Source organism: Pseudomonas sp. MWU347 (assembly GCF_017947305.1).
GTDB lineage: Bacteria > Pseudomonadota > Gammaproteobacteria > Pseudomonadales > Pseudomonadaceae > Aquipseudomonas > Aquipseudomonas putida_A.
In genome coordinates this window covers 223165-322520 of the sequence record NZ_JAFGZB010000009.1, presented here as the reverse complement: position 1 = coordinate 322520, position 99356 = coordinate 223165, and the positions used below count along the sequence as shown (strand labels likewise).

Annotated in this window: 91 protein-coding genes, 1 pseudogene and 1 riboswitch (1 of these 93 running past the window's edge); of the genes and pseudogenes, 44 read left to right on the top strand and 48 right to left on the bottom strand. The window is 59.0% G+C overall.

The window, feature by feature from the left end; genetic code table 11:
* Positions 1–274: 274 nt before the first annotated feature.
* The 3 genes from KCG87_RS20770 to KCG87_RS20760 are packed head-to-tail and all read left to right on the top strand — an operon-like array spanning position 275 to position 5738.
* Positions 275–1519, top strand: a complete 1245-nt coding sequence (locus KCG87_RS20770; RefSeq protein ID WP_210558804.1) for an exonuclease SbcCD subunit D C-terminal domain-containing protein — start codon at positions 275–277, stop codon at positions 1517–1519.
* A complete protein-coding gene (locus KCG87_RS20765; protein WP_210558803.1) occupies positions 1516–5157 on the top strand; it encodes an AAA family ATPase in 3642 nt (1213 codons plus the stop codon). The genes KCG87_RS20770 and KCG87_RS20765 overlap by 4 nt, the downstream gene beginning before the upstream one ends.
* Positions 5154–5738, top strand: coding sequence for a glutathione S-transferase (locus KCG87_RS20760; protein WP_210558802.1), 585 nt, complete (start codon positions 5154–5156; stop codon positions 5736–5738). The genes KCG87_RS20765 and KCG87_RS20760 overlap by 4 nt, the downstream gene beginning before the upstream one ends.
* Before the next feature lie 172 nt (positions 5739–5910).
* On the opposite strand, the gene KCG87_RS20755 is transcribed toward KCG87_RS20760, so the two are convergent.
* From KCG87_RS20755 to KCG87_RS20720, 9 genes and pseudogenes are all read right to left on the bottom strand, one after another.
* Entirely contained in the window at positions 5911–6168 is a 258-nt protein-coding gene (locus KCG87_RS20755) for a hypothetical protein (RefSeq protein WP_210558801.1), read from the bottom strand.
* The gene (locus tag KCG87_RS20750; RefSeq protein WP_027613086.1) at positions 6165–6374 is read right to left on the bottom strand and encodes a hypothetical protein; all 210 of its coding nucleotides are present in this window, start codon (positions 6372–6374) and stop codon (positions 6165–6167) included. The genes KCG87_RS20755 and KCG87_RS20750 overlap by 4 nt, the downstream gene beginning before the upstream one ends.
* 261 nt (positions 6375–6635) lie before the next feature.
* Positions 6636–6815: a hypothetical protein gene (locus KCG87_RS20745; protein WP_097087152.1), complete on the bottom strand. Its 180-nt coding sequence runs from the start codon at positions 6813–6815 to the stop codon at positions 6636–6638.
* 157 nt (positions 6816–6972) lie between these two features.
* Positions 6973–8148, bottom strand: coding sequence for a lactonase family protein (locus KCG87_RS20740; protein ID WP_210558800.1), 1176 nt, complete (start codon positions 8146–8148; stop codon positions 6973–6975).
* Positions 8145–8447, bottom strand: a complete 303-nt coding sequence (locus tag KCG87_RS20735; protein ID WP_027613084.1) for a DUF5629 family protein — start codon at positions 8445–8447, stop codon at positions 8145–8147. The genes KCG87_RS20740 and KCG87_RS20735 overlap by 4 nt, the downstream gene beginning before the upstream one ends.
* Positions 8448–8615: 168 nt before the next feature.
* A complete protein-coding gene (locus KCG87_RS20730; RefSeq protein WP_210558799.1) occupies positions 8616–10196 on the bottom strand; it encodes an aldehyde dehydrogenase (NADP(+)) in 1581 nt (526 codons plus the stop codon).
* 9 nt (positions 10197–10205) lie between these two features.
* Entirely contained in the window at positions 10206–11198 is a 993-nt protein-coding gene (gene araD1, locus KCG87_RS20725; protein ID WP_098964274.1) for an AraD1 family protein, read from the bottom strand.
* A 43-nt stretch (positions 11199–11241) separates the two neighbouring features.
* A pseudogene (locus KCG87_RS27630) lies at positions 11242–11373 on the bottom strand (DUF4381 domain-containing protein); the annotation flags it as partial.
* Positions 11357–12679, bottom strand: a complete 1323-nt coding sequence (locus tag KCG87_RS20720) for an MFS transporter (RefSeq protein ID WP_007968618.1) — start codon at positions 12677–12679, stop codon at positions 11357–11359. The pseudogene KCG87_RS27630 and the gene KCG87_RS20720, both read right to left, overlap by 17 nt.
* 194 nt (positions 12680–12873) lie before the next feature.
* Between KCG87_RS20720 and KCG87_RS20715 the strand changes: the two genes are divergently transcribed.
* Positions 12874–14610, top strand: coding sequence for an IlvD/Edd family dehydratase (locus KCG87_RS20715; RefSeq protein WP_115984925.1), 1737 nt, complete (start codon positions 12874–12876; stop codon positions 14608–14610).
* 186 nt (positions 14611–14796) lie between these two features.
* A complete protein-coding gene (locus KCG87_RS20710; RefSeq protein WP_134786600.1) occupies positions 14797–15516 on the top strand; it encodes a FadR/GntR family transcriptional regulator in 720 nt (239 codons plus the stop codon).
* Between the two features lie 305 nt (positions 15517–15821).
* Here KCG87_RS20710 and KCG87_RS20705 read toward each other — a convergent pair whose 3' ends face one another.
* Together KCG87_RS20705 and KCG87_RS20700 are read right to left on the bottom strand one after the other, a co-directional pair.
* Positions 15822–18206 (bottom strand): RND family transporter, encoded by a 2385-nt coding sequence (locus KCG87_RS20705; protein WP_210558798.1) that lies wholly within the window; start codon positions 18204–18206, stop codon positions 15822–15824.
* A complete protein-coding gene (locus KCG87_RS20700) occupies positions 18203–19246 on the bottom strand; it encodes a YCF48-related protein (protein WP_027613078.1) in 1044 nt (347 codons plus the stop codon). Before KCG87_RS20700 ends, KCG87_RS20705 begins: the two co-directional genes overlap by 4 nt.
* A 460-nt stretch (positions 19247–19706) precedes the next feature.
* On the opposite strand from KCG87_RS20700, the gene KCG87_RS20695 reads away from it, so the two are divergent.
* The 7 genes from KCG87_RS20695 (at position 19707) to KCG87_RS20665 (ending at position 25110) form a co-directional block, all read left to right on the top strand.
* A complete protein-coding gene (locus KCG87_RS20695) occupies positions 19707–20297 on the top strand; it encodes an amino acid synthesis family protein (protein WP_095136389.1) in 591 nt (196 codons plus the stop codon).
* Between the two features lie 31 nt (positions 20298–20328).
* Complete coding sequence (locus KCG87_RS20690) at positions 20329–21162, top strand: alpha/beta fold hydrolase (protein WP_210558797.1); 834 nt, start codon at positions 20329–20331, stop codon at positions 21160–21162.
* Positions 21159–22640, top strand: a complete 1482-nt coding sequence (locus tag KCG87_RS20685) for an aldehyde dehydrogenase (RefSeq protein ID WP_210558796.1) — start codon at positions 21159–21161, stop codon at positions 22638–22640. The genes KCG87_RS20690 and KCG87_RS20685 overlap by 4 nt, the downstream gene beginning before the upstream one ends.
* Before the next feature lie 12 nt (positions 22641–22652).
* Positions 22653–23138 carry a flavin reductase family protein gene (locus KCG87_RS20680; protein WP_210558795.1) on the top strand — a complete coding sequence of 162 codons (486 nt, stop codon included), beginning with the start codon at positions 22653–22655 and terminating at the stop codon, positions 23136–23138.
* A 206-nt stretch (positions 23139–23344) separates the two neighbouring features.
* The gene (locus tag KCG87_RS20675) at positions 23345–23734 is read left to right on the top strand and encodes a carboxymuconolactone decarboxylase family protein (protein WP_007968634.1); all 390 of its coding nucleotides are present in this window, start codon (positions 23345–23347) and stop codon (positions 23732–23734) included.
* A 58-nt stretch (positions 23735–23792) separates the two neighbouring features.
* Positions 23793–24545, top strand: a complete 753-nt coding sequence (locus KCG87_RS20670) for a GntR family transcriptional regulator (RefSeq protein ID WP_007968636.1) — start codon at positions 23793–23795, stop codon at positions 24543–24545.
* A gap of 1 nt (position 24546) precedes the next feature.
* Positions 24547–25110, top strand: coding sequence for an NUDIX hydrolase (locus tag KCG87_RS20665; RefSeq protein ID WP_098964282.1), 564 nt, complete (start codon positions 24547–24549; stop codon positions 25108–25110).
* Positions 25111–25234: 124 nt separating this feature from the next.
* Here KCG87_RS20665 and KCG87_RS20660 read toward each other — a convergent pair whose 3' ends face one another.
* Positions 25235–25531, bottom strand: coding sequence for a DUF1330 domain-containing protein (locus tag KCG87_RS20660; RefSeq protein WP_098964284.1), 297 nt, complete (start codon positions 25529–25531; stop codon positions 25235–25237).
* A gap of 68 nt (positions 25532–25599) precedes the next feature.
* Between KCG87_RS20660 and ribBA the strand changes: the two genes are divergently transcribed.
* The 5 genes from ribBA (at position 25600) to KCG87_RS20635 (ending at position 31009) form a co-directional block, all read left to right on the top strand.
* Entirely contained in the window at positions 25600–26709 is a 1110-nt protein-coding gene (gene ribBA / locus KCG87_RS20655; RefSeq protein ID WP_201137386.1) for a bifunctional 3,4-dihydroxy-2-butanone-4-phosphate synthase/GTP cyclohydrolase II, read from the top strand.
* Between the two features lie 375 nt (positions 26710–27084).
* Positions 27085–28110 (top strand): ABC transporter substrate-binding protein, encoded by a 1026-nt coding sequence (locus KCG87_RS20650; protein ID WP_210558794.1) that lies wholly within the window; start codon positions 27085–27087, stop codon positions 28108–28110.
* Positions 28107–29021 carry an ABC transporter permease gene (locus KCG87_RS20645; RefSeq protein ID WP_210558810.1) on the top strand — a complete coding sequence of 305 codons (915 nt, stop codon included), beginning with the start codon at positions 28107–28109 and terminating at the stop codon, positions 29019–29021. Before KCG87_RS20650 ends, KCG87_RS20645 begins: the two co-directional genes overlap by 4 nt.
* A gap of 6 nt (positions 29022–29027) precedes the next feature.
* Positions 29028–29837: an ABC transporter permease gene (locus KCG87_RS20640; protein ID WP_025111627.1), complete on the top strand. Its 810-nt coding sequence runs from the start codon at positions 29028–29030 to the stop codon at positions 29835–29837.
* 17 nt (positions 29838–29854) lie between these two features.
* Positions 29855–31009, top strand: a complete 1155-nt coding sequence (locus KCG87_RS20635) for an ABC transporter ATP-binding protein (RefSeq protein WP_210558793.1) — start codon at positions 29855–29857, stop codon at positions 31007–31009.
* Positions 31010–31141: 132 nt separating this feature from the next.
* Here KCG87_RS20635 and map read toward each other — a convergent pair whose 3' ends face one another.
* Both map and KCG87_RS20625 read right to left on the bottom strand, forming a co-directional pair.
* A complete protein-coding gene (map, locus tag KCG87_RS20630) occupies positions 31142–31933 on the bottom strand; it encodes a type I methionyl aminopeptidase (protein WP_135295991.1) in 792 nt (263 codons plus the stop codon).
* Positions 31930–32157 carry a ParD-like family protein gene (locus KCG87_RS20625; RefSeq protein WP_003225727.1) on the bottom strand — a complete coding sequence of 76 codons (228 nt, stop codon included), beginning with the start codon at positions 32155–32157 and terminating at the stop codon, positions 31930–31932. The genes map and KCG87_RS20625 overlap by 4 nt, the downstream gene beginning before the upstream one ends.
* A 297-nt stretch (positions 32158–32454) precedes the next feature.
* Here KCG87_RS20625 and KCG87_RS20620 point away from each other — a divergent pair, with 297 nt between their 5' ends.
* Positions 32455–33390, top strand: coding sequence for a Ppx/GppA family phosphatase (locus KCG87_RS20620; protein ID WP_210558792.1), 936 nt, complete (start codon positions 32455–32457; stop codon positions 33388–33390).
* Between the two features lie 123 nt (positions 33391–33513).
* Here the strand turns inward: KCG87_RS20620 and metE are convergent, their stop codons facing one another.
* On the bottom strand, positions 33514–35802 hold the full coding sequence (metE, locus tag KCG87_RS20615) for a 5-methyltetrahydropteroyltriglutamate--homocysteine S-methyltransferase (RefSeq protein ID WP_210558791.1): 2289 nt from the start codon (positions 35800–35802) through the stop codon (positions 33514–33516).
* Positions 35803–36193: 391 nt separating this feature from the next.
* Here metE and KCG87_RS20610 point away from each other — a divergent pair, with 391 nt between their 5' ends.
* The 5 genes from KCG87_RS20610 (at position 36194) to yecR (ending at position 40720) form a co-directional block, all read left to right on the top strand.
* A complete protein-coding gene (locus KCG87_RS20610) occupies positions 36194–37570 on the top strand; it encodes a cystathionine beta-synthase (protein ID WP_098964290.1) in 1377 nt (458 codons plus the stop codon).
* Positions 37567–38739: a cystathionine gamma-synthase gene (locus tag KCG87_RS20605; RefSeq protein WP_210558790.1), complete on the top strand. Its 1173-nt coding sequence runs from the start codon at positions 37567–37569 to the stop codon at positions 38737–38739. Before KCG87_RS20610 ends, KCG87_RS20605 begins: the two co-directional genes overlap by 4 nt.
* A gap of 531 nt (positions 38740–39270) precedes the next feature.
* The gene (locus KCG87_RS27510) at positions 39271–39879 is read left to right on the top strand and encodes a phage infection protein (protein WP_246881792.1); all 609 of its coding nucleotides are present in this window, start codon (positions 39271–39273) and stop codon (positions 39877–39879) included.
* A gap of 184 nt (positions 39880–40063) precedes the next feature.
* Positions 40064–40378, top strand: coding sequence for a hypothetical protein (locus KCG87_RS20595; protein ID WP_134786611.1), 315 nt, complete (start codon positions 40064–40066; stop codon positions 40376–40378).
* Between the two features lie 33 nt (positions 40379–40411).
* The gene (yecR, locus tag KCG87_RS20590) at positions 40412–40720 is read left to right on the top strand and encodes a YecR family lipoprotein (protein ID WP_027613060.1); all 309 of its coding nucleotides are present in this window, start codon (positions 40412–40414) and stop codon (positions 40718–40720) included.
* Between the two features lies 1 nt (position 40721).
* Here yecR and KCG87_RS20585 read toward each other — a convergent pair whose 3' ends face one another.
* The gene (locus KCG87_RS20585; protein ID WP_210558789.1) at positions 40722–42347 is read right to left on the bottom strand and encodes a hybrid sensor histidine kinase/response regulator; all 1626 of its coding nucleotides are present in this window, start codon (positions 42345–42347) and stop codon (positions 40722–40724) included.
* Positions 42348–42460: 113 nt separating this feature from the next.
* Between KCG87_RS20585 and KCG87_RS20580 the strand changes: the two genes are divergently transcribed.
* The gene (locus KCG87_RS20580) at positions 42461–43075 is read left to right on the top strand and encodes a response regulator transcription factor (protein WP_210558788.1); all 615 of its coding nucleotides are present in this window, start codon (positions 42461–42463) and stop codon (positions 43073–43075) included.
* A 54-nt stretch (positions 43076–43129) separates the two neighbouring features.
* Entirely contained in the window at positions 43130–43324 is a 195-nt protein-coding gene (locus KCG87_RS20575) for a PLD nuclease N-terminal domain-containing protein (protein WP_027613057.1), read from the top strand.
* Positions 43325–43422: 98 nt separating this feature from the next.
* Here KCG87_RS20575 and KCG87_RS20570 read toward each other — a convergent pair whose 3' ends face one another.
* Positions 43423–44421, bottom strand: coding sequence for a bile acid:sodium symporter family protein (locus KCG87_RS20570; protein WP_064587897.1), 999 nt, complete (start codon positions 44419–44421; stop codon positions 43423–43425).
* 85 nt (positions 44422–44506) lie between these two features.
* Here KCG87_RS20570 and KCG87_RS20565 point away from each other — a divergent pair, with 85 nt between their 5' ends.
* The 4 genes from KCG87_RS20565 (at position 44507) to KCG87_RS20550 (ending at position 49106) form a co-directional block, all read left to right on the top strand.
* Positions 44507–45295: a helix-turn-helix transcriptional regulator gene (locus KCG87_RS20565; protein WP_098964295.1), complete on the top strand. Its 789-nt coding sequence runs from the start codon at positions 44507–44509 to the stop codon at positions 45293–45295.
* A 139-nt stretch (positions 45296–45434) separates the two neighbouring features.
* Complete coding sequence (locus KCG87_RS20560) at positions 45435–47147, top strand: amidase (RefSeq protein ID WP_210558809.1); 1713 nt, start codon at positions 45435–45437, stop codon at positions 47145–47147.
* Between the two features lie 224 nt (positions 47148–47371).
* A complete protein-coding gene (locus tag KCG87_RS20555; RefSeq protein ID WP_134786617.1) occupies positions 47372–47845 on the top strand; it encodes a hypothetical protein in 474 nt (157 codons plus the stop codon).
* 289 nt (positions 47846–48134) lie between these two features.
* Positions 48135–49106, top strand: coding sequence for a TerC family protein (locus tag KCG87_RS20550; protein WP_210558787.1), 972 nt, complete (start codon positions 48135–48137; stop codon positions 49104–49106).
* 232 nt (positions 49107–49338) lie between these two features.
* Here KCG87_RS20550 and KCG87_RS20545 read toward each other — a convergent pair whose 3' ends face one another.
* Positions 49339–50439, bottom strand: a complete 1101-nt coding sequence (locus KCG87_RS20545; protein ID WP_047598364.1) for a polyamine ABC transporter substrate-binding protein — start codon at positions 50437–50439, stop codon at positions 49339–49341.
* 15 nt (positions 50440–50454) lie between these two features.
* Here KCG87_RS20545 and KCG87_RS20540 point away from each other — a divergent pair, with 15 nt between their 5' ends.
* Positions 50455–50667, top strand: coding sequence for a hypothetical protein (locus tag KCG87_RS20540; RefSeq protein WP_135295999.1), 213 nt, complete (start codon positions 50455–50457; stop codon positions 50665–50667).
* Positions 50668–50736: 69 nt separating this feature from the next.
* On the opposite strand, the gene KCG87_RS20535 is transcribed toward KCG87_RS20540, so the two are convergent.
* Positions 50737–52158 (bottom strand): cytosine permease, encoded by a 1422-nt coding sequence (locus KCG87_RS20535; RefSeq protein WP_210558786.1) that lies wholly within the window; start codon positions 52156–52158, stop codon positions 50737–50739.
* 323 nt (positions 52159–52481) lie between these two features.
* Here KCG87_RS20535 and KCG87_RS20530 point away from each other — a divergent pair, with 323 nt between their 5' ends.
* Together KCG87_RS20530 and KCG87_RS20525 are read left to right on the top strand one after the other, a co-directional pair.
* Positions 52482–52967: a flavin reductase family protein gene (locus KCG87_RS20530; RefSeq protein WP_003225754.1), complete on the top strand. Its 486-nt coding sequence runs from the start codon at positions 52482–52484 to the stop codon at positions 52965–52967.
* Positions 52968–53126: 159 nt separating this feature from the next.
* Entirely contained in the window at positions 53127–54170 is a 1044-nt protein-coding gene (locus KCG87_RS20525; protein ID WP_210558785.1) for an LLM class flavin-dependent oxidoreductase, read from the top strand.
* A 92-nt stretch (positions 54171–54262) separates the two neighbouring features.
* Here KCG87_RS20525 and KCG87_RS20520 read toward each other — a convergent pair whose 3' ends face one another.
* From KCG87_RS20520 to KCG87_RS20430, 19 genes are all read right to left on the bottom strand, one after another.
* On the bottom strand, positions 54263–54571 hold the full coding sequence (locus tag KCG87_RS20520; protein ID WP_210558784.1) for a hypothetical protein: 309 nt from the start codon (positions 54569–54571) through the stop codon (positions 54263–54265).
* Positions 54572–54762: 191 nt separating this feature from the next.
* A complete protein-coding gene (locus KCG87_RS20515; protein ID WP_210558783.1) occupies positions 54763–55347 on the bottom strand; it encodes a hypothetical protein in 585 nt (194 codons plus the stop codon).
* Positions 55348–55608: 261 nt separating this feature from the next.
* The gene (locus KCG87_RS20510; RefSeq protein WP_210558782.1) at positions 55609–56133 is read right to left on the bottom strand and encodes a hypothetical protein; all 525 of its coding nucleotides are present in this window, start codon (positions 56131–56133) and stop codon (positions 55609–55611) included.
* A gap of 169 nt (positions 56134–56302) precedes the next feature.
* Complete coding sequence (locus KCG87_RS20505) at positions 56303–56563, bottom strand: hypothetical protein (protein WP_210558781.1); 261 nt, start codon at positions 56561–56563, stop codon at positions 56303–56305.
* A 158-nt stretch (positions 56564–56721) separates the two neighbouring features.
* On the bottom strand, positions 56722–57255 hold the full coding sequence (locus tag KCG87_RS20500) for a hypothetical protein (protein WP_210558780.1): 534 nt from the start codon (positions 57253–57255) through the stop codon (positions 56722–56724).
* A 370-nt stretch (positions 57256–57625) separates the two neighbouring features.
* A complete protein-coding gene (locus tag KCG87_RS20495; protein WP_348983757.1) occupies positions 57626–57925 on the bottom strand; it encodes a hypothetical protein in 300 nt (99 codons plus the stop codon).
* Positions 57926–58342: 417 nt separating this feature from the next.
* Complete coding sequence (locus KCG87_RS20490; protein WP_210558779.1) at positions 58343–58873, bottom strand: hypothetical protein; 531 nt, start codon at positions 58871–58873, stop codon at positions 58343–58345.
* Between the two features lie 524 nt (positions 58874–59397).
* Complete coding sequence (locus KCG87_RS20485) at positions 59398–59685, bottom strand: hypothetical protein (RefSeq protein ID WP_096797200.1); 288 nt, start codon at positions 59683–59685, stop codon at positions 59398–59400.
* 8 nt (positions 59686–59693) lie between these two features.
* Positions 59694–60416 (bottom strand): hypothetical protein, encoded by a 723-nt coding sequence (locus KCG87_RS20480; RefSeq protein WP_210558778.1) that lies wholly within the window; start codon positions 60414–60416, stop codon positions 59694–59696.
* Positions 60417–60664: 248 nt separating this feature from the next.
* Positions 60665–61132, bottom strand: coding sequence for a hypothetical protein (locus tag KCG87_RS20475; protein ID WP_210558777.1), 468 nt, complete (start codon positions 61130–61132; stop codon positions 60665–60667).
* A gap of 236 nt (positions 61133–61368) precedes the next feature.
* Positions 61369–62007, bottom strand: a complete 639-nt coding sequence (locus KCG87_RS20470) for a hypothetical protein (RefSeq protein ID WP_210558776.1) — start codon at positions 62005–62007, stop codon at positions 61369–61371.
* 304 nt (positions 62008–62311) lie between these two features.
* Positions 62312–62677, bottom strand: coding sequence for a hypothetical protein (locus KCG87_RS20465; RefSeq protein ID WP_210558775.1), 366 nt, complete (start codon positions 62675–62677; stop codon positions 62312–62314).
* The gene (locus KCG87_RS20460) at positions 62661–62870 is read right to left on the bottom strand and encodes a hypothetical protein (protein WP_210558774.1); all 210 of its coding nucleotides are present in this window, start codon (positions 62868–62870) and stop codon (positions 62661–62663) included. Before KCG87_RS20460 ends, KCG87_RS20465 begins: the two co-directional genes overlap by 17 nt.
* 528 nt (positions 62871–63398) lie before the next feature.
* A complete protein-coding gene (locus KCG87_RS20455; protein ID WP_210558773.1) occupies positions 63399–63650 on the bottom strand; it encodes a hypothetical protein in 252 nt (83 codons plus the stop codon).
* 10 nt (positions 63651–63660) lie between these two features.
* Complete coding sequence (locus KCG87_RS20450; RefSeq protein ID WP_210558772.1) at positions 63661–74883, bottom strand: filamentous hemagglutinin N-terminal domain-containing protein; 11223 nt, start codon at positions 74881–74883, stop codon at positions 63661–63663.
* A gap of 24 nt (positions 74884–74907) precedes the next feature.
* A complete protein-coding gene (locus KCG87_RS20445; protein WP_210558771.1) occupies positions 74908–76614 on the bottom strand; it encodes a ShlB/FhaC/HecB family hemolysin secretion/activation protein in 1707 nt (568 codons plus the stop codon).
* 200 nt (positions 76615–76814) lie between these two features.
* Positions 76815–77225: a hypothetical protein gene (locus tag KCG87_RS20440; RefSeq protein WP_210558770.1), complete on the bottom strand. Its 411-nt coding sequence runs from the start codon at positions 77223–77225 to the stop codon at positions 76815–76817.
* 48 nt (positions 77226–77273) lie between these two features.
* A complete protein-coding gene (locus KCG87_RS20435) occupies positions 77274–77822 on the bottom strand; it encodes a hypothetical protein (protein WP_210558769.1) in 549 nt (182 codons plus the stop codon).
* Positions 77823–77926: 104 nt separating this feature from the next.
* Positions 77927–78376 (bottom strand): helix-turn-helix domain-containing protein, encoded by a 450-nt coding sequence (locus KCG87_RS20430; RefSeq protein WP_134786628.1) that lies wholly within the window; start codon positions 78374–78376, stop codon positions 77927–77929.
* A gap of 188 nt (positions 78377–78564) precedes the next feature.
* Between KCG87_RS20430 and KCG87_RS20425 the strand changes: the two genes are divergently transcribed.
* Positions 78565–79383, top strand: coding sequence for an alpha/beta hydrolase (locus tag KCG87_RS20425; RefSeq protein ID WP_210558768.1), 819 nt, complete (start codon positions 78565–78567; stop codon positions 79381–79383).
* Between the two features lie 30 nt (positions 79384–79413).
* Here KCG87_RS20425 and KCG87_RS20420 read toward each other — a convergent pair whose 3' ends face one another.
* From KCG87_RS20420 to KCG87_RS20400, 5 genes are read right to left on the bottom strand one after another with little or no spacing between them, the layout of a single operon-like run.
* Positions 79414–81441: an LTA synthase family protein gene (locus KCG87_RS20420; RefSeq protein WP_210558807.1), complete on the bottom strand. Its 2028-nt coding sequence runs from the start codon at positions 81439–81441 to the stop codon at positions 79414–79416.
* A gap of 22 nt (positions 81442–81463) precedes the next feature.
* A complete protein-coding gene (locus KCG87_RS20415; RefSeq protein ID WP_210558767.1) occupies positions 81464–82075 on the bottom strand; it encodes a hypothetical protein in 612 nt (203 codons plus the stop codon).
* Positions 82075–83370, bottom strand: a complete 1296-nt coding sequence (locus KCG87_RS20410; RefSeq protein WP_210558766.1) for a sialidase family protein — start codon at positions 83368–83370, stop codon at positions 82075–82077. Before KCG87_RS20410 ends, KCG87_RS20415 begins: the two co-directional genes overlap by 1 nt.
* A gap of 51 nt (positions 83371–83421) precedes the next feature.
* Positions 83422–83967, bottom strand: a complete 546-nt coding sequence (locus tag KCG87_RS20405) for a cytochrome b/b6 domain-containing protein (protein WP_210558765.1) — start codon at positions 83965–83967, stop codon at positions 83422–83424.
* A complete protein-coding gene (locus KCG87_RS20400; RefSeq protein ID WP_007960465.1) occupies positions 83967–84233 on the bottom strand; it encodes a PepSY domain-containing protein in 267 nt (88 codons plus the stop codon). The genes KCG87_RS20405 and KCG87_RS20400 overlap by 1 nt, the downstream gene beginning before the upstream one ends.
* Positions 84234–84403: 170 nt before the next feature.
* On the opposite strand from KCG87_RS20400, the gene KCG87_RS20395 reads away from it, so the two are divergent.
* From KCG87_RS20395 to mntP, 3 genes are all read left to right on the top strand, one after another.
* Positions 84404–85066 (top strand): response regulator, encoded by a 663-nt coding sequence (locus tag KCG87_RS20395; protein ID WP_123586662.1) that lies wholly within the window; start codon positions 84404–84406, stop codon positions 85064–85066.
* A complete protein-coding gene (locus KCG87_RS20390) occupies positions 85063–86439 on the top strand; it encodes an ATP-binding protein (protein ID WP_210558764.1) in 1377 nt (458 codons plus the stop codon). The genes KCG87_RS20395 and KCG87_RS20390 overlap by 4 nt, the downstream gene beginning before the upstream one ends.
* A 211-nt stretch (positions 86440–86650) precedes the next feature.
* Positions 86651–86823: riboswitch (yybP-ykoY riboswitch) on the top strand.
* Positions 86824–86829: 6 nt separating this feature from the next.
* On the top strand, positions 86830–87393 hold the full coding sequence (gene mntP, locus KCG87_RS20385) for a manganese efflux pump MntP (protein WP_134786634.1): 564 nt from the start codon (positions 86830–86832) through the stop codon (positions 87391–87393).
* A 1-nt stretch (position 87394) separates the two neighbouring features.
* On the opposite strand, the gene KCG87_RS20380 is transcribed toward mntP, so the two are convergent.
* The 3 genes from KCG87_RS20380 to KCG87_RS20370 form a co-directional block, all read right to left on the bottom strand.
* A complete protein-coding gene (locus tag KCG87_RS20380) occupies positions 87395–88108 on the bottom strand; it encodes a DUF72 domain-containing protein (protein WP_210558763.1) in 714 nt (237 codons plus the stop codon).
* A gap of 1000 nt (positions 88109–89108) precedes the next feature.
* Entirely contained in the window at positions 89109–90896 is a 1788-nt protein-coding gene (locus tag KCG87_RS20375; RefSeq protein WP_210558762.1) for a thiamine pyrophosphate-requiring protein, read from the bottom strand.
* 198 nt (positions 90897–91094) lie between these two features.
* On the bottom strand, positions 91095–91370 hold the full coding sequence (locus tag KCG87_RS20370; RefSeq protein WP_134786637.1) for a DUF2798 domain-containing protein: 276 nt from the start codon (positions 91368–91370) through the stop codon (positions 91095–91097).
* A gap of 126 nt (positions 91371–91496) precedes the next feature.
* Between KCG87_RS20370 and KCG87_RS20365 the strand changes: the two genes are divergently transcribed.
* Positions 91497–92426: a LysR family transcriptional regulator gene (locus KCG87_RS20365; protein ID WP_134786638.1), complete on the top strand. Its 930-nt coding sequence runs from the start codon at positions 91497–91499 to the stop codon at positions 92424–92426.
* Positions 92427–92447: 21 nt separating this feature from the next.
* On the opposite strand, the gene KCG87_RS20360 is transcribed toward KCG87_RS20365, so the two are convergent.
* Positions 92448–93341: a LysR substrate-binding domain-containing protein gene (locus KCG87_RS20360; RefSeq protein WP_134786639.1), complete on the bottom strand. Its 894-nt coding sequence runs from the start codon at positions 93339–93341 to the stop codon at positions 92448–92450.
* 169 nt (positions 93342–93510) lie between these two features.
* Between KCG87_RS20360 and KCG87_RS20355 the strand changes: the two genes are divergently transcribed.
* From KCG87_RS20355 to KCG87_RS20335, 5 genes are all read left to right on the top strand, one after another.
* Positions 93511–94131, top strand: a complete 621-nt coding sequence (locus KCG87_RS20355) for a LysE family transporter (protein ID WP_210558761.1) — start codon at positions 93511–93513, stop codon at positions 94129–94131.
* A gap of 73 nt (positions 94132–94204) precedes the next feature.
* The gene (gene yghU, locus KCG87_RS20350) at positions 94205–95044 is read left to right on the top strand and encodes a glutathione-dependent disulfide-bond oxidoreductase (RefSeq protein ID WP_134786641.1); all 840 of its coding nucleotides are present in this window, start codon (positions 94205–94207) and stop codon (positions 95042–95044) included.
* 277 nt (positions 95045–95321) lie between these two features.
* The gene (locus KCG87_RS20345) at positions 95322–95690 is read left to right on the top strand and encodes a hypothetical protein (RefSeq protein WP_210558760.1); all 369 of its coding nucleotides are present in this window, start codon (positions 95322–95324) and stop codon (positions 95688–95690) included.
* A gap of 66 nt (positions 95691–95756) precedes the next feature.
* Positions 95757–96608 (top strand): AraC family transcriptional regulator, encoded by an 852-nt coding sequence (locus KCG87_RS20340; RefSeq protein WP_135296022.1) that lies wholly within the window; start codon positions 95757–95759, stop codon positions 96606–96608.
* 44 nt (positions 96609–96652) lie between these two features.
* A complete protein-coding gene (locus KCG87_RS20335; protein WP_098964329.1) occupies positions 96653–97039 on the top strand; it encodes a cupin domain-containing protein in 387 nt (128 codons plus the stop codon).
* A 113-nt stretch (positions 97040–97152) separates the two neighbouring features.
* Here the strand turns inward: KCG87_RS20335 and KCG87_RS20330 are convergent, their stop codons facing one another.
* Positions 97153–97779 (bottom strand): TetR family transcriptional regulator, encoded by a 627-nt coding sequence (locus tag KCG87_RS20330; protein WP_135296023.1) that lies wholly within the window; start codon positions 97777–97779, stop codon positions 97153–97155.
* A gap of 105 nt (positions 97780–97884) precedes the next feature.
* Between KCG87_RS20330 and KCG87_RS20325 the strand changes: the two genes are divergently transcribed.
* Entirely contained in the window at positions 97885–98985 is a 1101-nt protein-coding gene (locus tag KCG87_RS20325; RefSeq protein WP_134786644.1) for an alkene reductase, read from the top strand.
* A gap of 39 nt (positions 98986–99024) precedes the next feature.
* Positions 99025–99356, top strand: the beginning of a protein-coding gene (locus KCG87_RS20320; RefSeq protein WP_210558759.1) for an SDR family oxidoreductase. It continues 457 nt past the right edge of the window; 332 of the gene's 789 nt are visible here — the first part of the coding sequence; its start codon is at positions 99025–99027; its stop codon lies off the right edge, out of view.

The following is a 99356-nucleotide window of genomic DNA, read 5'->3' as shown; positions in this document are numbered from 1 at the left end:
TTCGTGGCTTCAGATGTTGATTTCGTTTTCATGCAAGCAACTCCGTGAGTGGCAGACAACCCGGCCTGACAGCCTGGCGACAGCGGCAATCCCACCACTCGGTGCTGATAGCTGACTACTGTCAGATCTGACAGTAGCGACAGACGGCATCCGCCACGACCTCCTGATTTTTCAAGCCTTTGGGCAAGTCCGCCCGTTTGCCAGTAAACTCCCCCCTCTTTAGCCGCCCATCATTTCCCCGCGGCCATCACCTGTTTATGTAGCGGAGTCCACCTTGCGTCTGTTCCACACCTCCGACTGGCACCTTGGGCAAAACCTGCATGGCCAGGAGCGCGATTTCGAGCATGCGTGCTTTCTCGAATGGCTGCTGCGCCAACTGCAACTGGCGCAGCCGGATGTGCTGCTGATTGCCGGGGACATCTTTGACACGGTCAATCCGCCGGTCAAAGCCCAGGAACGCCTCTACGATTTCATCGTCAGCGCTCACGAGCAGCAGCCGTTGCTGACCATCGTGATGATCGCCGGCAACCACGATTCCGGCTCGCGCATCGAGCTGCCGGCGCCGTTGATGCGCCGTTTGCGGACCCATGCGCTGGGGCGGGTGTTGTGGCTGGATGACGGCCAGCTCGACGCCGAACGTCTGCTGCTGCCGCTGCCGAATGCCCAAGGCGAGATCGCTGCGTGGTGCCTGGCGCTGCCGTTCCTGCGTCCGGCTGAAGTGACCGGTGCGCATCTGGGCGACAACTATCTGCGCGGTATCGGTCAGGTGCATGAATGGCTGATCGAAGCGGCGAATGCCAAGCGTCAGCCGGGTCAGGCGCTGGTCGCCATCAGCCACGCGCACATGGCCGGCGGTTCGGTCTCGGAAGACTCCGAGCGCAGCCTGATCATCGGTAACGCCGAAGCGCTGCCCGCCAGCCTGTTCGGGCCGAGCATCAGCTACGTCGCCCTCGGCCATTTGCACAAGCCGCAGAAGGTCAACGGTGAAGAACGCATTCGCTACAGCGGCTCGCCGATTCCGCTGTCGTTCTCGGAGATCGGCTATCAGCATCAGATTCTCGACATCACCCTCGATGGCGAAACCCTGGTCAGCGTCGAGCCGAAACTGATCCCGCGCTCGGTCAACCTGCAACGCATCGGCCCGGCGCCGCTGGCGGAGATCCTGCTGCAACTGGCCGACCTGCCGAACATCGATCTGCTCGCCGAAACCCAGCGCCAGCCATGGCTGGAAGTGCGCGTAACCCTCGATGAGCCGCAGCCGGATCTGCGCCATCAGGTGGAAAACGCTCTGCAAGGCAAAGCCGTGCGTCTGGTGCGGATCGCCGCCGAGTACGCCGGCAACCGTGGCGCCGAGGGCAGCGACGACGGCAGCGCGCTGGTCGAACTGGATCAACTCACTCCGCAAGAACTGTTCAGTCGCGCCTGGCTCGACAACTATGGCAACGAGGTCGATGAGCAGACGCTCAAGGACTTCGCCGAACTGCTGCAGGACGTACAGATGGAGGGCGAGCAGCCATGAAGATTCTCGCCATTCGTTTGAAGAACCTCGCCTCGCTGGCCGGGCCGTTCGAGATTGACTTCACCGCCGAACCGTTGGCCAGTGCCGGTTTGTTCGCGATCACCGGGCCGACCGGCGCCGGTAAAAGTACCCTGCTCGACGCCTTGTGCCTGGCGTTGTTCGGCGCCGTGCCGCGCCTGAACAACACTGGCCGTGACGCCAAGGTTCCGGATGCGGACGGCGAAATCGCCACCGGCGACCCGCGCACCTTGCTGCGCCGTGGTACCGGTGAAGGTTATGCGGAGGTGGATTTCGTCGGCGTCGATGGCCGCCGTTACCGTGCGCGCTGGGAAGCCAACCGTGCCCGCGAGAAGGCCGGCGGCAAGTTGCAGGCCAGCCGGCAGAGCCTGCGCGACATCGATCAGGATCAACTGCTCGCCAGCCAGAAAGGCGAATACAAGACCCAACTCGAAGCCGCGCTGGGCCTGAATTTCGAACAATTCACCCGCGCCGTGCTGCTGGCCCAGAGTGAGTTCAGCGCGTTCCTCAAGGCCGACGACAACGACCGCAGCGAACTGCTGGAAAAACTCACCGACACCGCGCTCTACACCCGCCTCGGCCGCCGCGCATTCGACAAGACCAAAGAGGCCCGCGAAGCGCACAAGCTGCTGCAGGATCAGGCCACTGGCGTCACTCCACTGGCCCCCGAAGCCCGCGCCGAGCTGGACGAACGCTTCAACGCTGCCCAGCAGCAATTGAAGTTGCAGCAAGCGCAGCTCAAGCAACTGGAACAACAGCACAGTTGGCTCAAGGATTTGCGCCAGTTGCAGGACGCGCAACAAGCCGCCGCCGAACAATTGCACAGTGCGCAGCAACAGTGGGAAGGTCTGGCCGGCGAGCGCCTGAAACTGACGCGCCTGGAACAACTCGCCCCGCAACGTCACCAGTTCGCGCGCAAGACCGAACTCGATGCGCAACTGACGCCGCTGGCGGCACAGATTGCCGCGCACACCGAACAACACGGCGAACTCAATGAGCGTCAGACGCAACTGGAGCAGGCGCTCGATGCGGCAAAAATCGCCCTGACCGAAGCGCAGCAACGGCACAGCGAAAGCGCCCCGCTGCTGCGTCAGGCTTTCGAAGAGCAGAGCACCCTCGCCCGCCTCGCCAAAGACACCGCCCTCAGCGCCGACGCCCGGCAAGCCGCCGAGCAGGCCTGCACGCAAGGCCAGAGCGCCATTCAAGCCTTGCAGGAAAAACAGGCTGAAGTTGCTGAACGCCTGCAGAAAATGGCCGCCGAGCTCGAACAAAGCGCTCATCTGGCACCGCTCAGCGATGCATGGAATGCCTACCGCGATCGCCTGCAACAGTTGATGCTGATCGGTAATCGACTGAACAAAGGGCAAGCCGAACTGGCGACCCTCGAACAAAATGCAAGCCAAAGCGCCGAAGCGCTGGCCACGCAAAAGCAGCAACTGGAAGTGCTGTTCAAAGAGGCCGGCGCCGAGCCGGATGCCGTCGCCGAGCAGATCGGCATCCTTGGCACTCTGTTACAGGACAACCGCAAACAGCTGCGCGCCATCGAAGACCTGACACGACTCTGGGCCAGTCAGCAGGAGCTGGAAAAACGCGGCGCCGAGCTGCAACAGCGCCTGCTCGATGCACAGCAGGAACGCGAGCGCCTGACCCAGGACGGAGTGAAAACCAAGGCCGAGCTGACCGTCGCCGAACAAACCCTTAACGTCACCCGAGAACTGCTCGAACGCCAGCGTCTGGCGCGCAGTGCCAGTGTCGAAGAGCTGCGCGCGCAGTTGCAGGACGATCAGCCGTGCCCGGTCTGCGGCAGCAACGAGCATCCGTATCATCAGCCGGAAGCGCTGCTGCAAAGCCTCGGCCGGCACGATGAGTCCGAGCAGGCCAGCGCGCAGCAAGCGGTGGATCAGCTCAAGGAAAAACTCACCGAGCTGCGCGCCGACGTCGGTGGCGTGATCGCCCGGCAGAAAGAGCTGTTGCAACAGCAGGAGCAATTGACCGCCCAGCTTCAGGCACTGGCGCCGAGTCTGCAGGCGCATCCGCTGGCGCCTCAGTTGCTCAATCAGGACGCCGACAAGCGTGACGCCTGGCTGACCCGGCAGAACGATCAACTGAATCAGAGCATCACTCAGGACGAACAACGCCAGAGCGCCCTGCTCACCCTGCAACAGGACGCGGCGCGCCTGACCCAGCAACTGCGCAATGCCGAAACTGCGCATCAGCAAGCGGCGCAACACTTGAGCAACCAACAACGCGAACTGAGCAGCGACCGTCAGCGTCTCGACGAAGAGCTCAGCGCGTTCGCCAGTTTGCTGCCAGTCGAAACCCTCGAGGCCTTGCGCATCGAGCCGGCAGCAACCTTCATGCAGCTGGATCGGCAGATTGCCGAACGTCTGGCGCAGGTTGATCAGCAGAAGGAAGAGTTGGCCGAACAGCAACAACGCCAGCAGACGCTGGACAAGGAACAGGATCGCCAGCTCAGCCGCGTCCAGCAGCTGCAAAGCGCCGAGCAGCAATTCAGCGCACTGGCCGAGCAGCAGCAGGCCAGTCAGGCGAAACTGGCGCAACTGTTGGGCGAACACAGCAGCGCCGAGCACTGGCAGCAGCAACTGGAACAGGCTGTGGATCAGGCGCGCAACGCCGAAACCAGCACCGCTGCGGAACTGCAGAGCGTGCGTACGCAACTTGTGCAAATTGGTACCGAACTCAAGGCGCAACAGGAACGCTTACAGGCGCTGCAAAGCGAAGACAGCGACCTGACGCAGAAGATTGCCGACTGGCGCGCACGCCATCCTGAACTGGATGACGGCGGTCTCGAAGACCTGCTGCGCGTCGATGACACGCAGCTCAGCGAATTGCGCCAGCGCTTGCAGCACAACGAAAAAGCCATCGAACAGGCCAAGGTGCTGCTGCAGGAACGTGATCAGCGTCTGGCCGATCATCAGGCGCAGCACAACGGCAATCTCGATGCCGAACAACTTGCCAGCGCCCTCGCCGAGCTGCAGAACCAGTTCAACCTCAGTGAGCAACAGTGCGCCGAACTGCGCGCCGAACAAGCTGAAGATCAGCGCCGGCAGAATGCCAATCAGGCACTCGCGCAGCAGATCGCCGACGCCTATGCCGAGTACCAGCGCTGGGCGCGTCTGAATGCGTTGATCGGCTCGGCCACCGGCGACACCTTCCGCAAGATCGCCCAGGCCTACAACCTCGACCTGCTGGTACATCACGCCAACGTGCAGTTGCGCCAACTGGTCAAACGCTATCGTTTGAAACGCGGTGGCAGCATGCTCGGCCTGCTGGTGATGGATACCGAAATGGGCGACGAATTGCGCTCGGTGCATTCGCTGTCCGGCGGCGAGACTTTCCTGGTGTCGCTGGCCCTCGCCCTGGGGCTGGCATCGATGGCCTCCAGCACGCTGAAAATCGAATCGCTGTTCATCGACGAAGGCTTCGGCAGCCTCGATCCGGAATCGCTGCAACTGGCGATGGATGCACTCGACGGCTTGCAGGCGCAGGGGCGCAAGGTCGCGGTGATTTCCCATGTGCAGGAAATGCACGAACGGATTCCGGTGCAGATTCAGGTACAACGCCAAGGCAACGGTTTGAGCACACTGGAGGTGAAATGAACACGCTGTATTCGTTCCGCCGCTGCCCTTACGCGATGCGCGCGCGAATGGCCCTGCGTTATTCGGGGGTGCCGGTGGAGATTGTCGAAGTCAGCCTCAAGGCCAAACCGGCCGCGATGCTGGCGATCTCGCCCAAAGGCACGGTACCGGTGCTGGATGCGCAGGGTCGGGTGATCGATGAGAGCCTGGAGATCATGCGCTGGGCGTTGGCACAGAATGATCCTGACAACTGGGTGCTTGGCGGTGATTCACGGATTGCCGGGTTGATCGAAGCCAACGATCAGGCATTCAAGGTGCATTTGAACCGCTATAAATATGCCGAGCGTTATCCCGAGCAGCCGATGGAAGTTTATCGGGCTGAGGGGGCGTTGTTTTTGCAGCAGTTGGATGAGTTGCTTGAAGGTCGGGATTATTTGCTGAGTGATCATCCGTGTCTCGCGGATATCGCGTTGCTGCCGTTCGTTCGGCAGTTTGCGCATGTTGATCGCGAGTGGTTTGCGCAGACGCCTTATGTGCGGTTGCAGGCGTGGTTGCAAGGTTTCCTTGAGTCCGAGCTGTTCACGACGATCATGAAGAAGTAACCCGAATTCCTGGTACCGAACTCCTTGTGGCGAGGGGATTCATCCCCGATGGGCGGCGAAGCTGCCTTGAAATCAGACACCTCGGTGTATCAGAATAATCCGGTTCGCCGGGTCTGGGGCCGCTTCGCGGCCCATCGGGGATGAATCCCCTCGCCACAATGGTTCGCTCAATCTAAGCCAGCACGGCGCACATACCGAGTGCCGAGCAATCCACTTCAAACGGCCCAAGGAAATCGACCTCAGCCTTGATCGGCGGATTGCCGGCCAGCAACCCTTGGGAGTTGGCCCGTTCGATATTGTGCGCAATGCTGTGATTGGCCTCTATGGCCCGCGCTAGCGCACCCACCGAGCCTTGGCCGAAGCCGAGCAACGCGGCGCCATTGGTCATCAGTGCCAGCCCGGCGATGACCCAGAGTCTGTAGCCTTTCATGCGCCGCCCACTCCTGCGAGTTCAGCGCGATCAACCAGCACGTCTGCGCGGTGTTCGAACTGGATGCCGGGGTGTGCGACCTGGATCGGTGCGTCGAAGCTGTGTTGGGTTTGCGCGGCGATGCTGACAAACAGCACCAAGGCCAGGTAAAGACCGATGGCCAGGTAGGCGCCGCGCTTGGCTGAAGTAATGATTGAACTGGCCATGATGTGCTCCGTGGGCATGTTTCAGTGCCGTCAGGATCAATCAAAAAAGCCGCGGTAACCACTCAGGGTTTGCCATAGTAAACATCAGCTTGGTTGATTATTTAGCCGGTCTATCTCGGCGTTGAAGGAAACCTATCGAGCGGAGATTTTTCGATCACGCATACGTGTAGGAGCTGCCGAAGGCTGCGATCTTTTGACGTTGAAGATCAAAAGATCGCAGCCTTCGGCAGCTCCTACAGGGAGTTGTTCGAAGCGGGCATTTCAGTGTTGGGCTTTGTGATCCAGTGCGGCATAGAAGTTGGCGCTCTGTTGCAGGTATTTCTGGGTGTAGCTCTGGGTGTGGGATTTTTTGCTGCTGATTTCAGCGTTGGCACTGGCTGGCAATGCAACGGTGGCGGAGATGGCGGAAGCGGCGATGATCGAGAAGAGATTGAAGTTCATGGCGGTAACCCTCGTGTTCGGTTGGCTTACTTTGCCCGGTTGGGCCGTGAAGCAAACTTAACGCTCGAGGGTTGATCGCTTGAAATGCTTTGTAGCATTACCGGATATCAGCGCGATTAATACAACGAGACAGGCCCCGCAAACCGGGGCCTGTGGCTTATTGTCGCACTAGAAACTTCAGATCGCTCGGGGCGTCCATCGGTAGTTTTTGCACGGTTTTGCCGAGCAGACCGGTCTTGGCATCGCGCTCGACGACGACAATTGCGTTGCTCTTCTGGTTGGCGATCAGCAGGAATTTGCCACTCGGATCGAGGCTGAATTCGCGCGGGTGATCACCCTCCACCGAGCGTTTTTGCAGCTCTTTGAGCTGACCGGTTGCCGGATCAATGCTGAACACCAGCAACTGATTGGCGGTGCCACGATTGCTGACGTAGAGGAACTTGCCATCGGCCGACGCATGCAGCGCGGCGGCGGCTTTGTCCGAGGTCGGCTGACCGGCGGCCAGATCGACCATTTGCGTCTGGGTCAGCACGCCGTCGTGGTAGTCGAACACCGCGACCTGCGCGCTCATTTCCATGGTCAGCCAGGCATGCTTGCCGTCGGCACTGAACAGCAGATGACGCGGGCCGCTGCCGGCCGGCAGGCTCACCGAAGCGGTTTTCGCCGGGGTCAGCGGCAGGTCCGGGTTGGCCTTCGGGTCGAACTGGTAGATGAAGACCTTGTCCGCCCCGAGGTCGTTGGAGAACACGTAGCGACCATCCGGCGAGGACACTGTCGAGTGCACGTGGTTCGAGGCCTGACGCTCGGGGTTGACCCGGCTCGCCGGGTGCGCGCTCATCTGCACCACGGGTTTGAGTTTGCCATCGGCGCCGACCGGCAACACCGCGAGGGTGCCGCCCGGATCTTCCACCACCGAATAGTTGCTGACGAACAGATGGCTGGCATCGCCGCTGAGGCTCGAATGGGTCGGCTCGTTGCCCAGGCTCTGCACTTGATTGATCAGGGTCAGAGTGTGGGTCTTCGGATCGATCGAGTAGCTGCTGACGCGGCCGACCGGATCTTTCTGGCCGGGGCCGTTTTCGTTGACCACGAACAGATGCTTCTGGTCTTTGGACAAGGTCAGCCACGACGGGTTTTCGCTCTTGACCACTTGCAGCGGCTTGGCGTCGATCTGCCCGGTGGCGCTATCGAAATTCATTCGATAGATGCCCTGGCTGGTGCCTGCGGTGTAGGAGCCCACCAGCAATTGATAAGTCTCGGCGCTGGCACTGGACAGGCCCATCGCACCGACACTGCCGGCCATCAGCAGCGGCCAGAATTTACGCATGTTCATTGATCATCTTCCTCGTCGTCGCTGCTGCTGACTACATCACCAAGGCAGACCAGACGGTGCTCGCCGGTGGTTTTGGTGTCGCTGGCGTAGCCAATGATCAGCCAGCTCTGCAGGTCTTCGTCAAACGTCGCCGCCGTAACCTGCGCCGGGGTGAACTCCCAATGCTTGGCCGTGCGGCCATCGATGCATTCGATGTGCAGGTTGTCGTCTTCGTCGAGGGCGAATTCGAAGGCATGCAAGCCGTCGATTTCGACCATGCCGCAGTGTTCGAGGGCGTTGAGAAGGGTTTGGGCAGTCATGGCAAACAGTCTTTCTTAGGGGGGAAAGGGCCAATGATAGCTCATTGTCGCTGGAGATCCCTGTGGGAGCGGGCTTGCTCGCGAAAGCGGTGTGTCAGGCAATCAATCACTGACTGAAAGAATGCCTTCGCGAGCAAGCCCGCTCCCACAGGGGGTGTGCGGCGCGATTTACAACGCGTCGCGCGAGGGCTTGCCGTCTACCAGCCGCTGAATGCGCAACGGATTGCCATTCTTCAGCGGTTCCGGCAGCAAGCTGTCGGGGTAATTCTGGAAGCACAACGGGCGCAGGAACCGGTCGATCGCCAGCGTCCCCACCGACGTTCCGCGCGCATCGGATGTCGCCGGATACGGCCCGCCATGCACCATCGAGTCACACACCTCGACCCCGGTCGGATAACCATTGAGCAGGATCCGCCCGACCTTCTGTTCGAGCAGCGGTGTCAGCTCCGGGAAGCGTTCGAAGTCGACCAGTTCGCCGATCATCGTCGCCGTCAGCTGTCCATGCAGCCCCAACAGCGCGGCGCTGAGCTCGGCCTTGTCGGCCACTTCGACGATCACCGTGGTCGGGCCGAACACTTCTTCCTGCAGCACTTCATCGCCGTTGATCAACAGGCTGACGTCTGCCTTGAACAGTTGCGGCTGCGCCTGACTGCCCTGCTGCGGATTACCCGCCAGATGCTTGATGCCGGAATGCGCCAGCAACTTTTGCAGACCTTTGCCATAGCTGCCGAGGGTGCCGGCGTTGAGCATGGTCTGCGCCGGTTGGTCGCCAATCAGCCCGGCGACTTGCTGGACGAAGGCGCTGAACTGCGGCGAGCGGATACCGATGACCAATCCCGGATTGGTGCAGAACTGGCCGCAGCCCTGCACCACTGAAGCGGTCAGATCGCGGGCAATGGTTTCCGAGCGCTCAGCCAAGGCTTGGGGCAGAACGATCACCGGGTTGATGCTCGACATCTCGGCGAACACCGGGATCGGTTGCGGCCGCGCCGCCGCCATGTCGCACAGTGCCCGACCGCCCTTGAGCGAACCGGTGAAACCGACTGCCTGAATCGCCGGATGCTTGACCAGCCATTCGCCAACGCCACCGCCGTAAATCATGTTGAACACGCCTGCCGGCATCGCGGTTTTTTCGGCGGCACGAATCAGTGCGTCGGCAACAAGTTCAGCGGTTGCCATGTGGCCGCTGTGGGCCTTGAACACCACTGGGCAACCGGCGGCCAGCGCCGCAGCGGTATCGCCACCGGCCGTGGAGAACGCCAACGGAAAGTTGCTCGCACCGAACACGGCCACCGGGCCGAGACCGATGCGGTATTGGCGCAGATCCGGGCGCGGCAACGGCTGGCGATCCGGCAATGGCAAATCGATTCGCGCGCCGTAGAAATCTCCGCGCCGCAGGACTTTGGCGAACAGGCGCATCTGCCCGCTGGTGCGCCCGCGCTCGCCCTGAATCCGCCCCGCAGGCAGCGCGGTTTCGCGGCAGACCAGCGCGACGAACTCATCACCCAAGGCATCCAGTTCATCGGCAATCGCGTCGAGAAATTGCGCGCGGCGTTCGCCGCTGAGGCTGCGATAAGCGGGGTACGCTGCGGCGGCGGCTTTGGCGGCAGCATCGACTTCGGCTTCAGTCGCTTGAATGAAATCGTACGGCAGCTGTTCGCCAGTAGTCGCGTCGACGCTTTGCAGTTTGACATCGCCTGCTGCGCTGCGCTGTCCGCCGATGTAGTTGTGGCCAAGAATCTGAGTCATGGGAGCTCCTTAAAGGGTGCCGATGCTGTCCGGTTGAAAAGCCGCTGCTGCCGGAGCGATGCCGTTGACCAGCGGTGCGCCGAATTCGGCCTGGCTGATTTCAAACCGGTCGCCCGGTTGGGTGCGGATGCCATCGGCGAACGACAGGGTCGCGGTGCCGAAAAAGTGGATGTGCACGTCGCCAGGACGCAGGAACTGGCGGTATTTGAAGTGGTGGTATTCGAGGTTGGCGAGGCTGTGGCACATGTTGGCCTCGCCGCTGAGAAATTCGTTTTGCCACAGCACTTCGCCGTTACGCAGGATGCGACTGGTGCCGGCCAGATGCTGCGGCAATTCACCGGTGCGCAGTTCCGGGCCGTAGCTGCAACTGCGCAGTTTCGAGTGGGCCAGGTACAGGTAGTTCTTGCGTTCCATGACGTGGTCGGAGAATTCGTTGCCCACTGCGAAACCGAGGCGATACGGTTTGCCGTCGTGGCCGATGACGTAGAGCCCGGCCATTTCCGGTTCCTCGCCGGCATCCTCGGCAAACGGTGGCAACGGAAAGGCCTCGCCCGGACGCACAACGATGCTGCCGTCGCCCTTGTAGAACCATTCTGGCTGCACGCCCGCCTGCCCCGCCGCCGGTTTGCCACCCTCCACGCCCCATTTGAAGATGCGCATGGTGTCGGTCATTTGCGCTTCGTCGCCGGCCTGCTGGTGCATCTTGTCCCGCGCCGAAGCGCTGCCCAGGTGCGTCAGGCCGGTACCGCTGACCAGCAAGTGCGCCGGGTCCGGGTGATCCAGCGGTGGCAGGATGCGCCGGTCTTTGAGCAACTGCGCATAGTCATGACTGATGCCCAGGCCGTGGGTTTGTACTTGCTGCTCCAGAGTGCCGCCGGCCTCAATCGCGGCCAGCGCGAGATCGCGTACGCTGCGGGCGTCCTGCACTTCGCGGATCAGCCCGTTGTCGACCACGCCGACGCGGCGCTCGCCGTTAATCAATTCGAATTGAACCAGATGCATATGTCCTCTCCTGTAAACCAGTCTTGAGTTCGAGGCCGATCCATTGTGGGAGCGAGCTTGCTCGCGAAAGCGGTGTGTCATTCAACGATGAGGGTGGCTGACCCACCGCATTCGCGAGCAAGCCCGCTCCCACATGGGTTCCATGTTGTTCTGCAGATTCAGGTTCGGGTGGCACCGCGTGCACTGGCGGCGAACTGCTCGACCGGCAGCACGTGTTTGCGCTCAAGCACGCGGTAGACGATTCCGGTAAGAATCAAACCGAACACCATCACCCCACTGAGGAAATACAGCCCCGAAGCCAGATTCCCGGTGTATTCCTTCAACGCCCCGATCACGAACGGCCCGATATACCCGCCGAGGTTGCCCACCGAGTTGATCAGCGCGATCCCCGCCGCCGCACTCGCACCGGCAAAAAACCGCCCGGGCAAGGTCCAGAACACTGCCGTGCAGGAGAACAGCGCGAACGCCACCAGGCACAGCGCCGCCAGTTGCGCCACCGGCAGGGTCAGCCACGCGCTGAAGAACAGGCCCAGCGCGCCCAGTACATAAAGCACCGCCAGATGGCCGTAGCGATCATTCATGCGGTCGGAGCTGCGCGGCACGATCAGCAGACCGACGATGCCAAAGATGTACGGCACCGCCGAGACGAAACCGGTCACCAGATCGCTGCCGCCGAACTGTTTGATCAGCGTCGGCAGCCACAGGCCGAGGCCATAAATACTCAGGGTCACCGGCAGGTAAAACAGCGCCAGCAGCAACACGCGTTTGTCTTTGAGCGCATGCAGCGGGTTGCCGTGACGGGTCTGGCCGTATTCCTGAAGATCCTTTTTCAGTTCGCCGGTCAGCCAGTCTTTCTCGGCCTGATCCATCCACTTCACGTTCTGCGGGCCGTCGGGCAGCCAGCGCAATACCGGCCAGGTCAGGAGGATCGCCGGGGTGCCGATGACGATGAACAGCCACTGCCAGCCGTGCAGACCGAGGATGCCGTCCATGCCCAGCAAGCCGCCGGATACCGGGCCGGTGATCATCATCGCGATGGGTTGCGAGAGGATGAACAGGCCGAGGATCTTGCCGCGATGGCGCACCGGGAACCATTGGGTGATGTAGTAGAGAACGCCGGGGAAGAACCCCGCCTCCGCCGCGCCGAGCAGAAAGCGCATCACGTAGAAACTGTGCGGGCCCTGGACGAACGCCATGCCGATGGTGATTGCGCCCCAGGTGATCATGATCCGCGCGAACCAGCGCCGCGCACCGAAGCGCTCAAGCATCAGGTTGCTGGGGATTTCGAGAAGAAAGTAGCCGATGAAAAACAGCCCGGCACCGAGACCGTAGGCCGCATCACCGATGCCGATGTCGGCGCCCATGTGCAGTTTGGCGAAGCCGACGGCGGAGCGATCCACATAGGCGATCAGGTACAGCAGGATCAGGAAGGGAATCAGTTTCAGCGTGATGCGGCGAACAAGCCGCAGTTCCTGGCTCATGGGATCGGTCTCCGATTGTTGTTTTTATGGAACCTCGGGGGACGCCTCTCGCGGAAAACCGCCAGGGCCAATCCCTCCGTCGAAAACGACTATATAGTAATACTAATTACCCAACAACACTTCCAAAGCGGCGATTTTGCGCTTATGTTTAGCCGTGACTCGCAAACAATAGTCTTACAATAAGAGAATCGATCATGTCTGAGAAGAAACCCACCCTGCGCTCGGCCCAATGGTTTGGCACTGCCGACAAGAACGGCTTCATGTACCGCAGCTGGATGAAGAATCAGGGCATCGCCGACCACCAGTTTCATGGCAAGCCGATCATCGGCATCTGCAACACCTGGTCGGAACTGACCCCGTGCAACGCGCATTTCCGCCAGATCGCGGAGCACGTCAAACGCGGGGTGATCGAGGCTGGTGGCTTTCCGGTGGAATTCCCGGTGTTCTCCAATGGCGAGTCGAACCTGCGCCCGACCGCCATGCTCACCCGCAACCTGGCGAGCATGGACGTCGAAGAAGCGATTCGCGGCAACCCGATTGACGGCGTGGTGCTGCTGACCGGCTGCGACAAAACCACCCCGGCGCTGCTGATGGGCGCGGCCAGTTGCGACGTGCCGGCGATCGTCGTCACCGGCGGGCCGATGCTCAACGGCAAGCACAAGGGCAAGGACATCGGCTCCGGCACCGTGGTCTGGCAGCTCAGCGAACAGGTCAAGGCCGGCACTATCACCATTGACGACTTCCTCGCGGCCGAGGGCGGCATGTCACGCTCGGCGGGCACCTGTAACACTATGGGCACCGCGTCGACCATGGCTTGCATGGCCGAAGCACTGGGCACGTCCCTGCCGCACAACGCAGCGATTCCGGCGGTGGATGCGCGGCGTTATGTGCTGGCGCACATGTCCGGCATGCGCGCGGTGGAGATGGTGCGCGAAGACTTGCGCCTGTCGAAGATCCTGACCAAGGAAGCCTTTGAAAACGCCATTCGGGTCAACGCGGCTATTGGCGGTTCGACCAACGCGGTGATCCACTTGAAAGCCATCGCCGGGCGCATCGGTGTCGAGCTGGATCTGGACGACTGGACGCGTATCGGGCGCGGCATGCCGACCATTGTCGACCTGCAACCGTCCGGGCGTTTCCTTATGGAAGAGTTTTACTACGCCGGCGGCTTGCCGGCGGTGCTGCGCCGTCTCGGCGAGGCTAATCTGATCCCCAATCCGGATGCCCTCACCGTCAACGGTAAATCGCTGGGCGAAAACACCAAGGACGCGCCGATCTACGGCGAGGACGAAGTGATCCGTACCCTTGACAATCCGATCCGCGCTGACGGCGGTATCTGCGTGCTGCGCGGCAACCTGGCGCCGCTCGGTGCGGTGCTCAAGCCGTCCGCCGCTACGCCTGAGCTGATGCAGCATCGTGGCCGTGCGGTGGTGTTTGAAAACTTCGACATGTACAAGGCGCGGATCAATGATCCGGAACTGGATGTCGATAAAGATTCGATTCTGGTGATGAAAAACTGCGGGCCGAAGGGTTATCCGGGCATGGCCGAGGTCGGCAACATGGGCTTGCCGGCCAAGCTGCTGGCGCAGGGTGTGACCGATATGGTGCGCATTTCTGATGCGCGAATGAGCGGCACCGCGTACGGCACGGTGGTGTTGCACGTCGCCCCGGAAGCGGCAGCCGGCGGGCCGTTGGCGGTGGTGCAGGAAGGCGACTGGATCGAGCTGGATTGCGCCAGCGGGCGTTTGCATCTGGATATTCCGGATGCCGAACTGGCGGCGCGCATGGCAGATCTGCAACCACCGCAGCAGCTACTGGTCGGCGGCTATCGTCAGCTGTATATCGACCATGTGCTGCAGGCGGATCAGGGCTGTGACTTCGACTTCCTGGTGGGTTGCCGAGGGGCGGAAGTCCCGCGTCATTCTCACTGACACCGCAGATCTACTGTAGGAGTGAGCCTGCTCGCGATAGCGGTCCGCCAGTTGGTATCGATGCTGACTGACACACCGCCATCGCGAGCAGGCTCACTCCTACATTTGCTATGCATCAGCCTCAAGATCGCCGCACGCCTGCTATGATGCGCGGCATCTCCATCGCTCAGGATCGCGCCGTTCCCCATGGATTACCGCAAACCTTCCGACCGTAAAAGCATGCACTCGCGCATTGTCCAGGAACTGGGCATGCAGATCGTCTCCGGACGTTTTTTGCCCGACGACAAACTGCCCGCCGAAGCGCTGTTGTGCGAGGAATACGCGGTGAGCCGGCCGGTGTTGCGCGAAGCCACGCGGGTGCTGGTGGCCAAGGGGCTGGTGTATTCAAAACCGCGCGTCGGTACGGTGGTCAAGGCCCGTCGCGAGTGGCACATGCTCGACCCGGACGTGCTGCACTGGCTGATGCAAAGCAGTCCGCAGAATGAATTCTTCAATGTGCTGACCAGCGTGCGCAGCATCATCGAACCGGCCGCTGCCGCCCTCGCCGCCCAGCACGCGACAGAGGCCGACATCGCCGCCATCGGCGAAGCCTATCAGCGCATGGAATCAGCGCCGACGCCGGAAGCCTTGCTGCAACCGGATCTGGACTTCCACAGCCGCATCGCCGACGCGACCCATAACGATCTGCTGGCGAACCTGTGCAACATGCTTTCGGTGGCGATTGCCGAGGCGTTGAAGCATTCGAATCAACGGCCGAATCTGCATGAACTGGCGTTGCCGCGGCACAAGGCGATTCTCACCGCAATTGAGAACCGTGATGCCCTTGGCGCCCGCCACGCGACGCTGGTTCAGCTGGATGATGCGCGCAGTGCCTTGAGTGTTGTGCTTGGGGCGGATCTTTCGTAAGCCTTGAGACCGCTTGCCCTCACCCTAGCCCTCTCCCCGAGGGAGAGGGGACCGATCCGGGAATATTGACGACCTACACCGACGTGAACGATTTGCTTTGAATCCATAATCGGCTGGTATCTCAAATCTCATGATTTGCTGTGAATCCATAATCGATTCGGTATTTCCAGGTCGATGTATCAAGCCGCACACCTCGGTCAGTCCCCTCTCCCTCTGGGAGAGGGCTAGGGTGAGGGGCTTTTGATCTTGACTCATAAAAAAGCCGCAACCCTAAGGTTGCGGCTTCGTCGTTTCAGGCATCCGGATCAGTGGGCGAACAACGAATTGCCCTTCTGCCCCGCCAGCTTTTCCGGTTTGATCAGGAACTTCGCCAGCGCCGGCAGCAGCCACAGCGCACCGAACATGTTCCACAGCAGCATGAAGGTCAGCATCAGGCCCATGTCGGCCTGGAACTTGATCGCCGAGAAGATCCAGGTGCACACGCCAATCGCCAGGCACAGACCGGTGAACAGCACCGCTTTACCGGTGGATTTCAGGGTCTGGTAATAGGCTTCCTGCAACGGCAGCCCGGCGCGCAGGAAACTTTCCAGTCGGCTGTAGATGTAGATCCCGTAGTCCACGCCAATCCCCACACCCAGCGCCACCACCGGCAGGGTCGCGACCTTGACGCCGATGCCCATGAACGCCATCAGCGCGTTGCCCAGGACCGAGGTCAGCACCAGCGGCAGGACGATGCACAGGGTCGCCGCCCATGAACGGAAGGTGATCATGCACATCACCGCGACGCAGATGTACACCAGGATCAGGATGGTCAGTTCGGCCTGTTTGATCACTTCATTGGTGGCCGCTTCGATCCCGGCGTTACCGGCGGCGAGGATGAATTCAAGACCGTCCTTGTTGTTGGCCTTGGCGAATTCCTGCACCGCGTGTACCGCACGGTCGAGGGTTTCGGCCTTGTGGTCGTTGAGGAAGATCAATACAGGCGCCAGCGAACAGCTGTTGTTGTACAGGCCGTCGGCGCGGGCGATCGAGTTGTTCAGCACATCCGGGTTGCGCGACAGGGTTTCCCATTTCAGGTTGCCCTCGTTCATGCCCTTGATCATCTGCTTGGACACGGTCACCAGTGAGATCGCCGACTGCACGCCCTCGGTGTTCTGCATCTTCCACATCAGTTCGTCGATCGGTGCCATCGCTTCGTAGCGCGAGCAGCCTTCGGTGGCGGTCTTGACCATCACCACCAGCACATCGGAACTGGTGGAATAGTTGTTGATGATGAAATTGTTGTCCTTGTTGTAGCGCGAGTCCGGGCGCAGCTCCGGCGCACCCTGATCGAGGTCGCCGATTTTCAGGTTCTGGCTGTACCAGAGGCCGCCGCCGAAAGCGATCAGCGCCAAGGCGATGGAGATCGGTGCGACTTTCGGGCTGGCGAAGTTCGACAGGAAGCGCCAGAACGGATGTTCGCGATTCGCGTCCTTCTTGCTCTTGGCGATGGCGCGCTTGCTGATGCCGACATAGGAAATCGCTACCGGCAGCAGGATCAGGTTGGTGAACACGATCACCGCCACGCCGATGGACGCGCCGATTGCCAGCTCGCGGATCACGCCGATGTCGATGATCAGCAGAGTGATGAAGCCGACGGCGTCGGCGAGAATCGCGATCATCCCCGGCAGGAACAGTTGCCGGAAGGTACGCCGCGCCGCAGTCAGGGCGTTGTCCGCCTCACTCGATTGCAGGGCGATACCGTTGATCTTCTGCACGCCGTGGGAAATGCCGATGGCGAAGATCAGGAACGGCACCAGCATCGAGTACGGATCCAGCCCGAAACCGAAGAAGTGCATCAGCCCGAGCTGCCAGACCACCGCCACCAGTGTGGTGCTCAACACCGCCACGGTACTGCGCAGGCAGTTGGTGAACCACAGCAGCAGGATCAAGGTGATGACGAAAGCGATGCCGAAGAACATCACCACCATCACCAGCCCGTCGATCAGGTCACCGACCTTCTTGGCGAAACCGACGATGTGGATCTTGACGTTGGGGTTCTGCGCTTCGAACTTGTTGCGGATCTTGTCTTCGAGTTCATGGGAGAACTGGCGGTAGTCCAGCGCCAGCAGCTTGCCCTGATCCTGCGGGTCCGGGTAGGACTCCAGCAGCGGGATGTCGACGATGCTCGACTTGAAGTCATTGGACACCAAACGCCCGACCTGCCCCGACTTTAGGACGTTGTTGCGCAGCATGTCGAGGCTGTCCGGCGAGCCGTCGTAGCTCTGCGGAATCACTTCACCGCCGGCAAAACCTTCCTCGGTCACTTCGGTCCAGCGTACGCTCGGACTCCACAGCGACTTGAGGCCGGAACGGTCGACGCCGGAGATGTAGAACACCTCGTCGTTGATCTGCCGCAGGGTCTCCATGTACTCCTTGGAGAAGATGTCGCCGTCTTTGGCTTCCACCGAAATCCGTACGGTGTTGCCCAGGTTCGCCAGATCGTTGCGGTGCTCCATCATCTTCTCGATGAACGGATGCTTGAGCGGGATCATTTTTTCGAAACTGGTGGATGGGCGGATCAGCGTGGCCTGCCAGAACAGGAAGATGCTGACCACCAGGCAGATCAAGATCACGGCCGGGCGGTTGTTGAAAATCAGACGTTCGAGGAACGTCGCTTTGTCCTGCTGAGGAGTGATCAAGGAAGTCATAGCCCCGCCTTCTTATTATTGATCTCGGCGCCGTTGGGCTGCGTGGTGTGCACGCCGCCCTGCCCGGTCAGAATCAGATTGCCGTCGCCGGCCGCAGTGACCGAGGACAGCGAGATGCGGTCCGGGCGGTTGAACACGCTGAAGGTTTCGCCGTTGTCGCTGCTGCTGATCACCGAGCCGCCGTTGCCGACGATCACAATCGAGCCATCCGCGAGCAGGGTCGCGCCGGACAGACCGAACTCCAGCGCACCGCGCGCGGCCTTGAGTTCGACCTGCTGCCAGGTGCTGCCGAAATCGCTGGAGCGGTAGAGGTTGCCGCGCAGGCCGTAGGCCAACAGAGTCTGCGCCTGCGCGGTGCCGATCACGCCGAACAGCGAGCCTTGATACGGGCCCTGGATTTTCTCCCAGGTCTGGCCCCAGTCCGGGGAGCGGAACATGCTGCCCTGCTCGCCGACGATGAACAGCCCGGCGTCCTTGACGGCGGCGATGGCGTTGAGGTGGAACTGATCCTGATTGTCGAGGCGGTCGCTGACGTCTTGCCAGTTCTTGCCGCCGTCGGTGGTTTCCAGCAGCGCACCGTAAGCACCGACCGCAACACCGTGATTAACGTCCTGGAACCAGACGTCGAGCAGCGGTGCTTCGCGCTTGAGGTCTTCGAACTGTTTGCTCCAGGTCAGGCCGCCGTCTTCGCTGGCGAGAATCTGCGCGTCGTGACCGACCGCCCAGCCGTGCTTGTCGTCGACGAAATACACCGCCGTCAGCAGTTGCCGGGTCGGCACCTTGGCCTGGGTCCAGGTCTTGCCCTGGTCATCGGAATAGAGAATGTGCCCGCGATCACCCACCGCCACCAACCGGGTGCCGGCGTGGACAACATCGAGTATCAGGCTTTTGGCGGCTTTGGCCGATTCGGTGGAATACACCCCGTCGGCGGGCGCTTCGGCGGCCAGCACGGGTGCCGACAAGGCAGCACAGCCCAGCAGTGTGAGGGCTGTGGCCAGCAACGCGGTGTTGCGAAACGCCGGCGGGCGGCAACGACTCATAGACCTTCCCCTATTTATTATTGTTAGGCCATTGGGCCTTAGGGCGCCGCAAGGGTGCTCGTGGTAACTGACAGGTCACAAGCATAGCCGTGAAACCCGCAGTCCAGAGCGCCTTGGGAAGCTGGCTCATCCTATCGGGCTTTGGAAACGTCTGACAATCGGCGCCACGTTATCTTTTGTTAACCGGATGACCCTCCTGTCAGCGGTGATTTCCATCGTGGGAGGGGGCTTGCTCCCGAAGGCGCTGTGTCAGGCACCCGAGATGTCGACCGATCCACCGCTTTCGGGAGCAAGCCCCCTCCCACAGGGTGTAATGGTGTTTGTGAGATTGGGGCTGGCAGTGAATACACCGCCATTCGCCGGATGGATGCGGCAAATCTTGCGTGAGGGACTTGCACGATCGGTATTATGGTATACCATCAGACGCACAGACACTCTCAATCCCCCTACGGAGCAGCTCATGAGTTTCGAAATTCGCAAGATCGTCAGCTATGTCGAAGAAACCTTCATCGAAGGCGGCAAGGTCACTGACAAGCCAGTGACCATGGTCGGGCTGGCTGTGGTGATGAAGAACCCGTGGGTCGGTAACGGCTTCGTCGAGGATTTGAAACCGCAGATCCGCGCCAACTGCTCCGACCTCGGCGCCATGATGGTCGAGCGTCTGGTGGGCATCATCGGCGGCGCCGAGAAGATCGAGGCGTACGGCAAAGCGGCAGTGGTCGGCGCCGACGGCGAGATCGAACACGCCTCGGCGGTGATCCACACCCTGCGCTTCGGCAATCACTACCGCGAAGCGGTCAAGGCCAAGAGCTACCTGAGCTTCACCAACAAGCGCGGCGGCCCGGGCACCTCGATCCAGATCCCGATGATGCACAAGGACGACGAAGGGCTGCGTTCGCACTACATCACCCTGGAAATGCAGATCGAAGACGCGCCGCGTGCCGACGAAATCGTCGTGGTGCTCGGTTGCGCCGACGGTGGTCGCCTGCACCCGCGCATCGGCAACCGCTACATCGATCTGGAAGAACTGGCCGCCGAAAAAGCCCAGTAATCACAATAAAAAGGCATTGCAGGAGCGCTCCATGATTCGGCTCACCGCTGAACTCACCCCGGCTGGCACCAGTTACCTGGCGACCGGCCAAGGCCAGCCCGTGGTCTTGATCCACGGCGTGGGCCTGAACAAAGAAATGTGGGGCGGCCAGATCGTTGGCCTGTCTGCCCAATACCGGGTGATCGCCTACGACATGCTCGGCCACGGCGCCAGCCCGCGCCCGGCCAGCGGCACCGGCCTGCTCGGTTATGCCGATCAGTTGCTGGAGCTGCTCGATCACCTGAATCTGCCCCAGGCAGCGGTGATCGGTTTCTCCATGGGCGGACTGGTGGCACGGGCGTTTGCCCTGCACTACCCGGAGCGCCTGCAAAGCCTGGTGGTGCTTAACAGTGTGTTCAACCGCAGCGAAGAACAGCGTGCCGGGGTTATCGCCCGGACCGCGCAGGCGGCCGAACACGGGCCGGATGCCAACGCCGAAGCGGCGCTGTCACGCTGGTTCAGCCGTGAATATCAGGCGGCCAACCCGGCGCAGATCGCGGCCATTCGCCAGACCCTGGCCGGCAACGATCCGCAGGGTTACCTGACCACCTACGAATTGTTCGCGACCCAGGACATGTACCGCGCCGACGACCTGGGCAGTATTCAGGCACCGACGCTGATCGCCACCGGCGAACTCGACCCCGGTTCCACCCCGGAAATGGCCGAGCAACTGGCCCGACGCATCCCCGACGCGAAGGTTGCGGTGCTGCCCGAGCAACGGCATATGATGCCGGTAGAGTCGCCGCGCCTGGTCAACCAGACGCTGCTGGAATTCCTCGAATACGCACACTCCCGACAAAACCCTATAAAGGGGATCGTTGCATGACACTCGCACGCTTCCAGATGTGCATCGGCGGAGAATGGGTCGACGCCCTCTCCGGCAAGACCTTCGAAAGCCTCAACCCGGCCAGCGCGCAAGCCTGGGCCGAACTGCCTGACGCCGGTGAAGCTGACGTCGAACGCGCCGTGCAAGCGGCGCAGACGGCTTTCGACAGCCCGGCCTGGCGCGGCCTCACCGCCACCGCACGCGGCAAACTGCTGCGCCGTCTCGGTGACCTGATCGCAGAAAACAAGGAACAACTGGCGCAGTTGGAAAGCCGCGACAACGGCAAACTGATCCGCGAAACCCGTGGTCAGGTCGGCTATCTGCCGGAGTTCTTCCATTACACCGCAGGCTTGGCCGACAAGCTCGAAGGCGGCACCCTGCCGCTGGACAAGCCCGACCTGTTTGCCTACACCGTGCACGAAGCGATGGGTGTGGTTGCCGCGATCATTCCGTGGAACAGCCCGCTGTACCTGACCGCGATCAAACTGGCCCCGGCCCTCGCCGCCGGCAACACCATCGTGATCAAGCCTTCCGAACACGCCTCGGCGACCATCCTTGAGCTGGCACGTCTGGCCCTCGAAGCCGGGATTCCGCCGGGCGTGGTCAACGTTGTCACCGGTTACGGCCCGAGCACCGGCGCCGCCCTCACCCGTCATCCGCTGATCCGCAAGATCGCCTTCACCGGCGGCGCGGCCACGGCCCGGCACGTGGTGCGCAGCAGCGCCGAAAACTTCGCCAAACTGTCGCTGGAACTGGGCGGCAAGTCGCCGAACATCATCTTCGCCGACGCCGATCTGGACAGCGCGATCAACGGCGCGATTGCCGGGATCTATGCGGCCTCGGGCCAGAGCTGCGTGTCCGGCTCACGTTTGTTGGTGCAGGACGAAATCTACGACGAGTTCGTCAACCGCCTGGTCGAACGCGCCCAGCGCATCCGCATCGGCAACCCGCAGGAAGATCACAGCGAAATGGGTCCGATGGCCACTGCGCAGCAACTGGCGGTGGTCGAAGGGCTGGTGGCCGATGCCATCGCTGAAGGTGCGCGGTTGCGCACGGGCGGCAAGCGTCCGGCGGATCTGGGTGACGGCTGGTTCTACGAGCCGACGCTGTTCGAGTGCGACCGCAACTCGATGAAGATCATGCAGGAAGAAGTCTTCGGCCCGGTGGCATCGGTGATTCGCTTCAAAGACGAAGCCGAGGCGCTGGCAATCGCCAACGACTCGCAGTTCGGCCTCGCCGCCGGCATCTGGACACGCGATCTGGGCCGCGCCCATCGCCTGGCGCGGGATGTGCGCTCGGGGATCATCTGGGTCAATACCTACCGTGCGGTGTCGGCGATGGCGCCGATCGGCGGCTTCAAGAACAGTGGCTATGGACGCGAAAGCGGCATCGATTCGGTGCTGGCCTACGCCGAACTGAAAACGGTGTGGATCAATCTCTCTCAGGCCCCGATGCCTGATCCGTTTGTGATGCGCTAGGAGTCCTGCGACATGATCGAACCCGGCATTTACAAAGACGTCATGAGCTCGTTTCCGTCCGGAGTCACGGTGGTCACCACCCTCGACCCGGAGGGCGGCATCGTCGGCATCACCGCCAGCGCCTTCAGCGCGCTGTCGATTGATCCGGCGCTGGTGCTGTTCTGCCCCAACTACGCTTCCGACACCTACCCGGTGCTGCGCGACAGCAAGAAGTTCGCGATCCATTTGCTGTCCGCCGACCAGACCGCTGAAGCCTACGCCTTCGCCGGTAAAGGCAAGGACAAGGCCAAGCACATCGAGTGGCATTTGAGCGAACTCGGTAACCCGATCCTCGCCAAGGCCACAGCAATCATCGAGTGCGAGTTGTGGCGAGAATACGACGGTGGTGATCACGCGATCATTGTCGGCGCAGTGAAGAACCTGATCCTGCCCGAGCAACCGGTGACACCGATGATTTATCACAAGGGCAAGCTCGGGCCGTTGCCAACCCTGGCCTGATGGATACATAGATCCCACTGTGGAACTGCCCATTGTGGTGAGGGGATTTATCCCCGACCGGCTGCGAAGCAGTCGTAAGATCCTTGCACGCGGTGTGTCTGGCAATTCGCGGTTGCAGGTTTGGGGGCGCTTCGCACCCCGTCGGGGATAAATCCCCTCACCACAGGTTTCATTCCAAAAGGGGGTCTCTGTTGTGAGGAGGAATGATGAGTAACGAAAAGTACGAAAAAGGCCTGAAGATCCGCACCCAGGTGCTGGGCGAAGCCTACGTGCAGCGTTCAATAGAGAACGCCGACGACTTTACCCGCCCGTTGCAGGAAATGGTCACCGAATACTGCTGGGGCCATGTCTGGGGGCGTGAGGGTTTGTCGCTCAAGGAGCGCAGCATGATCAACCTGGCGATGATCTCGGCGCTCAACCGCCCGCACGAACTCAAGCTGCATGTGCGCGGCGCCTTGCGTAACGGCCTGAGTCGTGAGCAAATACGCGAAATTCTGCTTCAGGTCGGTATTTATTGCGGCGTCCCGGCAGCCGTGGACAGTTTCCGGCTCGCCCGTGAAGCCTTCGCCGAAGCCGACGCCGAGGCCTCCAGTTAACCCCTCGGCTGTTTTGATGCCCGTCTGGCATGGACAGCCACAGTAAAGAGCGGACCCCATGAAACGCCAGCCACTCGACGACAGCTTCAAGGTCAATCGCAACCCCGTTACCCTGCGCGAAATCGTGCTGGATAAACTGCGTAGCGCGATCATGAATTTTCAGCTCATGCCCGGCGATCGTCTGGTCGAGCGCGATCTGTGCGATCGCCTCGGTGTCAGCCGCACATCGGTGCGCGAAGCCCTGCGTCACCTGGAGTCCGAAGGTCTGGTCGAGTTCGCCGATGCCAAAGGCCCACGGGTGGCGATCATCACCCTCGCCGATGCAGTCGACATCTACGAGCTGCGCTGCGTGCTCGAAGGCCTGATCGTCCAGCTGTTCACCCTGCGCGCCAAAGCCAAGGACATCAAGGCCCTGGAAAAAGCCCTCGACGAGAACCGCAAGGCACTCAAGGACGGCGAACTGCAACAGGTGATCGACTCGGTGCAGGGCTTCTACGACGTACTGCTCGAAGGCTCGGGCAACCACGTTGCGGCCACTCAATTACGCCAGTTGCAAGCGCGCATCAGCTACCTGCGGGCAACTTCGGTGTCCCAGGAAAACCGGCGCGGCGCGAGTAACCACGAGATGGAAAAAATGGTTGAGGCGATCAAGAGCGGCGATCCACTGGCGGCGCATCAGGCCTGTGTCGATCACGTACGCGCCGCTGCGGCCGTGGCCCTCGATTATCTCAAGCGCAAACAGGAAGAGACCGGCGCCACGCCGAACATCACTCTGCCGATCGCGCTGAAAGAACCGCGCATAGGTCACTGACATGTTCAGCCCGAGCTTTTGCCCGAAATGCGGTGGCCCTGACCTTGGTCAGCAGGTACCGCCGGGCGATACGCACGAGCGCCTGATGTGCCGCGGCTGCGGCTACATCCACTACGTCAATCCGAAGATCATCGCCGGCTGCATCATCGAGCAGGACGGCAAATACCTTTTGTGCCAACGGGCGATCCCACCGCGTCCGGGTACCTGGACGCTGCCGGCAGGCTTCATGGAAAGCGGCGAAACCACCGAGCAGGCGGCGCTGCGTGAAGTCTGGGAAGAAAGCGGCGTGCGCGCGGAAATCGTCTCGCCGTATTCGATTTTCAGCGTGCCGAAGATCAGCGAGGTGTACATCATTTTCCGCGCGATCGCGCTGGAGATCACCGGCCAGTTCGGCCCTGAGACCCTCGACTACAAGTTCTTCGCCCCTGAAGACATTCCGTGGGAGCAGATCTATTACCCGGCGATCCGGCAGATTCTCGAGCGTTACATCGAGGAGCGTCAGGCCGGGGTGTATGGGATCTACATGGGCAATGATGACAGCGGCAAGATCCACTTCATCCGCTGAGGATCACCTTCGCCCCTGTGGGAGCGGGCTTGCTCGCGAAGGCGGTGTGTCAGTCGATAGAAATGTTGAATGATTGACCGCCTTCGCGAGCAAGCCCGCTCCCACAGGGGATATTCGGTGTTGCTTAAAGTGGTGCGATGCCTTCTACGATGACGATCTCCGCCCTCGCCCATTCCTCGCGATAACTTTTCGCCTCCTGATACGCCGCCGAGTGGTAGCACGCCACGGCCTTCTCATAGCTCTCGAATTCGATCACCACGCTACGCTGAGGAGTAGCTCTGCCCTCCAGCGCTTCGCTGCGTCCGCCCCGGGCCAGAAATTTCGCGCCGAACGCGGCGAAGGCCGCCGGTGCGCGCTGGGTGTATTGGCTGTAATGCTCGGCATCGTCGACATCCACGTGGGCAATCCAGTACGCCTTCATAGTGACCTCTTTGTTTATTTTGTATTATGGTATACCAATATATTTCCAACAAACCCTGAGAGTCCAGCATGGCCTTCAACAGCATCGAAGAAATCCTCGAAGATTATCGCCTCGGCAAAATGGTCCTGCTGGTCGATGACGAAGATCGAGAAAACGAGGGCGACCTGCTGCTGGCCGCCGACTGCTGCACACCGGAGGCGATCAGCTTCATGGCGCGTGAGGCGCGCGGGCTGATTTGCCTGACGCTGACCGACGACCACTGCCAGCGCCTGGGCCTTGAGCAAATGGTGCCGAGCAACGGCAGCGTGTTCAGCACCGCGTTCACCGTGTCGATCGAAGCGGCGGTCGGGGTCACCACTGGCATTTCTGCAGCTGACCGCGCCCGCACGGTCGCGGCCGCTGTGGCCAAAGACGCCCGCGCCGAAGACCTGGTGCAACCCGGGCACATCTTCCCGCTGCGCGCCAAGGAAGGCGGCGTGCTGACCCGCGCCGGCCACACCGAGGCCGGCTGCGACCTTGCCCGCCTGGCCGGTTTCACCCCGGCCTCGGTGATCGTCGAGGTGATGAACGATGACGGCACCATGGCCCGGCGTCCGGATCTGGAAGTGTTTGCGCGCAAGCACGGGATCAGGATCGGCACCATCGCTGACTTGATCCACTATCGCCTCAGCACCGAGCACACCATCGAACGCATCGGCGAACGTGAGCTGCCGACGGTGCATGGCACTTTTCGTCTGATCACTTTCGAAGACCGCATCGAGGGTGGCGTGCACATGGCGATGGTCATGGGCGATCTGCGCCGCGAAGAGCCGACGTTAGTACGCGTGCATGTGATCGATCCGCTGCGTGATCTGGTCGGCGCCGAGTACAGCGGGCCGAGCAACTGGACGTTGTGGGCGGCGTTGCAACGGGTCGCGGCGGAAGGTCATGGGGTTGTGGTGGTGTTGGCCAATCATGAATCGTCGCAGGCGCTGCTCGAGCGCGTGCCGCAACTGACCCAGCCGCCACGGCAGTTCAGTCGCTCGCAATCGCGGATTTATTCGGAGGTGGGCACCGGGGCGCAGATTCTGCAGAACCTGGGGGTGGGCAAGCTGCGGCATCTTGGGCCGCCGCTGAAGTATGCGGGGTTGACCGGGTATGACCTGGAAGTGGTCGAGAGCATCCCCTTCAGCGAATAACACTGCCCTCACCCCAGCCCTCTCCCGGAGGTAGAGGGAGCCGACCGAGTTGTTCTACCGCTATACATCGACCTGAAACTGCGAGTCGAACTCAAGTTTTAAACAGCATGGAAATCGGCTCCCTTTCCCCTCTCCCTTTGGGAGAGGGCTGGGGTGAGGGGCTGGTTCTAAAGTGCGCCCTATGACTCGTGCCGAGCACAGGCAAAAAACCAGAATCAACAGATAACCGGTAAGGCAAAGTGCTTGCACAAAGTTTGGAATACCATAATATGATATTCCATAGACCGGACGACCTGAAAAACCGTCCGGCTACTGCTCCCGACAGGCGGGCAACAACGCAAGCCCGCTCAAAAACACAACAATGAGGGCGTAAAAATGGTGTTGAACAAAGCTGCAACCGCAATCTTTTTTGCGGGACTGCTGAGCGTGACCGGCCAGGCTGCAATGGCCGCCGAAAGCGTGAACTTCGTCAGTTGGGGCGGTAGCACCCAGGATGCGCAGAAACAGGCCTGGGCCGATCCGTTCAGCAAGGCCAGTGGCATCACCGTGGTGCAGGACGGCCCGACCGACTACGGCAAACTCAAGGCCATGGTCGAGAGCGGCAACGTGCAATGGGACGTGGTCGATGTCGAAGCCGATTTCGCCCTGCGCGCCGCCGCTGAAGGCCTGCTCGAACCCCTCGATTTCAAAGTCATCCAGCGCGACAAGATCGACCCGCGTTTCGTCAGCGATTACGGTGTCGGCTCGTTCTTCTTCTCCTTCGTCCTCGGCTACAACGAGGGCAAGCTCGGCGCGGCCAAGCCGCAAGACTGGACCGCGCTGTTCGACACCAAGACCTACCCCGGCAAACGCGCCCTGTACAAATGGCCAAGCCCCGGCGTGCTCGAACTGGCGCTGCTGGCCGACGGCGTAGCGGCCGACAAGCTCTACCCGCTGGATCTGGATCGCGCCTTCAAGAAACTCGACACCATCAAGAAAGACATCGTCTGGTGGGGCGGCGGCGCGCAGTCGCAGCAACTGCTGGCCTCCGGTGAAGCGAGCATGGGTCAGTTCTGGAACGGCCGGATTCACGCTCTGCAGGAAGACGGCGCGCCGGTGGGTGTGAGCTGGAAACAGAACCTCGTCATGGCCGACATTCTGGTGATTCCAAAGGGTTCGAAAAACAAGGACGCGGCGATGAAGTTTCTGGCCAACGCCAGCAGTGCCAAAGGCCAGGCCGACTTCTCCAACCTGACCGCCTACGCCCCGGTCAACGTCGACAGCGTGGCGCGCCTGGACTCGGTGCTGGCCCCGAACCTGCCGACGGCTTACGCCAAGGATCAGATCACTCTTGATTTCGCGTACTGGGCCAAGAACGGTCAAGCCATCGCGACACGGTGGAACGAATGGCTGGTCAAATGAAAATGGCGGCCACTGCGCCCCGTCCTGCAACGGTGACCGGGAGCGCCACCGGCGTTGCCGGCTCGCCCCCCTCCCTCAGACAACGCTGGAAAGGTGCCGGCAACTTGCTCCCGGCACTGCTGTTCCTCGGCCTGTTCTTTCTCGCGCCGTTGATTGGCCTGCTGTTGCGCGGCGTACTGGAACCGACCCCGGGCCTTGGCAACTATGAACAACTGTTCGCCAACTCGGCGTATGCACGGGTGCTGCTCAACACCTTTTCGGTGGCCGGGCTGGTGACGATTTTCAGCCTGTTGCTGGGCTTCCCGCTGGCTTGGGCGATCACTCTGGTACCGCGCGGCTGGGGCCGCTGGATCCTCAACATCGTGCTGCTGTCGATGTGGACCAGCCTGCTCGCCCGCACCTATTCGTGGCTGGTATTGCTGCAGGCCTCGGGGGTGATCAACAAGGCCTTGATGGCGCTGGGCATCATCGATCAGCCGCTGGAAATGGTGCACAACCTGACCGGTGTGGTGATCGGCATGAGCTACATCATGATCCCGTTCATCGTCCTGCCGCTGCAGGCGACCATGCAGGCCATCGACCCGATGATCCTGCAGGCCGGCTCGATCTGCGGCGCCAGTCCGTGGACCAACTTCTTCCGGGTGTTCCTGCCGCTGTGCCGGCCAGGTCTGGCGTCCGGTGGGTTGATGGTGTTCGTGATGTCGCTCGGGTACTACGTCACCCCGGCGCTGCTGGGTGGGGCGCAGAACATGATGCTGCCGGAATTCATCATTCAGCAGGTGCAATCGTTCCTCAACTGGGGCCTGGCCAGTGCCGGCGCCGCGTTGCTGATCGCGATCACCCTGGTGCTGTTCTACTTCTACCTGAAGCTTCAGCCGGAATCCCCGGTTGGCGCCAGCAACGCGAGGTAAGCCGAGATGCTCCTGACTCCCAATGCCATGAGCCGCCGGATGCGTTTCGGCTTGTATGCAACCACCGGACTGATCGGTTTGTTCCTGCTGTTGCCGATCGTGTTCATCGTCCTGCTGTCGTTCGGCTCGTCGCAGTGGCTGGTGTTCCCACCGCCGGGCTGGACGCTGAAATGGTACGGCCAGTTCTTCTCCAACGCCGACTGGATGAACGCTGCGGCGGCCAGCCTCAAGGTTGCCGTGCTGACCACGATTTGCGCCGTGGCCCTCGGTCTGCCAACCGCGTTTGCTCTGGTACGCGGGCGCTTCCCCGGTCGGGAAATGCTCTACGGCCTGTTCACCCTGCCGATGATCGTGCCGCTGGTGATCATCGCGGTGGCGGTGTACGCGCTATTTCTCAAGCTCGGTTACACCGGGACCATGTTTGCCTTCGTGGTCAGCCATGTGATCGTCGCGCTGCCGTTCACCATCATCTCGATCATCAACTCGCTGAAGCTGTTCGATCAGTCGATTGAAGACGCGGCGGTGATCTGCGGCGCCTCACGCCTGCAAGCGGTGTTCAAGGTGACGTTCCCGGCGATCCGTCCGGGCATGGTCGCCGGCGCCCTCTTCGCCTTTCTGGTTTCGTGGGACGAAGTGGTGCTCAGCGTGATGATGGCCAGCCCGACCCTGCAAACCCTTCCCGTAAAAATGTGGACCACTTTGCGCCAGGACCTGACCCCGGTGATCGCCGTCGCTTCGACGCTGCTGATCGGCCTGTCGGTATTGGTCATGGTGATCGCCGCCGCGCTGCGCCGGCGCAACGAAATCAGCGCCTGAGCGCCCAGGAGTACGACATGAGTGCCGTGATCAAAGACGCATCCCAGCAGAACGACAAACCCCTGGTCAGCCTGCGCAATCTGAACAAGCACTACGGCGACTTTGCCGCCGTCGACAACATCTCGCTGGACATCAAGGACGGCGAGTTCCTGACCTTCCTCGGTTCCAGCGGCTCGGGCAAAAGCACCACGCTGTCGATGCTCGCCGGGTTCGAAACCCCGAGCAGCGGCGAGATCCTGGTCAACGGTCAGTCGCTGGTCAACGTGCCGCCGCACAAGCGCGACATCGGCATGGTGTTCCAGCGCTATTCGCTGTTCCCGCATCTGTCGGTGCGCGACAACATCGCCTTCCCGCTGGCGATCCGCAAACTCGCCGCCACCGAACGTGACAAGCGTGTCGATGCGATGTTGAAACTGGTGCAGCTCGAACAATTCGCCCATCGCCGCCCTTCGCAGTTGTCTGGCGGACAACAGCAACGCGTCGCCATCGCCCGGGCGCTGGTCTACGAGCCACGCATTCTGCTGATGGACGAACCGCTCGGTGCGCTGGACAAAAAACTGCGTGAAGACCTGCAGGATGAACTGCGCCAGCTGCATCGGCGCCTGGGCATCACCATCGTCTACGTGACCCACGATCAGGAAGAAGCCATGCGTTTGTCGCAACGCATCGCGATTTTCAGTCACGGCAAGATTGTTGGTTTGGGCAGCGGTTATGACCTGTATCAGAATCCGCCGAATGCGTTTGTCGCGTCGTTCCTCGGCAACTCGAACTTCCTCAAGCTCAAGGCCCAAGGCAATGCGGCGGCAAGTTTTGAGGGGCAGTCGTTGTCGATTCGCCTGACTGCCGGCTTGCACACCGAGCAGGATGTGCTGCTGATGGTGCGGCCGGAAAAAGCTGTGGCGCTGAGCGTGCAGCAGGCGAGCGAGGAGCCGCTGGCAGCGGGTTGGAATGAAGTGTCGGCCAAGGTCGTGGAGGTGCTGTTTCTTGGCGAAAGCCAGACGTGCAGCGTGGTGACGTCGGGCGGTACTTCGATGACGGTTAAAGCGCTGTCGGCGGCGGGCATGCCGCTCAAGACTGGCGACCCGGTGCGAGTGCGCTGGGCCACGGCGGATGCCTGCGTCTACACCGAATGGGCTGAAAGCGACCTCAACAAAGCCGCCGGCGCCCACTGAGGATCTCGGTAACCCCGCAAATCCCCTTGTGGGAGCGGGCTTGCTCGCGAAGGCGGTGTGTCAGTCACTGTTTATGTTGAATGACACACCGCCTTCGCGAGCAAGCCCGCTCCCACAGTTTTTTTGTGGCGCTCAGCTAATCGGTGCAAATCCTTCAATCTGATCCGGCCACGCCGTGAGAATTTCGAAACCGGTTTCGGTCACCGCGACCATATGCTCCCACTGCGCCGACAGCGAGCCATCCTTGGTCAGCACCGTCCAGCCGTCCGGCATGTTCTTCACATGGCGCTTGCCGGCATTGAGCATCGGCTCGACGGTGAAGATCATCCCCGCCTTGAGCTTCATGCCCTGATTGGGAAAACCGTAATGCAGGATCTGCGGTTCATCGTGATACACCTTGCCAATGCCATGCCCGCAATACTCGCGCACCACGCTGAAACCTTCGCTCTCCGCCAGGCTCTGGATCGCATGACCGATGTCGCCCAGTGTCGCGCCCGGACGCACCATGCGGATGCCCGCGCACATCGCGTCGTAGGTGGTCTTGATCAGGTGTTGTGCTTCAGGCGTCGCCTCGCCGACCACGTACATGCGGCTGGTGTCGCCGAACCAGCCATCCTTGATTACCGCGATGTCGAGGTTGACGATGTCGCCATCCTTCAGCGGCGTGCCCGACGGGATGCCGTGGCACACCACATCGTTGACCGAGGCGCAGACGGTTTTCGGGAAGCCGTGATAACCGACGTTGGCCGGAATGGCTTTCTGCACGTTGACGATGTAGTCGTTGCACAACCGATCCAGCTCATCGGTCGTCACCCCAGCCTTGACGTGCGGCACCAGCATCGCCAGCACTTCGGCGGCGAGTTTGCCCGCCGCACGCGACTTCGCGATTTCCGCAGGGGTATTGATCTTGATCTGATTTCTCATGCGCTGACGGCTTCCTGAGTCAGTTGATGCAGATCCAGCCCGCCGTTCTGTTCGGCGCGGATCAGCAAGCGGCAAATGGCGCTGTGGTCGAGGTTGGGGTGCAGCTCGGCGAGCATGCCGATGCGCATCCAGTGCTCGGCCTGCGCGTTGATCGAGCGGCTGAGCGCGTTGCTGGAGATGCGCAGGTTCTCGTGCATGTCTTCTGAAATCTTTACGATGCCCATATCCGAATCCGATACGAAGTGTATATGGATCGTATATTAGCCAAGGGACGCCCACGATTGCAAACCTTGCGCAAGGCTTGCCAAATCGCGGGCAAAAAAAAGCTGCCCAAAGAGGCAGCAAAAACTTTAAGAACACGCGATGTATTGGGCTCAGGATAGACGCCGGATAATGACAGTGTCATGACAGCCAACAATTCACTGAACCGCCCCTGCCCCGTCATCAGGATGTCATCAAGCGCACCGCAGAATCCTCGCAAACCGTCTTGAGCCTTCGACGGATGATTTGCAGGGATTCCCATGAAAGAAGACGCCTCGCTGTTTGCCGCCATCGACCTGGGTTCGAATGCATTTCGGATGATGATCGGTCAGTCGGTGCGCAGCCGTAAGGGTTTCATGATTCAGGAGATCAAAACCCTGCGTGAACCGGTGCGGTTGGCCGAGGGCTTCGACGGCGGTGCGCTGGACGAAATGGCGCTGAATCGTGGCTGGCAGGCGCTGGCGCGGTTCGGCAAGAAACTGCGCGGATTCGAGGCCGGCAAGGTGCGGGCCGTGGCGACCAGCGCAGTACGCGAGGCCGACAATGCGCAGTTGTTTCTGCACAGTGCCGAACGCCATCTGGGGTTTCGTATCGACGTCATCTCCGGCCATGAAGAGGCGCGACTGGTGTATGCCGGCGTCGCTCATACCCTGCCGGGGGCGGAGGACATGCGGCTGGTGGTCGACATTGGCGGTGGTTCCACCGAGCTGATTCTCGGCCAAGGGTCGCAACCGCTGCTCACCGAAAGCATCGCCATTGGCAGCGGCAGCCTGGGCGCACGCTATTTCCCCGACGGGCGCATTGCTCCCGGCGCACTGCAGGAAGCCGAACGAGTGGCGATCCTGCAATTCGAGAAAGTCGCCCGCCGCTATCGCGCGCAGGGCTGGCAGCAAACCATTGGCTCGTCGGGCACGGCGCGGATGCTGGCGAAGGTGCTCAAGGCTAATCGCTTGAATGACTTCGGTCAGGATGGCATCACCTATGGTGGGTTGTTGCGCCTGTCGCTGTTGCTGCTGAAGGTGAAGAACGTTCAGCAATTGAAGCTGGCAGGTTTGCAGCCGCATCGCCAGAGCATCCTCCCGGGAGGGCTGGTGCTGATGCTGGCGGCGTTCAAGGTGTTTGGCATTTCGCAGATGGTGCCGTCGGAACCGGGGCTGCGCCTCGGTGTGTTGCACGGCTTGATGAGCCGTCACTGACACCCTGCACACTCCCGTGTGGGAGCGGGCTTGCTCGCGAAGGCGGAGTGTCAGTCGAAAATTATTTAGCTGACACTCCGCTTTCGCGAGCAAGCCCGCTCCCACAGAGAAGGAGTTAGCGCTTTACGCCAGTTCTTTGCGCAACTGGCGGGCGGCGGTGACCATGTGTACCAACGCCGCTTCTGTCTCCGGCCAGCCACGGGTTTTCAAGCCGCAATCCGGATTGACCCACAACCGCTCCGCCGGAATCCGCTGGGCTGCCTTGCGTAGCAGGTTGGCCATCTCCGAAGCATCCGGCACCCGTGGCGAGTGAATGTCGTAGACGCCCGGCCCGATCTCGTTCGGGTAATCGAATGCTTCAAAGGCATTGAGCAGTTCCATGTCCGAACGCGAGGTTTCGATGGTGATCACGTCGGCGTCCATGGCGGCGATGGACTCGATCACATCATTGAACTCGCTGTAGCACATGTGCGTATGGATCTGCGTTTCGTCGCGTACACCGGAGGCACACAGGCGGAACGCTTCGGTGGCCCAGTCCAGATAGTGCTGCCATTGCGCGCGGCGCAGCGGCAGGCCTTCGCGGAATGCGGCTTCGTCGATCTGCACGATTTTGATCCCGGCGGACTCCAGATCCACCACTTCGTCACGGAGCGCCAGCGCCAGTTGCCGCGCCTGCACTTCACGGGACACGTCTTCGCGGGGGAACGACCACATCAGCATGGTCACCGGGCCGGTCAGCATGCCTTTCATAACCTTGTCGGTCAGGCCCTGGGCGTAGCGAATCCACTCCACGGTCATGGCTTGCGGGCGGCTCAAGTCACCGAAGATCACCGCCGGTTTCACGCAGCGCGAACCGTAGCTCTGCACCCAGCCGAAACGGGTGAACACGTAGCCATCCAACTGCTCGGCGAAGTACTCGACCATGTCGTTGCGCTCGGCTTCACCGTGCACCAGTACGTCGAGGCCCAACTGTTCCTGGATTTGCACGGCGTGGCGGATTTCGCTGTACATCGCTTCGGTGTATTCGGCTTCGCTCAGTTTGCCCTGCTTGAACGACTGACGCGCCAGGCGGATCGACGCAGTTTGCGGAAACGATCCGATAGTGGTGGTCGGAAACAGCGGCAGATCGAGACCGGCGCGCTGTTGGGCGATGCGCTGGGTAAATGGCGATTGGCGCTGGCTATCCTGTGCAGTAATGGCCGCCACACGGGCCTGCACTGCCGGTTTGTGAATACGAGGCGAGGCGGCGCGGCTGGTCTGTACCGAGCGACTTTGGGCCAAGGCGCGCAGCACTTTCGGCGCTTCCGGCTCGCTGACCGCCTGCGCCAGCACGGCGACTTCCTCGCACTTCTGCACGGCAAACGCCAGCCAGCTTTTCAGCTCGGCATCGAGCTGGTCTTCGCGGTTCAGATCCACTGGGCTGTGCAGCAACGAGCACGATGGCGCTACCCACAACCGATCCCCCAGACGCTCATGCGCATGCTGCAACGTCGCGAACGCATGTTCCAGGTCGCAGCGCCAGACGTTGCGGCCGTTGACCACACCCAGCGACAGCACCTTGTAGGCCGGCAGGCGATCAAGGATGGTCGGATACTGTTCCGCTGCACGCACCAGGTCGATGTGCAAACCGTCGACCGGCAGATTGGCGGCCAGACCGAGGTTCTCTTCCAGACCACCGAAGTAAGTGGCGAGCAGTTTCTTCAGCGGATCACGCTGGATCTGGTTGTACGCACGCTCGAAAGCATTCTTCCACTCCTGCGGCAAGTCGAGCACCAGAATCGGCTCGTCGATCTGCACCCATTCCACACCGAGTGCGGCCAGCCGGGCGAAGATCTGCCCGTACAGCGGCAGCAAACGATCAAGCAATTCCAGCTTGTCGAACTCGGCGCCTTTGGCCTTGCCCAGCCATAGATAAGTCAGTGGGCCAATGATCACCGGTTTGACGTTATGGCCCAGTGCGCGGGCCTCTTCGACTTCTTCGAACAACTGTTCCCATCCGAGCTGGAACTGTTGATCGACTCTGAATTCCGGGACCAGATAGTGGTAGTTGGTGTCGAACCACTTGGTCATTTCCTGCGCATGGGCACCGCCGCAGCAACTGTCGCTGACACCACGGGCCATGCCGAACAAGGTTTGCAGGCTGGCCTTGCCGTCATGCGGACGGAAGCGCTCGGGAACCACGCCGAACATCAGCGAGTGGGTCAGCACCTGGTCGTACCAGGCGAAATCGCCTACCGGCAGCAGCTCGATGCCGGCGTTTTTCTGCAGGTCCCAGTGGGCCTTGCGTAATTCACGACCCACTTCACGCAGGCCGGCCTCGTTCAGTTCTCCTTTCCAGAACGCCTCTTGCGCTTTTTTCAGTTCGCGGTCGCGACCGATGCGCGGAAATCCGAGGGAATGGGCCAATGCCATGACAAACAACTCCAATGTCTTGTTGATGGCGGCCATTGTCAGGATCAGCCTCTAGTGAGACAAACTCATTTTAATCTTGATGATCACAAGTTTCCCTCATGATCAGTTGTCGGCCGTATGCCCGCTGAAAACACGATTCGCCCTGCAGGATATTCCTACGCAGATCAAGCTTTGAGGGACGCTTGCGACGCCCTTTCAATACTCGATGGCGCCTTGATGTAAACCCTCTGAAACCGGGCCCTGCAGGCTGCGATTCTGTTCTATGGTTAGATCGAAATGGCTGGCGCAGCGGCGGGTTAAAGGTTGCGACGGATCATGTCTAAGCCTATGTTGCACGCGAGCTTTTCCCCGCGAATGGAACGCGATCAACACCACTACAAGAGGTGAAGAAATGTCAAAGGATTCACGCCCTGCCGTACTTGGGCTGATCGGCAATACGCCGCTGGTACAAGTTACCCGCTTCGATACCGGCCTCTGCACACTGTTTCTCAAACTGGAATCACAAAACCCCGGCGGCTCGATCAAGGACCGCGTCGGTCTGGCGATGATCGATGCCGCTGAACGCGACGGGCGCCTGCAACCGGGTGGCACCATCGTCGAGGCCACCGCCGGCAACACCGGTCTGGGTCTGGCGCTGGTCGGCCGGGCCAAAGGCTACCGCGTGGTGCTGGTAGTCCCGGACAAGATGTCCACCGAGAAAGTCCTGCACTTGAAAGCCATGGGTGCCGAGGTGCACATCACTCGCTCGGACGTCGGCAAGGGCCACCCCGAGTATTACCAGGACGTGGCCGCACGCCTGGCAAAAGACATTCCCGGCGCGTTCTTCGCCGACCAGTTCAACAACCCCGCCAACCCGCTGGCCCACGAGTGCAGCACCGCGCCGGAGATCTGGGCGCAGACCGAACATGATCTGGACGCGATCGTGGTCGGCGTCGGTTCCGCCGGCACCCTAACCGGGCTGAGCCGCTTCTTCAAACGGGTACAGCCGGATCTGCAAATGGTCCTCGCCGACCCGGTCGGTTCGGTGATGGCTCAGTACAGCCGCGACGGCACGATGCCGACGCCCGGTTCGTGGGCGGTGGAAGGCATCGGCGAAGACTTCATTCCGTCGATCACCGACCTCAGCAGCGTGCGTCACGCCTACTCGATCAGCGATGAAGAAAGCTTCGACCACGCCCGCCAGTTGCTGCGCGCCGAAGGCATTCTCGGTGGCTCGTCGACCGGCACCTTGCTCGCCGCCGCGCTGCGTTATTGCCGCGAACAGACCGAGCCGAAACGCGTGGTCAGCTTCGTCTGCGACACCGGCACGCGCTATCTGTCCAAGGTTTACAACGACCAGTGGATGACCGATCAGGGCCTGTTGCAGCGCAAACGCTATGGCGACCTGCGTGATCTGATCGCCCGCCGTTTCGAAGACGGCCGCGTGATCAGCGTCGGCCCCGACGACACCCTGCTGACCGCGTTTCAGCGCATGCGCCTGGCGGATGTCTCGCAGCTGCCGGTGCTGGTTGAAGGCAAACAACTGGTCGGGGTGATCGACGAGTCGGACATCCTGCTGCCGGTGCACGAAGACGCCGCGCGCTTCAGTCAATCGGTGTCCAGCGTGATGACCGACAAACTGCAAACCCTCGCCCCCGGTGCCAACCTCGCCGAGCTGGAAGCGGTGCTCAGTCGCGGCCTCGTCGCGATCATCGCCGATGCTTCGGGCTTCCACGGCCTGATTACCCGCACCGACATGCTCAACCAATTACGGAGATCCCTCGCATGAGTCAGCACGACGATAAATCCCAAGGCTTCGCGACCCGGGTGATCCATGCCGGGCAAACGCCTGACCCGACCACCGGTGCGCTGATGCCGCCGATCTACGCCAACTCGACTTACCTGCAAGACAGCCCCGGCGTGCACAAGGGCTTCGACTACGGGCGCTCGCACAACCCGACGCGTTTTGCCCTGGAGCGTTGCGTGGCGGATCTGGAAGGTGGCACCCGCGCGTTCGCGTTCGCTTCCGGGCTGGCGACCATTTCCACCGTGCTCGAACTGATCGATGCCGGTTCGCACGTGATCTCCGGCAATGACCTGTACGGCGGCACATTCCGTCTGTTTGACAAGGTGCGCCAGCGCAGCGCCGGGCATCGCTTCAGCTACGTCGATCTGACTGACCTGGCGGCGTTCGAAGCGGCGCTGCAGGACGACACCCGCCTGGTGATTGTCGAGTCGCCGACCAACCCGCTGCTGAGCCTGTCGGATCTGGCCGCGATTGCGCGCATCTGCCGCGCACGCGGGATCATCAGCGTTGCCGACAACACCTTCGCCAGCCCCTATATCCAGCGCCCGCTGGAGCTGGGTTTCGACATCGTGCTGCACTCGACCACCAAGTACCTGAACGGTCACTCCGACGTGATCGGTGGTATCGCGGTGGTTGGGCAGAATGTCGAACTCGCGGACAAACTCGGCTTCCTGCAAAACGCGGTTGGCGCGATTTCCGGCCCGTTCGACGCGTTCCTGACCTTGCGCGGGGTGAAGACCCTGGCGCTGCGCATGGAGCGTCATTGCAGCAACGCGCTGGAACTGGCCAAGTGGCTGGAGCAGCAGCCACAGGTCAAACGCGTCTACTACCCGGGCCTGCCGTCGCACCCGCAGCATGAGTTGGCCAAACGGCAGATGCATGGTTTTGGCGGGATGATCTCGGTGGATCTGAACAGTGATCTGGAGGGCGCACGGCGCTTTCTGGAAAACGTGAAGATCTTTGCCCTGGCCGAAAGCCTCGGCGGCGTCGAAAGCCTGATCGAGCATCCGGCGATCATGACCCACGCGACCATTCCCGCTGAAACCCGCGCCAAACTGGGCATCGGCGATGGCCTGGTGCGTCTGTCGGTGGGGGTCGAAGATCTCGAAGACCTGCGCGCCGATCTGGCGTACGCGCTGACCAAAATCTGACCCTGCAACAACGACAAAGCCCGCAGCAATGCGGGCTTTGGTGTTCGAGTAGGCGGCCAGTGCTGGTCTCTGGCTTACAAGGTTTATCGGGCCTCTCACAGTACAAAAGCAACCATGGAAAAAGAGCGGTGCTTTGCTGCCTCACACGGCATAAGGGCTGGATCTCAGCGCGGAGATCTTTCTAACCGTGTACCCTTCGGAACGCGCCCCACGTCCCCTTGCTATCCGCTTGCGCATCAGTCTGCGTCTTCGCCTACACCTTTGAGGCTAGCAAAAGCCATCAAGTCGCGGGTGGTGTTTTTAGACTGATTTCCTTCTAGCGCCCCTGTGCAAGGAAGTTAACCGACTATCGCTTGCATGTTGTCGCACCTGCGCCTGCATTTTGCCGATCTATACTTTTCAGTTCGCTAACGCGGTTTCATGCAAAAACGTCGACACCCGTGCGCCCATCGAGCGCGCCCGTGCCAATTGCCAACCTGGTCAACCCCGGGCCAACGAATGCTGTGTGGCTGATGGGTCGTGGAGAAAATCATGAAACACACGCTTTTATCAGGCGCCATTCTTGCGGTCGCGGCGACCGTGATGTTGCCACCGGTTTGGGCTGCGCAGCCGCAGGCTGTGGCCTCTGATGGTTCGGATCATGTGGGGGCCGGTGCAGTGGCGTCCGATGGATCCGATCACGTCGGCGCTGGCGCAGTGGCCTCAGACGGTTCCGATCATGTCGGAGCCGGTGCAGTGGCGTCTGATGGCTCCGATCACGCCGGCGCTGGTGCAGTCGCCTCGGATGGTTCCGATCATGTCGGCGCTGGCGCAGTCGCCTCGGACGGTTCCGATCATGTCGGCGCTGGAGCAGTCGCCTCGGACGGTTCCGATCATGTCGGCGCTGGTGCTGTCGCCTCGGACGGTTCCGATCATGTCGGAGCAGGCGCAGTGGCGTCCGATGGTTCTGATCATGTCGGCGCTGGCGCAGTCGCCTCTGATGGCTCCGATCACGTCGGCGCAGGCGCACTGGCTTCCGACGGCACCGACAAGGTCGGCGCCAATCGCTATGCCTACTCACGCGTCGGCGTCGGTTCTGATCGCGTCGCTTCGGCGCTGATGACCGGCAGCTATTCCGACCAGTTCAACTCCCCTCAGTAATCGGCGCGAGGCGACCCATTGGGTCGCCTCTCCCTCCGCCGCACTAGCACATTTGTGCTAATCGACCGCCCCGCCACCCGGCGTTATATTCCCTCGCAACCCCCGATGTTCCCCAACATTGCCGCTGTGCAGTGCGCGGGATCGTTGTGCCTGGAAATCAGAACAACACCAAGGAAGAAACACCATGAAACTGCATTCCAACCTTCTCAAAGTGGCGATCGTCAGCGCCCTGCTGCTTGGCGCCAGCGGTTGCCAGACCGCCAAACCCACCGAAGCCAGCATGAAAGAACGCGCCCAGACAGTCATCGGCAAACCGGTGTCGAAAATCGACAACATCCGCAGCGACAGCACCCTCACCTACTACACCGCGTACACCCCCGCCGGCGAGTACAACTGCGAGTTGCCCAGCGGCGCGATTATCGCGGTGGCGAGCATGGGCATCATGACCCCGCCGCTGTCGTGCCTGCCCAAAGGCGCCTCGCCGATTCCGTTCCAGTAAACCTTCATCCCCGGTAAAGGACTACGTTCCATCATGAAAATCCTGATCGCAACTCTCACTCTAACCGCCCTCGCTCTGACAGGCTGCGCCACGCCCAAACAATGGGAAGCCACCGGTGGCAGCAAGAACGACGGCGTGGTCCAGGTCTCCTACGAATTGGGTCAGTTCGAAAGCGGCCAGACCAACGCCGCGCAAGGCCTGACTGTGGCGATGGAGCGCTGCAAGACCTGGGGTTACAAGAACGCCGAGGTGACCGGTTCCGAGAAGAACATCTGCCGCACCATGGGCCAGTTCAACTGCCTGCAAACCACCATCACTCAGGACTACCTCTGCAAGCGTTGAGTCAAACCTGCTCGGCCGGCTCGGTTTGCCGGTCGCGCAGGCTGCGCAAGGTCGCGCGCAGCTCGGCCGGGCGTACCGGTTTGGACAGTATGGCAATTTGGCGGTCGTGCAAGGCCGCCTGTATTTTCTCGATGTCATGCCCGGTGATGATCATCGCCGGCACCGCAAAACCCCGCTGGCGCCGCACCTCGTCAATGCACTCGATGCCCGTGGAATGTGGACCCAGATCGTAATCGGCGACGATGATGTCGCAATCGGTGACCAGCCCCTGCCCGCTCAATTCGCCCTGCACCACGCAGCCCCAGCGCTCGAGCAGCGCCGAGGTCGCCAGCAAGACGTTGCGGTCATCCTCCACCAGACACACCTTCAGCCCGGTCAACAGGCCGGCCTGCCGCACATCGTCACGCATGACCGGCAACTGCGGCGCCACGGCCACCGGCAAGCCATAGAGGGAGACCGCCGTGCCGCGCCCAAGCTGCGAGCGCAAGGCCACATCGACGCCGATCAACTGCCCCAGACGCTTGACGATCGACAGTCCGAGGCCGACGCCTTCTACGTCCTTGTCACGCACCTGACGCACCCGATAAAACTCCTCAAACACTTTCGACAGATGCTCCTCGGCAATGCCGTTGCCGCGGTCATAAATCACGATGGCCAGCCCGTTGCCACGCTTGCGCACGCCGATCAGTACCGGGCGTTGCGCGCCGTATTTGAAGCAATTGGAAAGCACGTTCTGCACCATGGTCGCGAGCAACGCTGGATCGCTCTGCACCCAGTGCTGGCACGGACGCAGGCGCAATTCCACACCGGCCCAGCGTGCCGCCTCGGCGTTCTGGCGGATCAGGTCGGCCAGCCACTCGCCGAGATTGAACACCTGCAGCCTCGGCAGAATGCGCCCGTTGTCGAGGGTGTAGAGGTCAAGAATCGAACGGAACAACTGCGAGACGTTGAGCAGCGAACGGTCGATGTTGTCGACCAGTTGCCGTTCCTGCTCGCCCAGCCGCGACTCACGCAGGCACGCCGTAAACAGCCCGATGGAATGAATCGGCTGGCGCAGATCATGGCTGGCCTGGGCGAGAAACCGCGACTTTTCCAGATTGGCCGCGACCGCCTCTTCGGAGGCCTTGCGCGTGCGCTCCAGCAGCAAGTGCGCGTAGAACGGAATCACGGTGCTGGTGAGCATCAACATCAGCACCATGTACGGCTGCGCCTGCCACACCGGCGTCAACCGATAGACCGCCAGCAACGCCAGCAGCGCCAACCCCGTGGCAATCGCCAGATAGCGCGAGCCATAGCGCATGCCGTTGCCCAGGTTGACCCAGATGATCACCGCGTACAGCGGCAACGCCGCTTCACCGCCGAGCACCAGGCCGAAACAGGTGCCGGTGTAATCGTGGATCATCGCGAATATTCGTCGCGCCGGGTAATGCCCCGGCCAGCGCGCGATGGCCTGGCGCAAGACAATCGACGCCAGCAGAAACAGCGTGATGTAGACCACCACCGGCAGATAGACATCGAAGTGCTGACCCGGCAATACACCGAGCACGCAGATGTAAACCATGGCAATGCTGGCGATGATGATCCGCAGATTGGCCTGATCCAGCTCGGTGTTTTTCTCGAACTTCATGGGCAACGTCCTTGTGCGACAGTCGTCAGATTCAGCAGCGGCCGGCAGGCAATCTGCGTACGCGGTGCTAAGGTGCATGCCGTAAACCACGCTGATCCAGGGAGGGTCACGTCATGACATGCCGCATCATCATAGCCGACGATCACCCGTTGTTTCGCGAAGCCATGCGGCGCACCGTGCAGCGCCTGTTGCCCGAGGCGACTATCGAGGAGGCCGGCGACCTCGACGCCGTGCTGGCCTTGCTGCCCGACGGCAGCGAGCCGGACACACTGATTCTCGACCTGCGCTTCCCCGGCCTGACCTGCATCAGCCAACTCGCCGAGCTGCGCAAAAAACTGCCGCGCACCACTTTGATCGTAGTGTCGATGGTCGACGACGAGGCATTGATCGGCGAAGTGATGGCGGCCGGCATCGACGGTTTCATCGGCAAGAACATCGCCCCGGATGAGATCGGCGAGGCCATTCTGGCGATCCGCGAAGGCGAAGTGCTGGTCAGGTTCGCGCCTTCCGGGCTGCTGCCGCTGGAGACCGGCACCGCCCTCACCCCGCGTCAGCAGGATGTGTTGCGGCTGATCGCCCAAGGCAAGACCAACAAGGAGATCGCCCGGGAACTGGATATCTCGCCGTTCACCGTGCGCATCCATGTGTCGTCGTTGCTGCGCACGCTCAATGTGCCGTCGCGGGCAGCCGCTGCGGTGAAGTATTCGGGAAGCAGCGGCGCAATTTAAATGAACCCTGCGCGTTTGGACTCACCTAACTGAAAGACCATCAGGAGGTAGCCCATGCAAATTGAACCCGTCTGGATCGTACTCGCCGTCGTTCTCGTGATCGTTGAATTGTGGGCGATCAACCGCGTGCGCAAGAGCGCAGGCAAAGGCAGCAACAAAGGCGTGTGGATTATCGCCATCGTGTTCGTGCCGTTGTTTGGCCTGATTGCCTGGGCACTGGCCGGGCCGAAACACGTGACTCAAGATTGAAAGAAAACCCCCTGTAGGAGCTGCCGCAGGCTGCGATCTTTTGACTTTCAAGATCAAAAGATCGCAGCCTGCGGCAGCTCCTACAGGGAATGCAGCGTTTACGGATCAACCTGTGCCATTAACTCCGGCACCGATTCCGGCCGTTTGGCATAGCGCTGCGCCAACACCGCGCAGACCATCAATTGAATCTGATGGAACAGCATCAGCGGCAGAATCAACACACCAATCGTGCTGCCGGCAAACAACACCTGTGCCATCGGCACGCCAGTGGCCAGGCTCTTCTTCGAACCACAGAACAGAATGGTGATGCGGTCTTCCTGGCTGAAACCGAACGCCTTGCCCAGCAAGGTCGACGCCAACAGCACCAGCGCCAGCAGAATGCAGCAGACCACCACCAGCCCCAGCAGATCGACTACCGGAATCTGATGCCAGATACCTTCGTTGACCGCCTCGCTGAACGCGCCGTACACCACCAGCAAAATCGACCCCTGATCGACAAACTTCAGCCAGTTCTTGTTGCGCCCGACCCACGCGCCGATCCAGCGCCGAGCGATCTGCCCGGCAATGAAAGGCAGCAGCAGTTGTACGCTGATCTTCAGGATCGCATCCAGGGTCGAACCGCCGTCGCCGTGCACGTTCAGCAGCAGCGTCACCAGCAACGGCGTGAGAAAGATCCCGAACAGGCTCGACGCCGCTGCACTGCAGATCGCCGCCGGGATATTGCCTCGGGCCAGCGAGGTGAAGGCAATTGCCGACTGCACGGTGGCGGGCAACGCGCAGAGATACAGCATGCCCATGTACAGCTTGTCGCCGATCAGCGGTGACAGCAGCGGTTTCAACGCCAGCCCGAGCAGCGGGAACAGCACAAAGGTCAGACCGAACACCAACAGGTGCAGGCGCCAGTGGCCGGCACCGGCGATGATCGACTCACGCGAGAGCTTGGCGCCATGCAGGAAAAACAGCAGCGCAATGGCGATATTGGTCAGCCAGCCGAACCCCACCGCGACCTGCCCGCTGGCCGGCAGAAAACTGGCCAGCAGCACGACGCCGATCAGGGTCAGGGTGAAGTTGTCGGGCAGGAATCTTGGGCGAGTCATGGGCTTGTTCATCCGGGGGTTGCCAGTACGTGACTGCGACTCTAACGTGAGCAGAAATTACCGACTAACGCCGAAGAGCCAACAGATGCCGCCTAAAGGACATGAAAAAAGCTTCAGGCGCAGCATTCCCGGGCTGCCCAGCCTGCCCCGTGCGCTGTACGGACGCACCGAATCGCTGCCCAATCGCGCACTGACCCGGCGTCACAGCCACCCGTGGGTGCAATTGTCGTACGCGATTCAGGGCGTGCTCGAAGTGCAGACCGGCGCCGGGCGTTTCGTCGCGCCACCGGAGCGCGCGGTGTGGATTCCGGCGGGCGTGCCGCACCGAGTGTTCAGCTCGCCGCACACCGAAATGCGCAGCCTGTACATCGACTGCAGCGTGGCCGGCTGGGCGCTGGAGCGCTGTCATGTGTTGGGCGTCAGCGACCTGCTGCGCGAACTGATCCGCGCGTTCAGTCTGGTCCCGGTGGAATACGACGAGAGTGGCGCACATGGTCGGTTGGCCCAGGTGATCCTCGATCAACTGGCTGAGGCGCCGCAGATCGACCTGATGCTGCCACTGCCGCAGGACAGCCGTCTGCGGCAGATCTATCAAAGCCTGGAGCAACATCCGGAGCAGCAGACCACACTGCAGCACTGGAGCGACAAATTCGGCGTCACCGAAAAAACCCTCAGCCGCCTGTTTTTACGCGACACCGGCCTGACCTTCCGCGCCTGGCGCCAGCGCCTGCGTCTGTTGGGCGCGCTGACCCCGCTGGAACGCGGCGAACGGGTCACCGACGTGGCTCTGGCCTGCGGTTATGACTCGACCTCGGCGTTCATCGCAGCCTTCCGCCAACAGTTTGGCGAGACACCGGGGGAATTTTTTCGCTGAGCTTTGTCGATATTTATCGAATTAGCACATGCCATTCGGCAAACTTCAGGGTAGAGTTTCGCCCATCGGTAATTCTTCACACGTTTCGACGATAACCATAATGACCCACCCCTTTAGCGAACCTGTCGGCGGTAACAGCATGATCGAAGTCACTGAAGTCTCCATTGCTCAATTACGCGCGGCGCTCGACGCCGGCCAGACCACCGCGGTTGAACTGGTGCAGGCCTATCTGGCCCGGATCGACGCCTATGACGGCCCGAACACCGCCACCGCACTGAATGCCGTGGTGGTGCGTAATCCCCAAGCACTGGCAGAGGCCCAGGCGTCCGATGCACGCCGCGCCAAGGGCGAAACCCTCGGCCCGCTCGACGGCATCCCCTACACCGCCAAGGACAGTTATCTGGTCAAGGGGCTGACCGCCGCCTCGGGCAGCCCGGCCTTCGCCGATCTGGTGGCGCATCGCGACGCCTTCACCATCGAACGCCTGCGCGGCGCCGGGGCGATCTGCCTGGGCAAGACCAACATGCCGCCGATGGCCAATGGCGGCATGCAGCGTGGCGTCTATGGCCGGGCCGAAAGTCCGTACAACGCGGCCTTCCTGACCGCGCCGTTTGCTTCCGGCTCGTCCAACGGTGCCGGCACCGCCACTGCCGCGAGTTTTTCAGCGTTCGGCCTGGCGGAAGAAACCTGGTCGAGCGGTCGCGGCCCGGCGTCGAACAACGGTTTGTGCGCCTACACGCCGTCACGCGGGGTGATTTCGGTGCGCGGCAACTGGCCGCTGACGCCGACGATGGACGTGGTGGTGCCGTACGCCCGCACCATGGCCGATCTGCTTGAAGTGCTCGATGTGGTGGTCGCCGAAGACCCCGACACCCGTGGCGATCTGTGGCGCCTGCAGCCGTGGGTGCCGATCCCGAGCGTTGCCTCGGTACGCCCGGCGTCCTACGCCGAACTGGCAGTGAAACCCAATGCACTGGCCGGTAAACGCCTCGGTGTACCGAAGATGTACATCAACGCCGACCCTGAAGCCGGCACCAGTGAAGCACCGGGTATCGGCGGCCCGACCGGGCAGCGGATCAACACCCGCGCTTCGGTGATCGACCTGTGGAACCAGGCCCGCACCGCTCTGGAAGCGGCCGGCGCCGACGTCATCGAAGTGGATTTTCCGCTGGTTTCCAACTGCGAAGGCGACCGCCCCGGCGCGCCGACCGTGTTCAATCGCGGCATCGTTTCCAAGGAATTCCTGCACCACGAACTGTGGGATCTGTCGGCCTGGGCCTTCGATGATTTCCTGCGCGCCAACGACGATCCGAAGCTCAATCGCCTGGCCGATGTCGACGGGCCGAAGATCTTCCCGCACGACCCGGGCACCCTGCCCAACCGTGAAGGCGATCTGGCCGCCGGCATGGACGAATACGTGCGCATGGCCCAACGCGGCATCACTCCGTGGGATCAGATCCCGACGCTGCCGGACGGCCTGCGCGGTCTGGAAAAGACCCGCAAGCTTGATCTGGAAGACTGGATGGATGCGCTGAAACTCGACGCGGTGCTGTTCCCGACCAACGCCGACGTCGGCCCGGCGGATGCCGATATCAATCCGGTATCGGCGGACATCGCCTGGAGCAATGGCGTCTGGGTCGCCAACGGCAATCTGGCGATCCGGCATCTCGGTGTGCCGACTGTCACTGTGCCGATGGGGATCATGGCCGACATCGGCATGCCGGTTGGTCTGACTTTCGCCGGTCGTGCTTACGATGACTCGAATCTGTTGCGTCTGGCCTCGGCGTTCGAGGCGACCGGTTCGAAGCGTCAGGTGCCGCCGCGTACTCCGCCGTTGGCTGCCCGCAAGTAACAAGGTGGGTTGGATTGAGGCTCGAAAGGGTCTCAATCCGCTTTCGGCTGCCTTGCCCTGTCACTCATCTCTGCATCAATACAACCCTGCCAACACACTCTCCCCTAACTGGCAACTGACAGTTCTGACAGTAGCGGTCGAACAGGACGGCGAGTAACGTTCTCGCTCGATGGACTTCCATTTGGAAAATCCCTGAAACCGTTGAGCACTGAAGGAACGCAACCATGAGCAATGACATTCTGCTTAAACAACATGGCGTCGATGAAAACTTGAAGCCATTACCCATCGAAGTAAAGCAACAACCCGTTGGCAAATACTACAACGCCAAATTCAATCCTGATTTTCCGTCCATTCCGATTTTCGAACCGAATCTGTTTATTTATGCTTCCTTGTTTCCCGGCACAGTCAGTGTCATCGGCCGATATCACACAGCGGACGATTTCTACCAGATTACTATCATCATTGATCAGAAGCTCGAAAGCGGCACATACCTGATTAAGAAAGATGACAAAAGCCTTGTGCGTGCCAACGTCATTTCCGCTGGAGGGATCATTTCGAGTGACGAGGGCGAAATCAAACTTAAGCGAGACAACATAAAGGAATCGATATACGCAGAATTTGATTTTCAAATAGAGTCCAGTGGAACATCTTACAAAGTAAAGGGCATATTAGAACTGCTGGCGACGGGTCCTCTTTAAAATCCTCCAAAATAGGAAAGTCATTCGCAAACACGCATCAATGCCAAACGGGTAAGTGCCTGCCCGCAGTGTTTGGCAACTCTGCCTTCTAAATTAACTCGCACTGAAATTTCTCTCGTATAAACGCATCAATGCCGCTTGCCATTGCAAAGATGCCTGCCGCAAAAAACGCCAGACACTTCGTTTTTATCGAACTTTACCTGAGGAATATACGATTTTTCCTTGGCATTCACTCCTCGCTAGCATGTCACGGTCTGCCTCCAACGACATAAAAGACAGGGAGATTGCCATGCCCACTGACAATATCAATATCGGCGAACCGTGGATGTGGGGCGCGTTTATCGTCTTCGTCCTCGCCATGCTTGCACTGGACCTGTTCGTCTTCGGCGGACGCAAGGCACACCGCGTTTCAGTGCGGGAAGCATCCTGTTGGGTGATCGCCTGGTGCGCACTGGCCTTGGCCTTCGCCGGGTTGCTCTGGTGGTACTTGAACGGCGAGTTCGGCGCCGAAATTGCCCAACGCAAGACGCTGGAATTCCTCACCGGTTATCTGATCGAGCAATCGCTGTCGATCGACAACATGTTCGTCTTCGTGATGATCTTCAGCTACTTCGCCGTGCCACCGGAATTGCAGCGCCGGGTGCTGCTGTACGGCGTACTCGGGGCGATCGTGATGCGCGCGGCGATGATCTTCGCCGGGGTGTGGCTGGTGTCGCAGTTCGAGTGGCTGTTGTATGCCTTCGGGGTGTTCCTGATCATCACCGGGATCAAGATGCTGATGTTCGCCGAGCAGCAACCGGACCTCGACAAAAACCCGCTGCTGCGCTGGGTGCGCGGGCACATGCGGATCACCCAGGGCTTTCACGGCGAGCGCTTTTTCGTGCTGCAGAACGGCGTGCGCTGGGCCACGCCGATGTTCCTCGTGCTGGTGCTGATCGAGGCCAGCGACCTGATGTTCGCGGTCGACAGCATCCCGGCGATCTTCGCGGTCACCACCGATCCGTTCATCGTGTTCACCTCGAACATCTTCGCGATCATGGGTCTGCGTGCGTTGTACTTCCTGCTGGCAGACATGGCCGATCGCTTTCATTTGCTCAAGTACGGACTGGCGATTGTGCTGGTGTTCATCGGCGGCAAGATGACGCTGATGCCTTGGTTTCACATGCCGGTGGAATGGTCACTGGCGGTGGTGGGCGGGGTGATTCTGGGGTCGGTGGTGTTGAGTCTGGTGATGAGTAAAAACGCGCCACAAAACCTGTAGGAGTGAGCCTGCTCACAATGCGGTGCGACATTCAATAAAGGTGTCGGCTGACCCGACGCCTTCGCGAGCAAGCCCGCTCCCACAGGTGATAGTCAGTGGATGGAGGATCCGGAGCTGGCCGAGATCAAAGGGTGGGAGTGGGCTTGCTCACGAAGGGGCCGGCACATTCAGCATCCATGTTGCCTGGTCCGGCGCCTTTGCGAGCAGGCTCACTCCTCCAGAGGGTGTGCGGCTACTTGTCGGACTTGATGCTGGTCCACACCCGCGTGCGTACCCGTTCGAGTTTTTGAGGTAGTGGCTGGACTACATAAAGGGTTTTCAGGGCCTCAGGCGTTGGCGTCAGGTTCGGGTTGCCGGTGATGTCTTTATTCACCAGCGGCATCGAGTCCTTGTTCACGTTCGGGTAGCCGAGGAAGTCGCTGATCGGCGCAATGACTTTCGGATCGAGCAAGGTGTTGAGGAATTCATGCGCCTCTTCGACATTCTTCGCGCTCTTCGGAATGGCGAAAGTATCAAACCAGATCGGCGCGCCCTCCTTCGGCAAACGCCAGTCAACCACCACACCGTTGCCCGCCTCTTTCGCGCGGTTGCCGAACTGATAGAAGCTGCCGGAGTAACCGATGGCCACGCAGATGTCGCCGTTGGCGATGTCAGTCATGTACTTGGCCGAGTTGAAGTAGGTCACGTAAGGACGAATCTTCAGCATCAGGTCCTTGGCCTTTTCATAGTCGGCCGGGTTCTGGCTGTTCGGGTCGAGGCCGAGGTAATGCAGGGCCAGCGGCAGAATTTCCGACGGCGAGTCGAGCATCGCCACGCCGCAGGATTTGAGCTTCTCCATGTTCTCCGGCTTGAACACCAGATCCCAGCTGTCCACCGGCGCGTTGTCGCCGAGCGCTGCCTTGACCTTGGCCGGGTTGAAACCGATCAGTACCGTGCCGTACATGTAGGGCACGCCGTACTGGTTGCCAGGGTCATTGGCGTCGAGCAGTTTGAGCAGCGCCGGATCCTGATGACTCCAGTTCGGCAGTTTTGACTTGTCGAGTTTCTGGAATACCCCGGCCTTGATCTGAGTGTCGATGAACTGGTTCGACGGCACCACCAGGTCGTAGCCGGAGTTGCCGGTGAGCAACTTGGCCTCCAGCGATTCGTTGGTGTCGAAGGTGTCCCAGGTCACTTTGATGCCGGTCTTCGCGGCGAAATCCTTGGGCACCGACGGCAGGATGTAATCCGCCCAGTTGTACACCCGCAGCTCGCGCTGTTCGGCGTGTACCGCGCTGGCCAGCAGCGTCAGCCCACACACGGTGGCACCCAGAATGCGTTTCATAGTGACCATGGTTGTTTCCCCGGAATGCGACGTGAGATCGATGGTTTTTATGTTCTGTACACGGCAGCGGCTGTAAAGGTAGCCAAGGGCAAGCAAAGTCCAGCGTTTTGTTGTGGTTTGATTCTTGCCGACCGCGGAGTCGCGGCACAGTGGGGGATGGGCCAAAAGGGGATCGAAATGGCCAATTTGAATGACCGCACGAATGCACAAGGGCTTGGCAAACATCACTTGTGGTGAGGGGATTTATCCCCGATGGGACGCGAAGCGGCCCCCTTTATATCTCAAAGGGGCCCGCACTCGCTGATTTCACGACTGCTTCGCAGCCGATCGGGGATAAATCCCCTCGCCACGTTGATTCTGGGTCTGCCCACGTGTGGCGAGGCAGTAATACAGCGGCACCGTCACCACCAGGCCGAACAGCCACGACAGATCCGCACCGTCCACCAGATTGGCGTACGGCCCGACATACAACGAGGTATTGGCGAACGGCAGCTGCACAATGATCCCGATGAAGTAGGCAATGATCGCGTGCAGATTGAAGCGCCCGTAAATGCCGCCATCCGCGCGGAAAATCGAGGTGATGTCATACGCGCCGCGCTTGATCAGGTAGAAGTCGATCAGGTTGATCGACGCCCACGGCACCAACACCAGCAGCAACGCCAGAATCAGCCCGATGAACTGCGAAATGAAGTCCGCCGAGGCACCCAGCGCCACCACGCAGCAACCCGCCAGCACCACACTCGACAACGCCACGCGCACCTTGATGCTTGGCGTCCACTGACTGGCAAAGGTCTGGATCGAGGTGATGATCGACAGCACCGCGCCGTACAGATTCAGCGCGTTGTGGCTGATGATATTGAGCAGAAACAGCACCATCAGAATCGGCCCCAGCCACCCGGTGGACTGCTTGACCGCAGCCATCGCTTCGGTGCCTTCAGGCGTTGCCAGAACCGCTACGGCACCGAAGCTGAATGACAGAATCGTCCCCAGCGTCGCCCCCAGATAAGTGGCCCAGAACGGTTTGGCGATACCGATATCCGCCGGCAGATAACGCGAATAATCGGACACGTACGGCGAGAAACTGATCTGCCAGATGATCCCCAGCGACACCGTTGCCAGACAGCCCGACAGGTTGAAGCTGCCGCGCGTCAGGAAGTCTGCCGGCAAGTCGTGGGCGAAGATGTAGATGAAACCGGCGAGCAATGCACTGCCCATCACCCAAGTGCCGATGCGGTTGAGCGTGTGGATGAAGTTGTAGCCGATCACGCCAATCGCCGTGGCCGCCAGTGCGCCAATCAGAATACTCAGCGGCGCCGGTACCGAAGGTGCGATGCCGACAATCGACTTACCGGCCAGCACGATGTTGGAAATGAAAAAGCCGATGTAGATCAGCGCCGCAAAAAACACGATCAGCAGTGCGCCGTAACGCCCGAACTGGCCACGACTCTGAACCATTTGCGGAATGCCCATGCGCGGCCCCTGCGCCGAGGCCAGTGCGATCACCACGCCGCCGATCAGGTGCCCCAGCGCAATCGCCAGCAGGCCCCAGAGCAAGTCGAGATGGAACACCTGAACCACCATGGCGCCGGTGACGATGGGCAGTGGCGCGATGTTGGTGCTGAACCATAAAGTGAAAAGGTCGCGGGCCTTCCCGTGGCGTTCCGCGAGTGGGACGTAGTCGACCGTGTGATTCTCGATCAACGGATCTTGCCGGGACATCTGGGACATATTCATGAACTCGAGTTTGTCTGTTCTTATCTTTGTATGAAGCCAAACCGGGGGGACTCTGGGTCGCCCCTCAGATGCAGACCATATTATGGTATTCCAAACATTTCACAAGACTGATCCGTAGTTTACGGCGCTACCTGATCCGCCATCCTCCCTGATTCTGCGGCCTGCAGGCCAGCCAGAAACCCAATAAATGCTGAGTTTCCGACGAAAGCACCACGTTTATCGGTTCAGCCTAAAAGCCCTTGCAAAGAAAAAATACTGGTATACCATCAGACCAACAAATACATAAAAATCGCGTCACAACACCCGAGGACCGTCCAATGATCGATGCTGCCATCTACAAACAAGTCATGGGCTCGTTTCCGTCCGGCGTCACCGTCATCACCACGCTGGACGATGACGGCCAGATCGTCGGCCTCACCGCCAGCGCCTTCAGTTCACTGTCGATGGACCCGGCCCTGGTGCTGTTCTGCCCCAACTACAGCTCCGACTCCTACCCTGTGCTGATCAAAAACAAGCGCTTCGCGATCCACGTCCTGTCCGGCGGCCAGCAGAGCGAAGCCTACGCCTTCGCCCGTAAAGGCAAGGACAAGGCACAAGGCATCGAGTGGACGTTGAGCGAGCTGGGCAACCCGATCCTGGCCAATGCGACGGCTATCATCGAGTGTGAGTTGTGGCGCGAATATGAAGGTGGTGACCACGCGATCATGGTCGGCGCGGTGAAGAATCTGATCGTCCCGGAGCAGCACACCGGGCCGCTGGTGTATTGCCACGGCAAGATGGGCGCCCTGCCCGTTCTGGCCTGAGCAAAACTTCAACCCCACACAAATCCACTGTGGGAGGGGGCTTGCTCCCGAAGGCGATGTGTCAGCCACCAGAGATGTCGATTGATCCAGCGCTTTCGGGAGCAAGCCCCCTCCCACACAGTTTTGTAGCCTCAACAATAAAAGATCCGAGGAAGCGTCATGAAATTTTCCCTGTTCATCCACATGGAACGCTGGGACGAAAGCGTCAGCCACCGCCAACTGTTCGAAGACCTGACCGAACTGACCCTGATGGCCGAGGCCGGCGGTTTCAGCACCGTGTGGATCGGCGAACATCACGCGATGGAATACACCATCTCGCCGAGCCCGATGCCGCTGCTGGCCTACCTCGCCGCCAAAACCACCACCATCCACCTCGGCGCCGGCACCATCATCGCGCCGTTCTGGCACCCGCTGCGGGTCGCCGGTGAATGCGCGCTGCTCGACGTCATCAGCAACGGACGTATGGAAGTTGGCCTGGCGCGTGGCGCCTATCAAGTCGAATTCGATCGCATGGCCGGCGGCATGCCCGCCTCCAGCGGTGGTCAGGCCCTGCGCGAAATGGTCCCCGTAGTCCGCGCTTTGTGGCAAGGCGACTACGCCCACGAGGGCGACATCTGGAAATTCCCCACCTCGACCAGCGTGCCGAAGCCGATTCAGAAGCCGAATCCACCGATGTGGATCGCCGCCCGCGACCCGGATTCGCACAACTTCGCCGTGGCCAACGGCTGCAACGTGATGGTCACGCCGTTGATGAAAGGTGATGAAGAAGTCGTCGACCTGAAGAACAAATTCCAGACCGCACTCGACAACAACCCCAACGTCCCGCGTCCGCAACTGATGGTGCTACGGCACACCCACGTGCATTCGGCTGACGATCCGGACGGCTGGAAAGTCGGCGCCAAAGCGATCTCACGGTTCTATCGAACCTTCGATGCGTGGTTTGGCAACAAGGAAGTACCGGTCAACGGCTTCCTCGCTCCAAGCCCTGAAGAGAAGTTTGCCGGGCGTCCGGAGTTTGAACTGGAGAGCCTGCACAAGACGGCGATGATCGGTACGCCGGAGGAGATTATTCCGCGGATCAAGTATTACCAGGAACTTGGGGTGGATGAGTTTAGTTTCTGGTGTGACAACAGTCTGCCGCATGCGGAGAAGAAGAAGTCGTTGGAGTTATTTATCAGGGATGTGGTGCCGGCGTTTCGCTGAGCTGACTTGTAAAAAACCGGGCATCAGCCCGGTTTTTTTATAGGTGTCTCCGAAACAGTTCGAATATCAAAGGAAATTTTGCAATCAACAATTCAATACTGGTAATCCGAAAAGAAAAATATCGCATACAAAAAGAAAGCAAAAATTGCCAATGCCGCCCGCCCGGCGGGGTCAGCATCCCTGCCTAATCCACCGGGTGCAATGGCAACCGTTGCCCCTCTTAAATAGTTATAAACACCTTGAGCAAACCATAACTGAACAGCAAGTATCGTAAAAAAACGCCCCCAACTGCCATTGAACTGAAAGTAGCCATTGAGTAGTGCTGCGAGCATTAGACCCACCCCCACCCAGTCATGGCATTTAAATAGCAAGCTGGTTATTGATTTACTTGTTATAGGCATCGACAGTTCTTTTAACGATATGATCCCAAATGTCCTGCGCACCCGAAAAATTGGGTTAACGGGGTCTGGGCTAACGTGGTTGATGGGGTCAGACGAAATTTTCGGAGGGCTTTCTAAACGTAGGCTGTCCCCATTTACCCCTTTCCAAGGTATGTAGCCTTGCAACTTAACAACCACCTAATTGCCTACGATCATACAAAGCGTAACTTCCAATAGTCCCTGCCATCCACTATCCAGTATCTTTCATGCGCGGGAATCAGAAAACTAAAATCATAGCACTCAGAAATCCAATCCGCATAAACATATTTCTCGCGAAACCAACCTTCATCCATATGCATAAATATCTTTCGATCAAAATTTATATAGAAAGTTGGAAGGCGCGAACTAACAACGTTGGCCAATTTATACAAATCGGCGCTCAAACCTTTACCTGTCAGGTAGTAACTCTCAATTGCCTCAAAGACAGTTTCATCCGCCCCAACAAAGCCCTGCAAATCCAACAACGATAGTATTTTCTTTCGCGAATCATCAAGATACTTCGGAAAATTCTCCGAAGTCAACTGCGCAAGCCCTCCCCTGTAGTTTTGGCGAAACTGTTCATATTGTTCCTTTTGAATTCCTCCACTTTCCAGAGAGGCACTGAGACTAATATCTATATCCAAAGTAAAATTATCTTTTTCATCCACAACCCAGAAGCATTTTTCAGAATGAACAAAAAAACAGATATTTTTTTCGCCGTCCCACAGTTCATCAAAAATCACTTCATTTACGGTCATTTATTAAACTCTTAGAAAAACGGGGAAGGAAAACGGGGACAGACCACATTTTCCGAGTGATTTCTAAACGTGGTCTGTCCCCATTTCCCTTTATTTCCTGGCACGCATCATAGTAAGAAAAAGCTTTCATTTCTAATTACCTAGAAGCACCTACCCACCGCACATTAGAGGGACAGAACACTTATTCAAAGTATTTTTATAAACGTGATCCGCCCCATTAATTGTTGAAGACCACAACTACAACTACAACTACAACTACAACTACAACTGCCAGAATGTTAGACAAACGCCATATTCATCGAGAAGATCGTCAGCGATTTCAAACTGAAACACCTTATCTGGAAAGCAATCTGATAATGCGCGTTTCCAATATCCAGTGAGCTGCTCGGCAAACAAGTGACAAAGACGATAGTCTTCTTCCGACAGACCGACCTTAAACACGGGGCGGTCCGGCGCTTCTTCCCATTTTGAAAAGAACTGATTTATTGAAAAATTATTTCTGTATCGCTCAACGTCTCTACGCAATTCACTTTTTTCCAACACGCCAGCTTCCATCTCAACCAGCCCCTTTAAAGAAAACTTTTGCATGTCGAACTGCTCAGCGTTAGGCAACCAAAAAACATGGCCTTCAAACTCAATAAAATCAGGAGAAAGCAAACCTAGAACAGAAATGGTTTGCTCCAACGAAACAAGATTTCCTACATACGAAAAAAACTCCCCGGAACTGATGTTCGAAGCAAATAAATTCAATGACTCTTTAGCAATATTACCCTTAAAAATTTTCATCACTTCAACCTTAAGCTATGCAGAACCGCCTGAGAGATTAACGGGGACAGACCACATTTCCCGAGGACTTTCTAAACGTAGTCTGTCCCCATTTACCCAAAAAGCTCTGCATGACGGGGCATCATCATCAGGCGCAAAGCCTCGGATCGTGCTCGCGGATCGGTAAGGCTTAAACCTTCTCCTTCTTTCGCCTTTTGATCTCCTCCATTTTTGCGAAAATCCAGATACCGCTTCCACCAAAAAAACCGTAGATAAGCGAAAATCTCAAAGAAATCAACAGGTCCTCACCACTAAAACCCCAAACTCCAAGTTTACAATAGATAATAACCGCGCCTATCAAACTTCCAAGCAATCCGACGAGGTAAAAAAACACCGCCGCCTTGAGAACCAGCACTGGGTATAAACGAAACTTGACCTTTATTGGAGTCATTTCTTATTCCAGAAAGCGTTCACCTTGTCGATTACAACCTTCGGTAAAAATAAATCTGTGACAGGTTAACGGGGACATTTTCGGAGTGCTTTCTAAACGTGGTCTATCCCCATTTACCTTTACAAGGTCTGCCCCATTTACCTCTCTTTTATTTAAGACTAATAGCGAATCCACTTCCCTGTAGAAATTAATTCCGGGCTATCTGGATCAACCAAATAAAGCCACTCTGGGTCATGCCCTACGCTTCCTACCAAAACACCTAACGCATTTGGGTTTGCCGGCGTTAACGTATAGTGCACAGCACCAATATAGCTTCCCACACCATGAGCGCTTTTTAATTGGAAGCGTAAGGAACCATCAGAGTTGTAAATCGCCGCATTATTTGGACAGTTAAAAAACCAAGGAAATTCAGACATGCCAAATTTTGATGGTACCTCATTGAAGACGACCAAAAACCCTGTTCTATCAGCAAGAATGTAAGGCATCTCACTGACGGGAATGCATAGTTCCACGCCGTTCTCAAAGGCCAAATATCGTTCAAAACGTACGACGGCGTGCTTTTGCGCATACAGCATTATATTTTTAGTATCTTCGAAACTGGTACATGCCCCGCTCCAGCTGACAAACTGCTCAAAAAGCAGTCCATCATCGAATTCCCACTTTGTTCTAATTTCACTAATCAACAGACTCACTGCAACGGCCTCACCGACCCCATATTAACCTCATACAACTCTGGATTAGTTCGGGGAGACTTATCCATAAAGTTAACTTGATGTCCACCACCAGGCAAGCGAGCTTCCTTTTTCGCATTCGACATATCACCAACAGTTCCTTCACGAATCCCGACACCTGGTTTCACCGTAAATTCGACTTGGAATAATTGACCCTATTTGAACTCTTCAGAAACTGCAAGTTTATTTCGAACGTCTGCCACAGATTTTATAGGAGTTTCTGTGGCCCAACCTCCAAGAAGGGAGGACGGGTTCTTGCCTTGCGAGTTAACGGGGACAGACCACATTTTCGGAGTGCTTCTAAACGTGGTTTGTCCCCATTTATCTTCCATCAGCCTTTCATGCGCTCCAAGAACTCGGCCATTGCCTGTGGATCACGCTCCACAAGCTCTTCAATCAAATCTTCCGCTGCCCAATGCAGAATCATGTCCCCTCCCTCCCCATCCTTGCAGAGGATGAGATCACTTGACAAAGAAGAGTCAACGACATTGACCTCTCTATCACTGAGCGCCATCAGGCCATCGTAACCATCATAAGGAATGACCCAGTAAAAGCGCTCGCTATCTATCCAGTAAATACCAAACACCTGCACAGGTTCTTCTCGCCCAATTTCTCGAACAATCATATCCACATCACTCAATAGTCCTTCCGGGCTGCAGCACAGGCGGCAGCTGTTGCGGCGTTGTGATTTTCATATCCTATGCTTTATCGGTAACGAACTTATACTGGTAGTGAATGGTTATATGTTCTCCGCTTGGCAGACGATGACTAACTTCCATTTTTCTACATCCCTCACTCCGCAAGAAGTCTTTATCGCCCGCTAATTTCGTATCACGACCAGCGGAGGGGTTCTCTATCATTCTATTCCACAAAATCTGCTCATTCAGATCTCGTGGCGCCGTTGACTGATAGTTCTTTGCAGGTTAACGGGGACAGACCACATTTTCGGAGTGCTTTCTAAACGTGGTCTGTCCCCCATTTACCTCATTGCATCAGCCAATTGAACTAAAGGTGGTTTATCCCCATTACCCCTTCCCCTCCCGCGATGCTAATAACGAATCCATTTCCCGGTGAAAATTAACTCCGGACTATTCGGATCGACCAAATAAAGCCATTCCGGTTCATGGCCAACTGTACCGACTAACACACCCAACTTATCAGAATGATCGGGAATCGCACCAGAGTGCGTGGCACCTATAAAACTATCTTGCCCATAAATATTATGTAACTGAAAACGCAACGAGCCGTCAGAATTATATACTGCAGCATTATCAGGATAGCTGAAAAACCAAGGCGCTACTGGAACACTGAATCTCGAGGGCTCCTTCTCAAAAACCACCAAAAACCCAGTTCTATCCGGCAATATATTCAGAACCTCAAGTATTGGAATATCGACTTCCACCCCCCCTTCTAAAACCAAAAACTGCCGACGCTTTATTACGCTGCGCTTTTCAGAATAGAGAATATATTTTTTAACATCTTCAAAATTAGTGCCCTCATCCCAACTTACAAAGCGCTCAAAGACGACCCCATCATCCAACTCTACAACAGTAACAACTTTATTTATTAGCACTGTCATTTTAGCGCCCTTACCGACTCGAAATTTACTTCATACAGCTCCGGATTGGTTCGGGGTATCTTATCCATAAAATTCACCTGATGCCCTCCGCCAGGCAAGCGAACTCCGTTGAGTTTATCCCACATATCACCAACGGTACCCTCACGAGTGCCGACACCGGGCTTAACCGTAATCTCGATCTGTAGCAATTTACCATTTTTAAACTCTTAAGGTTAACGGGGACAGACCACATTTTCGGAGTGCTTTCTAAACGTGGTCTGTCCCCATTTACCTTTTGGTCTGTCCCCATTTACCTTTCGAAATGGCAGCAGCAATTGGAGGCCATCGACCAACTACCCAAGAGCCAACAGAAATTCGTTGCGCAGATGCTTGATGCCCTGATCGCTCAGGCCACGACTAAAGCGAGCAGCGAAGGACGGGAGGTTTTGCAGTAAGCAGATAAAACAACACCGGCGCAGGGCCGGTGTCAAATCGAGGCTGGGATCTACAGATAAATAAGCACCCTGGGTTTCCGGAGATACTTATTAACTATTTCGATTTAATGTATCCAGAAGCTTTTCAAATGCTTTAGGGACAAGATCTTTTTCCTCTGGAGAAAGCAAAATATTCATGACCTGCTCATCACAAGCACAGTCATATATATCAATGCCTATCCAGCCTTCCGACCAAAATTCTACGGTCGCCAGCTTATTAAAGCCTTCCAGCTCTATCCGCTCAAGATTACCAAAATCCCCGTTGGCGAATGTTGAATACTCTACGGAGTAGCCTTTCAATAGAGGCTTAACTTCTTTATTAAACTGAAAAGCATCCATAACCCCTCTCACTTACTATCTAGCACAGTAATATTTTTTACCTCAGGTAGATGTTCTCCACCCTGTTTATTAAGCAAATACTGCTGGAATTTACTTGCGTCCGGACCAATCATTTTATACCAGCCTTCCTTACCACCCTGCAACAATCCACTACTTGGAACATCAAACTCGACATAGACGGAACCTTTAGACGCAGCCCCCTTAAAATCAGCGGCACCGTTAGTTGAGATAAAGGTTTGCCCGCCGCCTCCCTGAACAATTTTGTTACTACTTTGCATCTGTGCCAGCTCATCAGGAGACATCCATCTCCCGACACGAGTCATGCTTACATCATTAATAGTTTGGGTTTCGCCAAGCTTCAATGCGGTATTAGCAGTACCTTTTGCACCAACCCACTTCCCACCAACCCATTCAACGGCTCTACCACCAATATAGGCGGTGACAAGCCCGGTGGCCGCATCAAAAGCCATACCACCCAACTCTTGGGCGGACGTGGTCGCTACTTTATCAAACTGCTTTTCCAACGCATGCGACGGGATCGGACTACTAATCCAGTCCTTGAACCCTAGCGCTAACCCACCTATGCCGCCAGCGATTGCACTAATCGTGTCCAAAGGTGATGACACGGCCTTCCAGATCGATTCCGCTGTCTTGACTGCCTCACCTGGCAGAGCAACAGCGTTTTTACCAACGCCAATCCCCGCTTCTCTGGCCAGAAATCCAGGGTCCATCGAAGGAGGATAAACCGTTGTAAGCTCATTGCGGTCAATGCCCGAGAAAGGGTTAACGGAGGGTTAACGGGGACAGACCACATTTTCGGAGTGCTTTCTAAACGTGGTCTGTCCCCATTTACCTTGTCCCCATTTACCTAGGAGCAAAAAAGATGTAAATAGATAGAAAAAATGGTGCAGATCGGGTGCAAAAACACCGGCGCTAGGCCGGTGTCGGAAGTGCCAATACAAGCCAAGACTTCTACAGTTCATTGGCTAGAGATATTCAATTCTGAGAATTTTTTACGAATATACTCAGTTAACCCAACCAAGTCTTCAAAGGCAATAGAGCCAAACTCAGGCTCATACTTGGCAAGATAGCTTTCAGAAGAGCACCCTAAAGATTTGGCTTTAGCCTCTACTTCCTTAATATATGCAGGCTCAACTACCCAATTCATGCCAGAGGACGCATAACGCTCACAACCTGTCAGCACCCAAGAAATAAAGCCATTATATGAACCAATCACCTCATTCAAAATAGAGATAACATATTCATTTTCTTTTTCAAATCGAAAAGCTATATATGGAGGAAATCTCGAACGATCCTCTCTTTCAAAATGATCACAGATCCAGACCTCTGGATTACGTTGCCCATACTTTCTCCACTCAAGTGCATTCAAGTCATGAAGAATATTAAGCAGCTCACCTTCCGAGTCTAAAATCCTAGTCACACCCATTACTTCAACCCCTTCAACTTATCAAAGATCGACACTCCGCCCGGGTTAATATTTTTAATATGCTGTTCCCAATCCCCTTTAGGAATAGGGTTGAACGAGGGGGTTAACGGGTCAACGGGGACAGACCACATTTTCGGAGTGCTTTCTAAACGTGGTCTGTCCCCATTTACCTTGTTTTCGGTTAGATCTGTGACCTTTCCTACCAAAAAACGAGTCTGTGACTTTTACCGTCCCTTTCACAAGTTCAGCAGATCGTTCAGTACGCCTTGTTCCCCAACTGACACAAATCCGTTATCAGGATCATCAAATTCACCAACCCGCATTATCAGCAGTCCTTTTCGCTCACCTACATAAGCACACAGCGTCTGGTCTTCAGAGAGTCCGCCACACCAACCAAGATCCAAGACGAACTCTATGTCAAAATCCTTGGGTAAAATAGCGATATAAGAACATCGTTCAGTTAAAAGAACTTCTATTGATTTACGATCCGAAAAATCGGACAAACACATAGCTCCAAAAAACCTTAACCTCCCATCACGCTCAACGATACGTTCTACCGAACGAGTACCCTGGGGCATTTCGATTCCTCGTGATCTCAAACCACCCCATAGTCCCAAGTACCTAACAAGCCTCGTGTTTGGTTGCCAAGCCGAATTACCTAATAGCAGCCAGAATGCACATTCTGGCATATTTATAACAGCAGATTTACAAATAAAATCCAATACTACTACCGATGCTTCATAAGACTTTTCTGACACCGTAAGACTAGCCGCCGATAGCTTCAACTCACCATGTTTTTTATCTTCATGCAGGTTGAATACCTCATTGGGAAGAGAAATATCAAATGTTCTTAAGATTTTAATTTTAGTAGTCATGGTGATTCCCGGCTTCGTCGTTGAAATGAGCCCCCCCCGATATTGCGCGATGGTTAACGGGGATAGACCACATTTTCGGAGTGCTTTCTAAACGTGGTCTGTCCCCGTTTACTCGTGCATATTTTGCGACTTCTTCTGCGCTAGCGCCGCCGGCACGCATTTTGTCCACAGCACCTTGCAAGTCGTAAACATCTTTAACATAGTTTTGTCGGACAGGTGGGAGATACCCGAAGTCTCCGTCAGCTTTAGATATAGCGTTGTCCCAAGCAGGAGTACTTTTTGCACCAACGCAACCGTCTTATTCCTACAAAAAACGCTTACGTAAAAAAGCTTTGTAGCTATCGGGGGCTGTACTGATTAATTTAGCAGGATCATCACCGCGAACCACAGAGTGGTCGACCATGGACTCAATGAAATAATACAAACATTCAGGGTTTTGGCTCAATTCCGACTCGTAATCACGGAAAAACTCCAGGATGAGTTCAAATGAGTTTTCCTGCACCAGGGCACATCCTAGGTACTCGTATGCAGAGATGTAGTATGAATTTTCTATAACACCATCCACCCCACCAAACTCTTCTAATGCCCTTTCCAAAGCCCCGACAGAAAAAAATGGCAAAGAAATCAACCACTGAATAAATAATTTGAAGCACTCATCGGCCAATAGCATTGTCGATATCCTTTACCAGCTGTTTAGCAAAATCAATGTCTCGTTGACTATAGGGGTACTTGCCGGGAGGCTGATTATCAGCATTACGAATGAGATCGCTTAATCTATTGCTAACCTCAATCGCTTTTTGTTCATGTCCTGCCGGGGACAACATGTCACCTGTCGCTTTTTCATAACGTACTGCGTCAGCCAATCCACCGTTCCCGACTCGACTACCAGTTTTATCTGCACCGTAATACGAAGTCAGGATTTTTCAAACTGCTCACTATCTGCTGGCCGATAAACAGGTCCAAAACCGCCCTTGGGCGCGTCCATGCTAACTTTTGCACCGCTTACAACTTTTCTTTCTACTAAAATGCCTGATTCAGCAGCTGTGATTGCACTGCTCGAATTTAGACTACCCCCTGGAGCCGCTTTTAATTCAACCCACTTCCCACCAACCTATTCAACGGCTCTACCACCAATATAGGCGAAATCCTACTTCTTTACCGTTTTAATATAGTCGGCTGGCACACAACCCTTGATCAGGCATTCTCCACCAGGGATCTATCAGGGACAGATGTATTTTCACCTGCGAATTCAGCGCAGATAAAAATAAATCACTCCCCTTTTCCCTTTTCCCTTTTCCTTATTTTTGCGCCTCTCAGTATGATTTCTTAATGCTCAGGGTCGGTCATTCACCTCTTTGAGATGGTCTCAATAAATGAGACCCGCACTTTCCTCAAATCCCACATAAGTTTCTAAATTCATCCAGCGACATCACTAAACCTGGATCAGTTTCTGGGAGCAGCACGTCTTGGACTACCACAACCCGCCTCTCAAAGTCAATCAAAACATCAAATAAATTAAAATTAAACTCGCGAATACACATAACACTACCGGGATCTTGCGCACTTAAAATCCCTCTACGTAATAGCTCACGAGTACTTTCATTAAGCTCCTCAATTAAAAAACGCTGAAACAACTCACTCATCATCAAAGCCTCACAGTGGAAACGCGGTATGAATCACACCATCGCGCACATTAACCTTCAAAATACTAGTCGAATTACCTAGATTATCAGTACCAATTACTTTTCCGACATTGTATTCAATAGCGTAGCCCGTTGGCCCATTTTGAGAGACTTTACCGTATCTCAGCGCACTGTCGACATAAGCAGAAATATCCTTCATCGACGTTCCTTTGGAGAATTTGCTAACTTCCGAGAATCCTGTATCAGGCCCATGGCGGTACATTACGTGTTCAATCCCCGTCATAAGGCCACCTTTTTTATAGCTGAGGGCTCCCCAGGCCGCATCAATTTGACGAGGGCCTGGCAGGGCTTTAATCGTTTCTACCGCTTTTTCTGGCAGGCTACCCGCGACAGCCTCTTCCACATTCTTAACGATAACTGCGCCACCCGCTTCAAGACCCACCAGTCCTTGCAAAGTGTTACCAAAGTTTCTGACCGCCTGGCCCAGGTTGAGTATCGAAAAAGCCAGTGTAAACTTCTGTTCGGTGTCGAGTCTCGATGCCTCCGACTCTGTCGGGCTGTAAAGGGTGTCTCTATACCCGGGAATTCTTGAAAATATGAAATCATCCAAGAATGCAATCGCCTCAGGCTTCACGCTATCAATCCCAGCACCGTGCAAGCCCTCGACGCGCATCGCGTCAACAACGTCCTCGATTGTCAGTCCTGAAACATCAACACCAACGTCACAGCTACCTGGATTTGAATTGCAGAAACCCAATGCCTGTTTCGCGAGATCCCGCGCTGCTCCCTCGTGCAAATCGTGGTTGTACCGCGTTGCATTTCCCGCGATATCGGCACCCAGTTGGAAGTCCCCCCCAACAGCTGCCGCCCCAACTAGACCAGTAAGCTGCGAAAGCATTTGATGCAGTTCTTTGTTATCGCCTACGAAATCAACAAGAACATTCATAGCCGCTTCGTTCAACCCGGCAGCCGCCGCACCGGTAGCAAAATCCCCGCCCATTGCCTCGGAAAGCAAGCCACCCATCAGCGCATGCGCTACAACTTTCTCAACACTGCCTTCCGGGAACTTGATTGTGTTGTCACCAACCCAATTGAACCCGGTGGCCATGGCGACACTACCCGCCTCACCCAGCAACGCTGCACCAAAATTGTCACCAAAACTTCCACCACCAATGGTGGTGGAAATGCCACTGGAAATGATCGCCCGACCTGTCGTGCGGATAGCGACGTCGGTAAAATTACTGCTGGTCAGGATATTTGCTGTTTTGCTGGTTCCACCCGCAAACCAATTCGCGTCCGCGTAGTTCAGCACGCCGGCCGTAAAGCCTGCGATGGCCGCACTCTTGAGGCTGTCAGCGCTGAACGTCTCCTTGAAAGCAGCGCCCAGGTTGCCCTTGTTGTTGATCGTGCTGGTCACGGCGGTGGTCGCCAGAGAGGTGGCAATTACACCGCCGGCACCGCCGCTGACCAAGGCCAATCCTCCGGGGCCCATCACGAACGACATCATGATCGCAATTGCGATTTGTGCTGCCGGACCAACTCCCGAGTTCTCGTACTTAAACGACTCGTGAATCTCCTTCACCAGCCGCCAATCAACATCCCCACGCGCCTCGGCATCCTTCAACCACGCCAACTGCGGATCAGCCTTGACCATCGCATCGATGGTCTGGCTGACGGACTGCTGGTTGACATCCTTGATGTCGATCTTCAGACCATCCACGGCCTTGATCACGATGTTGCCCTTGGCAATCATCTGGGTCTGACGCAGGGTTTCATCGGTATTACCGCGACCTTTGGACGACACCCACGCGGCATTGTTGTTGGTCTTGGTGTGGCTTTCGTCATGGAGGTCTTTGACCCCTTCAAACGTAATCGCTCCACCGCTGTCCAGCGTGATGTTGTTACCACTGTCCAGTTTGGCGACCTGATAAAGCTGATCGCCTCCGCTCTTGAGCGTAAGATCGCCGCCCGACTTGATCTCGGAGCCGATGTACTTGTTGTCGGTGACCTCGTCCCGCTTCATTTTGAGCTTGCCGAAGCTGCCCTTTTTCTTCATGTCATACAGCGAGTAGTCCGTGTCCTGCGCTGCAAGAATGTTGAGGTTGTCACCCGCGACCAGATAGGCTTCGTCGCCTGCAGTCACGCGACTGGAGATCACGCTGAGGTCTTTACCGGCATTCAGTTTGACGTCGCCACCCGCGGTGATGCCGGACATGACCTGGCTGACATGGTCCTCCTGCATCGTGAGTTTTTTGCTTTTGTACAGCGAGTGCTCCTCATCAGCAGCCGAGCCGATGGTCAGGTTCTCGGTCGCAGACATCGACACGTCACGCTTGGCATCGATCTGACTGGCGATGACCGAAAGGTCCCGTCCGGCCGTGATGTTCAGATCACGCCCGGCATCGACGGTTGAGCCGTACTGGGTAACGTTGTCGTTGGTATGCAGTCCACGCTGAGAACTGAAGGCCTTTTCAGCGGAAACCAGATTCACATCGCGACCGGCATTGATCGTGGTATCTGCGCCGCTCTTCAGAACACCCCCCGTGTTGATGACGTCTCGTCCAGCCTTGAGCGTCAGATCGTTGGCCGCTTCGATGCGCGCAGCGTTGTCGATGAAGTCCGAACGCTCGTTCATGTCGCCAACACCACTCTCATGGGTGGTGACGCTGCGTTCATTGATGATGTCGCCACGAGTGGCAGTCAGCGAGACGTCACGCCCGGCGATAATGCCGCCAGCCTTGTTTACAAGGTTATTGCCTGCGAGAAGATCAAGACGATTGCCTGCTTCAATCAGGCCACTGTTGACCAGATTGTTGTCGGCGGTGGCTGAAAGGTTGTTTTTGGCGCGCAATGTTCCGGCGTTTTCCAGATCCTTGCCGGCAATGAGCGTGACATCACTGCCTTGAATCAGCGCGCCGTTAGCTGCGAGGCGATTATTGGCATTGGCCAGGTAGAGTACCGGGACAAGCACTTGCTCGCCGTTTACCACGGCGTTTTCCATCCAGACGATATCGTGAGTCAGTGCCGCGACCTGTTCGGATGTCAGGCTGACTCCCACTGCCAGATTGAGCTGATTTTTGCTGGCGATGGCGTTGTCCATCAGGTACTTGTACAGACCCTCATCGGTGGTCTGACCATCGATGAAGCGCTGGCCGGTACGTGCCACAACCGCCTGCTGGACCAGGCGCTGCTCATAGAGCCCGTCGCCCAATCGCTTGGCGCTCTTGTCAGGATCGTACCCAAGGTTCGACAGCAGATAATCCGAACCCATGAACTGCTTGAGGTCAGTCAATACCGGGTTGGTTTCTATCAGATACTTGTGTGCATTGGATGACTTGCTGGTCACCGGCAAGCCTTGTACGCGATTGATCGTGAAGTCGGTGGAGCGGCCAGGCAATGCCGTGCCACTGGTGTCGGCAGCGGGTGTGCTGACGTCGAGAGCGCTGGCCGTCGCACCCGTTTCGCCTGCCTTGTGATCAGCCGTCTTCAAGTCAACCGTACTGCCTGAAGCCTGAGCATTGTTTGCCAGCTGGATGTTCCTTGGCTGGGTATCGGTCAAGGTTTGCTGGCGATTGGCGGGGCTGATCGCGGCGCCACCCATGGTCCAGCTATCCGGACCGGTGGCGGTCGGCGTGCTGTTGCCTTGTCCGCTCAGACGGAACAAGCCGTTTTGCCCGGTGGGCAGACTGAAACCGGGCAGCGCTAACGGGTTGACTTGCTGTTGAGCCAGATCGGGTGGCAGCTGTGCGTTGATGTAAATCGGTGTCGAATAAGCGCTACCCGCACCTGTTTCGGTTTTGTTGCGGCCGGCTGCGACATAGGCGTAGTAAGGCCGTTCGACGCTGTTGCTGATTTTCTGCGTGGCATTGAGTGTGATGTTGCCGCCCGCCTGAATCACCGCATCGTAGGCGTTGGTCGAGCCTGTTACCGTAATCTCCGGGCCGGTGAGCTCGCCCCCGCCCATCAACTTGATAAAGGCGCTCAGATCCGCTTCGACGTCGGGTGACGGCGTCCCACCGTTTTTCTTGTTGAACGCATCTGCTGCGGCGACTGCCCCGAAGATCTGCTTCACATAGTTCCAGTACGTGCGCTTGGTGACGATCTCCTGCTCTTGCAAACCGGTGTTATTGATAGTGTCGGCATTGGCCACGATGTTGCCGGTGGCGGCAATCGTGCTACTGGTGTTGTTCAGCGTCGACGCATTGATCGAGATGTCGCCGCCGCTGGTCATGCTGGCAGCCGCACTGCTGGCGTTGACTTTCAAACGATCGGTTTCAGCGATTTCCCACAGGCCATTTCGCCGCCCTCCACTACGGAAGTCACAGCCAACGATAGGAACCAGATTGCAATCAAGTTGCGTGATGACAACTGAACTTTTTTCTTGCTTGGTGTATTCCAGGATCGCCCGAACGTTGTTGATGGTCAGGGCATTGATGGTCAGGTTCTGAGCGCTGTAGATGTCACCGGAAGAGTTATCCAGCAGATCGGCTTTGCCAGTTCCGGAATCCCTGCCGATGTAAACGTTGCTCAGCCCGTAGAGTTGGCCATAGGAGTTATTGAGGTTCGCAACCTGCAGGCGCATGTCGCCGCCGCTGGTGATCAACGCATTGGTGTTGAGCAGTGATCCGCTGGTCAGTGTCAGATTTTGTGCCGCAGCCAGCGTGCCGAAGTTGTTGACCGCTCCGGCATTGATGGTCATGTTGGCTGCCGAGGTCAGACGAGCGCCATTGTCCAGGCGGCCACCGACATTAAGCGTGGTGTCCCCGCCGCCGGCGATACTCGATGTCGCGCTGCTGAGACTCACCTGCGCGGCACTCAGATTCAGAGTACCCAGGCTACTGAGCCGCCCCGCGCCCCAATAAGCGCCACCGAGGCCGACATTCATCCGGCCGTCACTGGCAATCAACCCGTCGTTGAGCCAATTGACGCCATTGCCGGTGAAACTGTCAGACGCCAGCAATTGCCCGGTAGCGGTCTGGGTCAGACTGTTGACATTGACGGTAAGACGCCCGGCCTGGATAACGCTGCTGTTGGTCCAGCTGTCAGCACCGATCGTCAGGCCGCCACGGGTTACCAGCGCCCCCCCTGCATTCATCAGGTTGGCGGTGGATATATCAAACGTGCCGGTGCCGACGTGCAACAGGCTGCCGCCGGTATTGAGGAAGCTGCCGGTGCCGAGCGTCAGGTCGGTGTTGGCGGTTTCCAGCGTGCCGTTGCGGTTGTCGACCAGGCCGCCAATCTGGAAGCTGGTTTTGCCGCCGCTGCCGAGGGCACGCAACTGGCCGGTCTGGTTATCGAGGCTAGCAGCCTTGATGGCAAGGGTGCTGTCGCTTTCGATGATGCCCAGGCGGTTATTCAACGCGCCGGTCAGATTGAGGTCGATCTGCTGGCCGGCAATCTGGCCGTCGTTGTCGCCGCTGTTGTCGAAGTTGTTGCCGGTGACGTTGATTTTGCCTTTGGCGTAGAGGCCGCCATTGCGGTTGTCGAAGTTGCCGGTAGTGATGACTGCATCGCCGCTTTGCGCCGAAATGCGTCCGCCGTAGTTATCGAGTCCACCCGGTGCGACGAGATTCACGCGTTGAGCCTGAATCACACCGCCCTGGCGATTGTTATTCAGGTCGTAGCCATTCTTCAGCGCACCGGTCAGGCGCGCAGAGAACGCAGCTTTCAGGCTGGCGAGGACGCCGCCACGACTATCGAGGTTGCCAGCGTCGAGGGTAAGGTCCCCGGCATCGGCAATGATCCGGCCGCTCTGGTTATCGATGTCGCCGCTGGTGGTCAGGGTCAGTGCGCCCTTGCTTTGCAGAGTGCCCTTGGCGTTGGCCAGACTGGCCGCCCGGATCTGTAAATCGCCATTCTGGCTGTAGATCAAACCGTCGGCGCTGTTCTGGATGACGCCAGGCGTGGTGATCGTCAACACGTCATTGGCCGCGACGGTGCCGCGATTGCGGTTGTCCAGGCCGCCACTGAGCAGGGTCATCAAACCCTGACTGGCCAGTTGGCCGCCCTGATTGTTGATCTGTGTGGCGCGTTGCAGCAGCAGTGCGCCACCGCTGGCGAGCTTGCCGTTGGTGTTGGTCAATGCGCCGAGCAGGTCGAGGGTTACGGCGCCATCGCTGGCCGCCATGCCACCGGTGTTATCCAGTGTGGTGCCGACAAAGCTCAGGTCCTGTTTGGCACTGACACTGCCGCCGGCGTTGCCCAGCGTCATCGCCTGCATCGTCAGGGTAGCACCGCTGTAGATCGAACCACCTGCAGCGTTATTCAAAAGACTAGCGACGGTCAGAGCCTGTGCTTCACCACTGGAAACCACGCCCTTGTCGCTGTTATCCAGGCTCGCGGCGTTGACGTTAAGGGCTTTCTGGCTGACCAGTGCACCGGCACCGCTGTTGAGCAAGTCCCCGCTCAGTGTCACATCGAGGCTGCCGCTTTTGCTGGAGAGCGTGCCGCTGTTGCGGTTGTCGAGGCTCTGGGCATTGACGTCCAGACCTTGCCAACCGGAGATCAGACCGTTCTGGTTGTGCAGTTGGCTGCCCGTGAGGCTCAGCAGGTTGCTGCTGATCAGTTTGCCGCCGCTGTTATCGATGGCCCGGGTTTTAAGGCCGATGCTCTGGCTGCTGGAGATTTCGCCGCTGCGGTTGGTGAGGTCACGCAGGTGCTGAATGCTCAACTGGCCTTCAGTGGTGATCAGGCCGCCGTCGTTGTTCAGATCAGCAGCGGCCGCGCCGAAATCAATGGCGATGGCACTGCCCAGCAGCGAGCCGTTCTGGTTGTTCAAGCCATTGCTGTTGACAGTCAGGCCAGTGGTGGCATTGATCAGCCCCAAGTTCTGGTTGGTGAGCGGGCCGTCGAGGTTAAGGTCCAGATTCGAACGGCTGGTCAGTGTGCCGCCGCTGTTGTCGAGGCTGGCCGCTTTGACATCCAGCGCAGCCGCGGCAATCAGGCCTTTGATGTTGGTCAGCGCCTGGTCGATGCGCAGCGTCACGGCCTGGTTGCTGAGCAATTTGCCGTTGCTGTTGTCGAGGCTGCGCGCCGTCACTGTGAACGCCTGGGTGCTGGAGATCTCACCGCCGTCGTTGTTGACGTCCTCAAGGTTCTTGAGCATTAGCAACGGCGCGCCGATCAGGCCGTTCTGGTTGTTCAGTTGACCGTGATTGAGGTCCAGGTCCAGCGACATGTTGCTGAACAACTGGCCGCCCTGCTGATCGAGACCGGTGACGTTCGCGGTCAGCGCAGCAACGCTGACAATACGACCGCCATCCTGGTTGGTCAGTTGGGTCGCCTTCAGGTCCAGCGTATCGCCACTGTTCAACTTGCCGTTGTGGCTGTTATCCAGCGTACCGGTGTGCACCACTACCGCGCCTTTGGCGCTGAGGCTACCCCCGTTGCTGTTGTCGAGGCTGGCACTGCTGAGATTGAAGCTGGCGTCGGTGACGATCTGACCACCGCGGTTGAGCACCACGCCGGTGGTGTTCAATGTCAACGGCCCGGCAACCGACAGGCTGCCGAGATTGTTGGTCAGACTCGCCGCTGTCACGCCAAGGCTGCCCTCGGCGCTGATCAGGCCCTGACTGTTTTTCAGGTCACCGCTCAGGTCGAGCTTCAGGTTGCTCTGGCTCAGGAGCGCACCCGCAGTGCTGTCGAGGCTGCGGCCGGTCAGGGTCAGGTCGGTTTTACCCGAAATCAGCCCCTTGGCACGGTTGAGCACTTCATCAACGGTCAGGCTCAACGCACCCTGCGCAATCAGCTTGCCGCCGTCGCTGTTGTCCAGACGACTGCCGACCAGCGTTACGTCAGCCTGGCTGGACAGCTCGCCGCCACGGTTGTCGACGGCATCGACCGTCAGTTGCAGCGCCTGATTCGCCCCGACGAGACCGCCGTTACGGTTGTCGAGGCTGTTGCCGGTGAGCTTCAGCCCGGCGGTTGCCACCAGTTCACCGTGCAGGTTATCGAGGGTCGCGACGTTAGCGATAACGTCGGCTTTGCCGGCGATATGCCCTTCGCTGTTGTCGACGCTGTCGGCTTTCAGATTCAGTTCATCATCAGCGATCAGCGTACCGCCTTGGTTGACCAGTTGGCCGTCCACCGTCACCCCGAGGGTGCCACGGCTGGTGATCAGGCCGCCGCTGTTGTCCAGGCGAGCGCTTTTGGCATCCACGCTCTGCGCGGAAATCAGGCCCTTGACGCTGGCCAGCAGTTGCTCGATGCGCAGGGTCAGGTCCTGATTGCTGATCAACTTGCCGTTGTTGCTGTTATCGAGGTTTTGCGCGGTCAGGGTGAAGGCCTGGGCGCTGGAGATTTCACCGCCCTGGTTGTCGATGTCCTTGAGGTTTTTCAGCACCAGCAGCGGCGAATTGATCAGGCCGTTGCGGTTGTTCAATTGGCCGTGGTTGAGGTCAAGGCTCAGGGAGGTTTTGCTGAACAGTTGACCGCCCTGCTGATCGAAGCCGGTGACCGTTGCGGTCAGGGCTTTGTCGCTGGCGATGCGGCTGCCGATGCCGTTGCTCACTGCGCCGGCGTTGAGCGTGAGGGCGTCACCGCTGACCAGGCTGCCGCCGGAGGCGTTGTTGAAGGCACCGGTGGTCAGCGCGGTGGCTTTCTTGGCGCTGATCAAGCCGCCCTGACTGTTGTCCAGACTCTGCGAAGTCAGGATCAGCCCGCTGTCAGTGGCAATTGAGCCCGCCTGATTGTTCAGGCTACCCGTGGTGGTCAGCGCCAGCGCGCCGGCGCTCGACAAGTGACCGCGTGTGTTATCGAGACTGCCCGCGTTTACAGTCAGCTTCCCTTCGCTGCTGATCAGACCCTCGATATTGCTCAAGGCGTTGTCGAGACGAATATCCAGATTGCCCTGTCGGGTAACGAAATTACCGCCGCTGTTGTCCAGACTCTGCCCGATCAGCGTCGAGGTACCCACACTGAACAGTTGTCCGAGGGTCTGATTGATGACCCGGGCCACAGTCAGGCCAAGGGTGGTTCCGGCGAGGACTTTGCCGCTGTCACTGTTGTTCAGGCTTTGACCGATGACGTTCACATCGACGGTGCTGGAGATTTCACCGCCGCGGTTGTCGATCTCGCCGACCGTGAGTTTCAGCGCTTTTGTGGTACCGACCAGACCGGCCTTACGGTTGTCGAGCGACTGGCCACTGAGCAACAACGAACCTTGGGCGACCAATTCACCACCCTGGTTAACCAATTGCGTCACGTTGGCGTTCAGATCGGCTTTGCTTGAGATACGCCCGGCGCTGTTATCGATGCGCGTCACACCGAGAATCATCGGCCCTGCCGCACTGAGCAAACCGCCACGGTTATCCAGTTGCGTGCCGCTGTAGTTGACGGCGGCCTGACCATCGAGCAGACCTTTGTCGCGGTTGTCGAGTGCGCCAACGCTGAGTTGCAGGTCTTTGGTCGCGCGAACTTTACCGCCGCGGTTGTCCACGGAATCGCTGCGCAAGGTCAGGCGATCCTTGCCAACCACGCTGCCGCCACGGTTGTCGAGGCTGCCACTCTGGACATCGACTGCACCTTTGGCGCTCAGCTCACCGTTCTGGTTATCGAACAAGCCAGTGATGCGCGCGGTCAGACTGCCGTCGCTGACGAGGCTGCCTTGCTGGCTGTTGTCGAGGCTGGCGGCGGTGATGCTGACATTCACCCCCGAACCCAACAAACCGTTGCGGTTGTTCAGCGCACCGATCAAACCGATGTTCAGCGCTACGTCACCCGTCACCTGGCTGTCGCTGTTGTCCAGCGTGATGGCGTTGATACGGGTGGTGCCGGCGCTGGATATCTCGCCATCGTGATTATTCAGATCGCCGAGATCGGCGCCGAGGCTGCCGTTGCTGCTGATCACGCCCTGGGTGTTGATGACCTTGCTGGCGTTCAACTGCACCGTCGAGTTGCCGAGGACGCTGCCCTTGTTCTGATTGTCCAGAGTGGTGGCCGTGAGGCGCGTATCCTGCTGGGCGCTCAACGTACCGCCCTGGTTGCTCAGGGTTTGCGCGACGGTCGCCGTCAGGTTGCGACTGGCGATCACGCTTTTGCCGCTGTTGTTGAGGTTCTGCGCACTCAGGTTCACGTCGCCAGCGCTGTTACGGCTGTTGTCGGCGTTGACCCCGGCTTCAATGATGCCGTTGTTGCTCAGGGTTCCACCGGCGCTGAGGCTGATGCTGTCGCGTGCAGCGAGGTTTTGCTGGTTGCTCAGATCGCCTTGGGTTTGCACGTTCAGAGCGGTGCCAGCGTAGACCGGACCTTGGGCACTAAGGCTGTTGGCTTTGATGTTCACAGCAGTGGCTGCCGAGGTCTGCGCCAGGGTCAACTGGCCGTTGGCATCGATCTGGATATCGCCACCACTGGCAGCCAGGTTGCCCGCCAGTTTCACCCCGACCCCGGCCTCGGTGCCAACCAGTTTGATCGCCCCGGCATACATCCCGCCCAGCGCCGAGGAGTCAATCGCCAGTTGCGGTTTGGCGCTGCCGTCATCGGCACGGGCCGTGGCATTCAGGGTCTGTGCGTTGACGTCGTTGCGCCCGGCAACGATGGTCAGGTTCTGCGCCTGGAGCTCAGCGTTGATTTTGGCGCTACGGGTGATGATTTCGAAGCGGTCGACGTTGGTCGCGTTAAGCCCGGCGCCTTCAATGGCCACAGAACCCTGATCAACCTGAAAACGATCCAGCCGCCCCGCGCCATCCAGCACCGGTTTGCCGGTGGTCAACGTGACCCGTGGCGCATTGATGAAGCCGCAACCATTACAGGTGATGCCATACGGGTTGGCGACAATCACTCGCGCCGACTGCCCCGCCACTTCGGTGTAACCGCGCAACTGGCTTGGGTTGCCGCTGATGACTTCGTTGAGAATGGCTTGCGCCGAGCCGCTGTTTTTCAGGTTCGGGTTGCCGATGATGTGCCCGGCCAACTGGGTGTTCGAGGTCTGCGCCGAGCCGTTGTTGAGGATGACGCCCTGCGCGCCGACGTTGTAATCGTGGAACTGGTTATGCGACAGGCCGCTGCCGTTGGGCGTGGCGATGTTGATGATCGGCACGCCATTGCCGGCCCGATCCAGCGCGGTGTTCGGGTTGGCCACGACAATGCCGTCGGCCTGCGCCCACATCGGTTGCCAGAACATGACGTTCGCCAGCAGAAACGCCAGCCCGCGCTTGGGCATGCCCAGAAACGACTCACGGTTTTTTACGGCCGCAGAAGGTTGGCCTGCAAGGAAGGCGAACTGACGAACATCCATGTCGATGGTCTCGAAGAATTTGAATTAGATGAAAAAGTCGAGGCGGAAATAGATCGGCGCTTCGCGCTCGGTCAGCACGTCCGGGCGCTCGAGGGAATGCGCAAAGGTCACGCTGGCAGCCACGTGTTGACCACGGGCGAACAGTTCCAGCGAGTTGCTCGACATGCGTCCGTGCTGATCACCGTTGTAACGATCGCCACGAATCACGCCCTGGTCGTAACCGAGGCTGGTGCCGTATTCAGCGAACACCGGGCGCAGCCATTCGACGTTGATCGGACGGCTCCAGCGCAGGTCGTTGCGCCAGTAGCCGCCGCTGTCGCCGGACAACGACTGATCCTTGTAGCCACGGATCGACGACAGCCCGCCGAGGCTGGTGCGTTGTGAACTGAACAGCACGTCTTCGCTGCGCTGGCCAGTCATCAGGCTACTGAAGGTGAAGGATTCGCCCCACACCTTGAACGGTTGCAGGTAGCTCAGGGTTGCGGTGTATTTGCGGTAGCGTGCGTCCGGTTCGCCCGGGCCTGGATCGTGGCTGCCCTGCGCGTCGAACGCGCCGATGCCTTCCTGCATGCCGGCGTCGAAGTTGACGAAGGCGCTGCCGATGCGGCGACCGTGGTTGAAACCGAACTGCGCTTCGCTGATGCGGTTGCTGCTCAGCTTGAGCTTGCTGTCTTCGATGTAGTTGTTGGTGCGCAGGTAGGACAGGCCGGCGCTGAGCGAAGTCTTGCTCACCGAGTCGCGATGGATCACCCGCTCGGCGCGCAATTGATGGTTTTCGCTGTCGCCGGTCTGCTTGAAGTTGTAGCCGTTGGCGGCGATCTGCGAGCGGTAGTCGCTCTGGCTGTAGGTGTAGCTGAAGTTCCACCAGCCCCACGGCAGGTTGTAATTGAGCATGGCGTTGCTGGAGGTGTGCTGGTGATCGGTCATTGCGTCGTGACCGCCGCGCAGGCTCAACTGATCGGCCAGGCCCAGCGGGCTGTCCCAATCGAAAGTGGTGCCCCACTGTTGTTCACCGGTGCTGCGCTGGCCGTCGTTGCTGCGCGACAGTCCGGCACGCCATGGCTTCTGCGGCGTATTGGTGACCAGCACTTCACTGCCGCCGACGTTCTTGCCCGGCGCCAGCTCCATCTTGGCCTGATTGGACGGCAGGCGATTGAGCTGATCGACCATCTGCTCGATCTCGCGCAGGTTGACCAGATCGCCGGACTTGCCGGGAAAGGCCATCGCCAGTTCACGCTCCGAAAGCTTGCTGTTCTCGGCGCCTTTCATGCCTTCGAGCTTGCCTTCGACCACCAGCACTTTCAGATGCCCGCCAGACAGATCCTGCTGCGGCAGGTAGGCGCGGCTGGTGACCAAGCCTTTCTCGATGTAATGGTCGGTGATGACTTTCAGCAGCTCGTTGAGTTGCGGCACCCCGAGGCACTGGTCGATGTAGGGCTTGAGCAAGCGGGTTTTGTCGCTGTCGGACAGACTGTCGGCGCCCTTGAGCTCGATGTCCTTGATCGGGAAACAGCGGGTGTCGGTGGGCGCCGCTGGTTGCGCCGGACCGGCCTCTTTGCCGGGCAGATTTTTCAGGTCTTCAAGACGCCGCTGCTGCTCTTCGAGCAAGCGATTCTGGCGATCGCGGATCAGGTCGGTTTCACCGGGAGTGGGTGCAGCGAAGGCAATCTGAAGTGGAGACAGGCACAGCAAAGCTGCGCACAACCTCGCCACGAGGGCGGGTGGGTACATGTTCGATCCCTCGATACGGAATGACATCAAAATAGTGGCGCGATATTAGATGGCCATCATTTTGACGTCAAACAATCGTTTCAACCTTTTGTCGGGTTTGTATCAAGGAATTAACAAAGGAAGCAGGAGCCGCTAAGCCATGAAAAAAGGGGCGCATCCATTGGCCAGAATGGATGCACCCCTTTCTTGCGCAGACCGACTCAACCGCGAATACGGTGCTCGGTGAGCTCGTAGTCTTCCTGGCAATCGCCCGAAGGGTCCTTCGCCACACTGACGTAATGCACCGTGTCGGCATCGATCAGCGTGTAAGTGTAGGTATCAGGCAGGGGCACGCCGGCGGTGCGCAACTCGTTCTTGCCATTGGCCGCCTTCCAGATACCGTGTTCGGTCTGGATCGGCTGGGTCTGCTGGGCATCCCGGAAGAAAGTAATGTTGAAGGTGCCGTCAGGCTTGAAGTTGTTTTTCCAGGACAGGAACTGGCACTTGCCGTTTTCCGACCGCATACCTTTCCATGAACCGATCAGGGATGGATCGTTGCCCGGTTTGTTGGCGGCACAGCCACCCAGTGTTGCAGCCAGGACGATGAGCGCCAGGCAGAGATTGCGTTTCACTTGGTATTTCCTTACTTCAACTGAATTCGATGCATCGCGTATGCAAGGTCAACCTGCTACAGGAATGCGCTGCCGGGGTTGGGTAACGTCGTAGACGTGTTGCTCGCAGAGATCACCGGAGAACTGGAATTCCACCTGGTACACCTTGCCCTGCTGCGGAGTGAAGGTGTTTTTCAGCGGCCCACAGGTATAAATGCCGGCGGTCACCCGGCTGCTCGAATACCCCGAGACCTCGAACGGCTTGCCGGCATCGGCCTGTGCTTCCAGTTGCGGAAAGCGTTTGACCGTGGCGCTGTTGGCCACTTCGTTGAGTTTGGCGATCCAGCCGAACACCTTGCCACGACCGGAATCCACAACGGTGCCGAGCACTTCCATGCGGCGGTCGGGATCATCGGCGCGGCGAATGGAAAACTCCACCGGATAGGTGCCCCCAGATGATTTCATGATGACTTTGGCGTGCTGGGCATCCACCACTACCGGGTCTTGATGCAACTGGATGCCGTCTTTCAGCAGGCTGGGGGAAGAGTTACGCACATTGGAATGGCAGCCTGGCAGCGCGAGCAGCAGGGTCAACATAACGAGCACACGTTTATTCACGCGGAAATCTCTATTGAACAAGCAGGACGGGGAATGACATCAAAACAACGCCGCGATATTAGATGGCCATCATTTTGACGTCAAACCTATGTTGCGCTCGCCTGTCAGTGTTCAACGTCTGTCTCCGTCGCCACCTCATGCGGTGCAAGCAAGCGGCCATCAGCCGACATCAATTGCAGTTTGCGAATTGGCTGACGATCCTTTGCATCAACCATCACCGAACCCGGCTCACCCGGAGCATACAGGTGCTCCCCGCCCCACTGCGACAGCGCAACGATCACCGTCTGCAAGGCCTTGCCGCGTTCGGTCAGCACGTATTCCTTATAGGCACCGCCATCGGCGGCCGGCACCGTTTGCAGGATCCCCTGCTCGACCAAGGCCTTGAGCCGGGCGCTGAGCATGTTCTTGGCGATGTCCAGATTCTTCTGAAAATCGCTGAAGCGGCGGATGCCCTCCAGCGCATCGCGGATGATCAGCAGCGACCACCAATCGCCGATCAGGTCCAGCGTACGGGCGACCGGGCAGGCGTTGCCGTGCAGGCTTTTGCGCTTCACAGGGTGTTTCTCCATCAAAACCGGCGTGTGGTTGCATCTTACAACTGTGACGCTGGAAAAGAACCACGCCACCCGCCATGGCAATTGAGCACTTGCGTACAAGTGACAGCCGCGAATTGCGCCGATAGTGATGGGCGGCCATTGCGGCATCCGGCCTTCCGAACGATCGCCCACAGCAAGGAGTTCCCATGAGCACATTCACTACCGATGACGGCACACAGATCTATTTCAAGGACTGGGGCAGCGGCAAGCCCGTGTTGTTCAGCCATGGCTGGCCGCTGGATGCCGACATGTGGGAATACCAGATGGAATACCTGAGCAGTCGCGGCTACCGCACGATTGCCTTCGACCGCCGTGGTTTCGGGCGCTCCGATCAACCGTGGACCGGCTACGACTACGACACCTTTGCCGATGACATCGCGCAACTGATCAACCACCTCGACCTGCGCGACGTGACGCTGGTCGGCTTCTCCATGGGTGGCGGCGACGTCAGCCGTTACATCGCCCGCCACGGCAGCGAGCGCGTTGCCGGGCTGGTACTGCTCGGTGCGGTGACGCCGCTGTTCGGCAAGAAGGCCGACTACCCGCAGGGCGTCGACACCTCGGTGTTCGACGGGATCAAGGCCGGTCTGCTCAAAGATCGCGCGCAATTCATCGCTGATTTCGCCGCGCCGTTCTACGGCACCAATCAGGGCCAGAAAGTCTCCGATGGCGTGCTCACGCAAACCCTGAACGTCGCCCTGCTCGCCTCGCTGAAAGGCACCGTGGATTGCGTCACCGCGTTCTCCGAAACCGACTTCCGTCCGGACATGGCGAAGATCGACGTACCAACCTTGGTGATCCACGGCGACGGCGATCAGATCGTGCCGTTCGAAACCACCGGCAAACAGGCGGCGGCGATGATCAAGGGCGCCGAGCTGAAAGTCTACGCCGGCGCGCCCCACGGTTTTGCCGTAACGCACACCGAAGCGCTGAACGAAGACCTGCTGGCGTTCCTGAACCGCTAAAAACGCTGCGCTGACCAGGCACCCACCCGGTCAGCGCACGTTGCGGTACAGCATCAAACGTGCGCTCTCGTGCAGGCCCCGCGTCAACTCCAAAAGGCGCTGGAATTCCTCGGGGTTTTGCCCGGCGACGTTATCCAGCGGGGTCTTCGACGCCAGGTCATGCAGGGTCGGTGAGCTGCCGTCATGTTGCATCTGCAGGAGGAAATCCTTGGTCACCCCGCCAATCACCGGGAACGTCCCCTCGCGCAACACCAGCGGCACCACACGCTCACCTTCCGGCGCCGGTTGCTGGAAATCGCGGCCCATTGCGCCATTGCGGAACGGCACGCCGGCCATCCCGGCCACCGTCGGCAGCAGATCCGTCAGCCCCACCGCCTCCTCGATGACCTTCGGCGCAAGCATGCCCGGGGCGTGAATCAGCATCGGCACATGATTGCTTTCCAGGCCCAGTTGCTCGAACGCCGGCGGCATGTGCGGGATCTGGCTGATACGCGTGTTGTGGTCGCCGAAGAACACAAAAATCGTGTTGTCGTAATAGCCGCCAGCCTTGGCCAATTCCATCAATTTGCCGATATTGAAATCCAGCAGGCGCACCGCATTGTACTGCTCGACGCTGCGCGAACCGGCGGCCTGCACCTGCTCCAGCGACAGGTTGCTGACCTCGAAACCGTCGTTGTCCTTGGGGATGGTGAATGGCCGATGGTTGCCCGAGGTTTGCACGTAGGCGAAGAACGGTCGGTCCTTCGGCAAGTCGCGCAGGATGCGGTCGCTCTCCTTGAACAGATCCAGATCGGAAATGCCCCACACGTCCACCAGCGGCGAACGCCAGTCACTTTCCTGATACAGGCGCACGCCGTCGATGCTCTGTTGGATCAGCGCATTGATATTGGCCCAGCCGGCGTTGCCGCCGATCATGTAGAGCTTCTGGTAATCGGTGAACGCGTTGATCAGCGTGTGCTGACGGGTGATCAGCGGATGACGGGTGGCTGTCTCGCGGCGCGTCACGTCGGGAACGCCGGTGATGCTCGCCCACACGGTTTTCGCAGTGCCGGTGACTGGCACATAGAAGTGTTTGAAGAACCAGCTTTGGGCCGCCAATTGATCGAGGTTTGGCGTCGGGTTCAACGGATTGCCGTAGGCGCCAACGGCGCTGGTGCCCAGCGATTCGAGCATGACGAACATCACGTTCGGCGTGCCCGGCAGCCGATACGGCTGCACGCCTTGCTGACGCTCGAAGTTGAGCGATTGCGGATCCGGTCGATCCACGCCCAGATAACGGGCAATCAGCGGATAGTGCTCGCGCACCTGCGCCTCATCGAATTGCGCCTGCCCGGTTTTCAGCGTGTCGTACAGGAACAGCACCGGGTTCAGACCGACCGCGGCGATCTGCGCGTTACCGGAAAAGAACGCATCACTCCAGCGCAGCGGCACCGGGTTTTCCAGGTTGAGATTGTCGACCCGACCGAGCAGCGCCAGCAGCACCACGACCACGCTTAGCCCGGTGCCGAATGCCAGCGATGAGCGCCGGATAACCTTGGCTTCACGGGCTAGTGTCAGCCGTTCCAGCTTCGAAAGTCCGTAGAAGCAGACGCCCAGCACCGCCAGCCAGCCGAGTGCAATCCACAGCACCGGGTAGGTTTCCCAAACCATCTGTTGTGAGATTTGCGCATCTTCCAGATAACGCAGCACCGTGGCGTTGATCCGCACGCCGAGGTAGGCGTAATGACCGAAATCGATGATGTACAGCAGGCCGATAACGCCGAGCGCCAGCAGCCAGTAAATCCGCGCGACCCAGCGCAACCACGGCAGACGCGTGAGGTTCCAGCGCGGCACCCAGGCCAGCAGCGCCAATGGCAGGATCAGCAACACGGCGAGGCGCAGGTCGAAGCGCAAACCGATCCCGAGGGTTTCGCGCAGCGCCGGATTACCGATGAACTCGCTGGGCGCGATCCCGGAAAACCCCAGCACAAACACCAGCCTGAGCACGGCAAACAACAAAAACGCCAAACCTGCCGCGCCCACGCCATAGCGCAGGCGTCGCGATTGCAACCAGCCCATCATTGACCTCAGTGTCGTTGGTTCAAATAGAAGATGTCGCGCCGGCCGGTGCGGCTCGCAGCAGACGCCTGACCTCACGGATGCACAGCGCTGCAGCGGCGATCAGGCAGTAACCCAGCAGCAGCGGATCGATCAGGTAATCCCAATAGTTTTCCGAGGCCTTGAGACGCAAGGCGAACGCCAGCGTGCCCAGCGCAAGCATCGACACTGCCAGCGTATTGCGCAGCCACAACAGCGCCAGTGCCAGCAGGCCGATACAGACGATCATCGGCCGTGGGTTGAAGCCCCAACGGTACGGATCGAAATACGTCAGGCCCATCGTCGCCGGGTACAGCAGCGCGGCCAGCACGGTAAACAGCACCAGCACCTGCACCCGTGCCGGCAATGTCTGCCGCTCGACCACGCCCAGTCGGACCAGACTGGCCCAGCCGAGCAGCACCAGCGTGGTGATCGCCAGATCGTCGGTGACACTGCGCACATACGCCGCCAGGGGCAGCTCGTTGACCGGCACGAAGCTGACCACTGCCAGCAGCGGCAGCAGCCACGGACGCCAGCGTTGTGTGCATTGCAACGAACCCAGCAGGACAAAACCGAGCAGGATGAACGTCAAATGGGCTTGCCAGAGAATCAGCATCACAGGCGCTCCTCCAGCCACGCTTCGTTGAAGCTGACATGTTTGATGAAGGTGTTATTCCACGAATACACCAGGTGATAAAGGCCATCGCTGCCGCGACTGAAGTACGGATACTCGTACTCGAAATCACAGCCCTGCGGCTTGCATACCCGGTAATCCAGATTGCTCAGAAAGCGTTGCTCCAGCGGCAAGCGCCGGGCACCACTGGAAGCACGAAAGCCTTCGCCGATGATCGCCTTGTAGGCTTCGGGGGCGAACGGCTGGCCGAGCGGATCGGGCGACTGATCGAGCTCGATCACGTTGCGCCAGTTGTTCAGATTGGCATCGGTGCCATACAGGCTGAGCTTGAAGCGCCCGTCCTGCAGATCATTCAGCGCCACCAGCAGACCGTTGTCGCCAGTGCCGACTGCCGCGAGCGATGAATTGGGGTTGGCCGGCTCCAGCGGATACGGCTCGCTCCAGGTCTGCCCGGCGTCCTCGGTGCGGCTGGCCAGCACTCGATGATGCGTGTCGCCGGCATAACGCAGCATAGCCACGGCACGTTTTCCGTCCAGCGGCACAATGGTCGGCTGCAACGAATGCTTGCCACGGCTGATACGGAATTTGTCGATCACCGCGCCGTCGGCGCTCAGGTACAGGTACTCGGCGAATTTGCCCATGAACTCGTGATACACCGGCAGGCCGATCGAGCCGTCGGCATGGAACACCGGCGCAGCGCGCACCAGCGTGCTGATGTTGAAAAACGGTGAAGTGATCAACTGGCGCGGCGCCGACCAGTTGCGCCCGACATCATCCGAGACCATCACGTTGATCGCACTGGTGGCCCAGCCGCCCACGGATACCGAGACATAAAACATCCACAACCGTTGATCCGGCGCGAGGGCGATCACCGGATTGCCCAGTTTGCGGATGTAGCGGCGGGTGCCGTCGCGGGTTGATTCGCGGGTGGCCAACACCTGCTCGGCGCCCCACTCCGCGGTGTTGGCGTCATAGCGTGCAGTACGGATCTGCACGTCGGCGGCGCCTTCGCGGGAACCGGCGAACCACACCGCCATCAGGTCACCGCCCGGCAGTGCGGTCACCGACGAGGAGTGCACGAAATCATTCAGTTGCGAGGAGACGAAGCGACTGCTGTACAGCGGCTCCGGTGCCTGCAGCGAAGCATCGACCGGCGGCGTGGCCTCGGCAAATGGCGCCAGCACATGAGCCGGATGACTGCGCCAGGCACCAAAGAAAACCAGGCTCACGGCCAGTCCGCCGAGGACAAATTTCAAGCGATCGGGAAGCGCACGCATAGTGGACTCACGGCAAAAACAGGATGGAGGGCAATTGGCAAAACATCCCTGTCAGCGCGGAGGATCGTCCGGCAAGCGCCGTCGGCGTCCGGTGAGCATCGACAACGGCAAGTTGTCGCGCAGCAGAAAACTTTCGAACAGCGCGGCGGCGATGTGCAGACACACCAGCACCAGCAAGATGTCGGTAGCGGTTTCGTGCACCTGCAACGGCCAATCGGCGCCCCACAAGGCGTCGATCTCTTCCATGGCCCAGCCGCTCAAACCGGCGATGAACATCGCCAGCAACATCAACAGCATCACCAGCGCACCCATCGGCGAATGCCCGAGGCGATGCTCGGGCCGTCCGGCAATCAGCGAGTGCGCATGGGCGATCAGCCGCGTCGGCGTCGGCCAGAAATCCGCCCAACGCGCACTGCGCGGTCCGACGAAGCCCCACACCAGCCGTACCAGCAGCCAGCCCATGGCGTAATAGCCGAGCCAGACGTGCCAGGCGTCACCGGCTTCATTGAAGAAGTAATTGGCGACGAAGACGCCCGCGATGGACAGATGAAACAGCCGCACCACGGGGTCCCACAGGCGCACGGACGTGCTCGGCATCAGCCCTTGATCTCGGTTTTCACCGCTTTGCCGCTGACCGGGTCGTGGTAGATCTCGACCTTGCGCTTGTCCTTGTCGAAACCGTAGATCTCGTAGCAGTTGCCGTCGGTGACCTTGAACTTGCTGATCTCGTAGCCCTGAGCCTTGAGCTGCTCCTGAAAGGCTTTCTGGTCTTGCCATTGCGAGCGTTCGGCGGTGGTGCATTGCGGGCCGGCGACCGCCAATGGGCTGGCAACGATGAGGGACAACAGCAGAAGTTTGCGCATGGAAACACTCTCGCTCGATGAGGAAGGCCTCACTGTGCAAAAGCAACCTTAGTCGAAGCTTAGTTGGCAACGAGTCGTTACATCTTTCCCGTCGGGTCAGCTGCCACAGCTGGCTGCACAGCGGCATGATGCCGCCGGTCAACCGCCGTATTTCCTCAAGAGAATCCGTTATGCGCCTATTGCTGGTCGAAGATGATCGCGCCCTCGGTCAAGGCATTCGCGTTGCCCTCGGCAGCGAAGGCTACACCCTCGACTGGTTGCAGGACGGGGCCAGCGCCCTGCACGCCCTGCGCAGTGAGAGCTTCGACTTGCTGCTGCTCGACCTCGGCCTGCCACGGCTCGACGGCCTCGCGCTGTTGCAACGCTTGCGTGGTGAACAACAGGACTTGCCGGTGCTGATCCTCACCGCCCGCGACGGCACTGCCGAACGCATTGCCGGACTGGATGCCGGCGCCGACGACTACCTGATCAAACCGTTCGACGTCGATGAACTGAAAGCGCGGATTCGCGCATTGCTGCGCCGCAGTCAGGGCCGTGCGCAGCCGGTGCTTGAACATGCCGGGGTGTGTCTCGATCCGGTCACGCAGCAGGTCACTTGGCACGGCACCGACGTGGTGGTGACGCCAATGGAGTATCAACTGCTGCACCAACTGATGGCCCGCCCGGGCAAGGTCGTCACCCGCGAGCGCCTGTCGCGAGCGCTGTATGGCTGGCAGGATCGGGTCGAGAGCAACACCCTCGAAGTGCTGATCCATAACCTGCGCAAAAAACTCTCGAGCGAATTGATCCGCACCGTGCGCGGTGTCGGCTATGTGGTGGAGCTCAAACCATGATTTCCATACGCGCGCGGATTCTGGTGCCGGTGCTGATTCTGGTATTGATCGGCGACCTGCTGATCAGTTGGCTGGTGCTGCGCGACAGTCACCATGAAATCGAAGAAGTCTACGATGCCCAACTGGCACAAAGCGCACGCCTGCTGCAAGGCGTGCTGGCCCAGCGCGCGCCCGGCGACAACGACTGGAGCCGGCTCTATCAGGCCTTCGATGAAGCCATGAGCCGGGTCGGCGACGGCGAGGCTGCGCACCCGTACGAAACCCGTCTGACCTTTCAGGTGTGGCGCAGCGACGGCCAATTGCTGGTGCGCTCGGCCGAAGCGCCGGAGCTTGCCGCACCGCCCACCACTCTCGGCTCGCATGACCTGATGGAGAATGGCCGCGACTGGTGCGCGTTTCTGCTCAAGGATTCGCAACAAGGGTTGCTGATCTGGGTCGGCGAGCGCGACGACATCCGCCAGGATCTGATCGAGCGCATCGTCGGCCACACCGTCTGGCCGAGCCTGATCGGCGTACCGTTGCTGGCCGCGCTGATCCGGCTGACCATCGGCTGGGGCCTGCAACCGCTGCGCGCCATGGCGCAAAGCATTCGCGGCCGCGACACCGAGACCCTGAAACCGCTGCACCTCAGCCCCCTGCCCCACGATCTGGAACCAATGCAGACCGCGCTCAATCGCCTGTTGCAGCAGATCGACAATCTGCTGGCGCGTGAGCGGCGCTTCATTGCCGACGCCGCCCATGAGCTGCGCACACCGCTGGCGATTCTGCGGATCCACGCGCAAAACGCGCAACTGGCGGCGACCCCGCAACAACGCGAAGAAGCGCTGGAGTATCTGGTCAGCGCGGTGGATCGGGCGACGCGTATCGCCAGTCAATTGTTGACCATGGCGCGCATCGAACCGCACCTGGCCAATCCCGAAACCCGCAGCGTGGAACTGACCGAACTGGTGCGCGAAGAGCTCGCCGAACTGGCACCGCTGGCCCTGGAAAAAGACGTCGAACTGATCCTCGACAGCGACCACCACTGCCCGGTCGACACCGACCCGGTGGCCCTCGCCATCGCCTTGCAGAACCTGGTGACCAACGCGCTGAATTTCGCCCCGCCGGGCAGCGAGGTACGGGTCCAGGTGCAACCGCAGGCGGGCGGCGCGGTGTACATCAGCGTCGAGGACAGCGGGCCCGGGATCAACGAGCAGGAATACGCGCGGCTGTTCGAGCGTTTCTACAGCCACGGCCACGGCAATGGCGCCGGACTGGGGCTGGCGATCGTGCAGATGATCGTCAGCAAGATCGGCAGCACGTTGCAGCTGTACAACCGACCGCAGGGCGGGTTGTGTGCGGAGTTGCGGATCAATGAGCTCTCGAGTCAATAACATCGCCCGAACCCTGCACAAGCATTGTGGCGAGGGAGCTTGCTCCCGCTGGACTGCGCAGCAGGCCTTCTGCTGTTCGGCAAAGAAAGGGCCGCTGCGCGACCCGGCGGGACGGTGCGACGATTCGACAAGTTCCCTCGCCACAGAGTCTGGTGTTGATCGATCGCCTCAATGCTTTTGACAAAATTTTCATGTTTGCCCCCATAAGATCCGCAGCCTCGTTGGGGAGTAGCCTGTTTCCGAGTCCCTCGGAAGCGTTCGTATCAACATTCTCGGCAACCTGCCGTGGTACGAACACCTTTTGGTTGGTGAGACCGACGACACATCCATGCCTGAAGTCGGGCGTGTGGTTGTGTCGTTGACTCATAGCCCGACTGGAAGTGTGCCCCCGTGAATCCTGTTTCCCTCATATTTCTCGCTCTGGCCATGTCCACGGACGCGTTCGCCGCAGCCATCGGCAAAGGCTCCAGCCTGCACAAACCACGTCTGACCGAAGCGCTGCGCACCGGTCTGATCTTCGGCGTGATCGAGGCCATCACCCCGATCATCGGCTGGCTGATCGGCCAGGCTGCCACCCGCTGGGTCGCCGAATGGGACCACTGGATCGCCTTCACCCTGCTGCTGATTCTCGGTCTGCACATGATCTACAACGGCCTGAAACACGAAGACGAGGAAGAAGAAAAACCCGGTCAGCACTCGTTCCTGATTCTGGCGGTCACCGCGTTCGCCACCAGCATTGACGCCCTCGCGGTCGGCGTCGGCTTGGCGTTTGTCGACGTGAATATCTGGGTGGCGGCAGCGGCCATCGGCTTGGCGACCATGACCATGGTGACCATTGGCGTGATGCTTGGTCGGGTGCTCGGTGCGGTGGTCGGCAAGCGTGCGGAAATCGTCGGTGGTGTGGTGTTGATGATCGTCGGCGCGACCATTCTGTACGAACACTTGTCAGCCTGATTCAGGCCCGGATCAGCGCCGCCAGTGTCATCGCGTTGCCCAGCGCGGCGCCACTGGCGGTGTTGTCGAAAATGCACCAGACGCTGGCGCCTTCAGCAGCGCAGAGCCGCATGTCCTGCGCCAGCTGCTGCAAATATGGCAACTCATAGGCACTGTGATAAATCCGTGGCGCGCCATGCAGTCGCCAATAGCGCACACCCGCCCAGCCCTGCGCCGAACCGTCGGTACTGATCCGCGACGGATCGACCACGACCTGGGAAATCCGATACGCCTGCAACATCGGCGCCGCCACCACCCACGACTCATGCCGTGGCTCAAGCACCACGTCACCGGCGAAGCGTTGGCGCAACGCCACGAAAAACGCCTCTGCGCGTGCCGGCTCAAAGGCCAGCGACGGCGGCAGTTGCACCAGCAAACACCCCAGCCGATCGGCCAGGCCTTCGCACTGCCCGAGAAACTCGTCCAGCGCTTGCTCACAGTTTTGCAGACGCAATTCATGCGTGATCTGCTTTGGCACCTTCACCGAAAAACGAAAACCCGGCGGCACCGAATCCGCCCAGCGCGCATAGGTCTGACGCCGATGCGGGCGATAGAACGAGCTGTTGATTTCCACACAGTCGAACCGCGCGGCATAACGCTGCAGATGCGTGCCCTCGGCCGGAAACTGCGGCCAATACTCACGCCCCAGGCTCCAGCCCGCGCAACCGATAAACATCAAAAAAGCCCCTTCGCCGCTTCACGCATGAAAATCTCCACGGTCTCGTTCACAGATTTCTGGCACAACGGAATACCTGTGGGAGCTGGCTTGCCAGCGAAGGCGTCGATACATCCACAATCGCTGTGCCTGACACAACGCTTTCGCGAGCAAGCTCGCTCCCACAGGGTTCAGCGGCGCTCACAGATTTGGAGCGCGACGAAATACCTGTGGGAGCTGGCTTGCCAGCGAAGGCGTCGATACATCCACAAACGCTGTGCCTGACACAACGCCTTCGCGAGCAAGCTCGCTCCCACAGGGTTCAGCGGCGCTCACAGATTTGGAGCGCGACGAAATACCTGTGGGAGCTGGCTTGCCAGCGAAGGCGTCGATACATCCACAAACGCTGTGCCTGACACAACGCTTTCGCGAGCAAGCTCGCTCCCACAGGGTTCAGCGGCGCTCACAGATTTGGAGCGCGACGAAATACCTGTGGGAGCTGGCTTGCCAGCGAAGGCGTCGACACATCCACAATCGCTGTGCCTGACACACCGCTTTCGCGAGCAAGCCCGCTCCCACAGGGTTCAGCGGCGCTCACAGATTTGGAGCACGACGAAATACCTGTGGGAGCTGGCTTGCCAGCGAAGGCGTCGATACATCCACAAACGCTGTGCCTAACACAACGCCTTCGCGAGCAAGCCCGCTCCCACAGGGTTCTGCGGCGCTCACAGATTTGGAGCACGACGAAATACCTGTGGGAGCTGGCTTGCCAGCGAAGGCGTCGACACCTCCACAATCGCTGTGCCTGACACAACGCTTTCGCGAGCAAGCTCGCTCCCACAGGTTTCAGCGGCGCTCACAGCTTTGGTGCACGGCGGAATACCTGTGGGAGCTGGCTTGCCAGCGAAGGCGTCGATACATCCACAAACGCTGTGCCTGACACAACGCTTTCGCGAGCGAGCTCGCTCCCACAGGGATCAGCGGCGCTCACAGATTTGGAGCGCGACAAGCGCCTACACGATTATTTTTTGCCGGGGAGGACGCTGGCCAGTACTTGCTTGGCGGCTTGCACGATCACGCCCGCCTCGTCCGGGTCGCCTTTGAGCAAGGTCGTGGCAAATTTCTTCGCCTGTTCGAGCTTGATGTGCGGCGGCAATGGCGGCACGTTGGGGTCGGTCTTGAACTCGATCAGCACCGGTACGTCCGAGGCCAGCGCCTGTTCCCAGGCCGCGGCGACGTCTTCTTCGCGGTCGACGAAAATTCCTTTCAGGCCGATGGAAATGGCGAACAGGTGATACGGCACGTCGGGAATGCTTTGCGAGGCTTCGAACTTCGGATCGCCCTCCATCACCCGCTGCTCCCAGGTGACCTGATTCAGATCCTCGTTGTTGAACACCGCACAGATCCACTTCGGACTGTCCCACTGGCGCCAGTATTTGGCGACGGTGATCAGCTCCGCCATGTTGTTCATCTGCATCGCGCCGTCACCCACCAGCGCAATCACCGCGCGCTCGGGATGGGCGAACTTGGCGGCGATCGCATATGGCACGGCAGCGCCCATCGAGGCCAGGCCACCGGACAACGAACATTGCATGCCGCGGCGAATTTTCAGGTCACGGGCGTACCAGTTGGCACAGGAACCCGAGTCGCTGGTGATGATCGCCTGATCCGGCAGGCGCGGTGACAGTTCATACACCACCCGCTGCGGATTGATCGGATCGGCTTTGGACATCGCGCGTTTTTCCAGGGTCTTTTCCCAGGTGCTGCGCCAGCCTTCAATTTTCCTGCGCCATTTGTGCGAAGTTTTCTGTTCGAGCAACGGCAGCAGTGCAGCAAGGGTTTCGGCGGAGTCGCCGACCAGATTGACCTCCATCGGATAACGCAGGCTGAGCATGTCTGGCTGCAGATCGATCTGCACGCCACGCGCCTGACCTTCCTTGGGCAGGAACTCGGCATAGGGGAAACCCGAGCCGATCATCAGCAAGGTGTCGCACTCGTGCATCATCTTGTAGCTCGGTTCGGTGCCCAGCAGGCCGATGCTACCAGTGACCCACGGCAAATCGTCCGGCAGCGCAGCCTTGCCGAGTAACGCCTTGGCGACGCCAGCACCGAGTTTTTCCGCGATGGCGATCACTTCATCCGTCGCCTGCAACGCGCCAGCGCCCACCAGAATCGCGACTTTTTCGCCACTGTTCAAAACGTCGGCGGCGCGTTGCAGATCGGCCTCGTAGGGCAGCACTTTCGGCTTGGTGTAACCGACGCCGGAATGCGCGGTGCCGTGCGCCCGCGCCGGTGGCTCGTACTCGAGATCCTGCAGATCATTGGGCAGGATGATCGCCGTCACCCGCCGTTCGCCAACCGCCGTGCGCACGGCGCGATCGAGCAAATGCCGCACCTGCGACGGTGCCGACGCCTGCTGCACAAACGCCCCGGCCACATCCTTGAACATCGAGACCAGGTCCAGCTCCTGCTGGTAATGACTGCCGAGCGCCGTCCGAGCCTGCTGGCCGACAATCGCCAGCACCGGTTGATGATCCATGCGTGCGTCGTATAAGCCGGTGATCAGGTGCGAGGCACCCGGTCCCGAAGTGGCGATGCACACACCCAACTCGCCCGTGAACTTGGCGTGGGCCGAGGCCATGAAAGCGGCCATTTCTTCGTGCCGCGCCTGAACGAATTCGATCTTGCCATTGGCTCGGGCGAGCGCGCCGAACACGCCATTGATGCCGTCCCCCGGATAACCAAAAATCCGCGTGACGCCCCATTGGCTGAGCCGCTCAACCAGAAAATCTCCCACTGTCGTCGTCATCTCGTTCCTCGCCTGTCACCGATGCATGAAGCCTGCCCGGCGAGATATCCGCCGGGCGGTACATGGGTCTGGACAGTCGGGTCGCCCGCGAAGTTTCGATTGTTTTTACCCGACGGCGTTGCCGAGCCGATCCCTGCAGGAGCTGCCGCAGGCTGCGATCTTTTGCTGTTGTTTTTGAAGATCAAAGATCGGGGCTCATCAACGATGCGGATGCACCGTCATCGCCACCAGTTTGATCACGATCGGCCGCACCACGAGGATGCAAAGGAAAGCCACCGGCATCGCCAGCTTGTAGGCGTGCAGCGCATTACTCAGGTAGTCGTTATCAATCCCGGAGTTGGCCGCAGTGATCACCAGCGACATCAGGAACGCCATGATCGTCGCCATGTACAACGCAAACACATACGGCGTCGCCCGTGCAGAAAGCTTGCGTCGACCGAGATACAAGGCATCGGTAGTGGTTCTTTGATTCATATGGCTTTTCCATCCATTGACAGGGAGCCGGCACCTTAGCAAAGCCCCCTGCCCTCAACTAGACGGCCCGCCACAGGTACTTTATAAAGCACAACTTACGAATCAAACCCACGCGGCGGGACACGGATGAATCTGTTGGCGGCGATTGCCAGTTTTATCAAAGTGGTCGAAGCAGGCTCCATCGTCGGCGCCGCCAAGACCCTGGGCGTCAGTGCGGCCGCGGTCAGCCAGACCCTCAATCGCTTGGAAACGCACCTCGGCGTTCGCCTGCTGCAACGCACCACCCGCAGCATGGCCCTCACCGAAAATGGTGCGCTGTATTACGAAAAGGTCCGACGCATCGCGGCTGATCTGGAGTCGGCGCAAAGTGCGATCGTCGGCGATGAAAGCGAACTGCAAGGGCGTTTGAGCATCGCCTCCACCAGCGCGTTCGGCCGCCACGTCCTGGCGCCGTTACTCGCCAGTTTCGCCGCGCTGCATCCGCGCCTGCTGGTCGAGCTGTCGACCACCAACGGCAAGATCAATCACATCCAGGACGGCATCGACCTGAGCCTGCGGATCAAGCCGCAACTGGAAGACGGTATCGTCGCGCGCCGGATCGTGTCCCTGCCCTTCGTCTTCTGCGCCGCTCCCGCCTACTTTGCGCGCGCCGGCGTACCGCAAACACCGCAAGACCTGCAGCATCACGCCTGCCTAGCATTCCGCTATCCACTGGATGGGCGCTTTCTGCGCTGGGGTTTCATCCGAGACGGCCAGCACTACGACGCCCCGATCAACGCCACCGCCATCAGCGACGACATCGACGCGCTGGCGCAAATGGCAGTCAACGGCGCAGGTGTCACGCGCCTGGCCGAATTCGTCGCTGCGCCCTATCTCGAGAGCGGTCAACTGGTGCAACTGTTCGAAGATCTCCCGGGTGAAACCCACGGGCATGTCGAACCGATGGACATCTATGCATGCGTGCAGGAACGAGCAGCGATGACGCCGAAGGTTAGAGCCTTCATGGATTATTTGACGGAGCACTTGAATAGGCGCTGGCCAGTGCAAGCTGGTTGATCCACAGCAGCTCTTGCACTTTCAAGGCTTCAGATCACCCCCGAGCCATTGGCTGCACGCACTCATCTGCTGGGTAATCCACTCGCGAAAAAGCATGGCATTGGCACTCTGTTCGAAGGGTCGCGGTGACAGCAGGCAATAACTCGAACCGTCGCGAACGAAGCCGAACGGCGCGATCAACTGGCCGGATTTGAGTTCGTCCTGCACCATCAGAAACGACGCCATACCGACGCCCAGCCCGGCCAGCGCGGCCTGAATGCACAGGTAGAAATGCTCGTAATCGACCCGACTGCCCCCTGCCGCGCTGATCCGGGTCTGTCGCATCCAGTTGTCCCACGCCTGCGGGCGGGTCTTGCTGTGCAGCAGGCAGGCGCCGCGCAAATGATCGCCGTCAGGACGACTGGACGGCACGCAAACCGGACCGATCCACTCCTCGCAAATGGTCACGCCGTGCACGGTCTCGTCCCAATGGAAATCGTCACGGCGGATCGCCAGATCCACGCCTGAACGAGCGAAGTCGATCGGTCCGCCGGCCGTCAGCAATTGCACCTGCAACTGTGGGTGTGCGCTGTGGAAGTCAGGCAAGCGCGGGATCAACCACTTCATGGCGATGGTTGGCTCGCAGGACACCACCAGCACATCGTCGTGGACTTCACGCTGCAGGCGATAAACCGTGTTCTGCAATTGCTCGAACATCGGCGCGGTGACGTTGAACAGCAAGCGTCCCGCGTGATTGAGAAAAATCGCGCGGTTACGCCGCTCGAACAACTCGACCCCGATCGCCTCCTCCAGCAAGCGCACCTGACGGCTGACCGCGCCGTGGGTGACGTGCAGCAGCTCGGCGGCCTTGACGAAACTCTGGGTCTGGGCGGCGGTGTTGAAGAAGCGAAAGGCAGCCAGCGGAGGCAGGTTCATATAGGCGATGATTTCTCACAGATTTTCGCGACTATAAATCGTTTTTTTTGCCAGTGACAATTCTCCATCATTGCGCCACTCAATGCCTGCTGCATCCTTCCAGGCTTTTGGAAGAAATGTCTGCGGACTTTGCATCTGTGAAATCAAGTAGTGCAAATGGAGCGTAGGGATGAATGAATTGTTTCTGGTAATCGCCATCACCCTTTTGGCGGTGATCAGCCCCGGCCCGGACTTTGCCATGGTCACTCGCAACAGTTATACCTACGGGCGGCGCAGTGGTTTGCTGGCTGCGCTGGGCATCGCCTGTGGCGTGCAGGTTCACGTGTTCTACACGGTGTTCGGGGTGGCGCTGATCATCACCCAATCGCCGCTGCTGTTCTGGATGATGAAACTGCTGGGTGCCGGCTACCTGGTCTATCTGGGCATCAAATCCTTTACCAATAAATCTGTTCTGACATTTGCCGATGCGAGCGCTTCGGCACCCCGTGCCTGGAAGGTGTTCTGCTCAGGTTTTCTGACCAATGCACTGAATCCGAAAACCATGTTGTTCGTGGTGGCGGCGTACAGTCAGGTGGTGGAGCCAGGCAGTTCGCTGACGATGAACTTCGCCTATGGCCTGTTCATGTCGGTCATTCATTGGCTGTGGTTCAGCCTGGTCGCGCTGTTTTTCTCCACCGAACGGTTACGCCGGCGCCTGCTGGAAAAACAGCGGCTCCTCGACAAGGTCATCGGGATCGCGTTGATGGGTCTGGCGGCGTGTTTGATCATTCCGGGGGTTGCGCAGTCTTGAGCTAGAGCGTTTATGCTGTCTGGTCTGATACCCGTCAGGTCATTCTCGGCAAGTTCACCATGAGGCCCATTTCATGAGTAAAGCGCCCTACGTACCGCCCAAAGTCTGGAAACACGAAGCGCCGTCCGGCGGCCATTTCGCCAGCATCAACCGCCCGATTGCCGGGCCGACGCATGAAAAGACCCTGCCCGTGGGCAAACACCCGCTGCAGTTGTATTCACTGGCGACGCCCAATGGCGTCAAGGTGACCATCCTGCTGGAAGAATTGCTCGCACTGGGGCACACCGAGGCCGAGTACGACGCGTGGCTGATCCGCATCAACGAGGGCGATCAGTTCTCCAGCGGTTTTGTCGAGATCAATCCGAACTCGAAGATTCCGGCGCTGCTCGACCACAGCGTACAGCCGCCGATTCGGGTATTCGAATCCGGTTCGATCCTGCTGTATCTGGCAGAGAAATTCGGCGCCTTCCTGCCGAAAGATCCCGCCGGCCGCACGGAAACCCTGAACTGGCTGTTCTGGCAGATGGGCGCCGCACCTTATCTGGGCGGCGGTTTCGGGCACTTCTACGCGTATGCGCCGGAGAAGCTCGAATACCCGATCAACCGCTTCACCATGGAAGCCAAGCGTCAGCTCGATGTGCTCGACCGACGCCTCAAGGAAAGCCGTTACCTGGCCGGCGACAGCTACACCATCGCTGACATCGCGGTCTGGCCGTGGTACGGGCAACTGGTGCGCAACAACGTGTATGCGGCCGCCGAATTTCTAGCGGCTCACGAATACACCCACGTACAACGCTGGGCAGAAGAAATCGCCGAGCGCCCGGCAGTCAAGCGTGGCCAGCGGGTCAATCGCACCTGGGGTGACGAGGCGAGCCAGGTTGCGGAGCGACATCAGGCCAGCGATCTAGACTGACGCCACATACCCACAAAGATTTGTGTTGGACATGGGCATCCGCAATCACCAGCAAACTTTGTGGGATCTGTGCTGGACAGGGACATCCCGGTTCACAGCAACCTTTGTGGGAGCGGGCTTGCTCGCGAAGGCGCCAGGTCAGGCAACACTGACATCACAGTCCTACCGCTTTCGCGAGCAAGCTCGCTCCCACAGGGTATTCGGGTTGGATATGAGAATTTGTGAACCTCAGCAATTACAGTGAGACCACACCACCACTGTCGTCAAAGGATCTGCAATGCCTGCTGGAAAACGAGAACTGGCGCGGATCGAGCGGCGCTTGATTGCCACGCTCACCGACGCATGTGAAGCCGCAAAAGCTGAAATCCAGGGCTTCACCTGGCTGACTCACACCGCTGACCTGAACGCATTGGCGGCGACCCTGAATGTCATTTGGGTGTTCGACACCGAAGCCGACAAAAACCTCGCCCTGACTAACGCCAAGGCACGCCTCTTCGAACTGACGGCCACTGCGCTGAGGGAAGCCGATATCGACCTGTCCCCTTCAGAGCGCAACGTGCGTTTCGACTCCGAGGAGGCGTGCCAGCGTAATCACGGTGGCAACTGGCGTGAGCGTCTGGCGCAAAATACGCGAGGGCAACGGTGACACCCTGCTTTCGATCAGGTTGGCTATCATCGCTCGCAGCAGGCTTCTCTCAGAGACAGTGAAACCATGGAACAGCCCAGACCAGATCCAGATTCCGATTGGGTAGTGCGCAGCACTCAACCGGGGCGGATAGAACGTATCGAAGCCCGGTTTGGCGGCCATGGCTACCACCCACATCGGCACGATACTTACTCGATCGGTCGCACACTCTCTGGCGTGCAAAGCTTTCACTACAAGGGCAGCCTGCGCCACGGCTTACCGGGAAATACCTTGCTCCTGCATCCTGATGAACTGCACGATGGCATGGCCGGGACCGAAGCGGGGTTTCGCTATCGAATGGCCTATATCGATCCGGCTTTGATTCAGCAGGTGTTGAAGGGTGAACCGCTACCCTTCATCGCCGGCGGTCTGTCCAGCGACCCACGCCTGTATCGCGCCAGCGAAGCGTTCGTCCAGGCGATGGATTACTCACTTGATCCGCTGGAAGAACAGGACGCCCTGTTTGATCTGGCAATGGCCCTGCGCACCGTGGCCGGCAAACCTCGCGGGCGCAAACTGCTCGATTACCCGGCAGCCGAGCGCGCAAGGGAATTCATCATGGCTCACCTGCACCAGAGCATTACGCTGGAAATGCTGGAGCGCGCCAGCGGCCGTGAAAGATGGAGCCTCTCTCGGGACTTCAGAGTGCTGTTTGGCACCAGCCCCTATCGCTTCGTGACCCTGCGTCGCCTGGATATATTGCGCACGTTGCTGCTTGACCGATTCTCGCTGGTGGATGCCGCACTGGCTGCGGGTTTTCACGACCAAAGTCATATGACCCGGCACTTCACCCGCACTTATGGGGTATCTCCGTCGCGTTGGCTGGAACGCGTCCTGGGGCAAAGGCAACTTGCAGGATCGTACAAGCATCGCCAATAGCGCCTTCGCTAGGCTGACGACTTCTATCTGATAGAGGATTTGTCATGCCACATACCAGCAAAGTACCAGCACTGCACGCCATCAATCTGGCGCAGAAATCCGCGCTGATCGATCAGCAGTGGAGCCCCCGTGTGGTCGCCGAAATGAATGACTACCAGTTCAAAGTGGTTCGCATCGAAGGTGAATTCATCTGGCACTCCCACCCGGAAACCGATGAGGCCTTTATTGTGATCGAGGGCACGCTGCGGATCGACCTGCCCCATGGCCGCGTATACGTCGAACCGGGTGAGCTGTACGTCGTGCCGTGCGGGATCGAACATCGGACGGCAGCGGAAGGAGAAGCGCGCCTGATGATGATCGAGCCTCGGGGTGTGCGTAACACCGGGCACGAAGGTGGCGAGCGCACGGCTGACAACGACGTCTGGATCTGAGCAGGAAGCGCCGTCAATCTGCGATTTGACGGCGCCTTTTTTGAGTGGCGGGCCGTTGGTTGGCCGCTGATCGACGGGCGATTTTGTACTGGGTTTACTGAGCGAGCACCGCCTCAGACCACCTCTTCGTCAACCGGCAACGAAGCCAGCATTTCAGCGCGGCACACCTCAAGGATCTCGTCAGCCAGCGCGGAATCATCCGGACAGGCGCGCGACAGCACAATCGCGCCGACAGCCCGCGACAGCAGGTCGATCATTTTCTTTCTCCCCTCGCCCACCACGGCGTCCGGCCCGGTTGGATATTTGTCTCCGAGGGTCTGCAGGGTGCGCTCGATCCCTTCGGCAAACGTCGTTTTCACCTCATCCGATTGACGCGCCGCGTCGCCACACAGCGCGGCCATGGTGCAACCGCTGCCACGTCCATCGCGATGTTCTCTCGTCACATAGACATCGATGAAGCCTGGCACGTCGAGCGCTTCGGCACCTGCCAGCGACTTGGCAAGACTGCAGGACGCGGCTTCAGCCATCAGGTCGGCCTTGGAGCCGAAATGCTTGTAAAAACCACCGTGGGTGAAACCGGCAGCCGCCATGAGATCCGCCACACCGACGCCGTCAAAGCCACGCTCACGGAACAGCTCGGAAGCGGTCTCGACGATGTGTTCTCGATTGGCCTGCGCCTGGGCCTTGGTCACTCGCACGTGCAGTACCTCGTGTTCATTGGGAATGATTGTGCCAATCATACATAGATGCTGGTCATAATCAAAACCGTTGACAGTTTAGATTTCGATCATCATCCTAATTGCACGCACACCGATCTCCACCAACGGGCACGGAAGAAATACCAGATGAGTAACCAGACTCTGTTCACCCCTTACACACTTGGCGACCTGACGCTGTCGAACCGCGTCGTCCTCGCACCGCTGACTCGCAACCGTGCAGGCGCAGGCTTCGTACCCAGCGAGTTCGCCGCCACCTATTACAGCCAACGGGCCAGCGCAGGTTTGCTGATCAGTGAAGCCACGCAGATTTCCCGACAAGGTCAGGGCTATCAGGACACCCCGGGAATCTACACGCCGGCGCAGATTGACGGCTGGCGCCAGGTGACCGATGCAGTCCATGCCAAGGGCGGAAAAATCTTTCTGCAACTGTGGCATGTCGGCCGCGTGTCGCACGTTGATCTGCAAGAAAACGGCGCCGCCCCCGTGGCCCCTTCTGCGCTACGCGCCGCCACCAAAGTCTTCGTCAACAATCGCTTTGAAGATGTCTCGGCGCCGCGCGCGCTGGAGACCAGCGAACTGCCGGGCATCGTCAACGGTTTTCGCCAGGCTGCGGCAAACGCGATTACCGCCGGGTTCGATGGCGTGGAAATTCATGGCGCGAACGGCTATTTGCTCGATCAATTCCTCAGGGACAGCGCCAATCTGCGTACCGATGCGTATGGCGGCTCGATTGAAAACCGGGCGCGTCTGTTGCTTGAAGTGACGGCGGCCGTCGTTGATGAAATCGGCGCCAATCGCACCGGTGTGCGCCTGTCTCCGGTGTCGCCGGCCAACGGCGTCTCCAGCAGCGATCCGCAGGCGCAATTCGATTACTTCGCCGAGCAACTCGATGCCCTCGGCGTGGTTTATCTGCACGTGGTCGAAGGCGCGACCGGTGGCCCGCGCGACGTGGCGCCCTTCGACTTCGGCGCACTGCGCCAGCGCTTCAAAAACACCTACATCGCCAACAACGGCTATGACCTGGACCTGGCGACCTCGAAGCTCGCCGATGACCAGGCCGACCTGATCGCCTTCGGTCGCCCGTTCATTGGCAATCCGGATCTGGTGGAGCGCCTCAAGCAGGGCGCGCCGTTGTCCGCGTTCGATCCCGCCACCCTCTATGGCGGCGGTGCGGCGGGCTACATCGACTACCCGACGCTGGCTGAATCAAGCGTCAGCGCCAACTGAGCGCGTTCTGTTTCTCACACCCTGAAAGAGAGATCCCCCATGAGCACTCGCCCTACTGTTCTGATCACTGGCGCCTCCACCGGCATTGGCGCGGTCTACGCCGAGCGCTTCGCGCAACGCGGCCACGATCTGGTATTGGTCGCCCGCGACCAGGCACGCCTGGACGCACTTGCAGCCCGCTTGCGCAGCGAACACGACGTCACCGTCGATGTGATCCCGGCGGACCTGACCCAACTCGCTGATCTGAGCACCGTTGAAAACCGCCTGCGCGAGGACGCCCGTATCGGCATCCTCGTCAATAACGCCGGCGCCGCCCTCTCCGGTAACTTCATCGACCAAAGCACCGACGGCGTTGCGCAACTGGTCGCCCT

Coding starts and splice junctions, on each gene's coding strand:
- KCG87_RS20425 (WP_210558768.1), top strand. CDS start 78,565: ATGAGCACATTCACTACCGATGACGGCACACAGATCTATTTCAAGGAC.
- KCG87_RS20665 (WP_098964282.1), top strand. CDS start 24,547: ATGTTCAGCCCGAGCTTTTGCCCGAAATGCGGTGGCCCTGACCTTGGT.
- ribBA (WP_201137386.1), top strand. CDS start 25,600: ATGGCCTTCAACAGCATCGAAGAAATCCTCGAAGATTATCGCCTCGGC.
- KCG87_RS20375 (WP_210558762.1), bottom strand. CDS start 90,896: ATGACGACGACAGTGGGAGATTTTCTGGTTGAGCGGCTCAGCCAATGG.
- KCG87_RS20560 (WP_210558809.1), top strand. CDS start 45,435: ATGATCGAAGTCACTGAAGTCTCCATTGCTCAATTACGCGCGGCGCTC.
- KCG87_RS20595 (WP_134786611.1), top strand. CDS start 40,064: ATGAAACTGCATTCCAACCTTCTCAAAGTGGCGATCGTCAGCGCCCTG.
- KCG87_RS20550 (WP_210558787.1), top strand. CDS start 48,135: ATGCCCACTGACAATATCAATATCGGCGAACCGTGGATGTGGGGCGCG.
- KCG87_RS20445 (WP_210558771.1), bottom strand. CDS start 76,614: ATGTACCCACCCGCCCTCGTGGCGAGGTTGTGCGCAGCTTTGCTGTGC.
- KCG87_RS20480 (WP_210558778.1), bottom strand. CDS start 60,416: ATGGACCCTGGATTTCTGGCCAGAGAAGCGGGGATTGGCGTTGGTAAA.
- KCG87_RS20705 (WP_210558798.1), bottom strand. CDS start 18,206: ATGACTTCCTTGATCACTCCTCAGCAGGACAAAGCGACGTTCCTCGAA.
- KCG87_RS20735 (WP_027613084.1), bottom strand. CDS start 8,447: ATGACTGCCCAAACCCTTCTCAACGCCCTCGAACACTGCGGCATGGTC.
- KCG87_RS20405 (WP_210558765.1), bottom strand. CDS start 83,967: ATGCCGAGCACGTCCGTGCGCCTGTGGGACCCCGTGGTGCGGCTGTTT.
- KCG87_RS20760 (WP_210558802.1), top strand. CDS start 5,154: ATGAACACGCTGTATTCGTTCCGCCGCTGCCCTTACGCGATGCGCGCG.
- KCG87_RS20755 (WP_210558801.1), bottom strand. CDS start 6,168: ATGAAAGGCTACAGACTCTGGGTCATCGCCGGGCTGGCACTGATGACC.
- KCG87_RS20635 (WP_210558793.1), top strand. CDS start 29,855: ATGAGTGCCGTGATCAAAGACGCATCCCAGCAGAACGACAAACCCCTG.
- KCG87_RS20645 (WP_210558810.1), top strand. CDS start 28,107: ATGAAAATGGCGGCCACTGCGCCCCGTCCTGCAACGGTGACCGGGAGC.
- KCG87_RS20470 (WP_210558776.1), bottom strand. CDS start 62,007: ATGACTACTAAAATTAAAATCTTAAGAACATTTGATATTTCTCTTCCC.
- KCG87_RS20475 (WP_210558777.1), bottom strand. CDS start 61,132: ATGGGTGTGACTAGGATTTTAGACTCGGAAGGTGAGCTGCTTAATATT.
- KCG87_RS20450 (WP_210558772.1), bottom strand. CDS start 74,883: ATGGATGTTCGTCAGTTCGCCTTCCTTGCAGGCCAACCTTCTGCGGCC.
- KCG87_RS20620 (WP_210558792.1), top strand. CDS start 32,455: ATGAAAGAAGACGCCTCGCTGTTTGCCGCCATCGACCTGGGTTCGAAT.
- KCG87_RS20490 (WP_210558779.1), bottom strand. CDS start 58,873: ATGACAGTGCTAATAAATAAAGTTGTTACTGTTGTAGAGTTGGATGAT.
- KCG87_RS20335 (WP_098964329.1), top strand. CDS start 96,653: ATGCCACATACCAGCAAAGTACCAGCACTGCACGCCATCAATCTGGCG.
- KCG87_RS20565 (WP_098964295.1), top strand. CDS start 44,507: ATGCCGCCTAAAGGACATGAAAAAAGCTTCAGGCGCAGCATTCCCGGG.
- KCG87_RS20710 (WP_134786600.1), top strand. CDS start 14,797: ATGGATTACCGCAAACCTTCCGACCGTAAAAGCATGCACTCGCGCATT.
- KCG87_RS20395 (WP_123586662.1), top strand. CDS start 84,404: ATGCGCCTATTGCTGGTCGAAGATGATCGCGCCCTCGGTCAAGGCATT.
- KCG87_RS20510 (WP_210558782.1), bottom strand. CDS start 56,133: ATGAAAATTTTTAAGGGTAATATTGCTAAAGAGTCATTGAATTTATTT.
- araD1 (WP_098964274.1), bottom strand. CDS start 11,198: ATGCATCTGGTTCAATTCGAATTGATTAACGGCGAGCGCCGCGTCGGC.
- KCG87_RS20700 (WP_027613078.1), bottom strand. CDS start 19,246: ATGAGTCGTTGCCGCCCGCCGGCGTTTCGCAACACCGCGTTGCTGGCC.
- KCG87_RS20745 (WP_097087152.1), bottom strand. CDS start 6,815: ATGAACTTCAATCTCTTCTCGATCATCGCCGCTTCCGCCATCTCCGCC.
- KCG87_RS20580 (WP_210558788.1), top strand. CDS start 42,461: ATGACATGCCGCATCATCATAGCCGACGATCACCCGTTGTTTCGCGAA.
- KCG87_RS20390 (WP_210558764.1), top strand. CDS start 85,063: ATGATTTCCATACGCGCGCGGATTCTGGTGCCGGTGCTGATTCTGGTA.
- KCG87_RS20670 (WP_007968636.1), top strand. CDS start 23,793: ATGAAACGCCAGCCACTCGACGACAGCTTCAAGGTCAATCGCAACCCC.
- KCG87_RS20750 (WP_027613086.1), bottom strand. CDS start 6,374: ATGGCCAGTTCAATCATTACTTCAGCCAAGCGCGGCGCCTACCTGGCC.
- KCG87_RS20625 (WP_003225727.1), bottom strand. CDS start 32,157: ATGGGCATCGTAAAGATTTCAGAAGACATGCACGAGAACCTGCGCATC.
- KCG87_RS20685 (WP_210558796.1), top strand. CDS start 21,159: ATGACACTCGCACGCTTCCAGATGTGCATCGGCGGAGAATGGGTCGAC.
- KCG87_RS20455 (WP_210558773.1), bottom strand. CDS start 63,650: ATGAGTGAGTTGTTTCAGCGTTTTTTAATTGAGGAGCTTAATGAAAGT.
- KCG87_RS20525 (WP_210558785.1), top strand. CDS start 53,127: ATGAAATTTTCCCTGTTCATCCACATGGAACGCTGGGACGAAAGCGTC.
- KCG87_RS20610 (WP_098964290.1), top strand. CDS start 36,194: ATGTCAAAGGATTCACGCCCTGCCGTACTTGGGCTGATCGGCAATACG.
- KCG87_RS20365 (WP_134786638.1), top strand. CDS start 91,497: ATGAATCTGTTGGCGGCGATTGCCAGTTTTATCAAAGTGGTCGAAGCA.
- KCG87_RS20540 (WP_135295999.1), top strand. CDS start 50,455: ATGCGACGTGAGATCGATGGTTTTTATGTTCTGTACACGGCAGCGGCT.
- KCG87_RS20730 (WP_210558799.1), bottom strand. CDS start 10,196: ATGACTCAGATTCTTGGCCACAACTACATCGGCGGACAGCGCAGCGCA.
- KCG87_RS20675 (WP_007968634.1), top strand. CDS start 23,345: ATGAGTAACGAAAAGTACGAAAAAGGCCTGAAGATCCGCACCCAGGTG.
- KCG87_RS20380 (WP_210558763.1), bottom strand. CDS start 88,108: ATGTTTATCGGTTGCGCGGGCTGGAGCCTGGGGCGTGAGTATTGGCCG.
- KCG87_RS20420 (WP_210558807.1), bottom strand. CDS start 81,441: ATGGGCTGGTTGCAATCGCGACGCCTGCGCTATGGCGTGGGCGCGGCA.
- KCG87_RS20695 (WP_095136389.1), top strand. CDS start 19,707: ATGAGTTTCGAAATTCGCAAGATCGTCAGCTATGTCGAAGAAACCTTC.
- KCG87_RS20520 (WP_210558784.1), bottom strand. CDS start 54,571: ATGCCTATAACAAGTAAATCAATAACCAGCTTGCTATTTAAATGCCAT.
- KCG87_RS20680 (WP_210558795.1), top strand. CDS start 22,653: ATGATCGAACCCGGCATTTACAAAGACGTCATGAGCTCGTTTCCGTCC.
- KCG87_RS20370 (WP_134786637.1), bottom strand. CDS start 91,370: ATGAATCAAAGAACCACTACCGATGCCTTGTATCTCGGTCGACGCAAG.
- KCG87_RS20415 (WP_210558767.1), bottom strand. CDS start 82,075: ATGCTGATTCTCTGGCAAGCCCATTTGACGTTCATCCTGCTCGGTTTT.
- KCG87_RS20505 (WP_210558781.1), bottom strand. CDS start 56,563: ATGACTCCAATAAAGGTCAAGTTTCGTTTATACCCAGTGCTGGTTCTC.
- KCG87_RS20715 (WP_115984925.1), top strand. CDS start 12,874: ATGTCTGAGAAGAAACCCACCCTGCGCTCGGCCCAATGGTTTGGCACT.
- KCG87_RS20720 (WP_007968618.1), bottom strand. CDS start 12,679: ATGAGCCAGGAACTGCGGCTTGTTCGCCGCATCACGCTGAAACTGATT.
- KCG87_RS20515 (WP_210558783.1), bottom strand. CDS start 55,347: ATGACCGTAAATGAAGTGATTTTTGATGAACTGTGGGACGGCGAAAAA.
- KCG87_RS20545 (WP_047598364.1), bottom strand. CDS start 50,439: ATGGTCACTATGAAACGCATTCTGGGTGCCACCGTGTGTGGGCTGACG.
- KCG87_RS20530 (WP_003225754.1), top strand. CDS start 52,482: ATGATCGATGCTGCCATCTACAAACAAGTCATGGGCTCGTTTCCGTCC.
- KCG87_RS20640 (WP_025111627.1), top strand. CDS start 29,028: ATGCTCCTGACTCCCAATGCCATGAGCCGCCGGATGCGTTTCGGCTTG.
- KCG87_RS20355 (WP_210558761.1), top strand. CDS start 93,511: ATGAATGAATTGTTTCTGGTAATCGCCATCACCCTTTTGGCGGTGATC.
- KCG87_RS20345 (WP_210558760.1), top strand. CDS start 95,322: ATGCCTGCTGGAAAACGAGAACTGGCGCGGATCGAGCGGCGCTTGATT.
- map (WP_135295991.1), bottom strand. CDS start 31,933: ATGAGAAATCAGATCAAGATCAATACCCCTGCGGAAATCGCGAAGTCG.
- KCG87_RS20465 (WP_210558775.1), bottom strand. CDS start 62,677: ATGCTATTGGCCGATGAGTGCTTCAAATTATTTATTCAGTGGTTGATT.
- KCG87_RS20535 (WP_210558786.1), bottom strand. CDS start 52,158: ATGTCCCAGATGTCCCGGCAAGATCCGTTGATCGAGAATCACACGGTC.
- yecR (WP_027613060.1), top strand. CDS start 40,412: ATGAAAATCCTGATCGCAACTCTCACTCTAACCGCCCTCGCTCTGACA.
- KCG87_RS20765 (WP_210558803.1), top strand. CDS start 1,516: ATGAAGATTCTCGCCATTCGTTTGAAGAACCTCGCCTCGCTGGCCGGG.
- KCG87_RS20325 (WP_134786644.1), top strand. CDS start 97,885: ATGAGTAACCAGACTCTGTTCACCCCTTACACACTTGGCGACCTGACG.
- KCG87_RS20410 (WP_210558766.1), bottom strand. CDS start 83,370: ATGCGTGCGCTTCCCGATCGCTTGAAATTTGTCCTCGGCGGACTGGCC.
- KCG87_RS20400 (WP_007960465.1), bottom strand. CDS start 84,233: ATGCGCAAACTTCTGCTGTTGTCCCTCATCGTTGCCAGCCCATTGGCG.
- KCG87_RS20605 (WP_210558790.1), top strand. CDS start 37,567: ATGAGTCAGCACGACGATAAATCCCAAGGCTTCGCGACCCGGGTGATC.
- KCG87_RS20660 (WP_098964284.1), bottom strand. CDS start 25,531: ATGAAGGCGTACTGGATTGCCCACGTGGATGTCGACGATGCCGAGCAT.
- KCG87_RS20340 (WP_135296022.1), top strand. CDS start 95,757: ATGGAACAGCCCAGACCAGATCCAGATTCCGATTGGGTAGTGCGCAGC.
- KCG87_RS20485 (WP_096797200.1), bottom strand. CDS start 59,685: ATGGATGCTTTTCAGTTTAATAAAGAAGTTAAGCCTCTATTGAAAGGC.
- KCG87_RS20575 (WP_027613057.1), top strand. CDS start 43,130: ATGCAAATTGAACCCGTCTGGATCGTACTCGCCGTCGTTCTCGTGATC.
- KCG87_RS20360 (WP_134786639.1), bottom strand. CDS start 93,341: ATGAACCTGCCTCCGCTGGCTGCCTTTCGCTTCTTCAACACCGCCGCC.
- KCG87_RS20740 (WP_210558800.1), bottom strand. CDS start 8,148: ATGAACATGCGTAAATTCTGGCCGCTGCTGATGGCCGGCAGTGTCGGT.
- KCG87_RS20650 (WP_210558794.1), top strand. CDS start 27,085: ATGGTGTTGAACAAAGCTGCAACCGCAATCTTTTTTGCGGGACTGCTG.
- KCG87_RS27510 (WP_246881792.1), top strand. CDS start 39,271: ATGAAACACACGCTTTTATCAGGCGCCATTCTTGCGGTCGCGGCGACC.
- KCG87_RS20585 (WP_210558789.1), bottom strand. CDS start 42,347: ATGAAGTTCGAGAAAAACACCGAGCTGGATCAGGCCAATCTGCGGATC.
- KCG87_RS20555 (WP_134786617.1), top strand. CDS start 47,372: ATGAGCAATGACATTCTGCTTAAACAACATGGCGTCGATGAAAACTTG.
- KCG87_RS20570 (WP_064587897.1), bottom strand. CDS start 44,421: ATGACTCGCCCAAGATTCCTGCCCGACAACTTCACCCTGACCCTGATC.
- KCG87_RS20690 (WP_210558797.1), top strand. CDS start 20,329: ATGATTCGGCTCACCGCTGAACTCACCCCGGCTGGCACCAGTTACCTG.
- KCG87_RS20330 (WP_135296023.1), bottom strand. CDS start 97,779: ATGATTGGCACAATCATTCCCAATGAACACGAGGTACTGCACGTGCGA.
- metE (WP_210558791.1), bottom strand. CDS start 35,802: ATGGCATTGGCCCATTCCCTCGGATTTCCGCGCATCGGTCGCGACCGC.
- yghU (WP_134786641.1), top strand. CDS start 94,205: ATGAGTAAAGCGCCCTACGTACCGCCCAAAGTCTGGAAACACGAAGCG.